Below are 82,714 nucleotides of genomic sequence, written 5' to 3'. Positions count from 1 at the left end.
CCTGTTAATAACTCATTTGACGAAAGTTAGGCATTTAATAAGACCTGATGAGTAAGCATCACAGTTGTGCTGGCGACAATAGCAAGAGTGAACCACCTGATCCCTTCCCGAACTCAGAAGTGAAACCTCTTAGCGCTGATGGTAGTGTGGGGTTACCCATGTGAGAGTAAGTCATCGCCAGCTCATTATTCTAAAAATCCCTCTGATCAATGATCAGAGGGATTTTTTTCGACTATAGAATTTGTATAAAAGCATCTAGAATTTAAATTTATAGAACCCTTAAGTCATTTATTTTTATGATATTTTTTATATCAAGTTATCTATGGTCTTATTGTTAAACTTTAAGTGTTAAATTGTTGATTTATATTATTATTTAATTTTATTTATTCTGTGTTTTACTTGGTTTGATACTTTTATAGAAATTTACTCTATTTTTTACGCATATATTCGTTATTTTAAAGTCTAAAAATACCATAAAGGTATGTATATATATCTATAAGGTTTTGGACAAAACATTAGCTAAAAATCATTGTATGCCAAGAATTTGTATTAGATATCCCACAGTTGGAGGTGAGGATTAATGACAGCGCAAACAATGAATGTCAATGCTGTAGTTGATAAAGCTAAATTTAATAAGTTCCATCTTAATGTCTTGTTTTGGTGTTTACTGATTATTTTATTTGATGGCTATGATCTGGCAATTAATGGTGTAGCTTTACCACTACTCATGCAAGAGTGGGGCTTAACAGCAGTACAAGCCGGTATGTTGGCTAGCACTGCACTTGCAGGAATGATGTTTGGTGCCATGTTATTTGGTTCTTTGGCCGATAAGATTGGTCGTAAAAATGTCATTATGATTTGTATTGTGTTGTTTAGTGGTTTTACTTTTTGGGGTGGTTTTGCAGATACGCCAACAGAATTTGGTGTGCTACGCTTTTTGGCTGGCTTAGGTATTGGTGGGGTAATGCCAAACCTTGTTGCACTTACTTCTGAATATGCACCGCAAAAAATCCGCAGTACCTTGGTTACTACAATGTTTAGTGGTTATGCTGTGGGTGGTGTAATGGCTGCTTTATTAGGTGCATGGTTTACGCCAACTTATGGTTGGCAAATTATGTTCTGGATTGCAGGTATTCCTTTACTGTTATTACCAATTATTTGGAAATTCTTACCAGAATCTATCATTTTTATGGTTAAGGCAGACAAACAAAACTCTGCTCGTCAAATTTTGACCCGTTTAGCACCTGAGGCGAATGTTACCTCAACAACACAACTTGAATTAAGTAAAGCAGAAGTACCTGAGTCTGCGACTGTGGCAAGCTTATTTAAAAAAGGTCGTGCACCAAATACTTTACTATTTTGGTTAGCATTTTTTATGTGTTTATTAACCATGTATGCCTTAGGCAGTTGGATGCCAAAACTCATGATGGCAGCAGGCTATTCAATGGGTAGTAGCTTACTGTTCTTATTGGCTATGAATGTAGGTGCAGTGATTGGGACAGTATGTGGTGGTATTTTGGCAGACCGTTTCCATCTTAAACCTGTATTGATGGTATTAGGTGTGGTTGGGGCGATTGTATTAAGCTTACTGGGTTTTGAGCCGCCACAAGTACTGTTGTATTTAATGATTGCCTTAGCTGGTGCAGCGTCAATTGGCTCACAGATTCTTTTATATAGCTATGTAGCGCAATATTATCCAGTAGCTGTACGTTCTACAGGTATTGGCTGGGCATCTGCGGTAGGGCGTAGTGGCGCTATCATTGGTCCTATTTTAATTGGTATGTTGTTGGGGATGGAATTACCACATCAATATAACTTTATTGCTGTTGGCATACCGCTGTTGGTGGTTGCTCTAGCGGTAACACTGATTTCTAAGCAAGATAAAGCTACAGATGTGGTTAAAGATCCTGCTGTGGCACAAAACTAAACTCGATTAAATAATCAAAGCCTCAACACTGTTGAGGCTTTTTTGATAAAAATGGCGATATAGTATCTTATGCAACTCTTTGCGTTAAAGAATAGCGTTATAAAAAAGCCCCGATATCCTATCGGGGCTTTTGGTATGCGGTTGTGTGAGGTATAACTCCTGTCGTACCTATTTATTGCATCCTGCGGATTCATTTTTATTTTTGTTGCAAGAGATATCCTATCTCTCGTTAGATTTAGAATAGGCGTTTTTGCTTGAGCTAAAAAGTGCTAAAAGACCATAACTGTTGTAAGCAATCACTTACACGAATAGGGTGATAATTTTGCTAAATTGAGTACAGCTTTACTAAAAATCAAAAAATGATCAAGGACAATACTATGCTAAAAAAACGTGTCTTTAAGCCCAATACTTTATTGGCTTTAGGTTTATTAGGTTGTATGAGTGGCAGTATCTATGCCGTTACACCTGCGCAAATTAAGCAAGCGATAGAGCAACAACAACCCGCTTATTTAAAAACCTTGGAAAGCTTAGTCAATATTGAATCTGGAAGTCGTGATCTTGAAGGTTTAAATAAAATTGCCCAATTAGTTGCTGACCGCTTACAACAAACAGGCGCCCAAGTTAGTGTAATACAGGCCAATGATCTGTATCGTATGGATGATAGCCCAGAGCAAGTTGGGCCTATGGTAAAAGCCGTATTAAAAGGTCAGGGCAAGGGTAAAATCATGCTGATTGCGCATATGGATACAGTTTATCAAAAAGGTCAGCTTAAAGAACAACCCTTTAAAATTGAAGGCAATAAAATCTATGGCTTAGGGATTTTAGATGATAAGCAAGGCGTGGCGAATATTATTCATGTTATCGACACACTGCAAAAATTAAAATTTAAAGACTATGACACACTCACAGTGTTAATCAATTCTGATGAAGAAATTAGCTCACCCGGCTCACGTAAAATCATTACAGAAACAGCGCGTGATCAAGACCTCGTGTTGTCATTTGAGGGTGGCGGTAAAGAAGGCAACTTACGTTTAGCTACTAGCGGCATTGGGGCAGTGTATTTAACTGTTAAAGGCAAGTCATCACATGCTGGTGCCAGACCAGAAGATGGTGTTAATGCTTTAACTGAACTTAGCCATCAGATTGTACAAATGCAAAACTTATCCAATCCTCAAACTGGACTGAAGCTTAATTGGACCATCGCGCAAGCAGGCACTACGCGTAACGTTATTCCAGATTTAGCTACAGCACAGGCTGATGCGCGTGCTTTACGGGTCGAAAATTTTAATCAATTAGAAAAAAGCTTACAGGAAAAAATTAAACATAAAAAACTTAAAGACAGTCAGGTAAGTGTTAAATTTGAATTACGTCGTCCACCGCTAGCAGCCAATGACAAAGCGCATCAAGTAGCACGTCAAGCTGAGCAGATTTATAAAAATGAACTTAATTTACCATTAAGCGTCCTTAAAACTGCCACAGGTGGCGGTACTGATGCAGCATTTGCAGGCATGCAATCGAAAGCTGCAGTGATTGAGGGCATGGGGTTATCGGGTGATGGTGCACATTCGAGCAATGCAGAATATGTACTCAAAGATACGATTGTGCCGCGTTTGTATTTAGCCACACGTTTAATTGTAGAAGCGACAAAAGCAAAATAAGATCTTCAAAATAGATAACCCCCGACATCCTGTCGGGGGTTATAGATATTTCATGTGAGACAAGCAACTTTCCTGTCACTATTTTATCGAAATCCATTTTTATTATTAGTTTTTGAGCAAATTGTTGTTCTTTTTAAGTTTTTGGAAACTTCCTGTTCCCGATGACTAAAGAATACTGAATAAATGTTAATGCTTATAGCCGTTATCACCACTAGGCTTTGTAAGCATAAGATTACAAAAATAAGTTAAGTAATTGTTTTTTTAATAAACGTTTAATTAGCTTATGTAATCAATTTAGGCTGTGCTGTAACCCATCTGTATCTATAAAAAAAGCCCTTAACAATTGAAGGGCTTTTTGAGGGCTTATTTTGCGTATTTCACCAGTTTATCTACTGCTGCATGTAAGGCTTTTTGGTCAAACTCATTGCCTTCGAAGACTTCTGCTTTACTACGCGCAAAAATGTCACGAATTTCAATGGTTGCATTGCTATCAATTAAACCTAAGTAAGTTGCCACTTGGCGGATTTGATCGACAGAACGTGAACCATTGGTTGCACCATAGCTAATATAAGCGGCAGGTTTGCCTTGCCATTCTTTGCCTAAGTAATCGAGCGCATTTTTAAGCGCAGGACTGTAACCGTGGTTATATTCAGGACTGATGATAATAAAAGCATCACCTTGGGCAATTTTGTCCGCCCACTCTTGTTGTTTCGGTTGGTCATAAATACCCATCATTGGTGGAGTGGCGCCAGCAAAAATAGGTAAATCCCAAGTTTTTAAATCGACGATTTCGACAGTTAATTCAGGTTGATAAGCTGCAACGGCTTGTTTTGCCCATTTAGCGAGTTTAATTGCAGTACGACCTTCGCGGATACTGCCGACAATAATTTGAATATTCATACTATTTTCCTAAAGTGATAGATAAACGAGAATGGCAAAAATTCTACGTAAATAAAAAGCGCCTGAGCGGCGCTTTTTATAGTAATTTTGCAATTACATGATTTTAATGCCTTGTTGACCGGCAGGCGTGACTTTGAAGATTTCCACTTCAAAGGTAATATTTTTACCTGCTAATGGGTGGTTAAAATCAACTTCAGTGATGTTGTCACCAACAGTTTTGACCACGCCATATAAGCTTTGTTTGGCTTTGTCTTCAAATTCGATCATGTGACCTTCAGTTGGACGTTGCTCAAACTTCACCGTATCAAATTTTTGTACGTTTTCAGGATTCCACGGACCAAAAGCATCTTCAGGAGGAAGACTTACGGTACGGCGGTCACCTGCGCGTAAACCAAACAAGGCTTTTTCAAAGCCTGGCAATAAGCTGCCGTCGCCGATTACAAGGCTCACCGGGTTTTCACGGCTACGCGTGTTGTCAATTTCAACACCATCTTCAATCGCAACAGAGAAATGCAGTTCTACTTTAGAACCGTCTTCAATGCGTGTGTCTTCATTGGGATTAATAAAATCAGTCATGTTGTTGTTCCGCAGCTTGAATACGCTTTTTCTCAAGGAAGAAGCTATCAATCAAAAGCAAAATGGTGCCCAATGTGATAGCACTATCGGCAATATTAAATGCAGGAAAGTGACTATTGTTGTAATAGACATGAATAAAATCAACCACGTAGCCCAGTGCTACGCGATCAATCAGGTTGCCCACTGCACCACCTAAAATGAGTGCAATTGCAAGTGGTAACACCTTTATGCCTTTTGGCATACGCATCAGCCAAAATACAAAAACAATCGACACAATTCCTGCCAGCGAGGTAAAGAAATAACGTTGCCATCCACCGGCATCGGACAAGAAACTAAAGGCAGCGCCATAGTTATGTAGTAATGTCCAATTTAAAAAGGGCAGTACAGGTACGGGGTCGGCATAGTTTAAATGCGACACCGCAATCCATTTGGTCCATTGATCTAAAATAATCGCCAGTACCGCCAAGCCAAGCCACACAAGATTGTGTGCCTTGAATTGGAATAAGCCCTTTTTATGTTGTGGATTAGGCATATTTTCTCTCTTCGCCTTGACCTGATGGAAGGTTAATAATACAACGACCACATAAACCTGGATGTGATACATGTGTATTTACATCAGGTAATACGTGCCAGCAGCGTACGCATTTTTCGCCATCTGCAGCAGAGACTTGAACATTTAAGCCTTCAAGATCAGATGCTTCACCTTGTGCTGCATCAAATTCATTCACAATCACTTGCGAAGTAATCAGAACAAAACGAAGTTCATCGCTTAATTTATCCAGTACGGCTTTAAGTTCAGGATTTGCCCAAAGTTCAACTTTGGCAGACAAGTTAGAACCGACAGTTTTCGCAGTACGTGCTGCTTCAATGAATTTGTTCACCGCAGACTTCACAGAAATCAGGGTTTGCCATTCAGCTTCAGACACTACGTTTGCAGTCGAAGCGACAGGGATGTCATACCATTCCGCTGTGAACACGTATTTCTCTGATTGCTCAGGAATTAACGGCCATGCTTCTTGTGCGGTGAAGCTCAAAATTGGTGACATCCAACGCACGAATGCTTGTACCAAGTGATACAACGCAGTTTGTGCAGAGTGACGCGCTGCTGAGTCCGCTTTGGTGGTGTACTGACGGTCTTTGATGATGTCTAAGTAGAAACCACCCAAGTCGTTGATACAGAAGTTGGTTAAAGCATTGGTGACGATATGGAAGTTCATATCTTCATATGCTTTCTGAATCGTTTCTTGAACTTCAGATGCACGTTGCAAGATGTATTGATCCAGCGCGATCAATTGATCTACAGGCAATGCATCTGTTGATGGTTTGAAGCCATTTAAGTTGGCAAGTAAGAAGCGTAGCGTGTTACGAATACGACGGTAACCATCAGATGCACGGCTAAAGATTTCTTTACCCGCCGTCATTTCATAACGGTAATCCGCAGATGCGATCCAGAAACGTAACCCATCAGCACCCATATCTTTAATGATGTCTTGTGGTGTGATTACGTTACCGATTGATTTCGACATCTTACGGCCTTTTTCATCCACTACGAAACCGTGTGTCAATAAGCCTTTGTAGGGTGCGCGTTCATTGATGGCAACCGACGTTAATAATGATGATTGGAACCAACCACGGTGTTGGTCTGAACCTTCAAGGTACAAATCAGCAGGGTCTTGCAATTCTTCACGTTCACGCAGCACTGCATAGTGCGTTGTACCTGAGTCGAACCATACGTCTAGCGTGTCACGTACTGCGTTGTATTGTTCAGCATCAGCACCGATGAACTCAGCAGCATCACGGTTGTACCAACCATCAATACCTTCTTGTTCGATGAGTTTGGCCACTTCTTCGATCAATTCAGGGGTACGTGGGTGCAATTCGTTGGTGTCTTTATGCACGAAGAATGGAATTGGCACGCCCCAAGTACGTTGACGCGAGATACACCAGTCCGGACGACCTTCGATCATCGCTTGAATACGGTTTTTACCCCAATCTGGTACAAATTGGATGTCGTTTTCAATTGCATTAAGCGCTTGGTTACGTAGACCTTTGGCATCCATGCTGATAAACCATTGTGGTGTCGCACGGAAGATAATTGGCGTTTTATGGCGCCAGCAATGTGGGTAGCTATGTTTAATTGGCTTATGCGCCCAAAGCTTGCCTGACTCACTTAAAGTTTCAATGATTTGTGGGTTAGCTTTGTAGATATGTACGCCCGGTAAAATTGGTGAGCTTGGTAAATACACACCATTACCACCGACTGGATTATCTACCTTTAAGTTATACTGTAAGCCAACTTTATAGTCGTCTACACCATGACCCGGAGCAGTATGTACCGCACCTGTACCGCTAGCATCTGTCACGTGCTCGCCCAAAATCACAGGCACTTGGCGCTCAGCGATTAATGGATGTTGTAGAACAAGATTCTCAAGTTTAGCACCTGCAAACTCAGCAATCACCTCAAATGCAGTGAAGCCATAACGTTCAGTTGCAGATTCAACCAAAGTTTTTGCAAGAATGAAGTTTTGCGCAGCTTTGTCTTCGCCTGTTGCTTTAACCAGTTGATATTCAAGTTCAGCATGTAATGCAACCGCTTGGTTAGCAGGCAATGTCCAAGGCGTTGTGGTCCAAATTACGATATCCGTAGAATCAGCAACGTCTACACCAACGCGTGCCGATAAATCAGCAAGATCTACAACAGTGAAACCAACATCAATCGCGTCAGATTTTTTATCTTCGTATTCAACTTCAGCTTCAGCAAGTGAAGAACCACAGTCTAAACACCAGTTGACTGGTTTAAGACCCGGCTCAATGTGACCCGCTTTGGCAATCGCGCCAAGTGAACGCACGATGTCCGCTTCTTGTTTGAAGTTCATGGTCAGGTAAGGGTTGTCCCAATCACCAAACACACCCATACGCACGAAGTCTTTCTTTTGTAATTCAACTTGCGTGTATGCATATTCACGGCAGGCTTTACGGAAAGTCGAAGCATCAACTTTTACGCCCACTTTACCGACTTTTTCTTCTACTTTGAGTTCGATAGGTAAACCGTGACAGTCCCAACCCGGTACATACGGTGCATCAAAACCATCCATGACACGGCTTTTGATGATGATGTCTTTGAGGACTTTGTTAACTGCGTGACCTAAATGGATTTGACCATTGGCGTATGGAGGGCCGTCATGCAAGACATATTTTTTCTTGCCAATACGCGATGCACGAATCTGCTGATAAATGTTGTCGGCATACCACTCTTCTAACCATTTAGCTTCACGTACTGCGAGATTTGCTTTCATCGCAAATTCAGTACCTGGGAGGTTTAGCGTGGCTTTATAGTCCACTGCATTTTCAGGAGTTTGCTTATCGCTCATGCAAGTTGTCTTCCAATTTTCATTCAGCAAAGCTGAGGCGTTTTTACAATAAATTTAGGGGCTTAAAACGGTAAAGTGGCGTTGCTGCGGCGAAACTCAAGGAGTTTTTCCACATCGTCATCAATGCCCGCCTTGAGTGCTTCTAGCGAAGGATAATCTTTTTCGCCGTGTAAGTAATTCAAGAATGTCACCCGCATTAACAGGCCATACAGATTAGCAGAAACATCAGGAAAATGTACTTCTAAACGCCATTCTGGATGGGCTTGTTTAATCGCTGGTCGAGTACCGACATGGCCTGCACCAAATAGAGCAGTTGGTGCATAACCTTGAATACCCACTTGGCTTGGGGTGTGTTGTTGAATACGTTGTTGCAATGATTCGGTTTCACACAGCACATCCACGCCATAAATCCCGTTTAAACATGGTTTATGACGATTTAAACGCACGTTAATGGTTGGGAAATCAATGGTGCGACCAATTTGATCTCCATAGACCACACGTCCAGTAATACTATATGGTCGACCCAGTAGTTGAGCGGCTAAAGCCAAATCACCTGCTTGTAGGGTCTGACGAATACGGGTCGAACTGACCCGCTCGCCATCGAGTTGAATGGTCTCTAAATTGGTAATTGCAAAGCCATAGCTTTGTAAAAATTCACTATCGCCTTGGCGGTTTTTGCCAAAGTGGAAATCATCACCTAATACTAAATGTTTGGCGTTGAGTTTATTTTTTAGGATAGCAGCAAAATCAGTGGCGCTTAAACTACGGAAACTTTCATCAAATTTGGCAATCGCAATGTAATCGACACCCAATTCAGTTAAGTATTCGACTTTTTCGCGTAAAGATGAAATACGCGGTGGGGCATCATAGCCTTTAAAAAACTCAAGCGGTTGTGGCTCAAAGATCATCACCAAACTTTTTAAATTGTTGTTTTGAGCAATAGTTTGTAATTGGCGAATCATTGCTCGATGACCCAGATGCACACCGTCAAAATTACCAATGGTAACGGCAGTGTCTGGTAATTCAGTTGTAGGCGCTAAAGCATTCAGGCGGAGGAGCTTCATGGACGAATCGTTGAGTTAAAGTAATCTCGCAATATATTGCCATATTCTCACAATTTCGTCTTGTTGTTGTGTTTTTACTCAAAAAATATTTTTCCTACGCGATGTGGCATCCGCTTAAGTACATAAAAGCGAATTTACATCTTTGGTTTTTTTACATTTAATAGCCATTTAATCATCAATGAGATTGCGACATGTCTGATGTGGCTTTAATTATGGCTTTGCCTAATGAATCCAAAGGTTTATTTGAAAATGCAGGAATTGACGTGCATTACAGTGGCATTGGTAAGGTCAATGCGGCATTTAAAGCCTTTGAGGTGATTCAAAAAACTGGCTGTAAAACTTTACTCAATTTAGGCACAGCAGGTAGCTCGCATTTTCAGGCACATGAATTGGTAGAGGTGACGCGTTTTGTCCAACGTGATATGGATGTCTCGCCCTTGGGATTTGAAATTGGTGTGACACCTATGGATGCCCATTTTCCGGCTGCCATTGAATTAGACAGTTATTTTGATCATTTAGCCAAGGGTGTATGCGGTACAGGCGATAGCTTTGAAACTGGTAAACCCAAAGTAGCGTGCAACTTAGTAGATATGGAAGGTTATGCGTTGGCTAAAGTATGTAAAAAGTTAGATGTACGTTTGATTTCGGTGAAATATATTACTGATGGGGCAGATGGTACTGCGCACCTTGATTGGCAAGAGAATTTATTATTGGGTGCTCAGAAATTGTTAAAGTTGTATCAAACCATCTCGTTTCGGCGACCATAGAAGGCTATGGTCGTATGCCAAAAATTATCACATTGATAACTTAGTTTTCTGCTGTTGGTAATGCTGCTACAGCAGGCTGTCCATCACGCGGTAAAATACCGTACAGCATCATATGCACAGTGTGTTGAATGATACGCTGTTGCATGCTGCGGTTACGTAAAGTCTTACCCGTCACCATTTCCATTTGCGTTGCAAAGTCTGCATAGTTTTGAGTCAGTGCCCATATATTTAAAATTAACAATTCAGCATCAATATCGGCAGAAATTTTGCCTTGATCTTGCCAATTTGAAATCACTTTGGCTTTACGTTTCACCAGTTTTTTGAGTGGACCTTTTAAAATCGACAAAATATGCGGCGCACCTTGAATCACTTCTAAAGCAAATAGACGTGAAGCTTTGGGCTGAGTGCGCGACACTTCAATTTTTTGCATTAAATAATTGGTTAAGGCTTCATCAGGTTCTAAATCTGCCTCAAGCATTTGCAGTGGCGCTAACCATTTTTGTAGCACAGTGGTCAGGACTTCTACATACAACGCTTCTTTATTTTCGTAGTAGTAGAAGATATTCGATTTGTGCATTTCTGCCAACTGAGCAATCTCGTCAAGGCTCGCCCCAGTAAAACCATATAGGGAGAAAACATCTAAAGCCGCATTGAGCAATTGATGGCGTTTTTGGGTACTCTTTTTTTGTTCCATTGGCCAATTTAAATATAAAAGGGGATAGGAAATTGTACGGCAAATCGGCAAATATTGGCAGTTGGATTGTATGTTTATTACACAGTTTTGACCGTTTATTATAAAAAAATTGATTTAATGTGCGAGTTATTGTGCATTGTTAAAATTTTACTCAAAAACAGGCTTGAAAATCTTCCGATTAAATTTATTAATTTTTTCAATAAGATTAGAAAATAATTTTGCCGAAAATATCAATAATTTTTTTCAAATTAAATCGAGCACAGCAAAAGTATTGTCAAATCAGCTAGCAAGGCAGCGATATGCTGCTTCACCAGCAGGTCGCCATGCTGAGCACTGCTTAAATGGCAGGTTTAGGTGGCTAAGACTGCATTTAATACTTGTTGCTCAAGTTCTGTAAATGCTAAGTTTTTTTGTCGTGGTCGAGGTAAGTTGACTTGAAACTGTGCGGAGATATGACCTTTATCTAACAAAATAATGCGATCCGCCAGTTGTACTGCTTCGCTGACATCATGGGTCACTAAAATGGCGGTAAAGCCTTGTTCGCGCCATAGTTTTTCTATCAGGTTTTGCATGTCTAAGCGGGTAAGTGCATCGAGTGCACCAAGTGGTTCATCAAGCAATAAAATCCGTGGCTTATGTGATAGCGCGCGTGCTAAAGCAGTACGTTGACGCTGACCGCCCGAGAGCTGTGTAGGCCATAAAGCGGCTTTTTCTTTTAAGCCGACTTTTTCTAACATGCTCGAGGCGTTAGCATGTTCTGTTTTAGGTAAACCTAATTGCACGTTGTGTTCTACGCTACGCCACGGTAATAAACGTGGGTCTTGGAACATCACGCGAATGTCATCGGAAGTGATACCTTCACGTAAATGACGTGCCGATTTAAACTTAATTTCGCCATAGCTTTGTTGTTCTAAATCAGCAATTAAACGTAGTAGGGTACTTTTACCACAACCACTCCGACCCACAATGGCAATAAATTCGCCGGCCTGAATATGTAAATCTAAATCTTCTAAAACTTTAACGTCGCCATAATATTTATACAGTTGCTCGATTAAAATCTCAGCGCCAATGACGGCATTTGGATTAATATCAGGATTGGTTTCTGCCTCATTCACATGACGGCCTAAGCTTAAATCAGTCATCATCGCTTCCTTATTTTTGGTAGCCGGCGTGCCAGCGCAGTAAATATTTTTCTAAGCCTACAGCCAATACATCTGCCAATTTACCCAATAAGGCGTAGAGCAGAATGCCAACTAAAACCACATCTGTTTGCAAAAATTCACGCGCATTCATGGTCATATAACCAATGCCAGATTGGGCAGAAATGGTTTCAGCCACAATTAGCAACACCCAAACTAAACCGAGCGAAAAACGTAAGCCGACTAAAATTGATGGCATTGCACCAGGTAAAATAATTTCGCGGTATAACTGCGAGCGCGTTAAACCATAACTTTTACCCATCTCGATTAACTGTGGATCGACTGAGCGAATACCGTGATAGGTATTAATATAAATCGGGAAAAACACCCCAATCGCGACTAAAAATAATTTGGCTGATTCATCAATACCAAACCATAAAATCACCAGTGGGATTAAGGCTAGGGCAGGGATGTTACGCACCATTTGTAAAGTAGTGTCTAATAAAGTCGAAGCCAGTTTAGATGAACCATTGAGTAAGCCAAGGGCTAAACCTAAACCACCGCCAATCAATAGACCCATGAATGCACGCCCAGCACTGACTTGTACGTGTTGCCAAAGTTCACCACTCATCAGCAGCATCCAGAAGGCACTTACCACGGCAGTTGGTGCAGGCAAAATACGGCTTTCTAATAAACCAGTGCTTGAAGCAAGTTGCCAAATCGCAATTAAAAGTACGGGAACCAACCAAGGCAGCAAACGCTGCCCGAGTTGTGTTCCACGTGAAACTTTGCTCTTGGCAAAGTTACTCGGTGAAACCTTAGTAGACATTAAGCCGGCTCCTGAGTTTTAACCTCTTTCTTCGCCTCATCTGCCACGTAGTTATTTGCTACGATTTCGCCAAACGGACCAGTAAGATTAGGTTGAGCAAGTTTTTCACGCGTTTCAAGCGGAAGAAGTGGGAAGACTAATTCAGCGAAACGAATCGATTCTTCAAGGTGTGGGTAACCTGAGAAGATAAAGGTATCAATACCTAAATCGGCATATTCTTGAATACGTGCAGCGACAGTTTCAGGATCACCGACAAGCGCTGTACCTGCACCACCACGCACAAGGCCTACGCCTGCCCACAGGTTAGGTGAAACTTCAAGTTTGGTACGGTCGCCATTATGCAGTTCAGCCATACGACGCTGACCCACTGAATCCATTTGTTTAAATTTGGCTTGTGCTGCGGCAATGGTGGCATCATCAATATGTTGAATTAACTGTTCTGCTGCTGCCCATGCTTCTTCATTGGTTTCACGCACAATCACATGTAAACGAATACCGTAAGTTAATGTACGACCGCGTGCCGCTGCTTTTTGACGTACCACTTCTAATTTTTCTTTGACTGCTGCAGGTGGCTCACCCCAAGTTAAATAAGTATCCACTTGTTCTGCTGCAAGCTCGACCGCATCATCCGATGAACCGCCAAACCAAAGTGGTGGATACGGTTTTTGTACGGGTGGATACAGCAGTTTGGCATCTTCAACTTGTAGGCGTTCACCGTTAAAGGTGAAGCTTTCACCTGTATGGGAACGGGTTAAAATTTCGCGCCAAATGGTGGTGTATTCAGCAGCAGTTTTATAACGTGTTTTATGATCTTCATACACGCCATCGCCTTTAAGCTCTTGTTCATCACCACCTGTCACCAGATTCAGCAATACACGACCACCTGATAAACGGTCCATGGTTGCGGCCATACGTGCAGTTAAAGCAGGTGTCGTCACACCTGGACGTAAAGCCACCAAGAATTTAAGATTTTTGGTTGCGTCAATTAAGCTTGCTGCTGTAATCCAAGGATCTTCACATGAACGACCAGTCGGAATTAAAACGCCTTCGTAGCCCAAGTTATCCACGGCAACAGCAATCTGCTTCATATAAGCGTGATCGACTTGACGTGCACCTTTGCTGGTACCTAAATAGCGACTGTCACCGTGTGTTGGAATAAACCAGAAGATTTTCATAGTGTTGATCCTTAATTATTGATTTGTCCAAACAGCGTCTTGAATACTGATCGGCTTAGGGATGATGTTAAGCGCGCTAAAACGATCAGCGAGCTCCTGTTGATCGCGAATCACCTGTTGATTCAGAGGCGCGGCACCTGATGGATTCGGACGACGTTGAATAAATTGCAGACTGACCTTAGGGGCAAGACCTGTAGTTTTGGCAAAAATATCTGCTGTCTCTGGAATATGTTGTTGTACCCAAGCATCGGCAACATTGACTTGCTGGATAATGCCTTGAATGGCAGTAGGATGATTTTTAAGAAACTCACCCGATGCTAAGTAAAAAGTGTAATTGGGGCTTAAGCCAGTGCCTGAAGCCAGTACTTTGGCATGGTCTTCAACTTCGGCGGCTGCATAGTAAGGATCCCAAATTGCCCAAGCATCAACGGCACCTTTTTGGAAGGCAGCACGCGCATCAGCAGGGTTTAACCACACCACTTGAATGTCATTCCATTCCAAATCGGCTTTACGCACTGCTTGTACCAATAAGTAATGCGAGCTTGAGCCACGATGTACTGCAACACGTTTGCCTTTTAAATCTTGTAAGGCATTCATGTGTGAATCTTTAGGGACTAAAATCGCAGACGATTCCGGTTTAGCTGCTTCATAAGCAACATAGCGCAACGGCTTACCACCGGCTTGCGCATAGACAGGTGGGGTATCGCCAGTAGCACCAATATCAATGGAACCAACTGCTAGGGCTTCTAAAATTTGTGGGCCACCCGGAAACTCATTCCATTTAATGGTGGCGTTTGGAAATTGCTGTTCTAGTAATTTTTGTTGCTGCGCAATCACCAAGTTCACTGAGGCTTTTTGATAACCCACGCTAATGGTTTTCACATCAAGATCGCTTGGTGCAGTAGCAGCAGTTTTTTCTTCGGCCTTTTGGCATGCGGTTAAACTCAAGCCTGCAATGCTTATCCCCACAACAGCTAATGTTTTAAATACGCCCATGATCTTGTCCTAATTTTTATTGACCTTGATTTAAAATCGCGGCTTGAATATTCAGTTTATTGGGAATGAGTTTTTGCTGATAAAACGCATCTGCCACGTATTGCTGTTCTTTTGCCACCTGTATTGAGATTGGCGTTACCCCAAAGCCCATACGTGAAATAGATTTATTCAGTACCTCAAATTCTAAACCTGTTGGTTTTTCTAATAATTTAGCGGCATCTGCTTGATGCTCTTTGACCCATTGCGTGGTGGTATTTAAGGTGGTCACCACGGTTTTTAAAACTTCAGGATTTTCTTCGGCAAATTTACGATCAGCTAAATAGAACTGATGATTGCTGACTAAGTTCTCACCCGTAACTAAAGTACGTGCGCCAATTTGCTCTTCGGCTGCAGCCAAGAACGGATCCCAAATCACCCAAGCATCCACTGAACCACGTTCAAATGCGGCACGCGCATCTGAAGGTGGTAAATACACCACTTCGATGTCTTGTAGCGTTAAGTTGTTTTTCTCTAAAAGTTTAAGGAGCAAGTAATGCACGTTAGAACCTTTGTTTAACGCAATACGTTTGCCTTTTAAATCTTGTACGCTTTGAATTTTAGAATCTTTTTGTACCACTAAAGCTTCACCAAGTGGCGATGCCGGTTGATTGGCAATATAGACAAGATTGGAATTAGCCGCTTGAGCAAAAATAGGGGGGGCTTCACCCGCTTCACCAAATACTACGCTGCCCACATTTAAACCTTCGAGTAATTGCGGGCCAGCAGGAAATTCAACCCATTTCACTGTTACGCCTTGCGCTTTTAAAGCATCTTCTAATGAGCCTTGCGCTTTCACAATCGGCAAGACGCCATATTTTTGAAAGCCAATATTTAAAGTCACATCTTCTTGTTTAGCACCACAAGCAGTTAACATCATGGCTGTTGCTACAGCTGAACAAAGAACTAAGCTTTTTGCAATACGGCGTGACATTACATGCTCCTGAATCTAGACAATGAACTGAGGTACAGCACATAAGCTAAACAAAACTACTTTTCGAAAAAAATAACTATTCAGGAATTCAACATGAAGAAAAAAGATAAATAAAAAACTGCAAAACTTATGCAAAAAAGTGCTTTATTTAAAAACATAGAGTTTATTTTTATGATTTTATCTTTATGAAAAATATAATAAAAAATTAATTATGCAGATTATTTGCTAAGCATATCGTGTACAGCAATAAATCAGTAACGCCACTTTGTAGATTTTTTAAGATATCCATATCTTAAATTTAGCTATAGCAAAATAAAAAAAGCCACCTTTACAGTGACTTTTTACACACGATTGAATTACGTTGATAGTTATATAAGGCTTGACGTGCATTCGGTAAATCATCCACGCTGGCATTTTCAAAACCATGTTCTAAGAACCAATGCGCAGTACGCGTGGTGAGAATAAACAGTTGTTGAATGCCCATACTACGTGCTTTTTGTTCTAAATATTCCAAAATTTGGCTACCGCGGTTGGATTTACGATAACTTGGATGTACCGCAACGCAGGCAATTTCCGCTGATGCAATTTCGCCATCTTGGCTTGGAATCGGATATAAAGCTGCACAGGCTAAAATCGTACCATCACGTTCAATCACGGCAAATTGGTCAATTTCGGTTTCTAAGCGTTCACGCGAACGATAGACCAAAATCCCTTGTTGCTCTAATGGACGTAATAAGCTGATTAAGCCGCCCACATCTTGAATATTGGCGGTACGCACCTCTTCGTAATGCGCATCGGTCAGCATGGTACCCGAACCATCACGGGTAAATAATTCTTCAACTAAAGCGCCATCATAGGCATAAGAAATAAGATGCACACGATGCACACCTTGTGTAGAAGCAGTTTTGGCACCATGTAAATGTAAAGCTAATTCTGGCTGGGTTTCTTGATATTGCTCAATATATTGATCGAGCTGCGCCGTATTAATTTCACGCTGTAACTGACCAGCTAGGTTAATTAAACCGTGTTGCTTGCCTAAGAAAATCAGTTTGTCAGCTTTTAAATGAATCGCAGTTTTGGTCGCCACTTCTTCAGCAAGCAAGTTAAATACTTCGCCTGTGGTGGAGTAGCCTGTTGGACCAAGTAGCACAATATTGTGATTATCTAAATGGCGTTGAATGGCATCGTTGTCGATACTACGCACTTCGCCTGTAAGCTGAAAATCAATACCATCATGAATACCATACGGTTTAGCAGTGACAAAATTACCCGACACCACATCAATCCGTGCGCCATACATGGGTGAGTTCGCCAATCCCATCGACAGTAAAGCTTCGATTTGCAATCGAATTGAGCCCACCGCACCCATCACAGCAGTCAAAGATTCACGTGTGGTAATGCGGCGCTGCTTATAAAAAGGTGTTTGGATTTTTGCTAAATTTAACTGATGATTAATTTGCGGTCGTGCGCCGTGCACCAAAATTAGGCGAATACCCAAAGAATGTAATAGCGCAATATCATGAATAATATGCTGAAAATTATCATGTTGTACTGCTTCGCCATCAAACATCAACACAAAGGTTTTGCCACGGTGCGCGTTAATATACGGCGCCGAATGACGAAACCAATGCACATATTGCAATGTGGTACTTGGTGTTGGATCGGATGCTGGGTTCGACATAATAAGCTCAGAAAAATCGCAATAGATTATTTTAATTCATTCAAACAACAAAAAACACCTGAGTAAGGGGCTCAGGTGTTTAGGTCAGGCTTGAGAGATGAAATCAAGCTTAAATGACGCGTAAAATGCGATTATTCTTTTCGTTTACTAATAAATAGTCACCATTTACTTTGTACCATTGTTGATTTTTACCCGCTTTGGCTAAACCACGCGCATCGCGGGAATTGACTTCAAAACGCTTTGAATCATAAGCACGCGGTAAGGTTTGACCCACGCGGAAATTACTTTGATTGAAATGACGTTTGTCGTTAAAACGGCGATCATCTTGGTATTTGCCATGAGCAGGAGCATGTTTAAATTGCGGACCATGTTTAACGACATGCGCAGGGGCTGGGCCTGCTTTACGTTGATCGTAACGATGCTCACCTGGTCCCGCCATTGCTGCTGAAGTTGCCATTAAAGCGCCTAATGATAGAGCAACTGTTGTTAGAAGTTTTTTCATTGCTTTCACCTAAAATCTGTGGGGTTATATTCCGATAAGTTCAATTTAGGCTAAAAAACTAGATAAACCATGTGGGAAATTTAGGTGAAATGTGAAATATATGGAGAAAAAAAGAAGAACTGTAACAGCGCAATAAAATGCACATAAAAAAAGCCTAAATAATATATTTAGGCTCGTAAGATGAAAGCGAAAAGCTTACTGGATTTTGACAATACTATTGGTTTCTGAATTCAGTAGAATGTAGTTATTATTAATTTTATACCACTGTTGATTGCGTGCAGGCTTTGGTAAGTTATTGTCTTTATACTCAACTTTATAACCATCACTACGGTAATGTTGCGGCATAACATAACCCGTTTGCCATTTCATATGTTGCAGACGTTTCATGCCACGTTGTTCGCGTGAGTGATGTTCAGGTTCATAGATATCACGTTTATCACGCTTTTTTTGCAGATGTGGCTGAACCGCTTCAGCATCAGATTGAGGCTCAAATTGAGGAGCGGCAGTCAGCGCAGTGCTTGCCATCAATGCACTGAAAGAAATGGCTATAGTTGCCAATATCTTTTTCATGTTTTGAACCCTCATTTAAAAATCTTTTTCAATACGGTTTACTCTACGCAAAAAATGCAGAGAAACTGTGAAGAATACAGATGAGTTATTTAAATAACATAGAGAAACTAAGAATATTATGCGGTAAAAGCTGTTGTTTTAGTAGTCAATTTTAAATGTGAGCAAAAACAGCCAAATTATTTTGGCTGTTTATACGGGTTTTAGTTCCATTGTTGGCTTAAACCTTGAAGGCAGTTGATGGCTTCAGCAATACTTTCAGCTAGTGTGTTGTCATCAAGTGCAGAAATTAAGCTGCTTGATAATTGTAAATTTTCAATTGTACGAATCGTTTCAGTTTTACGTTGTAGATCAGCCATGTTGTGCCCCAAAATCTATTTATGTTTCAATACAAAACAGCATAAACGTGCGGTATTAATTTGAAAAAACGAATATTTAACTTAAACTGATTTGTAAAAAAGATTATTGGCGGCTAAAAAAAGACCGCGAACGGTCTTTTTTAAATTAGTAAGCGTAATTTAAGTCAGTATATTCAGTCAGTGATTTTTGAATATGTGAATTAATAAACTCAGACACATCTGCTGCAGTCATAGGCTGACCTTGCTTGGTAATGACATGCTCAATTTCAGGCTGACCATCAATTTTAATAATATAAGTGAAGTTTTTGGCAACCTTATAGGCATCATCTTGTTTCACAATATGAGTGATGTATTTATAGATATGCTCAAAGTTAAGGTCTGTATGTGAAAATATAAACTGATCAAACAGCTTCATATTTTGACCATTTTCTAAAGCTTGTAATTCATCGACAATGCTGGCTTCAAACTTCATGCCATATTTTTCTGAAATAGGCTGGTCATCAATTAAAAGCGACACCATACCGTCATCTAGGGAAGTGACTGTAATATTGCTAAAGTCAGACATATCGATCTCAACGTGTAAATTTAGCCTTTTAGTATGGTGTAAATTGTCTGAAATACAATGCACAAGCTTTAGATTAGGTGAAATTTTCACTTAGTCCTGCGCATCAATACTTGCGCCATTTAAATGCAAACTGTCTTCACCCATTAAATATAAATACGCTGGCATGATCGATTCAGGCGTTGGTAGGGTTTTTGGATCTTCCTCTGGATAGGCTTTAGCACGCATCGCGGTACGGGTCGCCCCTGGATTGATACAGTTAAAACGCACGTTTGGATAGGTATTTTCTTTGGCAAACAGTTGGTTGACTGCTTCAATGGCAATTTTAGACACTGAATAAGCACCCCAACGTTCGCGTGCTTCACGACCCACTCCCGAGCTGGCAAACACCACAGAGGCATTATTAGAACGTTGTAACAGTGGCAACAGTTCTTGGGTAAGTAAAAATGGCGCACGTAAATTAACAGCCATCACATCATCCCAAGCTTCGATGGGATAATTCGCCAGTTCAGTGCGTTCACCCAAAATACCAGCATTGTGCAAAATGCCATCTAAGCGGCCAAACTGTTGTTCGAGGGTGTCATAAAGTAATTCGTAATCGCGTGGCGAAGCGCTAGAAAGTTGTAAGGGTAAAATCGCAGGTTGCGGTGCGCCTAAGCTTTCAATTTCATCATAAATGACTTCGAGCTTATTGAGGGTGCGACCATGTAATACCACTGTTGCGCCATGCAAAGCATAACTTAACGCTGCGGCACGTCCAATGCCATCACCTGCACCCGTAATTAAAATAATACGGTCTTTGAGTAAATCTGGACGCGGCTGATACTCTGAATATTTCATGGCAACACCTCCAAGCTATTTTATTATCAATCTATTATTAAGTATGCGCTGTTAATACCAATTGGCGGATTTGTTGCTGTAATTCAGCAACTGTGTTCACTATACAGTCTGCTTGCCAAGCTGTTAAGTCATCTTTGTGCGCCAATGGTAAATAGCCATAAGCAGCTAAAATGGTGTACATCTTGGCAGCGCGTCCTGCATCAATATCACGCGGATGATCACCCACATAGATGCAATCTTCAGGCGCAATCGCAATCTGCTTGGCTGCTAAATACATGGGTTCTGGATCAGGTTTGGTGTGAGTCACATCTTCAGGACACACCAAAACACTGCAACGCTGAGTTAAGTTTAAAGCTTCAAGCAAAGCCTCACTTAACCAACGTGGTTTATTGGTCACAATGCCCCAAGGAATATTAGCAGCTTCAAGTTCAGCTAAGAGCGGATACATACCTTCAAATAGGTCAGTATCTACAGCAATATCAGCGCCATAAATGTCTAAAAAACGCTGACGATGCGCCAAAAAAACTTCATCAGTCACGTCAAGCTCTGGATAAACCAACTTGACCATCGCGCGTGCGCCTTCTGAAACTTGAGTGCGAATTAAATCGCCAGCGACAACCTTGCAGCCTTTTTCACGGCACATATTTTGAATAATACGGATAAAGTCGGCTGCGGTATCAATTAAAGTACCGTCTAAATCAAATAAAACCGCTTTCATTTAGGCTTCTTCTTTTACTGTATAAACCATGTAGTTCACATCTACATTCGGTGCTAACCAGTAGTTTTTAGTTAGTGGGTTATAATGTAAACCTGTCATATCTTTAAGTTTTAAATTAGCAGCACGAATGTCACGCGCCAGCTCAGACGGTTTAATAAATTTGCTGTAATCATGTGTGCCTTTAGCGAGCATACGCAAAATATATTCAGCCCCAATAATGGCAAAAAGATAAGATTTTGGATTACGGTTAATGGTTGAGAAAAACACATGACCGCCTGGCTTAACCAATTTTTGGCAAGCCAAAATAATTGAAGCTGGGTCTGGAACATGCTCAAGCATTTCCATACACGTCACCACATCGTATTGACCTGCTTGTTCTTCGGCCAGTTGTTCTACTGGCACTTGGCGATACTCAATGTTGGTCACATTTTCTTGTTCGGCATGTAAACGCGCTACATTTAGCGGTGCTTCACCCATATCAATGCCTAATACATCTGCACCACGACGAGCCATGCTTTCGGCCAAAATGCCGCCACCACAGCCAACATCTAGCACTTTTTTGCCGCTTAAACCGCCTGAGTGTTCTTCAATCCAATTCAGACGTAATGGATTGATCATATGCAGCGGGCGGAACTCAGAATGCTGATCCCACCATATAGCTGCGAATGCTTCAAATTTAGCAATTTCTTGCGGGTCAACATTCAATTGCGACATAGGTGCCACCTCAATTTAAGTCTTTATAATTTAAACAATCTAGTGTAACGACTATTTGGAAAAAAGCGATAAAAGCGCTAAAAAACTTCACACAATCAAAACTAAATTTGCATAATTGTTTGCTAGTATTTGCATAAACTCAGCACAATGATTTCGAGGATAAATAACTCAATGAAAAAATTTATTTTAGGCAGTATTGCTACAGCGATGTTTGCCATTTCAGGCAGTGCCATGGCTGCTAATTTTGTCGCGGGGAAAGACTACACTGTGGTGCCAAATCCAGGCGTAGTAGATGTTAAAGGTAAAATTGAAGTTCGTGAATTTTTTTGGTATGGCTGTGGTCACTGCTTTACTTTAGAACCACACATGCAAGCATGGTTACGTAAATTACCAAAAGATGTGAATTTTGTGCGTACCCCTGCAGCAATGAACCCAGTTTGGGAACAAAATGCGCGTGGCTATTACGTGGCAGAAGCACTACAAATTCGTCGTAAGATTCACTTGCCATTGTTCCATGCGATTCATGACAAAGGTCAGCAGATTTTTGATCAAAAATCGCAAGCACAATTCTTTGTGAAATATGGTGTACCTGAAGCGAAATTTAATAGCTTATATAACTCATTCCCAATTACTGCCAAAGTGAGTAAAGCTAATCAACTGGCTAAACATTACCAACTCACAGGTGTTCCAGCAGTTGTGGTGAATGGTAAATACATTGTCCAAGGTGATGATGGTAAAGTGGTGCAAGTGGTGAATTATTTAATTGAAAAAGAACGTAAAGCGAAATAAGACTACACACTCAAAGAGCTGCCTTAAGGCAGCTCTTTTAATGGAAATTGGCAAATACTGTGATAGATTAATTCCAGTTGAATTAAGGCTTTTTGTTGTAGACGTTGTTGTTGCTGTATACGCTGCTCGACATCTAAATCATGTTGTAGATCCAACCACTCCAATGCCCAACAAAAACAAAAATGCCCAAACATTTCAGAAAACATGAGCATATCTTGTAGATTTTGAATATGCTGAAAGTCTGGGATCTTAGACATGGTATTGGCCATATCTTCAACTAGATGATCAAACTCACGTTTAATCGCCTGACGAATACGTGGTGAACCACTACTACGTTCGTGAATAAAAAAACCCCAAAAATCAGGCTTTTCCGCAATAGATGCAAACAAATAGTCTAAACGCGCGTTATGATCTCGTGGATCAACCAAAGCAATCCTACAAATTTGGGCAAAGGTATTTTTGAGGTATAATCCTAAGTGGTCAATCAGCTCTAAAGCCAGCTCATCCATATTCGCAAAATGGCGGTAAAAGGTGGCTGGGGCAAGATTTACCTCAGCGGTAACTTCTCTTAAGCTCATACTGCTAAAATTGCGACCTTGTTGGCTTAAGCTTAGAACTGCATTAATTAAAGCCTGATGCGTTTGTTGCTTTTGTTCATCACGTATGGGCATCAATCTAACTCTAAAAAATTTATGCTTAGTTTAGCAAAAAAGTGAAAATATTTTGCATCACAAACCCGTAGTTTTAATCTGCTATACTTAGGCGCTAAATTTTTATCATTAGGACAGCTTTTATGATGCGTATCGACCAACGAGCAGCAGATCAATTACGTGACGTTAAAATTACCCGTAACTACACACGTTATGCGGAAGGTTCAGTATTGGTTGAATTTGGTCATACAAAAGTCCTGTGTACTGCCAGCATTGATAATTCAGTACCGCGTTTCTTAAAAGGGCAGGGTCAAGGTTGGGTAACGGCTGAATATGGTATGTTGCCACGTTCAACGCATACGCGTAGTGACCGTGAAGCAGCGCGTGGCAAACAAAGTGGTCGTACTCAAGAAATTCAACGTTTAATTGGTCGTAGCTTACGTGCTATGGTGGATTTGAAAAAATTAGGCGAACACACCATCACGATTGACTGTGATGTGATTCAAGCAGATGGCGGTACACGTACTGCGTCAATTACAGGTGCAGCAGTGGCTTTAATTGATGCGATGAATGTCTTGCTTGAGAAAAAACGTATTAAACAAGATCCGTTAAAAGGTTTGGTTGCAGCGATTTCTGTAGGTATTTATCAAGATGAAGTATTACTTGATTTATGCTACGAAGAAGATTCAAATTGCCAAACTGATTTAAACGTGGTGATGACGCAAGCGGGTGAGTTTATTGAAATTCAAGGGACTGCAGAAGAAAAACCATTTACGCGTGCACAATCTAATGCCATGTTAGAAATGGCTGAAAAAGGCATTCAAGAATTAGTGAAAAAACAACAAGAGGCGCTAGGCTGGTAAGCTTTTTAAGCCTTGTGTCATAATGAAAAAACGCATCTTCGGATGCGTTTTTACATTTTGCCTATAAAGCTATGAGATTTTTTGTTTTAATTTAAAGCAATAACAACAATGGAGCAAAATGTGAAAACAATTTTAATTGCTTTTATGGTCATGGCATTGGCATTTAGTATGATCGCCTGTATGGACCGTGGTGAGGAGCGCGACGAAGAGCAAGTCAGTATGCAAAATGATGGTCAAGATCATGACCGTGATGATGATGACGAACGTCGTGATGGTGATCGAGAAGAGCGAGATCGTGATGATGATTAAAATAGGGTGCTTAAAAGCACCCTATTGATTGTGTTCTAGGTTAAGCATTAAAACGCATGGATAGATCAATGGCTTTGACATCTTTGGTAAGTACGCCCATTGAAATATAATCTACGCCTGTACTCGCAACTTCACGTAAATTTTCAATGGTAATGTTACCTGAAGCTTCTAGCTTACAACGACCTGCTACGTGTTTTACCGCATCAATCATTTGTTGTTGGTTAAAGTTATCTAGCATCACAATATCTGCCTGAGCGGCTAAGGCTTGATTCAGTTCATCCCAAGTTTCAACTTCAACTTCAACCATTTTACCCGGTGCAATGCTGTGTGCTTGAGCAATTGCTTGAGCAATACCACCTGCTGCCATAATATGATTTTCTTTAATTAAAAAGGCATCAAATAAACCTAAACGATGGTTTTGACCTCCACCAATCGACACAGCGTATTTTTGAGCAATACGTAAACCTGGCAAAGTTTTACGAGTATCAAGCAGTTTGGTGTGTAAGCCATCAAGTTGTTTGACATAGTGTGCAGTTTTAGTCGCCACTGCCGATAAGGTTTGTACAAAGTTTAAAGCAGGACGCTCTACGGTGAGTAAACTACGTGCAGAACCAGCTAATTTTAGGAAAGCTTCATTGGCCTGTACCCATTCACCTTCTTGTTTTAGCCATGTCACTTGTACAGTAGCATCATACGCTTGAATTAAAGCATCTACCCAAGGGCGACCAGCAAGAATCATGTCTTCACGGCTAATAATCGTGGCTGTAGCTTGTTCAGCTTCAGGCGTTAGAAGCGCAGTAATATCGCCATCACCAATATCTTCTTGTAAGGCTTGCTGAATGTTGACCTGAATCGCTTGTTGTAACAAAGATTGAGAGATGCTCATGCGAAGTTCCGTATCTTATAACGTCTATCAAAAATTGCGGCTTATATTAGCACTCTTCACTGAAAATGAATGATTTTTTGTACAATTTCTTTGCCATGTTTGAGATTTAAGCCAGAAAGTTTTAGCATGAGCACAGATTTTCTTTTCTTGATTTGGCTTTAAAGGACTTTATATGTCACAAGCTGTCAGTTTTGCTGTGCAACATGGTCAGCTCGTAGGCGCGCGGCAAATTCCTTCACCGAATTATAATCAACGCCCTGAAGGCACTGAAATTCAGTTATTGGTGATTCATAATATTAGCTTGCCGCCATCACAATTTGGTGGGGGGTATATTGAACAATTCTTCCAAAACAAATTAGATTGGTCAGTGCATCCATATTTTCAAACCATTGAAGGTATGCAGGTTTCAGCGCATTTATTGATTTTACGTACAGGTGAAGTACTACAATTTGTTAATTTTAATGATCGTGCATGGCATGCAGGGCGTTCTAGTTATTTAGCCAAAGCAGAATGTAATGATTATTCAATTGGCATTGAGCTTGAAGGCTGTGACGATCAAGCCTTTACTGAGGCGCAATATCAGATCTTAGCTCAAGTCACACAGGCAATTCGTGCAGCTTATCCAAAAATTGGCCCGCATATCGCAGGACATTCAGATATTGCACCGCGACGTAAAACCGATCCGGGGCCATATTTTGAGTGGCAGACCTTTCGTGCCTTACTGGCTGAGCAATCAATCAATTAATCAGGCCGTCATGACTGATTTTAATCATGCACCTTGGGCATGAGTTTCTTTACAATAGCTGTTCAATTTTATCACTAGGTGGTTCCGATGGCGCTGTGGCGATCGACCTTTATTGTTAGTGCAATGACCATGTTGTCGCGGGTGATGGGTTTAGTCCGTGATGTGGTGTTGCTGAGTGTATTTGGTGCGGGCAAAGATTTTGATACCTTTGTCATTGCTTTTCGAATTCCTAACTTTTTTCGGCGTTTGTTTGCCGAAGGGGCATTTTCACAGGCCTTTATTCCGGTTTTGACCGAATATAAAACCACGCGCACCCATGCTGAAGTACAGATTCTTATTAGCCGTGTCTTCGGTTGTTTGGCATCGGTGATGACCTTGCTGACCATATTTGCTATGGTGGCTGCACCTGCGATTATGTATGTTTATGCACCGGGTTTTCATGATGATCCTGCTAAATTTGCTTTAGCGACGGATATGTTCCGCCTCACCATTCCTTATTTACTGTTTATGTCTTTAACTGCTTTTGCCAGCAGTATTTTAAATAGTTATGGTTCTTTTACCACGCCTGCATTTGCACCTGTATTGCTTAATCTGTCTATGATTGCAGGGGCACTTTGGCTGACTCCATATATGGCAACCCCAATTATGGCATTGGGCTGGGCAGTAATTGTGGCGGGCTTTTTGCAGCTTGCGCTACAAATTCCAGAGCTATGGCGTAAAAAACTACTGATTCCACCCAAAGTTGACTTTAAACACGAAGGTGTGGAGCGCATTCTAAAATTGATGCTGCCTGCATTGTTTGGGGTGTCTGTTACTCAGATTAACCTATTACTCAATTCGATTTGGGCATCGTTTATGCAAGATGGCTCGGTATCTTGGTTATATAGTGCTGAGCGTATGACCGAGTTACCTTTAGGGCTTATTGGGGTTGCAATTGGTACGGTGATTTTACCGGCATTATCAGCGCGTCATGCCGAACAAGACCAAACTAAATATCGCAAGATGATGGATTGGGCAGCCAAAATTATTGTACTTGCCGGTGTGCCTGCCAGTATTGCGCTGTTTATGTTATCAACACCAATTATTCAGACGCTGTTCCAACGTGGTCAATTCACGCTACAAGATACTCAAATGACGGCACTTGCGCTGCAATGTATGAGCGCAGGCGTATTGTCATTTATGCTGATTAAAGTCTTTGCACCGGGTTTTTATGCGCAGCAAGATACCAAAACTCCAGTACGGGTAGGCTTAATTACCGTAGCGACCAATGCGGTATTAAACGTGGTGTTTATTGGCTTATTTAAATTGATGGGCTGGCAAGAAGAACATATGGCCTTGGCGTTGGCATCGTCAGGTTCGGCTTTAGTTAACGCGGGTTTATTGTATTTCTTCTTACATAAACGCGATATTTTCCGTTTTGGTGCACATTGGAAAAAGCTCATTATGCAGTTTGCCATCGCTAATATTGCGATGATTGTAGCCCTTGCTTATGCCTTAACTTGGTATAACGGTGATGTATCCGAGTGGATGCGTGTGCTTCAAGTTGTGATTTTATGTGCTGTAGGTGCTGTAGCCTATGGCGCAGGTTTATTGGTGAGTGGTGTCCGTCCACGCCATTTACGCCCATAATAAAAAAGACCGCGCTAGGCGGTCTTTTTTTAATCCAAGATTTCAAGTAATTCAATATCAAAGATTAAAGTACTATTTGGAGCAATGGCATCGCCTGAGCCAATGTCGTCATAGGCCAGTTTTGCAGGAATAAAGAAACGATATTTGCTGCCCACTGGCATGAGTTGTACGCCTTCTGTCCAACCTGCAATCACTTGGGATAGCTTAAATTCAGCCGGTTGTTGGCGGGCAATCGAACTATCAAAAACCGTATTATCGAGTAAACGGCCTTCATAATGGACACGTACTGTCGAAGAGGCTTTGGGTTGTTTGCCTTTCGCATTTTTAAGAACTTGGTACTGTAAGCCTGACTTAGTGACTTTTACATTAGCGGCTTTGGCATTTTGCGCAAGGAATTTTTGCCCTGCTTGTAAGTTTGCGGCAGCTTGTTGTTGAAATTCGACTAAAGCGCGGCTTTCTGTTTGCTGACGGTATTGACTTAAAGCTGTGCCCATTTCTGCTGTACTTAAGCTTGGATTTTTGCCTGCAATTGCTGCCTTAAAACCTTGTAAGAACGCGTCAATATCAAGGTCTTTAAACACATCACTATTATTACTGGCCATGTTATAGCCCAAGCTATAACCGACTTGTTGTTCTAAACTACTTTTTTGATTAATCTCGTTGGCAAAACTTGGTGCCGAAATCAGAGTTGCCATTAACAGCAATATGCTTTTTTTCATGATTTTATCTCTCAATAAATTAAGGAGAGCGCTAGGCTCTCCTTAAGATGCTGGATTGAATTATTTCACTTCAATCAGTTCAACATCAAAAATTAAGGTACTGTTTGGCGGGATCATGCCTGATGCACCTTGTTCGCCATAACCTAAATTGCTTGGAATATATAAAGTGGCTTTTGAGCCTTCTTTCATGAGTTGTAAACCTTCAGTCCAGCCTGCAATCACTTGATTGAGCGGGAATTCAATTGGCTCACCACGTTCAACCGAACTATCAAATACTGTACCATCTACCAATTTACCAGTGTAATGTACTTTTACAACAGAATTAGCGGTAGGTGATTTACCTGTACCTTCTTGGGTAATTTTGTACTGTAAACCTGAAGCAGTGGTTTTAACGCCTGGTTTGCTTTTGTTTTCAGTTAAAAATGCATCGCTTGAAGCTTTCGCTTCGCTTGAAGCAGCAGTTTGCTGTTCTTGCATGTCTTTTTGGAATTGCTCATAGGCTTGTTGTAATTGTTGTTCTGTATATGCCGGTTGAGTACGGGCATGACCATCACGAATACCTGCAACAAAGCTATTTACATCTAACTCAGGTGGAGTTTGATGGGCAACTTCATAACCTAAAGCATAGCTAATTTTAGCAATCGGTTTAGCATTTGGATCGGCTTTAGCGCTTAAAGTCGCTGGATTTTGTGATGCATAGTAAACAGGTACTAGAGCAGCACCGCCTAAAAGCACTGCAACAGCGATGGGTAAGGCTTTACTCATAAGTTTTCTCAAAAATTCTCAAGATCAATACGTCTAACAGGACGCATTTTTATAACGTAACCTAAACAGGTTTACTGATTGAACAATAGCATTAAATATATGCTGATCAAGTTAAATAAGCTAGAAGGTTCTGAAAGTTAAACACATTTTTTATACATATTATTTTTAAATCAAATAATTACACAAATTGAGCTTTGGTTGGATATTTAAAGTGACAGTCATCATCATGGTCATTGACCATGCCCACGGCTTGCATAAATGCATAACAAATGGTTGGGCCAACAAATTTAAAACCATGCCGTTTAAGTGCTTTAGACATGGCAATACTGGCTTCGGTAGAGGTCGCCACGGGCTGATTGGCATTAACAGGATTACAAGGTCGCTGCTCACCAGAAAATTGCCATAACCATTCAGGTAAAAAGAAGCCTTTTTTTGACATGGTTTGCCATGCAATAGCGTTGTCACGAATGGCTGTGAGTTTTGCCAAATGACGAATCAACTGAGGATCTTGGGCTTTAAGTGCTAAATCTTGGTCTGAAATCTTGGCAATATCCGCAATTGGATATTGGAAAAAATGCTGCCGATAACTCCTGCGTTTTTTAAGTACCGTCAGCCAAGATAAACCGGCTTGTTGACCTTCTAAACACAGCATTTCAAACAGCAATGGTTCTTGATAAACAGGATGACCCCATTCGAGGTCATGGTAAGCTTGATACAGCGGATCGGTGGAGCACCATGAACAGCGTTTTAACATCGTTGCTCCTCCTGAATGAGCAGACTAGAGTTTAAACTCAACCCATTGATCTTGTTTGTTATCCCAAAACCACAGCTGGGCAGTATTTAAATCATTAAAATCAATCCAGACATCTTTACCAGTTTTTTCAGCAAAGCCAGTACTGATTTGTAAGGCTTCGTCGCTAATTTCCATGATCCAGCCTTGATAGCTTTGACCTGCCAACACAATTTTTTGTTGATTGCCTGATTCAGCAAACTCTACCAGACGATTGATCAACGCTTCTGACATGAAAACTTCCTAAAATTAACGTAAATACAAAAATGGATTGACCGCACCACGACCTTTACCCTGTAAATAAATACCGTAATGCAGATGTGGAGCAGTCGCTTGAGCATTGCCCGTATTGCCCACAAAGCCAATATGTTCACCGCGGCGCACATAATCGCCAACTTTTAGGTCACTACGCTGCGCATCTAAATGTGCATAGTAATGCCAACTGGAACTTGGCCCCAATATCCAAATTACTTTACCACCCAAATTGTTATTACGTAAGTCGGCAATCACGCCTTCTGTCGCACTGAGTACTTTTGTGCCACGAGGTGCCATGATATCAATGCCTTCATGAAGACGTCCTTGGCCACGCGATGCGCCCCAAGTATCGCTTAATTGCTGCGCTTGAATACCCTGTACTGGGATAGGTAGTTTTTTAGGTAATGGGGTATTTTTCAGATCTAAAGCAGGGTCTTTAGGGATAGGTGGAGGCGCGGGTGGGTGTGTAGTACAAGCCACTAAAATCAAACTTAAACCGAAGAGCGCGAAAAGTTTATACAGCACAGATTGATCCTTATTGTTGTTTTATCTGTGCTGAATATGTCATAGATTTACCGCATTAATCAATTTCTTCATCGCAGTCGGAATGCCCATTTGGCTTGCAGTTTCTGGCTTCAACCAATTACCGCCCAACTCTAGAGAGAGATGTTCTTGTTGATCAGTATCTACCTCAAAACATACCGCTTCGAGTTGCCAAGTAAAATGGGTAAAACTATGGCTAATCTCGCTGCGTTTGAACACAGTTTTTAAACCTAAACTTTGGCACAAGTCTTGAAATTGCTGTGGTTCCTCAATAATCGGTAAGCACCATAAACCACCCCATAAGCCACTATTAGGACGTTGTTGCCATAACCATTCATCTTGATCTTTGAGTAACAATACTTGTGCAGATTTAACAGGCACAGGCTTTTTGGCTTTTTTAAAAGGTAATTGTTGTTCTAAACCTTGTTGATGTGCCTGACAATGCGCCTGCATTGGACAATATAAACACAGTGGCTTTTTAGGTGTACATACAGTCGCGCCCAAGTCCATAATCGCTTGGGTGTAATCATGGTTGCGTTCTTTGGGACAAAGCTCTTCGGCAATTTGCCACATATTGCGTTCATGTATAGGTTTAGACAGATCATCTTCAATAGCAAAAAAGCGTGCCAAAACACGTTTTACATTACCGTCCATAATCACGCCATATTGACGTAAACCGAGTGACATTAATGCCCCAGCAGTAGAACGACCAATACCGGGCAAAGCAATCCATTGCTCTAGCGTTTCGGGAAAATGCCCTTGACTGGCGACAATACCGGCAGCTTTATGCAAATTACGTGCCCGCGCATAGTAACCAAGACCCGCCCAATAGGGTGCGACGTCATCCCAACTGGCTGTGCCTAAAGCATTAACTGTAGGAAAACGCTCAATAAAACGATCAAAATATTGCAGTACAGTTTTGACTTGAGTTTGTTGCAACATGATCTCGGAAACCCAAACTTTATAGGGATCATCTGCGACTTGCCACGGCAGATCATGCCGACCATGCACATCAAACCATGCTAATAAAGCATCAGAAAAACGAAATTGACTCATACTGGCTCAAGTTAAAAAATAGCCGCTCAGTATATCGCATAAAAAAAGATGATGCCGAGGCATCATCTTGCTTGCGTCAGATAAGGACGTGTGGATTTAAGCGCTCATGCCCCAACGCTCATCCAGTTGTAGTGGCTTACCTTCATAACGCGGAATAATGTGTACATGTAAATGTTCGGCTTGTTGACCAAAGACCGCGCCATCATTAAAGCCCACATGAAAACCCGCAGGTTGATGACGTAGCACTAACTCATTACGAGCCAATTCTAATAATGACATTAAGCTTTTACGTTCTTTATCAGTCACTTCAAAAAATGATGATACATGGCGCAGTGGAATAATCACACAATGACCTTGTGACAATGGTTTTGGTTCTGGCAAAACTACACCAAAGTCATTCTTTGCAATTACATCATAGTCATCAAAGTCGCAATAGATACATTCTGTCATAGTGATTCTCCTTATCTTATTATGGTATTAAGCTAAACGACGTGTGAGTAAAGCGTACATTGCCGCTAAACTTTCCGTTTCTGCTTGTGGGTTATAGCCTAGATCTACGCCATTGGCTTGGGCCCGTTCATCTGCTTGTGGATTACTAAAACCATGTTTAGCATCTTCAAATACAATCACTTCGTGTTCAACTTTTGCGTTATGCATTTCCGCTCTAAATTTAGCAACATCATCTAAAGTCACCATGCTATCTAGCTCGCCGTGTAAAACTAAAATTTCGGCTCTAACTTTGCCTTCCTCAGCAGGTGTTTGCGCACCTAAGGCAGCATGGAAAGTTGCTATTGCCTGTAAAGGCGCACCTGAACGCGCTAAATCCAGCACCACTTTACCACCATAGCAAAAGCCAATCGCTGCGAGTTTATCAGCATTGACTTCTGGTTGTTCGGCGAGGGTATTTAGAGCGGCAGTTGCACGTTCTACAATGGTGTTGGGTTGCGCAAAGGTTTGTGTCATCCATTCATTGGCTTGGTTGGCTTCGGTCGTTGATTTTTTATCGCCATACATATCAATGGCGAAAGCGGCATAGCCTTGTTCGGCCAATTCACGTGCACGTTGTTCGGTATAACTATTGCGTCCCCACCATTCTGGTGCGACTAAAACCGCAGCTAGATTTTGTCCATTTTCTGGGGCAGCAAAATAGCCAATCAGCTGGCTACCATCTGCTGCGCTATAGTTGATCTCACGTGTTTTGATCGTTAAGGCCATGAAAAATTTTCCTTTTTTCTATATGTTTATCTTTGACTTTAGTTGTACAACATTACACAAAAAAAAAGAAGAAGCAGGCTTCTTCTTTTTTATACTGATTTTGTTGCTTAGACCTTGCGGGAAAAGAAACCAACAATAGCCAAAATGACAGCTACCACTAATAGAATCACGGCAAAATCTTTAGATAAACCGGCAACACCACCAAAGCCAAGCAAGCTGGCAATTAAAGCGATGACGGCAAAAATAATCGCCCAACGAAACATATCTTTTTCCCTCATGTTGTTTTTATCAGATATTTAGTATAGGGAGACGACACGCCATCTATTGTTTGGCTTTTGTTGATTAAATGTTCGATTTACAGGCTTTTTCAAGTTTATTTGCTGCTCAGGTGATGCAATAACTTTATTGTTGATCCTGTTATAATGACGCTTGAATTGTTAGTTTTTAGATTTATGAGCACAGTATTACGTCCAGAGTTTTGGAAAAATTATCGCCTTGAGCAACTCAATCCTGCTGAGTGGGAAGCCCTATGTGATGGCTGTGGTTTGTGCTGTTTAATTAAATTGGAAGACGAAGAAAGCAATCAAGTTGCCTACACCAAAGTCGCGTGTAAATTACTCGATTGTGCGACTGGGCACTGTAGTAATTATACAGATCGCTTAGATTATGTACCTGATTGTATTCAACTTAGCCCAGAAAAATTAAAAACCATTCATTGGCTACCTAATAGCTGTGCTTATCGACGTTTAAGCGAAAATAAACCTTTACCAAGCTGGCATTATTTAAACACGGGTTCACGTGATAATGTGATTAAAGCACGTAAATCAGTAGCAGGGCGTTGTATTTCCGAACAAGATATAGTGGAAGATGAGATTGAAGATTATATCGTGCGTTGGGTGCGTTAAACTCCACCCATAATTTTTTTAATGTCTTGCAGCGGCATAGGTCTATAGAAATAGAAGCCTTGTCCAGTGGCGCATTGGCAGTTTTGCAAAGTGCTAACATGCTCAAGTTTTTCGATCCCTTCGGCTAAAATTTCAATTTTAAGCTTTGGTCCCAACTGTCCAATAGCGCTTACAATCGCTAAAATCGCTGGGTCAGCGTGCATTTTTTCAATAAAGCTACGGTCAATTTTTAAGATATCAATTGGATAATCTTTTAAGCGAGTCAGCGAAGAATGTCCCGTACCAAAGTCATCTAAGGCAATACGAATTCCCGCTTGCTTGAGTTGTTCTAAAGCACGTAATACATATGTAGCACCACGTACTTCTAAGCTTTGCTCGGTAATTTCAATTTCAATTAGTTGCGGGTCAATTTGATATTCAAGTAAACGACTTAAGAGTGTCTCTGCATAGTTGTCGCGTAAAAACTCTACTGGTGCGGCATTAATCGCGATGGGATGAAGCGCGATGTTATGGCTTAAACAGTGTTTTAAGTCGCTAAACACTTTACGTTGCATGGTTTCGCTTAAACGCGTTGCCAGCTCATAATCTTCAAAGGCCTGTTCGATCTGTGCTGGGGTGTGTACCTGTTGCTGTTCATCAGACCAGCGTAATAGCGCTTCAAATCCAATAATCGCCCTGCTTTTGAGATCTATTTTAGGTTGGTAATAGGGCATGATGCTATCATTACGCAAAATCTCACGCGCTAAATTTAATTGCTGGGCAGTATGTTGCAAGCTATAGAGCATATGCTCATTAAACAATAAGATGCCGCCACGCCCAGTTTGTTTTAAGTCATTTAAGGCAGTATCGGCACAGCGCACTAAATGGGTCAAATTCTTAGCATCTTCGGGATAGCTCGCACAACCAATACTAATGCCGCCATTAATATACTGACCTGCATAATAAATCGGTGCATCAAGTTGTGCTGCTGCACGTTGTGCATAGGTAATTAATTGCTGTTTAGACGCTAAGTTAGGAATAATCACAGCAAACTCATCATTACCAAAGCGCGATACAATCATAGGCTTAGGTAGAGCCTTTCTTAAACGGTATGCAAATACTTGCAGTAAGTGATCACCCGCCAAATGTCCAAGCGTATCATTTAGATTCTTAAAATAATCTAAATCTAACATGATCAGCCCAACACAACTTTTCTCTTGATCGGCTTGTTCAAGTGCAGTTTCTAGTAAATCATTAAACGCACGTCGATTATACAGTTTGGTTAAATCGTCAAAAGTATATGCATATTCAAGACGTTTTTCGGTCAGCGTTTGCTGGCGCATCTCTCTTGAGATACATAGAATTTCTTTAACTTGCCCATCTTCGTTGAGCATTGGCGTCAGTAAATTGTCCCAATAATAAGGCGCACGTCCGCTGCCCTGCGTGATCGCAGTAAACCGCACCGGTTGGCCCTCTTGTACTTTAATTAAGGCCTTTTGTACTTGGGGTTGCACAGTTTGATCTAATAAGCTGAATAGACTGCCTGTATCTTCATGTGGTGTAAATAAGGTTTCATGCCCAAATTGATTGATATCATTTAGATGACCATCGGGGTTTAAAACCTTAATGCAATCGGCACTACTATCCAGAAATTTTTGTTGCGCTATCAGCTGTTGTTGTTGTAATTGTTTTTGCAACATGTATTGATGAATATTGTCACAAGTTAAGATCCACTCAATGTCTTGATGGGGACTTAATTTCACATGAACTTTAAACCATTCATATTGATCTTCTGTATGTCGAATACGACATTCAAAATTAAAGTCTTCACCTAATACAATAGACTGTTGCCAGACACAGCGTAACGGTTCGCGGTCTTCTGGATGGACAAAATTTTCCCAAGCATTGGTTGGTAATAGATCAAGTTCTACACCAATATAAGAGCAAAGTGTTTGATTGCAAAAGTGTTGCTTTGATTTAGTTTTAACCCAGATCATTTGCGGCACAAGGTTTAGTGCATTGAGCATTGGATAGAGTTGGGTTTGTAACAAACGTAATGAGTTTTGAGGCTTTGCTGCGAAATCCTGAGGGAGAGAAAGAGTACGCTTATTGGTGAGCGAGGATTTCATTTTTTTGTTGGTTACACTCTTGAAAAAACGGTAAAAATATGCGAATGATACTTTGCCGAAGTATAGCAATAAATATCTAAATGCTAAATATTAGTAAAGTAAATTTTACCGATAGGTAACAAAAAAATACTATTTTATGATCATAAAATTAAAACATTTATCTAGCCAAGTCATAGCGTAATTTATAGCTATCGCCTGAAATTACATAGTAGACTTTAACTCAAGTTTACTACAATAATATTGCTATGTCTGATCATCTAATTCCGCTACCAGAACGCTTAAGACCACGTGATTTGTCACAGATTATTGGTCAAGATCATTTACTTGGCGAACACGCACCCTTTAGACAAATGATTGATCAGGGGCATTTACCCTCAATTATTTTTTGGGGTCCACCTGGCGTAGGTAAAACCACGCTTGCATTGTTACTTGCTCAAGCTGTGGATCGTCCTTTTGTGAGCCTGTCGGCCTTAAATACGGGCGTCAAAGAACTACGGGAGGTGATTGCAGAGAGTGGTGATTTAATTACACCTGTAGTTTTTATTGATGAAATTCATCGTTTTAATAAATCTCAGCAAGATGCGTTATTAGGTGCTGTTGAAAAAGGCAAAATTACCTTAATTGGTGCAACGACAGAAAATCCCTCTTTTGAAGTCAATAACGCATTGTTATCACGTTGTCAGGTGTATCGCTTAAATGCATTGGATGAAACTGCGATTGAAAACTTATTACGCCATGCTTTGAACCATGATGCATTTTTAAAGCAGCGTTTTATTCAAATTGGTGAGTTTGACGCTTTAATCCAGTTTGCCGCAGGTGATGCGCGTAAGGCATTAAATCTACTTGATTTGATTGCCAGCACTTTTGAGCCTGAGGTAGAAAATATTATTGATAATGCGGTTGTGGTACGTGTCGCACAGCAAAGTATTGCGCGTTACGATAAAGCTGGTGAGCAGCACTATGACTTGGTTTCGGCGCTGATTAAATCAATTCGCGGCAGTGACCCTGATGCAGCTGTGTATTGGTTGGCACGAATGTTAAAGGGTGGTGAAGATCCTGTGTTTATTGCACGGCGCATGTTGATTGCAGCTTCTGAGGATATTGGCAATTCTAATCCAAATGCGTTGTTATTGGCGGGTGAGTGTTTCCGCTCAGTTCAAGCGATTGGTATGCCAGAAGCGAGGATTATTTTAGCGCAAACCGCAGTGTATTTAGCCACCAGTGCTAAAAGTAACAGTACGTATTTAGCCATTAACCGTGCTATGGAATTAGCAGAAAAAACTGCCAATTTGGCCGTGCCGCTACATTTACGTAATGCACCTACACAGCTAATGCAAGATCAAGGCTATGGGGTCAATTATTTATATCCACACGATTACCCTGAACATTTTGTCACACAGGACTATTTGCCGCCCGAACTAAAAGGCACTAAGTTATATCAATCAGCACGTAATAAACGTGAGGTAGAAGCAGAGCGTTTACAACAAAGGCGCTGGAGTGAACAACAACAATAATACAAAGCTTAGGTGACAAGGATGTCAAAAAATCGTACAGGTATGTCCTGTTTTAGCATTATGACGCGTTTAATTTTGTTATTTGTAATCTGTGTATGGATCGCAATTTTGTATGGTAAATACGTCGGTTATCAGCCGGGAACTGTATTTTTATAACAAAAAAACCGAAGCCTAGGCTTCGGTTTTTTGCATCTAATTAAACTATTAGATATCAGATAAGTCGATACCAATACGGGTAGCAACTTCTTCATAGGCTTCAACCACACCGCCTAGGCCTTGACGGAAACGGTCTTTATCTAGTTTTTTCTTAGTGTCTTTATCCCATAAACGGCAACCGTCTGGAGAGAATTCATCACCAAGTACAATACGATCGTGGAACACACCAAATTCAAGTTTAAAGTCAACTAATAGCATATTGCCTTCAGCAAATAATGCTTTAAGTACTTCATTCACTTGGTAAGTGAGTTCTTTCATACGCGCAAGTTGTTCTGCAGTTGCCCAACCTAATGCAATCGCTTGTGACTCATTCACCATTGGATCGCCAAGCGCGTCATCTTTAAAGAACAATTCGAAAGTAGGTGGAGTTAATTCTTTACCTTCTTCTACACCTAAACGACGGCATAGTGAACCTGCTGCATAGTTACGAATCACACATTCCACAGGAATCATGTCTAACTTTTTCACTAAAACTTCATTTGGAGTCAAAAGTTTTTCAAAGTGAGTTTCGATGCCGGCAGCAGCAAGTTTTTCCATGATAAAGGCGTTAAAACGGTTGTTCACCTTACCTTTACGCGCGAGCTGTTCAATCTTTTCACCATTGAATGCCGAAGCATCATCGCGGAAGACTAATACTAAATGATCTGCACTATCTGTTTCATAAACAGATTTAGCTTTACCAGTATAGAGCAAGGTTTGTTTTAACATGAGGGGGAACCTTTTACTTGCAAAAAAAAAGCCTAGTACGACTAGGCTGGCCAATTTTGGTAAATTTGGGTCAACAATTGAGCGGCAACATCTTTGTCGGCAAAACTGCTATCAGTATTGAATACAGCCAGCGTTTGGGTAGAGCCAAGCGAGGTTAATTTAAGTAATACAGTTTGACCATCAACCTGAATACTTGCTTCATAACCATTCTTGCTTTGGCTTAATACGCGGTAATTTAAGCTACTTAAAGTGGCAAGTGTGTATTGCCAAATTTCGCTTGCTTCACCTTCCATTTTCAATAATGGATTTTGGTTACCATCCATTAATGGGCTTGGGCGTGGTGTTACTGCCATTACCGAATTGCTAGTTTGTGGCTGAACTGATTGTGGACGAGGTAGGGCAAAGCGGGTACCTTGAGCATTAGCGAGCACAGGAGCGTGCTCGAGTGCTAAAGGATCAACCGTTGGAGCAGGATACAAAGGCGTTGCTGGGCGTACCATTGAACCTTCAGGATATTGCAAGGCATTTAATTCAGTTGCTTGTTTATAGTCCAATGAACCATTTTTAAGCGCAACAGAACTACAGCCTGTTAAGCTGATCGCAGAAAGTGCAAGGATAAAACCAAAACGTAATTGCATCATAATTTGCTCTTATTAAATGAGGCCCACTTCTTTGAGTGCTTCACGAAGTGGTGCGCGATAGGCTTGAGCCAGTGGTGTTAAAGGTAAGCGAATACCTGTTTCTACTAGACCCATTTCATGAAGTGCCCATTTCACAGGAATTGGGTTTGATTCACAAAATAAAATATTGTGAAGATTTGCAACTTTGCCATTTAAAGCGGCGGCTTGAGCATGATCACCACTGAGAGCGGCTGCACATAGTTCGCTCATTGCTTTAGGAGCAATATTAGCAGTCACAGAAATATTACCGCGCGCGCCTTTTTCAATCAGTTGATAAGCAGTAGCATCATCACCTGAATACACGGTCATATTTTTACCTTGTAAGCCAGCAATCAGTTCAGCACCGCGTGCTACATCACCCGTCGCATCTTTAATACCCACGATTTGTGGAATATCAGCCAAACGAATGACAGTATCGTTATGCATATCCACGCCAGTACGGCCTGGAACATTATAAAGAATCTGTGGTAGATCAACTGCTTCTGCAACTGCCTTATAATGTTGGTATAAACCTTCTTGGGTTGGCTTGTTATAATAAGGCGTCACCAATAAAGCTGCATCCGCACCAAGCTCTTTGGCTTCTTTGGTCAGTTCAATGGCTTCGTGTGTTGAGTTCGCGCCAGTACCAGCAATAATAGGAATGCGTTTATTGGCAACACGAATGATTTCTTTGATCACTTGTGTGTGTTCCGCCATGCTAAGCGTAGAGGCTTCGCCCGTTGTACCCACTGCAACGATACTGTTAGTACCTTGTGCAATGTGCCACTCAACGAGCTTCTCAAGACCCTTCCAATCTACGCTGCCATCTTCAAACATGGGGGTGACGATTGCGACAATTGAACCCTGAATGGTCTGTGCTTGCTGAGTCATTTGCAAAATATCCTATTTGTCCATCCGAGTACGGTTAGAAAAACATGAATTTGGATGGATTTATTTGTGATTTCTAAGTAAATCAATGCTCTTTTTTGAACGAGAGGCTTACTTAGCTAAATTATGACTGATGAAACGCATAAGAACAATACACTTTTTTCATCGATGCTAAAAACAATGTCTAAAGCTTTAGAAAAAAACTACGTTTTTCTAGAAATTAAAAAAATTTGCTATTTGACCCCATCAAATTAAAGCAAATTCTGTCGAAAAACTAGAGATTTTCATAATATTTGTTACTTGATCCTTACGGCAAAAAACGCTCTAAAGCTGACTGCTGGTAGCTTAGCGAGGTTTTAAAGTGATTTTTAAGACTAAAAAAGAATCAATATAGACATTTTGATTATAAATTATAATTTATAAAATAATAGAAAATGATTGTTTAATACTAATTAATAATCGATTTTAACTCTTAAAATTTTGACAGCCTTATTGCTATAACTGCGCCACTACAAACTAATCACACCTGATTGATTAGAACAAGTATTCAAATTTATAGTTTTATTAATTGCTTTTAAGACTATATGTCCATTGTAGCAAAGGGCTAACTTTGTAATCAATTGGGTGGTGATATTGGCTAAATAGGCGCTAAATTTGCTGACATCTTAAACTTATTGATAGCTCGTATCCGCTTGCAATTTTCGCCATGATGGCCGCCCAAGTTGGCCACTGATTGCAAGTAAGGAGTATCCAATGCAAAGATCAGATAACAAACATGCGGTGATTACTGTCGCGATTTGTTTCCTTATTGCCGTAATTGAAGGGCTAGATATTCAGGCTGCAGGTATTGCTGCGGCAGGAATTCGAGAAAGCTTTGGCTTAAATAGCTCTCAACTCGGTGTTTTCTTTAGTGCAGGGATTTTGGGTTTATTGCCCGGAGCACTGGTCGGTGGTCGACTCGCAGATCGTATTGGACGTAAAAAGGTCTTAATTTTATCGACAGCAATTTTTGCAGTATTTACGCTCTGCACAGTATGGGTAAACAGTTTTAATAGCTTACTTGCAGTACGTTTCTTAGCAGGTGCAGGTTTGGGTGCAGCGATGCCGATTCTAATTACCTTAGCCTCTGAAGCTGTTACACCTCAAAATCGTGGTCGTGCAGTGGGCTTAATGTACTGTGGTATGCCTGTGGGTGCAGCAATTTTATCGTTGATTGCAACGACAGAATTTGGTTCGGACTGGAAAAATATTTTCTATTTAGGTGGTTTATTACCCATCATCGTGATTCCAGTGATGATGTGGTTATTGCCTGAATCTAAAGAATTCTTAAAAGCGCAAGACAAAACAACGACTCAAGCTCAACCTCAAGCATCTTTTAAAGATTTATTTAATGCTGAAAACCGCTTACGTACCATCTTAATTTGGGTGAGCTACTTCTTCACGCTGATGGTAGTTTACATTATGCTGAGTTGGTTACCATCGTTGTTTACCGAGCTTGGCTTCAGCCGTCAAGAAGGTGCAACGGCGCAGTTCTACTTCATGGCAAGTGCAACAGTCGGTACAGTGATTTTAGGTGTATTAACTGACCGCTGGAAAAAAGCATATGTGATCTTGTTGATGTACGGCGGTATCTTAGCGGGTCTATTTGCTCTGAATGCGGCAAGTGCTTTAACGCAAATGTATTTAGCTTCTGCATTGGTAGGTGCCTTCGTGATTGGTTGCCAAGGTGTACTGTATGCTTTTGGCGGTATCGTTTATCCAACTGAAGTACGTGCAACAGGTGTTGGTGTTGCCTCTGCGGTAGGTCGTGTGGGTGCCATGCTTGGGCCTGCAATCGCAGGTCAGCTTCTCGCGGCAGGTTTTGGTGCAGCTGGGGTAATTTCAGCAGCTATTCCATGTATCGTGATCTCAGCAATCTTTATGCTGATTTTAGTAAAACGTATGCAACCACAAGCAGTTGCTGCAAAAGTTTAAAACGTTTCAACCTTGACATAGCTCACAGTGATGTGGGCTATTTTTTTGTCTAAAAAAATCAATAGCATCTTCAGCCCTAGATCAGCTACATTTTGACAAATACCAATTGCAAGGGATCTGACATGAACCATCACAGTGTATTGTTAGTTGTTGATGTACAAAATGGCTTTACTCCGGGCGGCAACTTAGCCGTTGCTCACGCGGATCACATTATTCCAACCATTAATCAACTGGCACAGCAGTTTACTCATGTGGTGCTGACCCAAGATTGGCATCCGCACAATCATATCTCTTTTGTCGAAAATCATGTGGGTAAGCAAGCTTATCAACAAATTGAGTTAGATTATGGCACTCAAGTGTTATGGCCGAGTCATTGCGTGCAGGGTACACCCGATGCAGAGTTGCATCCCGATCTCAATATTCAACATGCCCAGTTAATTATCCGTAAAGGCTTTAATGCGCAGATTGATAGTTATTCAGCTTTTCAAGAAGCGGATCGTAAAACCAAGACAGGATTGGCGGGCTATTTAAAAGAACGTGATATTCAACAGGTATTTGTTGTAGGCATTGCCACAGATTTCTGTGTGGCTTGGAGTGCCATAGATAGCGCTGAGCTTGGCTTCACTACATATGTGGTTCAAGATGCATGTCAAGGCATTGATTTAGATGGCTCATTGGCACAAGCATGGCAGGCAATGCTGCACGCAGGGGTAAAACGTATTCAAGCCGTCGATGTGCCAACCTATCTCACTCAAGGTGACTGTGCATGAATGGCTTATTAAAGTTTTCTCATCTACTACAAAAAAGCTTTGCGCTTTGGGTGTTGTTATTTGCTGGGCTTGCGATGCTCAGTCCAACAAGTTTTGTCTGGCTTAAAAGCTATATCCCATGGATGCTGGGCATTATTATGTTTGGTATGGGCATGACCATGACGGTGGCGGACTTTAAGACTGTGTTACAGAGTCCAAAAGCGGTGGCGATTGGCGTAGCAGCACAGTTTGTTGTCATGCCAAGCCTCGCATATATGTTATGCAAAGTGTTTAATTTACCACCCGAAATTGCTATTGGTGTGATCTTGGTAGGCTGTTGTCCGGGAGGCACAGCCTCTAATGTTATTACCTATATGGCAAAGGGCAATACTGCGCTGTCGGTAGCTTGTACTTCGGTTTCGACATTATTAGCACCACTGCTTACCCCGATCATTTTTTATCTGTTGGCGAGCCAGTGGATTGAGATCAATGCATTGTCGATGCTGACTTCGATTTTACAAGTGGTGTTGTTGCCAATTGTATTAGGTTTGGTGGTGCGTACTCTGTTAAAGGACACGGTTCAATATTATATGCCAGTTATGCCCTTAATTTCTGTGGTGGCAATTGTGTTGATTGTGGCTGCGATTATTGCTGGCAGTAAAGGACAAATCTTAGAATCAGGTTTATTTATTTTAGCTGTGGTCATATTACACAACGCTTTGGGTTATTTGATAGGTTATTGGGCAAGTCGTTTATTTAAACTGCCTTATGCGGATAGCAAAGCGGTAGCCATAGAAGTGGGCATGCAAAACTCAGGTTTAGGAGTGGCATTGGCTGCGGTGCATTTTGCTGCCTCACCAATGACTGCAGTACCTAGTGCTATTTTTAGCTTGTGGCACAATATTTCAGGGCCTTTGCTGGCTACCTATTGGGCCAGTCGTAAGCAGGACTAAGTGATCAGAATATAAAAAAGGGATGCTCAGCATCCCTTTTGATTTATGTTGGATTAGATTGTTTACTTTTTAAAATTTCACTACGGATATCTTGCGCAATTTGTGCTGTTTGAGCATCCATACCGCTAATCATAAAGGCATGACGGGTAAGCGCATTACTTGGATTAGGCAATGCCACCAGCTCGTAGTGATCGCTTAATTGTTTCAGTGACTCATTGCTGAGTTGCAAAGCACTTTCTTTAGCAACCAGTTGCTGTACCAAACGTTCTGCGGCTTGTGGTGCCGATAAATGCATTGAGGCAACAGCGCTAGATAAGGCGGTACGAGTTTGAAGCACAAAGCGTTTATCTTCACGGTAGCGCTTATAAAGCACTTCTGAGAGTAGTTGAAATACGTTACTAATCATCACCAAGCATTTGACCGCATCCGCTTTTTCTGAAGACACACTCAACACTGCGCCGTGTTCATTAAAGCTTTGTAAAATGGTGACATCAGGGCTATTGAGTTTGTAATGCTGTAAGCACAAGTCAATGCTCTTATTTAAGAATAACTGACATAAGTTAAAATACGGCACAGCAACGGTTGGACTCACCGAATTGAGTAATTGCTTTGGATCATAAAACTGAATACTTAAAGCCACCGCAGCTTGATCAAGCTCTAAAGCACGTATTTCTTTTGGTTTAATCTTGTTAGATGTACTATTTTCTGCTTGCGCCAACGCTAAAGCGGTATTGTGTTTTTCTTGCTCTAAAGCTTGGCTTAAGCTTTGTAGCTCGTGTTTTAACCGCGCTTCATTGTTAATGCGTTCTAAATATTCTTTACGACTTGGACGGGCAATCGCACGATAAATAAACCACAACAGCGCATGTATCAGCAGTGAAGCTAAAATCGCCAACCATTGATTACGTAAAATTTCGCCCATACTTGGCTGAATTAACGTGATTTCAATACTGCCGATTTTTTTCTCATTTTGTACGGCATCACGTACAAAAACCTGACCATCACGGGTTTTAGATAATCCACCTGTGGCTAAAACTTGTTGATTGGCATCTAAAATGCGAATTGAGGCAACGCTTGGGTTGGTTGCGTAACGATTGGCCAGTAAGGCCAAGGATACGGTATTGGCCGGTTCAAGCTCAGTTAAGCTGTCTGTGACCAATTGGCTGGTCATCAGCTGACCCTGATTGGCACGGTTTTCATTGAGCTGATGAGTTGTGGCTAACACCAATAAAAAGGTGTGTAGAGCAAAACTTACAATGAGTAGGCTAGCAAATAGCCCTTGTCTAGGCGCATTCAAGGTAAACTTCCAAGGCAATTCGATTCAATTTCGATGATGATTCTAACAATAGTTGTGGTGTAAGACCCGCTTAATTCATGCGAGAAATCATTCTTTTATCATTTTTAGGGTCCATCCAACTGCCTCAGTTTACTCGATTCAGATAGCGATTGTCCGCTCATTGCTGACAAATTCTTACTGTTCGATAAACTGTTATTTACAAATCACTGAATTTAAGCATTATAGTCGCTCTAGAAAATTCATTTGCCACGCGCTGGCAAGCATGAAATTCTAATCTAGCACATGAAATTGACCTAACTGTGAGCTTTAAAACCATGTCTTTAATCCCTTCTGAACAGTGGCTAAGTGAAGTAAAAAACGCCGACTACATTTTGACAGTATTGGCAACCCAACTCAGCACTGCTGATGTAGATGCTGTTGCCGAATTGCTTACTGCACAAGGTTTAATGATTAAAAATAAGGCCCGTTTGACGGGTCTTCCTGTATCTGTAGCCCAAGAAAATTTAGCGGCGCGCGCTTGTGTACAATTAACACTTGCGGGGCGAATTGCAGATGAATCGGCAATGCGTCAAGCACTGTTAGCTTTAGCGCAGCAACGTCAGATTGATCTGGCTTTACAAGCCAGCGCAGATTATTGCCAGCCACGTCGTTTAATCTGTTTTGATATGGATTCAACTTTAATTGGTCAAGAAGTCATTGATGAGTTGGCCAAAGAAGCGGGTGTAGGTGAGCAAGTGGCTGAAATTACCGAACGTGCCATGCAAGGCGAGTTAGATTTTCAAGCCAGCTTCCGTGCACGCGTAGCGCTATTAAAAGGTATGGATGCTTCTGTACTCGCCAGTATTGCCGAGCGCCTGACTGTTAACGAAGGTGCAGCACATTTAATCTCCACTTTAAAAGCGCAGGGCTACCGTACCGCAATTTTATCTGGTGGTTTCCAATATTTTGCCGAATATCTACAAGCCAAGTTAGGTCTTGATGAAGTACATGCTAATGTCTTAGATATTCAAGATGGTAAAGTGACAGGTGAAGTCAAAGGCGACATTATGGATGGTGCACGTAAAGCTTTATTCTTAGGAAAAATTGCCGAACAAATGGGGCTTAGTTTAGAACAAACTGTAGCGGTAGGTGATGGTGCAAATGATTTACCTATGCTGGGTTTAGCAGGTTTAGGTGTGGCTTATCATGCGAAGCCACTAGTACGCCAAACTGCACAGCACGCCATTTCAAACATTGGTTTAGACGGCGTACTCTATCTATTGGGCGTACATGCCAAAGAAATTCATGCACTCTAATGTGTTGAGTTAAACAAAAAATGCAGCCTAAGGGTTGCATTTTTTTTAGCGACATCTTGTGTCGTAACACATGTGTGATTGGATTTTTTTCAAGCCTAAATTCGGCATAATCGCCTCAGACTAAAAGGAAAGTCATTTTAGTTGAGGAGATAATTCATGAGCATTGTTGTGTTATTGATGTTGATTGTTGCACTGTATTTTTTAAGCAGCGATCGACGCTATATAATCTTGGCGAGCATCGCGGTATTGATTGAGGCCTTGACCTTAAGCTTAATGTGGTTGTTTGATGTACCGAGTATGCTGGGCTATGGTCTAGGCATTATCATGTTACTGATTGCGCTTTTGGCTTTGTTATTGCGAGAAGATCGTAAGGTACAGCAAGAGATTAAACCTAGTCCAATCTATAGGGAACATACCCCAGTATATGATGAACAACAGTGTGCCTATACTGGTCAAGACTTAACAGATGCTTCGCGTTAAAGCAGATTTTACAGTCTAAAAATGACAGATTAGCGCTTGTTATACAGAAATTTTTTACAATTATGCTAGGATGCGTAATTTAGAAACAATTAAAAATAGGCAGCTTAAATGAAATTTCCAAATCTTCCTGTGGTGAAGTTACCGCTTGTTGATGTGAGTACCGATCCACTTGACTTATTGGTTGCAGGATTAGTTCTACGCATGAAGCAAATGTCACGTAGCAATCCTAAATTTATTGAGCTGATTAAAGAGCGCCAATTTCGTTTAGAGATTGCTACAGACCATGGCATGGCGCGACAAATTGTTGTTAATCATGGAGAGATTTCGACCGTTTCAGGTCGTGCAGAAGCTGCGGATTTTGTGCTGCAATTTGAAAGCAGTGAGCAAGCTGTAAAAACTTTGCTTAAGGGTGACACTTCGGCGATTATGACTGGGGTACAAAATGGCTCCATTAAAATGGAAGGTGATTTTAGCTTATTGGTTTGGCTCAATCGCACTGCACAGTTGGTGGTGCCGAAAGAGGTGAAAACTAAATTTAAGCAAGTACGCCGTTTGATTAAAGAAAAAATTGCTCGTTAAAAAAAGCCCGCAAATGCGGGCTAAATTTTTGGTATTTATTCAACTTCCAAATTAAAAGTCACTGGCCCATCGTTGACCAAATGTACTTTCATATCGGCAGCAAAAATACCTGTCTCTATATGCTTAAATTGTGATTTAGCGTAGTCGACCAGTTGTTCATATAACAGTTTGGCATCTTGAGGTGGCATAGCAGGGCCAAAATCAGGACGTAAGCCTTTTTGGGTTTGTGCCATTAAGGTAAACTGTGAAACCAACAAAATACCGCCACCTGCTTGACTGACATTCCAACCCATTTTGCCTTGTTCATCATCAAAAAAACGGTACTTTAAAATTTTATCAATCAGCTTTTTGCCTTTGTTTAAATTATCGTCTTTGCCCAAGCCTAAAAAAACTAAAATTCCTTGCTCAATTTGCCCTGTTACTTCTCCGTCAACGACTACTTTTGCTTCTAAGACCCGTTGCAATAATGCACGCATAATTTAACCGAAACCATATAATTCTTACGTTGCGATCTATTGTAGCAAAAGCTCATAATTGTCTGTAATGATAAAAAATATTAGTCTTTAAGCCTTTGATAAAAATTTAATATTTTGTATTTAATAAAACGATGAATCTAATAAAAATTATCATTTTTACCTCTAACCTAAATTTTAGTACCTTATGCCGTGCAGGAAAGGTATTTATTGAGAGATGACAACATGTTTAAGCGTTCTTTGCTCGTTGCAATGCTTGCAGCAGTGACTGCTGGTGTTCAAGCAGCGCCATTAACTAAAGACAACGGCGCACCAGTTGGTGATAACCAAAACTCAATCACTGCAGGTCCTAACGGTTCTGTATTATTACAAGATGTACAATTAATCCAAAAATTACAACGTTTTGGTCGTGAGCGTATTCCTGAGCGTGTGGTACACGCGCGTGGTACAGGTGCTTACGGTGAATTCGTAGCAACTAAAGATTTATCTGACTTAACGATTGCGTCATTATTTAAAGCAGGAACTAAAACCCCTGTATTCTTACGTTTCTCAACCGTAATTCACGGTAAACACTCGCCTGAAACTCTACGTGACCCGCATGGTTTCGCGATTAAGTTTTACACGCAAGAAGGTAACTGGGATTTAGTGGGTAACCAAACTCCAGTATTCTTTATCCGTGATGCCATCAAATTCCCTGACTTTATTCACGCCATGAAGCCAAGCCCAATTGACAACGTTCAAGACGCAAACCGCGTATTTGACTTCTTGTCGAGCCAACCATGGGCAACCAACATGTTAACTTACGTGTATGGTAACCAAGGTGTTCCTACTAGCTACCGTGAACAAGATGGTTTTGGTGTACACGCGTTCAAATTGTATAACGCAAAAGGCGAGTACAAATACGTGAAGTTCAACTTCCGCTCTAAACAAGGCGTGAAAGGTCTGAACGTTAAAGAAGCGATGGAACAACAAGGTAAAGACTTCAACCACTTAACCAACGATCTTTACAAAAACATTAACGCGGGTAACTTCCCGAAATGGGATCTTTATATCCAAGTATTGGATCCTAAAGATCTAGGCAAGTTTGAGTTTGATCCACTAGATCCAACGAAAATCTGGCCAACCAACCTAGTTCCAGAAACTAAAGTTGGTACTTTAACGCTGAACCGTATGCCGAAAAACTTCTTCCAAGAAACGGAACAAGTGGCATTGGCCCCAGGTAATTTAGTACCAGGTATCGAGCCATCAGAAGACCGTCTACTCCAAGGTCGTATCTTCTCTTACTCAGATACGCAAATGTATCGTTTAGGTGCGAATCACCAGCAAATCCCTGTAAACCGTCCATTAGTTGCTGTAAACAACAACAACCAAGATGGTTACATGAACGTTGGCGGTACGACATCTAATGTGAACTATGAACCAAGCCGTATTGAGCCAAAACCATCTACACCTAAAGCGCGTGCGGTAGAAACTCCACTTTCTGGCACAGTTCAACAACGTGCTGTGAAAGAGCAAAACTTTAAGCAAGCGGGTGAACTTTACCGTTCATACTCTGCTAAAGAGAAAGATAACTTAATCATGAACTTAGCTGCTGATCTTGGTAATGTTAAAGATTCAGAAACTAAGCACATCATGTTGTCTTACTTCTATAAAGCAGATGCAGACTACGGTACGCGTATGACCAAAGCAGTCAACGGTAACCTTGCAACTGTAAAAGCAAAAGCTGCAGCTTTAAAAGACTAATTTCGATTGGTCTAAAGATTGGTGATTGGTGCGCCATATAGGAAATCACCTCCGAAAAGTCCTGTAAAACTCAATTCCTTTCCTGCACCCTAGGGGAGTTTTACAGGCACTTGTTTTTGTTATCTCACGCAAGTTATCTATAGGAATGATCATGAAATTGTTAAAAAGCATGCTGCTGACTGTAGCTCTAGGCTTGGCTGTAGGACAAACGCAAGCACAAACTTCGCCGCAAGCCTCACTCAAAGCACAGCAAAATGTGATTAATTTATTCTTTGCTGCAGCACGTACTGGCAATAGTGAAGTGATTAACGAATTTTTAAAACATGGTTTTCCCGTTGATGTAAAAAACCATGAGGGTTATACCGCGCTGATGATGGCAACTTATTATGGGCATCAAGATATTGTTAGCAGTCTATTAAAACATGGGGCAGATCGTTGCTTACGTGATAACAAAGGCAATACTGCATTGATGGGTGCGATTTTCAAACTTGAATGGTCGATTGCCAAACAATTAAAAAATGTAGATTGTGATTTAAATGCCAAGCAAACAGGGCAAAAAACTGTGGCTGAATTTGCAAAAGTGATCGGGCAAGAGCAAAAGCTAAAGCAACTGCTCGACTAAATAGCACACAGAGTATATCCAAGGTCGATGAAAATTCGGCCTTTTTTAATTTTAGCTAAAAGATGTACAATAAGGACTTGAGAAAAATAAATGTTAATCTTATTATAATTTAATATTAATTTTTAGTGTTTGTTAAAAAGATGGAAAATAAGACTGCAAGATTGACCGTACTCATTGACCCAATCAAGAAACAAGCTTTTGAAGAATTATGTGCGCGTCAAGATTTAAAACCTTCACAAGTGGTACGTCAACTTATTCGTGAATATTTAAAACAACATGGTGTAGATTATTCTACCCAAATGCAAGGCAATTTAAATCATGACCAAAAAGATGCTTAAATATATGGGCTAGACTAAAAAAAATCTGTCATTAAGACAGATTTTTTTTTGAGTCTTATTTGCGATTAAGCAAAATCTAAACCTTTTTCAAAGCTACGTAATTCGTGACGAGCCATTGCAAGGTTAGATTTTTGACGATCTAATACAAGGTACAAGAACAACTCATCATTACGATCTAAAGGACGCATGAGGTGATATTGCTTACCTAAAGTAATTAAAATATCTTCAATTTTATCATTTAACTGTAAAGCTTTCGCTGTTTTTACCTTAGCGCGAATCACTTCGGTATTGCCTGCCGCAGCTAATTCTAAATCAATACCACTACCTAAAGTTGCAAGCGCTAGACCACTTGAGCTGTCTACAAGTGCAGCGGCTACGAAACCGTCAATTTCTGCTAATTCGTCTAAAGTAAGTTTAGCCATGTGGATTCCCCGAGGTGTTACAAAGAATAAATGATGAAAAATTTGCAAAAAAAATGATCAAATTTTTGCTCAAATCTATGCTAAATAAAAAGAAAAACGATTGCAATAAAATCTAATAAAAAAATATCTAATAATCATAAAATTAACATATTATGTTAATTTTTGTGATGCAGTTAGCACTCTTGTTGAGGGTTTATCATTAAGCCAAACTTAATGTATGCCTATTTCAACGCAAGTAAAATAGCTTTTTGTAGAAAATTCGCTAGATGGCGGGTAAAAAGCAGAAAAAATAGCGCAAAATCGTTTTTTTTGATTTGCAACTCAAGATTAAGTTTTTATAGTGAGTAAAGGACTTTTTCATGAGCAGAACATGCAACCGATAATTCGATCATTGTTGGATACCGACCTGTATAAATTCACCATGCTGCAGGTGGTATTACACAAATTTCCACAAACGCATAGTGTGTATCATTTCCGCTGCCGTAATTTGGAACAGACTGAATATCCGTTGGCTGATATTTTACCGGAATTGCAACAGCAACTCGATTACCTATGTGAGCTAAAATTTAAAGAAGATGAGCTCACTTATTTACGTAGCTTGCGTTTTATCAAAAGTGATTTTGTTGATTATTTAGAATTATTCCAATTAAAGCGCCGCTTTATTAAAGCAGGTATTGATAGCGAAGGTCGTTTAGACATTTGGGTCGAAGGCCCAATGGTACAAGCGATGATGTTTGAAATCTTCGTCTTGGCAATTGTCAATGAACTGTACTTTAGCAAGATTCGTTCGGATGCGGTTTTAGCAGAAGGTGAACGTCGTCTTAAAGCTAAAATTGCTTTAATGCAAGATTATCAACGCCAACAAGATCCTGAAGATCCGCCGTTTTTGGTATCAGATTTTGGCACGCGCCGCCGTTATAGTTTTGAATGGCAAAAGCATGTAGTACAAGAATTTCATAAAGCCGTACCGGATATTTTCCGTGGTACCAGCAATGTGTTGTTAGCCAAAGAGCTTAATATTATTCCAATTGGCACCATGGCACATGAGTTCTTACAAGCTTTTCAAGCGCTTGATGTACGTTTACGTGATTTCCAAAAATCAGCACTAGAAACTTGGGTACAAGAATACCGTGGTGATTTAGGAATTGCCTTAACTGATGTGGTGGGGATGGATGCTTTCCTACGTGACTTTGACTTGTACTTTGCCAAATTGTTTGATGGTTTACGTCATGACAGTGGCGACCCCTATGAATGGGGCGATAAAGCGTATGAGCATTATAAAAAGCTGAAAATTGACAGCAAAACCAAAATGTTGACCTTTAGTGATGGTTTAAATGTCGAAAAAGCATGGAAGTTGCATCAATACTTTAAAGACCGTTTCCAAGTCAGCTTTGGTATTGGCACGAACTTAACCAATGATATGGGGCAAACCCCTTTAAATATTGTTTTAAAATTAGTGGAGTGTAATCGTCAGTCGGTGGCTAAAATTTCTGATAGTCCGGGTAAAACCATGACTGATAATGACACTTTCTTAGCTTATTTACGTCAAGTATTTGATATTCAAGAACCTGACGAATAAGTAGTGGCTATCGCTGATTTTTTGCTAAAACTTAGCAAGAAATCAGCATTATCATAATAAACAGCTATGCTAAGATTTTGACAGTAGCTGCTATAACGACGATAAAGATGACAGATTTAAATTTTGATTTACTCATAGAAGCCGAAGATTTAGTGCCATTTTTAGCACATCCACAACTACGTATCGTCGATTTAAGTCGTCGTTCGGTGCATGAACAATTACATATTCCGGGCGCTGTGCATTTGGCACCCAAGTTGTTGGTGCGCCAAGAAGAATATGCCTCTGGTCTTTTACCAGAAACCACGCAATTACAACAACTAATTGAATTTTTACAGATTTCACCTGAGCATCATGTTGTAGCTTATGACGATGAGGGCGGCGCATGGGCAGGGCGTTTAATTTGGAATTTGCATTGTTTAGGCTTTGAGAACACCAGTCTGATTAATGGCGGCATTCATGCATGGCTTGCGGCAGAATTGCCAACATCATCGCAAGCGACAACGCTTGAACCTGTGGCAAATTTATTGCCAGTGGAAACCAATTTACAATATCAAGTACATTACGATGAGCTGTTAGAGCTAGTCCAAAATAATCAAACCCAAATTTGGGATTGCCGTACCGAAGATGAATATACAGGGCTACGTTTAGCTGCGCGCCGTGGTGGACATATTCCAGGTGCATTGCATTTTGAATGGAGTACTGCCCTTAATCGGCAAAATCATCTAAAATTGCATCCTTTAGAACGTACCCAACAACGCTTAGAACATTTGGGTTTTAATCTGAATGAGCCTGTGGTGGTGTATTGTCAGTCGCATCATCGTTCTGGATTGGCTTATATTTTAGGGCGTTTGTTAGGTTGGAATATTCGCGCCTATGATGGTGCATGGAGTGAATGGGGCAATCGCCTCGACAGTCCGATTATTACTGGAGAGTTGCCGTCTTGAGCCTCACATCACGTTTAAAACAACAGATTTTTATTAAAGCGCAAAACGTTGTGCCACAGCATCAATTATCTCGTATTGTAGGTAAGTTGGCTGCAGCTGAACATCCAATTGTAAAAAATGCGGTGATTAGTGCTTTTAAAGCGCAATATGGCATTGATATGTCGATTGCAGAACAAAGCAATGCTTTAAAATATAAGTCATTTAATGAATTTTTTACCCGCGCATTAAAAGATGGCGTGCGTGAAGTTGATCAAGATCCTCGCAGTATTGTGTCACCTGCCGATGGTGCAATTTCACAAATTGGTACGATTGTTGAAGGCGAAGTGTTTCAAGCCAAAGGGCAAAGCTTTTCTGTGGAAAAACTGATTGCCGATCCACAATTGGCTGAACCGTTTAAAAATGGTCAATTTGCCACAGTGTATTTATCACCTAAAGATTACCACCGTGTACACATGCCCTTTGCCGGAACCCTTACAGAAACACTTTATGTCCCAGGTGAATTATTCTCTGTAAATCAAACCACTGCCGAAAACATCCCAGGTTTATTTGCGCGTAATGAACGTATGGTGTGCTTGTTTGATACCGAACTTGGTCGTATGGCGGTGGTGTTAGTTGGTGCGATGATTGTGGCCGGCATTGAAACCGTCGCGACAGGTAAAGTCAAACCTACAGGTCGCTTAGAGTTAAATCAGCATGATTTATTCTTAGAAAAAGGCGCAGAATTGGGTCGTTTCTATTTAGGTTCTACCGCTGTAGTGTTATTTGAAAAAGATAAAATGCAATGGGATGCTGCATTTGGCGCAACATCTGCGGTTGAAATGGGTAAAGCTTTAGGGCATAGCCTATAAAAGTTTGAACTCAAAAAAATCCCTCAAATTGAGGGATTTTTTTATAGCATTTTATACAGTCTTTCTTTCGGAAAGATGACTTTAAATAACGAACCTTGATTTTCTTTAGATTCAATTTCTAAATGCGCGTTATGTTGCATCAGCACATGTTTAACAATGGCTAAACCTAAACCTGTGCCACCTGTTTGGCGGCTACGTGCGCTATCCACACGATAAAAACGCTCGGTTAAGCGCGGTAAATGTTTAGGGTCAATACCAATCCCAGTGTCTTGTACTGTGAAGTAACCTTGCTCGCCATCATCATGCCAACCCATTGTGACTGTACCGCCTTTAGGGGTGTATTTAATGGCATTGGTAATGAGGTTGGTAAAAGCGCTGGCCAATTCCATATCTGAGCCAATTAGGTCGCAATGGCTATCGATATCTAAATTTAAAGTATGGCCATAATCGACGTTATAGGCTTGCGCATCATCAAACAATTGATTCATTAAATTTGGCATATCAATAATTTGATTTTTTACGATATTTTTATCGTTTTCTAAACGCGACAACAGTAATAAATCATTGACCAAAGCATTCATACGTCGTGTTTGTGATTGCATTTGCTCAAAGGCACGTTTCCAGCGTGGATTAATATCTTCTTGGTCAGTAAAGGTTTCGATGTAACCACTGAGTACAGTGAGTGGTGTACGTAATTCATGTGAAATATTATCCACAAAGTCTTTACGCATTTGCTCAAGGTTATGCATCCGTGTGACATCGTAAGCCACCAATAGACGACTTTCACCACCAAAACGCGTCATTTTGACTTGGACATAGTGATCTTCAAACACCGAAGATTTCATTTTAAGACCATCTGGCGCATCATCAATATGGTGAAAATATTCAATAAACGCTGGTTGGCGCAAAATCGTTAAAATATTACGTCCACGATCTAGGCTTTGAATACCCAGTAGTTTTTCAGCAGCAGGGTTCCACCATTCAATTTGATGACTTTCATCAATTAAGATGACCGCTTCTTGCAACGCAACTAAAGAAGATTGGGCGCGGTCAATTAAGCCCACCATTTCGGCTTGAACAATGCGTTCTTGGCGCTGGGCGCGATAGACATTAAATAATAATGCACCCCAAATACCATCTAAATTAGGGGGAATATCATAAGGACGATTGGAAATCCAATCATTGACTAAATAGAGGGAACGCATTTGTAAGGCAAAAAATAGTGCAAATGCGACCAATAAACACGGACCTAAATATCCCGTACCAAAGCCAATAAAGGCGGCAATAATTAAGAAAAATGCCAACAAACGTAAATCTTGTTTGGCAAATGTCCATAAGCTGCTATAGCGGAATTTTTTATGCTCACTGGCAAGCTCAGGGACAGGATAGGGTTCGTACATAATTAACCTAAAGCAACATCCGCGCGGGTAGAAAAACGGTAACCTGTACCACGTACAGTTTGTACAAAGCGGTCAGCACCGAATGGTTCTAAAATTTTACGCAAACGACGAATATGTACATCAATAGTGCGGTCTTCAATATATACGTTACCACCCCAAACTTGATCCAACAATTGCGCACGGGTATAAGCACGTTCTGGGTGGGTCATAAAGAACGCCAAAAGACGATATTCGGTAGGTCCCATTTCTAAAATGGTCTGGCCAAAACTTACGCGTTGGCTGACAGGGTCAAGCACCAAACCATTGGCATCAATTGGTTTTTCACCACTCAAGGCATTGGCACGACGCAGCACCGCTTTAATACGGGAGACCAACTCGCGGGTTGAAAAAGGCTTGGTCATATAGTCATCCGCACCCGCATCAAGACCTTGCACTTTATGGTCTTCTTCACCGCGTGCAGTGAGCATAATCACTGGAATTTCAGCAAGGCTTTCATCGCGTTTTAAACGACGACATAAGTCCACACCGCTGACACCACCTGGCATCATCCAGTCTAATAGGATTAAAGCAGGGCGTTGATCCACAATCATTTGATGGGCTTGTTTAGCATCTTCAGCTTGTAAGCATTGAAAACCTGCCATATCTAAAGCCGTGTGTAGCATTTCGCGAATCGGCAATTCATCGTCGACAATTAAAATGTAGTCATCTTTCACAACGCAATATCCTATTTTTTGATCACGGTTTATGACAGGCTTATTACAAAGACTAATTATGACAGTATCATTGCAAAAAGATATGCTGCGCTGTTTTTAGTAAAAAAATGTGACAGTTTTTTGACGCTTTTTTGACAAAATGGTCAAAAATTTAGCTACTTGAAGCCGTATAACTACTGGGGTTAAATTGACGAAAACCGAGCTCACAACTGCGTAATACATCCGATAAATTTGCTTTAAAATCAGACATCACCCAGCGAATAGCAATATGCGTCACATAGCCATTAATGCCTGTCGCAATCCATGAAAATTCAGGTTCATTAAAGTTGTAATCTGGCTGTAATACGCGTAACAGGCGTTGTACGATGGTTTCAAAACGTTGCATGGTTTGTTGAATGTTGGCTTGTTGATGTAGCTCTTGTACCAACATGGCATCAATATAAATAATTCTTGCCATAGCAGGATGTTGCTTTAAACAAGATAAAAATGCCAATAAACCTGCCCGTAGCATGTGTTGTGGTTCAGTTTGTTGTTCGATGGCATGTATCACGCTATTTTGCAGCTCAGAAATGAGCTGCACAAAAATCGCTTGAAAGAGCGCATCACTTTTTTTAAATGACTCATAAAAATAGCGTTCGGTTAAACCCGCGGCCATGCAAATATCTTTGACTGTTACGGCAAAAAAACCAAATTTACCGTAACAATCAATCCCCGCTTGTATGAGTTTTTGGCGACGTAAGGCCTTACGTTCCACAATAGGTAAGCCTTTAAATTGACTGTTTGGCATATGCAACGATATAAAATGAAGATAACCCGCAAGTGTGCCATTCAATTCTAATAGACGCAGTAAGCAATTGTACGAAAATCGGAATTTCTTATAAGATATTGTTTATTTTAGGCTTATAAAATGCAAACATTTCATAATAAAGTTGCCGCCATTACAGGAGCGGGCTCAGGGATTGGTCAGCAATTGGCAATTTTACTGGCAAAGCAAGGCTGTCATTTAGCATTAAGTGATCTTAATGAGCAGAGATTGCTTGAAACACTGGCACTGTTAAACAATCCAAAAATTCAAGTGACCATAGCCAAAGTTGATGTGGCACAACAAGCTCAAGTAGAACAATGGGCACAAGATGTGGTCGCACAACACGGCAAAGTCAATATGATCTTTAATAATGCTGGGTTGGCATTAGGTTCGACCATTGAAGGGGCGAGTTATGAAGAGTTGGAATGGATTATGGGAATTAACTTTTGGGGTGTGGTCTACGGTACCAAAAGCTTTTTACCTTTAATTAAACAAACTGCTGACGGGCATGTGATTAATTTATCCAGTGTTTTTGGTTTAACTGCCCAGCCTACTCAAGCAGGCTATAACGCGAGTAAATTCGCAGTACGCGGTTTTACCGAAGCGCTCCGCCAAGAGCTGGATTTACAAAACTGCGGTGTGAGTGCCTTATGTGTTCATCCGGGTGGGATTAAAACCAATATTGCGAATGCTGCAAGAATCAATCACAGTTTGGCAACTTTGGGCATGAATATTGAGGATTCGAGCCGTTCGTTTAATGATTTTTTACGCTATCCAGCTAAGCAAGCTGCCCAAGATATTTTAGATGCCGTACTTAAAAATAAACGCCGTGTTTTAATTGGCAATGATGCCAAAGCTTTAGATTTAATTCAGCGCTTATTGCCAAGTGCTTATCAACGTTTAATGCAAATGGGCAGTCAATTACGCGATAAATTTAAATAACATAGCCCGCAAGTGCGGGCTAGATCTTAAGATGCTTGAGCTGCCGCTAATTTCAAATACTGATTTTCTGGACGCTTTAAGCCTAAATTTTCACGTAAGGTTGTACCTTCATATTGGGTGCGGAACAAACCGCGTCGTTGCAGTTCAGGCACAATCAATTCTACAAAATCATTTAAACCTTCTGGGCTACTTGGTGGTAAGACGTTAAAACCATCGGCAGCCTGTTCTTCAAACCATTGTTGTAATTGATCAACCACTTGCTCTGCTGTACCAATTAAAGTCCAGTGTCCACGCGCCGCTGCAATATGCTCATAAAGCTGACGAATGCTAAATTTGTGCTTACGGGCAATATCAATCATCATCTGTTAACGGCTAGTTGTAATTAAATTTGGATCAAGTTCAGGGAAGGGTGCATCTAAATCATATTGGCTTAAATCGGCAGTACCAGCTAAACCTGATAATAAACCTAAACCAACTTGTGGATGGATTAAGCTGTTCAGCAGTTGATATTTTTCTTGAGCTTCTTGTTGGGTTTTTGCCACAAATACTGAAACGCCCGGCATAATTTTGAGATCATCTGCATGGCGGCGATATTTGCCTAAACGAGCTTTTACATCACGATAAAATTCTTGTGCATCTGCTAAATCTTGCTGTGCAGTAAAAATCACTTCCGCATATTTTGCCGCTAATTCGCGCCCGTCTTCGGATTGACCCGCTTGCACAATAACAGGATAACCTTGCGGTGGACGTGGCACATTGAGGGCACCTTTGACATGGAAAAACTCACCCTGATGTAAAGGCTCATGCAGTTTGTCAGGATCAAAGAAACGCCCGCTGGTTTTATCGTAAATAAAAGCGTCGTCTTGCCATGAATCCCACAGCTTTTGGGTGACTTCAATAAATTCATCAGCACGTTGATAGCGCAGCTTGGCATCAGGATGTGCTGTACCAAAATTGGCCGCTGCTTCACTGGCGACCGTAGTCACTACATTCCATGCCGCACGACCCTTACTAATATGATCGAGTGAGGCAAATTTGCGTGCTAATAAATACGGTTCTTCGTAAGTGGTGGATGCTGTCGCAATAAAGCCAATATGTTTGGTGACTGCTGAGATCGCGGCAAATAAGGTGATGGGTTCAAAGCCAACTACTTTATCACCCAAACCTAAGTTTTGTGCTTCTTTGGATGCCGCATGACTCCAATTGACCGATAAGCCATCTGCCAAGAAGTAAGCATCAAATAAACCACGTTCGGCAGTTTGGGCGAGTTCAATGGCGTAGTCGATGCTTAAATGCTGTTCGGGGCGGGCTTGTGGCAAACGCCAACCTGCGGCATGTTGTGATGTCAGTGGAATAAATGCACCTAATTTAATTTGTCGTTGTGCCATGCCCTGATCCAAATTTTAGTTGTATTGAATGGCTAAAATTTAACAAGGAATCAGCAACCTGAAAAATACGATTAAATTCAATCTTTATACATATTTAAGCATAAGCATTTAAATTAAGGCTTGTACGGTCTTCTTTTTCCACACAAATTGATAATACAAACCTTGCATCACACATAGGCTGAAGAAGGCCAAGGCATAGGCATACCAAATCCCTTGTAAGCCCCACCATGCACTAAACAGATACGCACAAGGAACTTCAATGCCAATAATCGCCACAATATTAATCATCATAGGGACTGTGACCGTACCACTGGCACGCATAATTGAAGCAAAGATGGCACTGGCACCAAAGAATAAAATCGACCACAACACAATAAATAACAACTGCTGACCAAGTTCCACCACATGCGGGTCGGTAATAAACAGCGCCATTAAATATTTAGATGCGAGATAACCCAAGCTCACTAAAATACCTGTAATCACTAAATTCATGACTAAAGCGGTACGTGTGACTTTATTGAGTAACTCAGATTTACCTGCACCAATGGCTTGGGCTGCAAAAATAGAGGCAGCAATGGCAATCGAAAGTGCTGGAAATTGAATGTAATTGAGGACTTGATTGACTGCGCCATAAGCTGCGGTGGCATCAGAACCATAACGATTGACCAGACCCACAATCACTAAACCTGCGACTGAGGTGGTGACCATTTGAATACCTGTAGGAATGCCTAAACGTAAAATGATTTTACTTAAATTAGGTTGATGGCGAATATGACGCAGCATAGCGCGGTCAGGTTTTAAAGGGTGATTGCGCTGATTTAGATACACCGCTAAAAAGCCCAATACTGCAACATAGCCGCTAATGGTGGCAATTGCAGGGGCAATAATCCCAAGCTTAGGAAATCCAAAGTAACCTGCAATTAAAACGGGGGTAATCACTAAACCAATGGCACTGGTTAGACTTAAGGCAATTAACGGAGTAATACTGTCACCCACGCCGCGTAGGATAGACGTATAAATAATATAAACAAACAATAAAGGACTGCCTGCCAACATCCACTGCACATAAGGTAAAGATAAATGCATGACATTGGGGTCTGTGCCTAAGAGCAACAAAATTTGTTTGGCAAAAATAACCCCTAAGGCAGCAATAATGCTACCACCAATTAAGGTCATAAATAGCGTGGAACCGACCACACAACGCACTTTTTCGACGTTTTGCGCTCCCCATGCTTGCCCAACCAGCACAGTTGCCCCAGCCGATAAGCCAATCACAAAGGCCATTAAACAAAACAAAATGGGGAAGAACACTGCGACGGCTGCAATTGCATCCACGCCCATCATTTGCCCAACAAAGATAGTGTTAATGGTGCCAGATAAGTTTTGTAAAATATTGGTGGCAATCAGCGGTAACAGAAAAATTAAAAATGTCTTCCATAATTTACGTTCGCCCACCAAGGCATGTTGCTGTGGCATACGTCATCCTGTTGTTGTGTTTATACAGATTTATATGCCAAGCTTAATCAGGATTGATAGAGAAAGTATGTAGAAGTTTTGCATTAACAGCAGCTTAAAATCTCGGCAGCACGTATTAAGGTTTGATCCTGCTTAGCAAAGCAAAAACGAATTAAACGTAAGTCTTGCGGCGCAGCTTGATAAAACACTGAAATTGGAATGGCGACAATGCCATGTTGATGTGCAAGCCATTGACACATCGCGACATCATCTAAATCAGGACGGATGGCTGAATAATCCAAGTTTTGGAAATAGGTGCCTTGCGATGGGCTAAATTTAAAATGTGACGCTTTTAAACCGGCATTAAATAAATCGCGTTTTTGCTGATAAAAAGCGCTTAAACCCTGAATATGCTCAGGATGCTGTAACATAAATTCAGCCAGCGCGCTTTGTACTGGGGTCACGCCACAGAAATTGGCAAATTGATACACCTGACGGAACAGATGCATGAGCTGTGGCGCTGCAATGCAATAACCTGTTTTCCAACCTGTCACATGAAAGGTCTTACCAAACGAACCGACCACCACACTACGTTCACGTAGTTCTGGGAAAGACAGTGCTGAATAATGCTGTTTGCCGTCATACACTAAATGTTCATAAACTTCATCAGACAACACTACAATATTACTGTCTTGTACGAATTCAATTAGATGCTGCCAATCTTGCTTAGACCAAATACTGCCACTTGGATTATGAGGTGTGTTGACAATGATCATGCGCGTTTTGTGAGTAATGGCGCTTTTAACTGCATTCCAATCTACAGCAAAATCAGGATGTTGTAAGGCAATATGCACGGCTTTGGCGCCAACTAAGGCGATGCTAGGTGCATAGCTGTCATAACTTGGATCAAAGACAATTACTTCGTCGCCAGCATGTACTAAGGCTTGAATGGCACTAAAAATGCCAATGGTTGCCCCTGGGGTGACGGTGATTTCTGTGAGCGGATCAAGCTGAATCTGATCACGTTGTAAAAATAAGGCTGCGACTTGCTCGCGCAGTTGCAAAAGACCATCACCAGAAGCGTATTGATTGCTACCGTGTAAAGTGGCATGACTTAAGGCTTGCAAGAGTGCTTGTGGCGGGGCAAAGTCTGGAAAACCTTGCGATAGATTTAACGCGCCAAGCTGCTGGGCTAGTTGACTCATGGTGCTAAAAATAGTCACCCCTTGGTTGGGTAATTTTGAGTAAAGCTCTAGCATGGCGCGCTCTGATTAGAATGAAGTTGCAGATAAAAATAGCACAGCTAAGTTGGCGTGTTTAAATGTTTATCTTAAATTGTATATTCAACAATGGCACGAATAATCCCGAGTGCTAAACCAATAAACGCACCCACGACTACGCCATTGACCCGAATCATATGTAAATCGCCACCGACTTCATTTTCGATTTTGTCGATCATTTCACGCGAATCCCATTCATGGATACGTTCGCTAATAAAACGAATGACTTTTTCGCTATATTGATCAGATAAAGTCACTGCCATAGTGGCAATGCGGGTATTGAGAAGCTGACGTACTTGAGGATTGTCGGCAATATTTTCGCCCACTTGAATAATGGCAAGACGTAAATTTTCGGCAATACCAGAATTTTCTTGCTGTAAATCTTGTTTGATGGCATCAAATAAAATGACCACTGCACCACTAATAAAATTAAGTACTTGCGGACTATCTAATAGGGCATTTTTGGCATGATTGAGGCTTAAACTGGCTTTAGATTCAGGATCGCTTAAATCCTGCATATAGCGCCGTGCGCTATCTTCAATTTTTAAACGCCAAGGATGATCAGGATCAGCCAACATGGCTTCTAAGCGCTCGACCATGGAATCAATGCTGCGCTGTTTAACATCAATGCCGATTAAGCTAGCACCTTTGGCAAATTTAGACACACCCAATTCTTTAAATAATTTGCGCATCACTTCGCGGGTGTCCTCGGGATGTGTCAACATCCAATGATGGATTAAATCTAAACCGCGCTGTAACACATCTTGATGGAAATCATTGTCTAATACGGCACGCAGCATTTCACTGGCTAAAGTATTCACTTGGGTATTTTTGACCCATTGCACACTGTTGTTTTGAATAAAGCCAGCAATTTGCTGTTGTCCAACAAAATCAAAAACTTTAGGTAGCGTTTGTTGAATCACTTGCGTGACTTGGCGGCTATTTTCAGGTTTTGCTAACCAACGACCCGCAGCTAAACTTAAGTCGCTATTGGCCAGACTTTTTTCAACTACTTGCGGTGATAAAAAATTTTCTTGCACAAAACGACCCATCGACTCGGCAATACGGGCTTTATTGCGCGGAATAATTTCGGTGTGATCGCGTAAAAAGCGAGGAATAGGTAAACGCCCAAAAGGATTGCGAAACAATACCGTAATCGCGTACCAATCGGCTAAGCCACCTACTACGCCAGCCTCGGCAGAAAGCATTAAAATGTGAATCAGCCACACATACTCAGGTAGCAGTTTTGCTGCAATCATGAGGCTAATCCAAATCAGCACTGCCAGCACTAAAGCGATAGTAGCAAAGCGTTTACTGCGTTCTAGACTGGGTGAAACAGTACGTGGTGTTGTCATATACAATCCTAAATTAAGGCGTAGCTGCTGGAGTTAAAACCTGACCAGTTGGACTTAAGCCATATTTTTGTCCTAATGATTGTAAGATTAATGTGGCATCAAATGCATCATTGGGTTTGCTGTGCTGATCTTTAAAGCATTGTATTGTATAAGCCACTTGAGCGGGTTCTAGGTTCACCACACGCGGCTGATCGAAAAATGGATCGTGCCAATAAAAAGGGCGGCGGTTGTAAAAACCGTAAGGGTAATATGAATACATCGGGCTTGAATACACTACAGCTTGGCGTGGTGCTTGCTGGCTACGATTTGAAGGGTCATCTAGCACTTTAAAATAACGAAAACCATGGTTGAGTGTGGTTTGTGCAGCTTTGAGTAAGGTAATTTCTTCAGCAGTGCCATAGCTCATGTTGGCACGCGCCTGAAAGCTAATGCGATAACTTTGGCTATTTAAAGGATAAGCATTAAATTGACCGAGTTGATCAAAGCTTAAAGGTTTGGAGGGTGTGGTTGCGCAACCTGCTAAGGCAAGACTTGCGAGCAACACACAGCTTAAACTCAGTTGGCGTAGCATGATGCAGCTCCTGTATAACAGCGAAAATAGCAGACTAAAAACTGCTATAAGGTTGTTGTAAAAATTCCAGCTCTTCTGGCGTTGATTGACGTCCTAAAATTGCATTACGATGTGGATAACGCCCAAAACGCTGAATAATCTGTTGGTGTTGTCGTTCATAATCTAAACTATTTTCATCGCCTAAGGCACTAAACAACAACATCGCCTGTTGATGAATTTTTACAGACTCACTATGCATAAAGGGCATATATAAAAAACGCCGTTGCTGAGGTTCAAGCCAATCATCTAGCCCTAAACGAATCGCTTCTTGGGCAAGGGTTAAGGCTTGCGGGTCTTGTGCAAATGCCGCTGGCGTGTCTCTATAAATATTACGTGAAAATTGGTCTAAAATAATCACTTCAGCCAACCGACCTTGAACACTGTTTCGCCATTCATACAGTTCATTTTGCTGGGCTTGTTCTAAGATAGTTTTAAATTTTTTTGTCAGTTTTTGGTCAAAATCAGCGCTCTTTGCAAACCAAAATGGCTGCGTTGGTGTTGCAAACCAAAAATCTAAAATATCTTGGTATTTCATTGTATTGACCTAGGCTTAGCATAGATTAATTTATATTAATCACAAAATAGTCATGTCTTGTAGGGTAACTTTGTGATAAAAATTTGCCAAAAATAAAACAACAGTTTGCTTTTGCATGAAACAGGGCATAAGGTTGGCGGCTGAATTCAGGTTATAATACGTAAACTGAAAATTTTATTTTGGTAGTTTCTTTCTAATAAGCGAGATAAGAATGAGTCAACCCGAATCGACCTCTCAAGCTACACTTCCGACTTGGGTAGAGGCTTCTTTATTTAAAGGGATGCTGCGCGGCATCGAACGTGAATGTCTACGTATGCAAGCCGATGGTTTTATTGCGCAGACAGATCATCCTCAAGCCTTAGGTTCAGCACTGACTCATCCGCATATTACCACTGACTATTCAGAAGCTTTACTTGAGTTTATTACACCGCCACAAACCAGTATTCAAAAAGCCTTAAATTACTTAATGGATATTCATGCGGTGGCTTATCAAGCTTTACCTGAAGATGAGCATTTATGGCCGATGTCAATGCCATGTTTATTAGAAGAAGATCAAGACAGTATTCGCTTGGCGCAATATGGCTCATCCAATATTGGGCGCTTTAAAACGCTGTATCGCCGTGGTTTAGGTGTGCGTTATGGGCGTCGTATGCAGACCATTGCTGGGGTGCATTATAATTTATCTTTCCCCGATAGCCTGTTTACTGCCTTGCAGCAGCAAGAAACTGATGAAAATTTAAAGAATCTAAGTTTACAAGATTATCGTAGCCATCGTTATTTAGGCTTAATTCGTAACTTTATTCGTTTAACACCATTGGTGATGTTCTTATTGGGTGCCAGTCCAACGGTCAATCCATGCTTTATGCAGGGTCGTGATCATCATATGTTGCCTTTAACCCGTGGCACTTTGTATGTGCCTTATTCAACTGCACTGCGGATGGGTAATTTTGGCTATCAAAATTCAGCGCAAAAACAATTGGGTATTCAATATAACAATTTACAAGATTATCTCACTGGCCTACAACGCGCGGTAAAAACGTCATATCCTGCGTTTAGTCGTTTAGGTTTAGATGATCAAGAGGGTGAACCTCTACAAATTAATGATCACGTACTGCAAATTGAAAATGAATACTACAGTTTAGTGCGTCCAAAACAGGTACCAGAAGCGGGGGAGACGCCATCTGAGGCACTTGCTCATCGTGGTATTGGTTATGTCGAGCTACGCGCAGTAGATATTAACCCATATAGCCCAATTGGGATTGATGAGCATAGCGCAGGTTTCTTAGAGACTTTAGCCACCTATTGCTTATTACAAGATAGCCCTGAATTATTGGCGCCTGAATTGGCAATAATTGAAAAAAATCAGGCAGAAGTGGTCAATCGTGGCCGTGCCGAAAATGCAATGATTATGGTCGATGGTCAAGCTGTATTAATCGAAACGTGGGCGCAGAGCTATTTAGATGCGATGCAAAGCATCAGCCAGTTATTAGACAAAACCTATAACAATTCGATTTATAGTGATGCTATGGCTGTCATGCAGCAACGTGTCAATGAAGTCAATGATACGCTGTCTGCCATGATAGTAGGCGATACCCGAGATGCAGGTGGCATGTGGCAATTGGGTTATTTATTACTACAAGACCATGAGGAATTGTTGAGTCAATATCCAATGAGTGAGGAGACTCAACAGTATTTTGCCAATTTGGCGACGCAATCCTTACAACAGCAACAACAACTCGAACAAGACAACAGTGTGAGCTTTAGCGACTATCTAGCCGCTTATCGATAAGAGGAATCATTCATGCGCTACAGCTACCGCATGTTAAGTGGCATATTGTTTTTAGGCAGCGTGATTGGCATGAGCTTCGCGCTGTATTTAGAGCATGTACAAGGCTTAAATCCATGTCCGTTGTGTGTTTTTCAGCGTATGGGTTTGATTGCACTTGGTTTTTTTTCATTGCTGGCTTTTTTGCATAATCCTCATGCTCAAGTACTCAAACGTATTTATACTGCTTTAGGCAGTATAGGAATCTTATGGTCTTTGGGTGTGGCTGCGCGTCATGTCTGGCTGCAAAGTTTACCCCCTGATCAAGTGCCAAGCTGTGGTCCGGGTTTAGACTATTTAATTGATGCTTTACCTTTAAAAAGTGTTTTACAACAAGTGCTCTCGGGTTCTGGCGAATGCGCTGTGATTGATTGGACTTTTTTGGGACAGTCTTTACCCGTATGGTCATTACTATTTTTTGCTGGCTTAACGCTATTGAGTTTATGGCAATTGTTTAGACCTTATCGCTAAGTGTTCAGCAACATAAAGCCCTAAAATCTCGCTTTGACGCGGGATTTTTGCCTTTTAGGCAATACCATCTAGATCGCTTACATTGACTAAATATTGATGTACATTGTTTTCGGAGACTTCATCGCTGGCAGGATACAGCCATGCGGCAATTTGCTCAGCCACACTAGGATGATATTGAATAGCAAAATGATTTAAGCCATAAAATACTGCTTTATGTGCAGCAGGCACTTTAAGATCAAAACGTGGATTGGGATGCTCCCCTAAAGCACTTTCTACACTGACTAAATAATCCCCCAAAATTTTTAACGCAAGGTGGTTCTTATTTTCATGCTCGAGGGTGCCTGCCACAAAAAAAGCATTGATATGGGCTGGAATAGGCGCGGGTTTACGGTTGTCATCCAGTGAACCAATACGCATATCATGATGCTCCCAATCGTCATCACGCACGCTACCATGGCGTAAATCTAAAATGCCATTACTACGGATATTAACTAAATGTCCAAATAGTTTCACGATAGGGAAGTTACCCAATTTTTGTTGAATGGTAAAACTAAAGCGCTCCAAGCCTGCACCATGATGTGGTGAACCTAAGCAAACTAAGTTTTCGGTCATATATAGCCAATCATGCAGCTCTTGCTTGCCATAAAATATAGCGCTGCGTGCCACTAAGCCACCCATACTATGACCAATAAAATCAATGCTAGTAATTCGTGGATTACGTGCTACTAAATCAGCCAATAAATTAGATAAACTACGCCCATTCGCAGAAATGCGTCGACCAGAATTGTAGTTCAAATATAACAGGGTTTTATTGCCCCGCTGTGCTATGAGTTTATCGGGAATACCGCCATGTCGAGCGCCCGTCCAATCTGCGTGGCTCATACACACGCCATGAATAAAAATCACAATTTTGCCAACTAAATCACCTTGCTGAACTTCGCCATAGTGGTCATACAGTAACATTGGCACGGCTAGAGGATTATGGTGGTGCAATAAGTAATTACCGAGTACGCCATTTAAAATCCCAACTAAAAAATGCAGACTCGGATTGAGCTTTTTTTGATGTAATTTAGGAAATACATCCACGAGGTGGCGTAACCCTGGTGCCAGCAAAAACTGACCAGAGTGTTGTGAGGTTTGTGAGGCAATTTGATAAATTTTTTTCACATAAGGTAGATACAACAACTTTTGACTTTGTAACTCATTGATGCCTAAAAAATTGAATAAAAGCTCACGTTGAATGGCAAAAACTACATGATGTACCGCACCACCTAAGCGCGAACTTAACAGCTGTGCTAAACCCTCCAAAACATCAGCTTGACTTAATGGACGGTCATCAATACGGCAATAGGTTTCATGTAATGGTGTCAAACTAGGCATAGGGACAATCCCTCATGGCGGTTTTAATGAGTTGTTTTAATCTATTGTATTTGTCTAAAAGTGTGATGTAGTTAACATACCTTGATTTGGATAGCGCTTAATAAATTATTGTCCAACAATTAACCTAAAAATGTTACGTTGCAGTAAATTTAGTATTTTTTTATTTACATAGAGCATTAAGCAATTCTTATTCCAATTTCTCATAACAAATAGTCAAAGTATTTAGATAGTTTAGCGCCAGTAGCACAAGCTTGATTGGCTAAAATTAAGCTGTGCTGTTTTACGACATAAACTGTCGTCAAGCTGTTAGCGCTGACTGTACGGCTCACTGTGGCTATGTCAACATAACAGATTGGATAACATCTGTTTAAGCGGCCTTACAGCGCCTGTTTTGGCATCCTCATCGCTTCATTCAACAAGCCTCATTTGACGATTTCAAGATATTTGCTTTGCCAGTTGTTCAGCAGACAAACAATATTTTACGATTGCCGTCACAACAATCATGAAGTTTTGGATTATCGTAACGCAGAGCGTTATTATACGCAGGCAGCCCATGATGCTTTGCTGTTGATCTAGGCACAGCAAGCAGCTAATGGATTGTCATAGAAAAATACCCATGCTGCGGCAATTTTTTATCCGACTGTATCGATTAAGGAACACTGACTTTGTCTCAATATACGGCTCAATCACTTGAAGTTTTATCTGGTTTAGATCCGGTACGTCGCCGTCCGGGCATGTACACCGACACTTCACGTCCTAACCATTTAGCACAAGAAGTTATTGATAATGCTGTAGATGAAGCATTAGCAGGACATGCCAATAAAATCACCGTAAAAGTCTATAAAGATGGTTCGTTATCGGTCGAAGATAATGGCCGTGGTATGCCTGTTGATATCCATCCTGAATATGGGCAAAGCGGGATTGAAATTATTTTAACTAAGCTGCATGCTGGCGGTAAGTTTAGTACCGATAACTACCAATTTTCAGGTGGTTTACATGGGGTTGGGATTTCCGTAGTCAATGCCTTATCGACGCGTGTTGAAGTGAGTGTACAGCGCCAGGGTAATCTTTACCAAATGGTCTTTGCCAATGGTGAACCTGTTGCACCTTTAGCTGTGTTTGAAGGTAAAGCCCCAAAACGCGCCTCAGGTACCACAGTGCATTTTTGGCCAGAAGCCAAGTATTTTGATTCGCCTAAATTTGCCTTAAAAGCCTTAAAACATAATTTAAAAGCCAAAGCGGTATTAGCTGCGGGATTACAAATTAATTATGTCGATGAAATCAATGATGAAAAAATTACATGGCAATTTGAAAATGGTTTAGTCGATTATTTAATGGATGAGTTGCAAGATCGTGAGATTTTGCCCCATCCTGCTTTTGTTGCCACAGGTGAGGGCGAACGCGCGAGTGCTGAATTTGCCATTTGTTGGAACGTGGAAGGTGGCGAACAAGTTCAAGAAAGTTATGTCAACTTAATTCCAACTGCGCAAGGCGGTACGCATGTCAATGGTTTGCGTGCAGGCGTAACCGATGCCATGCGTGAATTTTGTGAATTACGTAACTTATTGCCGCGTAATCTTAAATTGTCTGCTGAAGATGTATGGGATGGCGTAAATTACATCTTGTCGCTGAAATTACAAGAGCCACAATTCTCAGGGCAAACTAAAGAACGTCTATCAAGCCGTGAAGCGGTTAGCATTGTGCAAAATATTGCCAAAGATGCCTTTGCACTTTGGCTCAATCAAAACTCTGAAATTGCCATGCAACTGGCGGAAATGGCGATTGCCAAAGCGGGGCGTCGTTTAAAGGCAGCCAAAAAAGTTGAACGTAAACGTATTGTTTCAGGGCCAGCTTTGCCAGGCAAACTTGCGGATTGCGTTGGACACACTTTAGAAGAATCAGAGCTGTTTATTGTGGAAGGTGACTCAGCAGGTGGTTCAGCCAAACAAGCACGCGATAAGAACTTCCAAGCCATCATGCCAATTCGCGGTAAGATTTTAAATACGTGGGAAGTGTCATCTGACGAAGTATTGGGTTCACAAGAAGTACATGATATTGCTATCGCGATTGGGGTTGATCCGGGCAGTGACGATTTATCTGAATTACGTTATGGCAAAATTTGTATTTTAGCCGATGCTGACTCAGACGGTTTACATATTGCTACCTTACTTTGCGCCCTATTCGTGAAGCATTTTAGAAGTTTGGTCGAAGAAGGTCACTTATATGTGGCTATGCCGCCACTATTCCGTATTGATGATGGTAAAGACGTATATTACGCTTTAGATGATGTTGAGCTCGAAGGCGTGCTGAAAAAAGCCAAAACCAAAGCGCCACAAATCACCCGCTTTAAAGGTTTAGGTGAAATGAATGCGAGCCAATTGCGCGAAACCACGATGGATCCAAATACGCGTCGTTTGGTGCAATTAGATTTAGATGATATGCAATTGACCGCAAGTTTATTAGATAAATTGCTGGCTAAAAAGCGCTCAAGCGACCGTAAACAATGGTTAGAGCAAAAAGGTAATTTAGCCGATATTGCGGTGTAAACAGCGTATTAAAATTAAAAAGCCCCCTTTGAGGGGGCTTTTTTTACATAAAAAACGCATACACAAAAAATGCGATGATAAAGATACATAAGATATTGAGCACTATGCCCACAGTCATCATTTCACGTTGTTTAATATGACCAGAACCAAATACAATCGCATTTGGTGGCGTGGCAACAGGTAACATAAAGGCACACGATGCACCAATACCAATCACAATCACTAATACTTCTTTTGGCATACCCATTTGATCTGCAATGACTGCAAATACTGGTACCAATAATGCAGCCGAAGCAGTATTGCTGGTAAATTCAGTTAAGAAGATAATAAAGATTGTCACCACAAAAATGATGATGAGAGGTGAAGTATCACCAAAGGTATTGGCTATGGTTTGACCTAAAACCAAAGAAGCGCCAGAATCTTTTAATACAGCACTTAAGGTTAAACCACCACCAAACAAGAGCAGTACGCCCCAATCAGTATTTTCCGATACTTGTTTCCAAGTCGCTGTGCCTAAAATCACCACTAAACAGGCAGCAAGTAAAGCTGTCCATGTGTCAGGTTGAGAAATCCCAAAGTTTTCTGAGAGTTTTTTACCAAAAATCCATGCAATTGCCGTACAGATAAATAAAATCATGGTGGCAATACGGGTTTTAGTCCATGCAATATGTTCAGCTTGAAACTCTACTTTATGATTGAGCTTAGGGCGCAGCACGATATATAAACTCAGTAACATGGCTGGCAATAAGATCAGCATCATAGGTAAACCGACTTTCATCCAGTCGGCAAAGTCATAGTCGAGGGCTTTGGCTGCAATGGCATTAGGCGGTGACCCCACTAAGGTGCCTAAGCCACCAATACTCGCTGAATAGGCAATCCCGAGTAGAATAAACACTAAGGTTTTACGATCATTTTTCGTATCTACATGTGAGGCTAAACCCAAGGCAAGCGGCAACATCATCGCTGCTGTGGCTGTGTTGGAAATCCACATAGATAATAATGCGGTGACTAAAAAAATCGCAAAAATGGATATGCCTAAATGTCCACCAGTTAAAGAAATAATCCCCATCGCGATTTTTTTATCTAGCTTTTGAATATGCAGTGCTGTTGCTAATGCAAAACCACCAAAAAATAAGAAAATCACGGGGTCAGCAAATAAACTTAAGGCTTTACTGGTGGTTAAAGGTTGTAAGGTTTTATCGGCTGCTTCAAAGGGCAGTTGTAGAACAACTGCTAAAACGGGGATTAATAGCGCCGTGATCGTAATATGAATGGCTTCAGTCAACCATAAAATACCAATAAATAGCAGCAAAGCCAGTCCCTTATTGGCGTTGTTGTCGTAGGGTAAAACTTGATAGCAGAGATAAGATAATATTGCTGCAATAACAATAATAATGCCACCTTTTAGCAAGTTTTTGGGTTCAATCTGTGCTGAACCTGTGCTTTGGGTTACAGACATAAGCGGGTTCCTTGTTGTGATTTTTTTTATTATGCTGTCATAGCTTGAGTCGTTTGTGCCAATAATAACAATATAGTTTTACAGCTGTAAGGCTTGGTAGAGGGCTTGCAGACCCAGTAACCCTAGCAATATTAAAATGCCCAAACGAAAATGGCTCTGCGAAATATGTTGCCGAAATCTATTAGCAATCAATACCATCAGAACAGCAGTCAGTGACAGCAAGATAATTAAACTCCAATTGTAAGCAAGTTGTTGTTTAATGAGTGACCAAAGTAAACAGAGTTGTACAATTTTGGTGAGTAAAAAAATTAAATTACTAATCAGGACTACCTCGTTTTTCTGATGCTGGCTGGCCATTAAATATAGAATTAATAACGGTGCCATGGCATTGCTAGCGCCGCCAATCACGCCAGCGGCAAAGCCAAATAGCACCATATTTTGTTTAGAGGCTTGTAAGGTTAACGGTCGCGCACGTAATTGGTCTAAGACATAGCCCAATAAAATCAGCCCTAACATCAATTTTAAATATTGTTCGGACAGATAAAATAATACAGTGACCCCAACACTGGTACCTATTAAACTGGCAATAATCAGCAAGGCATAGCGCTGTGTATACGTGATTAAACTTTGCCAAATAGGACGTGGTGCAGAACACAGCACACATACATTGAGCAGTAAGCAGGGAATAAGAACCACAACAATACTGATGGATAAGGGATAAAAATTGGCAACAATGGCAGTACTGAGCATGGGGAAACCAAAGCCGCTTAAACCATGTAATAATGCGGCTAAGGCACATAACACTAAAATAATAAGCTGTTGCTGATCCATCGTATTGTTATAGCTATGGGATGAAAGATTAGCTTAACTGAGTTTGCAGATTTTAGGTAATTTGAATCTCACTAAAGTGATATACATCGCAATTATGACCATCACCAATGCGATCTACTACAGCAAAAGTGCTTGGTGCTTCAAAGCTTAATAAAGGATGATGCCATGTACCCGCACGATAATTCACCCCTTGATTACCATCGGTTATAAAAGCGTAAATTTGGTTTAAATCAGGTTGCTGTGGATTTAAAGCTTTAGCGACTACCACTAAAAACGCCTGACCTTGCATGGGAATAAAGGCTTGAGAACCCTGCGGATGCCGCTCTAACAGACTAATTTTGACTGGTAAGCTAGTGGCTTTAATATTACGAAAAATACTAATCCCTGCTTTGGCATTGCCGCTAATTTCAGTTTCTACTAAGGCGTGATAACGTTCGGTGTGTGCATCATTAATATGAAAAAAATCCTGCTCATGGCAACTAATCACTTCGCCAAAAGCGGCAAAATTTTCACGGGTGAGTTTTTGAATTTGAATACTTTGCATAGAAATTATTTTTAAATTGAAAACGCTTAAGGCAAGGCACTTAAGCGTGAAGTAGACATTAAATTTTGCCAAATAAACGAATACGGCTAATTCCACCATCTGGAATCATATTGACCCGAATATGACTAATTTTTTCATGCGCTAGAATTTCATTTATATAGCTGTGAATATGATCCATTTGGGTCTCTTGCGCCTCTAATAAATAAGGCCAGAACATGCTTTGTGGAATCAATTGTGGATCGGTTGCATCTTTTATATAAATGGCTTGAATAGATACCTGTGCAGGGTAGTTTCCTTTAAAATGTGCAGTATCAATGTCGATTTTTTCGATATGACCCGCTTGACCTAAAGCCAAAATACACCAGTCAAAACCTGGCGCACGGCGGCGTTTGGTTTCCCAGCCATCTCCCATATTTATACCGCGACCCGGTTTAATCAAATTACGCGGATGCCCAAAATGAGCATCGCTATAAGCCACGACTCGTCCACCATTTTCGAGTGCCAATAAATCTAAACTTTGCTCGGTATCTGTGACTTGAATTTGTACCTGACCATATACTTTAAAACGTGCGACGCCACCATCAGGAAAAATATTAAGACGCACATGGGTATAGGTCGCCTGATCTGCAATATCAAATAGATGATGTTGCCCTGGGCCTAAAATACTGTTTTCTAAAATCGTGCACCATGTTGCAGCAGCCACATCGCCATTTGGTGCATAACATGCTTCGACCAAAGCAGAAGCAGGGTAATTACCAGTAAAAAAGCTGGTATCAATATCTAAAGCTTGAATTTTGCCAGCCACGCCAAGTTGAATGATTGCCCAATCATAGCCAGCATGACGTTTACGACGGGTTTCCCAACCATCCATCCATTTGCCATGATCATCAAATTTATCTTCTACAAATACTGGTGCTGCAAACTGTAACATACGCTGCGCTTTGGCAAAAAACTCATCTGAACAGCTTAAAACTTCAGCACCAATTTGGGCATCAGCAAGGTTAGTTAGCTGTTGAAGGTGAGTCGGAAGTTCAAAAACAGGGGCGGTCAAGGTTGCCATATTATTTTCCATTGTTGTGATCAGTGTTGTTGCAAGGTTGGGCAGCCTAAAGAAGTAAATAGCCCAAAATAATGCAGATTTGAGCTTTAAGATGCACAGCTTGTGCCAACTTTGCCTTTTTTTTCAGCACATTTTTCAAAATGGCATAGTTTTCGCTTTAAAGCAGAACAAGAAATGAGAATAAGCGGAGAATAAGATGGACATCGTGATTATTGGCGCAGGCATGGGGGGATTAACCACAGGCATCGCTTTAAAAAAGTTTGGTCATCAGGTGAAAATTTATGAGCAAGCAGAGCAAATCTTGCCAGTTGGGGCGGCAATTTCACTCTGGTCAAATGGGGTAAAGTGCTTAAATTACTTAGGTCTAACTGACAAAGTCGCAGCGCTGGGTGGTCAGATGGATCATCTTGCTTATATTGATGGCTTAAATGGTCAAGTCATGACTCAGTTTAGTTTACAACCTCTGATTGAAGAGGTAGGGCAACGTCCTTATCCTGTATCACGCGCAGAATTACAAGAGATGTTGATGCAGGAATTTGGCAAGTCTGATATCCATTTGGGCAAAAAAATGACTGGCATGGAAGATTTAGGTGACTATGTCAAAGTGCAATTTGCTGATGGCTCGACAGTCGAAGCAGATTTACTGATTGGTGCCGATGGTACTCATTCCATTACTCGTTGTTATGTTTTAGGTGAAAAAGTAGAACGTCGCTATGCAGGCTATGTCAATTGGAACGGCTTAGTGGAAATTTCGCCTGAGCTTGCACCCGCTGATCAATGGACGACTTTTGTGGGCGAAGGCAAACGTGCATCACTGATGCCAGTGGCGGATAATCGTTTTTACTTTTTCTTTGATGTGCCATTGCCTGTGGATTTAACCAATCAACGCAGTGAATATAAAGCACTCTTAAAACAGTATTTTAAAGATTGGTGTCAGCCAGTGCAGAACTTGATTGATGCCATTGATGAACAACGCACCAATCGTGTAGAAATCCATGATATTGAACCATTTACTCAATTTTATAAAGGCCGTGTAGTGATTATGGGTGATGCTGCGCACAGCACGACTCCAGATATCGGTCAAGGTGGCTGCCAAGCCATGGAAGATGCGATTTATTTGGCACGCGCTTTGCAAATTAATACTTTAGGTATTGAGGATGCTTTACAGCGTTATCAAAATAAACGTAATGCCCGTGCCAATGAATTGGTATTACGAGCGCGTAAACGTTGTGATGTGACGCATATGAAAGATCAGAAGATTACCGAAGATTGGTATGCAGATTTACGTAAGGAGCAAGGTCCACATATTATGCAGGGGATTATTAGCAATATTGTAGATAACCCCTTGGATTAAGTCTCTTTGAGAATAATAACAAGAAAAAACAAGAATAAATCACTACAGCGAAAGGGCATTTAGCCCTTTTTTTTTACACATTCACTCTGCAATGCACCATATAAAGGCGTTAAGCTAACAGATAGCGCATCCACAATAAGGAACAACAACGATGCAAATACTCCTCTTAGCACTTGATGCCAATAGCCTTGAGCAGCTGATTTTAAATGCTCAAACCACAGAAGATATTGTAAGCTGTCCAGCGATTCAATACCGCTTAGCCCTTGATCAAGATTGGCAAGCCCTAGATACTTTATTAGGTACCGATTCAGTCTTAAAAGAAGCACTGCATCCAATTCATCCGCTGACCCAGCATCTTATTCAGGGAGCCAGCGTGTATTATAATACAGTGGTTAGAGTATCCGATATTTATGAGACTTTAAATAATTTAGAAGTCACTGAATTTATTCAAGCCAAACACATCAGCCAAATTCAGGCCGCGCAAATTGCCAGCGATGTTGCACCAGATCAGTTGTTGGCTAGCTTAAGACTGAGTTTTAATCAGCTACAAAGTTTTTATTATCATGCCGCAGATCATAATTTGGTGATTGTGGCGCTAAGAGGTGAAGGCTTATTCGCCACGGGCTATTTTTAAATTCAGTTGCATATACACCAAATCACGCCAAGTCCCAAATTTAAACCCCATTTGTGGTAAATAACCAGTTTGTACAAAGCCAAGCTTTTGATGCAGATGAATAGAACCAACATTCTCTGCATCAATGGCAGCCACCATCATATGTAGTTTTTGAGTATGTGCATGTTCAATTAAGGCGTGCATTAAACGTTTGCCTAAACCATGACCTTGATATTCAGGTTTAACAAAGACCGAGTGTTCAACCGTATAGATATAACCGCTATTTTGACTAAAAAATGAATAATCGGCATAAGCCGCAATGTGTTGAGTGGCATCTTCCACCGCCACAACCAATGGAAAGCCATGTTGTTGTAAGTCGGCAAAGAAATTTTGCATATAGTCGAGGGCAAAAGTCTGGGTATTCCAGTTTGCTGTATTGTGTTCAATTTCGTGATTGTAGATTGCCAAAATCGCAGTAAGATCATCTTTGGTGGCAGCACGTAAACTAAAAGACATCATAAAAATGTACTCAAAAATTCATTGTATCTAAGAAAAATCTATAAAAAAAAGCAAGACCGAAGCCTTGCCTTTTTAACATCAAATGATGTGCTTAGAAGTGGTATTTTACTAAAGCGCTGACATCATTTTGATCTACACCTTTAATACCGTATTTGTTATTCCAAACAGAGTGCTCTACACCCACATATAGCTTAGTGCTTGGTGAAATGTGTTTACCTACATTCCATTTATATTGGCTAGTCCAGTTTAATTCGCTAGCATGAGTATCTTCAGCAGTTGACCAATCAAGGAATGCGTCCACTAAGAAATCTTCATTACCCAATTTAAACGGTACAGCATAAGTGATGGTCATTTGATAATCATCATCTTTATTAGATTTGCTGTCGTTATTTGCTTTATAAAAGTTGATATTGGCATAGTTGGTATACGGAACATCTAAGGCAAAACCAACACCATAAAGGAAGTTGTTAAAACCACGATTGTTATCGTAGTCAGCATTATGTTCCCAAGTGGTTGCGACCAATACATCTTTAACTGGGCCAAAGCTTAAGTCTTTACCTGAAACATCACCTAGGCTTAAACGTGGTGCAAGCTCAAAGTAGGTGCTTTGCTCATTTTCGTCATCCCATTGATGATCGACAAAGAAAAACACATCAGAGTATTTGTATTTAGCAGCATATTCGCCAGTAAGCGTAGTGCGTTGATCTGTACCTACTTCGTAGTTTTCGCCGTAAAGCGCAGTAAGGCTAAAGTCTTGCCAAACTGGTTTAGCTTGAGCCAACACAGCAGCGGAAGAGAGTGCACACAGTGCAGCAAGTTGTGTAAGTTTCATGAAAAAATCTCAGAGCCCATAAAAAGCGTAGTTAGAATACAGTGAATCAAATAAAAATAAAGCTAAAAAAGACAAACGGATAATTTAACCGTTCCTTTTTTAACTCCCTCGATAAGTTGAGTAAGAAAAAGCATTAATCAAAAGAGGAATATGATAATGCTGGCTTGCATCTTCTACCGTAAAATGAATCGCTGCTTTAGGGAAAAAAGTATTGATATATAAAGATTTAAAATAATCTGCTACGGCAAAATTCAAGCAGTAATCACCCGCTTGAATTTCATTTAAAGCAAAGGCATCACTAGTAATACGCCCATCTGCATTGGTTTTTGCAGTCGCCAAAATAGAGCCGTTAGCATCTAATAATTGCACGATTACATTGGCTGCGGGCTTACCTAAATGAGTATCTAAAATATGAGTACTAATCATGTGCTAATTCCTGTTCTAAACGTAAAAGAGCAATGGCCATTAATTGTTGTTTGACCACCTGTTGTTCTATCATTGGGTCGTTTTTTAAGCGGCTATGTAGTGCTGCTAAAATTTCTGTACTGCTTAGACCTGTAGCTTTAATTAAAAAGATATAACCAAAGCGTGCTTCATATTGGAGGTTAGCTTGTAAAATTAAATCTAAGGTTATTTGGTCTGTTTGTGCTTGAGCTTGTTCACGCGCAGAAAATTGTTGTTCTTTGGCACTTAAACTGGCTTGGGCTTTTTTTTCACCAATACGCGGATGGGTATTTAAAGCCTGTAAAATTTCCTCCCATGTCCATGTTTTGGCTTGTTGTTCGGCAAAATCCAGTACAGCTTGGCGTGATTCAAACGGGCGCTTGGCACTAATTTCATCTGCCCAACGTGGAATTTTGACGCAGTGCTCGAGTCGTTCTTGGATAGATTCCTGATTAAATTGGCTGAGTTGCATAATTTTTAAATCATTTTACTTTATCGCTTTGATTAGCAATAACAATGCCAAAATCGGATAGAAAAAACGCGCTGTTTTAGCGCGTGTTAGGTTTTATGCTGCAGGATGGTGCTGTTGCCAATGCCGTGCAATATCACCACGACGACAAATCCAAACTTTTTCATGGCTTTGCACATAATCCAAGAAACGTTGTAGTGCTTTAAAACGCCCTGGACGCCCTAAAAGGCGGCAATGCATACCTACAGATAACATTTTTGGTGCAGTTTCACCCTCGGCATACAGCACATCAAAGGCATCTTTTAAATATTGGTAAAAATCATCACCCGTATTAAAACCACCCGCTGAACTAAATTTCATATCATTACTATCTAAGGTATAGGGAATAATGAGATGAGGACGGCTGACTTGCTCTGAATTGGTGAGCGTGGTCCAAAATGGTAAATCATCACCATAATAATCGCAGTCATATTCAATCTGTGGGAATTCTGCCAGTAATTGACGCGTATTGGGGCTATCACGTCCGGTATACCAACCAATGGGTGCCTGAGCAAATAAAGCTTCCAATACCGTAATGGCCTGATGCATGTGTTGGCGTTCGGTTTCAATATCAATATGTTGATAATGCAACCAACGTTGCCCGTGCGACACCACATCGTAGTTAGCCGCTTTAATGGCTTCAACCACATAAGGATTACGCGCTAATGCCATACCCACGCCAAAAATGGTCATCGGTAAACCACGTTTTTGAAATTCGTCATGAATACGCCAAAAACCTGCGCGTGAACCATATTCATACATCGAATCCATCGACATATGTTGAGCATTAAAACTTGCTGCACCGACAATTTCTGATAAAAACTGTTCAGATGCTAAGTCGCCATGCTCAATATGGTTCTCTGCACCTTCTTCATAATTTAGAACAAATTGCACGGCAATGCGTGCTTGATTGGGCCACTGAGCATGTGGTGGGTTGCCATGATAGCCAACTAGGTCACGCGAATACTCGGAATTTTGAATAGAATCAATGAGTTCTTGACCAATTAAGTAAGAAGTTGTCACGTTTGGTATCCTTTTGATAATTTTTTTCAAATACCTCTTGCATATTTTAAACAGAAGCCCGATATTCAAAGCATAGAAGGACGCTTCTTAAGATTCAAAATATGCATCAATATAGGGAGGTTGTCTTCCAAAACAATACAGATGTAGTGCTATAGCAACAGCTAAGCGACAAGCGTGCCAAGATAGTCAAGTTTTGCACAAAAAAGATTTAGATAAAGATACGAAAAGAGGATGAGATTATGAACATTGAAATCCGTACAGATAAAAATATTCAAAATAGCGATCGTTTAATTGGTTATGTACGTGCAGAACTAACAGAAGAATTTCAACGCCATAGTGAGCGTATTACGCACTTTTCTGTGCACTTAAGTGATGAAAATGGGGATAAAGGCGGCGATGACGACATTAAATGTATGATTGAGGCACGCCCAGCAGGACTTAAACCCGTGGTGGTGAATCACCGTGGTCCAAATGTAGATAGCGCAATCACAGGTGCCATTGATCGTTTAAAACGTAGTTTAGAACACGTCATTGAGAAAAAAGATAAGCCGCGTGCGCAGCAACCAAGTTATGTTGACCCAGATAGTAGTAAAGATGACTTAGTTGATGACCAAGACGAATAAAGTATTGAGTTTAAAAAGCCCCTTTGGGGGCTTTTTTATTGGCAGCTAAATTTGTCATCACAAATCTAAGTAGATTGGGCATAATAGTGCTTAGATCAAAGAGAGAATAGTTTATGTTAAGTACACAACAACAAGCCCTAGCCACTGCCATCTCAGCCTTAGATGTTGCTGAAGTGGAAAGTTTATTGGCACAAGGGGTCGATCCAAACTTTATTATTGACAGTGAAACTGGCCCATTAATCTCACTTTGGTCAGATACGGTATTTGCATGGTGGGAACAACTATGTGAAGCCCACGAAGCCGGTCAACCACTCTCTGATGAACAAAAAGCTGAGAAGTTAAAACCATACATGCAAATTTTAGAAGCGTTGATTCAAGCCAAAGTGAATTTACATTTATGGGATTCAGAAGAAATTTATGGCCCACTTTGGGATGTGGCAAGCGCAGCGTGTTTACCTGCAGTTGAGCGCTTATTAACAGAAAAAGTCAATCCAAATACTAAAGATGAAGATGATTTAACGATTTTGTCATCGATTAGCCAGTTATTCTTTGATTGTGATTTTGATGAAATTGATTGGTCGCAAGCATTACCTGAAGAACAACAAGTATTAGAGTTATTACGTGCCAATGGTGCGAAAATGTCAAAAGAGCTCGCTTAACTTTGGAAAATATATGACAACACAACAAACCTTCGTTGCACTGGCAACTCTTGGCTTTAGCTGTTTAAGCTTTGCAGCTGATTATAGTTTTGACCGCCCAGGCACTGGCTTTAGTACCGCTACAGTACCAGTTGGACAGTGGGCTTGGGAACAAAGTATTGCCAATGCCCAATACCTTGAGTATCAAAATGAGCAAGGTCAAAGCGTTAAACATACTCAAGTCTATGCGGATACTTTATTACGCACAGGTTTAAATGATGATCTTGAGTTGCAACTTGGTTGGCAAGGTCCAGCATGGGCAAAAAGCAAAGTTGCTGGTCAGTCAATTGAAGAAGATGGTTTGGGTGATGTCAGTATTGGTCTAAAAAAAGCCATTGATTTAGATGATGAAAAATTATCTATGGCCTTATTGGCTCAAGCTGTTATTGCCACAGGTAATGACAACTTTAGTCTGCAAGATGATTTATATAGCTTAGGTTCTGTGGTGTCGTATGACTATAACCATGACCTAACTACCGCGATTAGCATGTTTTATGCTATGCAAGATGGTCGTTGGCGGGTGACTGCTGTACCTACGCTAGAATATAACTTTAGCCCTAAATTGGGTGGTTATTCGGAATTTGTCTATTCTAAAGCAGAAGGGCAGGATTACGAATATGGTTTGGGTTCTGGTCTGCTGTATCAAGTTAATTCACGTTTGCAATTAGATGCCAGCGTTGGCGTAGGTTTAAATGGCAAACATGATCACTATCAAGCAGCGTTAGGTTTTGCTTACGCTTTCTAAGCCTCATTTCAAATAAAGAAACAGCATCTAAGTACAGTCATATACTGAGCGAGGTGCTGTTTTTTTATGTTGCATAGCGTTAGAACCAGACACCTTAGCGGGATGTGTGTAAGCGTCCGCTGAACACACCTTATGAATTCATCCTATAAGCCTTAATTTAGTCCCCACTTAAAAACAAGTGGGGACTAAAATTTATGACTATAAATCACCAGACATCCATCGCATCTCTTGCGAAAAAA

Annotated in this window: 86 protein-coding genes, 1 rRNA gene and 2 pseudogenes; 33 read left to right on the top strand and 56 right to left on the bottom strand. The window is 40.9% G+C overall.

Features of this window, described 5'->3' with window-relative positions; all coding sequences use genetic code 11:
- Positions 1 to 68: 68 nt before the first annotated feature.
- The 3 genes from rrf (at position 69) to CYK47_RS08625 (ending at position 3,585) form a co-directional block, all read left to right on the top strand.
- A 5S ribosomal RNA gene (rrf, locus tag CYK47_RS08635) occupies positions 69 to 183 on the top strand.
- A gap of 397 nt (positions 184 to 580) precedes the next feature.
- Complete coding sequence (locus tag CYK47_RS08630) at positions 581 to 1,927, top strand: MFS transporter (RefSeq protein ID WP_122900825.1); 1,347 nt, start codon at positions 581 to 583, stop codon at positions 1,925 to 1,927.
- Positions 1,928 to 2,304: 377 nt separating this feature from the next.
- The gene (locus tag CYK47_RS08625; RefSeq protein ID WP_122900823.1) at positions 2,305 to 3,585 is read left to right on the top strand and encodes a glutamate carboxypeptidase; all 1,281 of its coding nucleotides are present in this window, start codon (positions 2,305 to 2,307) and stop codon (positions 3,583 to 3,585) included.
- 363 nt (positions 3,586 to 3,948) lie between these two features.
- On the opposite strand, the gene CYK47_RS08620 is transcribed toward CYK47_RS08625, so the two are convergent.
- From CYK47_RS08620 to ribF, 5 genes are all read right to left on the bottom strand, one after another.
- Positions 3,949 to 4,485 (bottom strand): NADPH-dependent FMN reductase, encoded by a 537-nt coding sequence (locus tag CYK47_RS08620; RefSeq protein ID WP_122900821.1) that lies wholly within the window; start codon positions 4,483 to 4,485, stop codon positions 3,949 to 3,951.
- A gap of 93 nt (positions 4,486 to 4,578) precedes the next feature.
- Positions 4,579 to 5,061, bottom strand: a complete 483-nt coding sequence (locus CYK47_RS08615) for an FKBP-type peptidyl-prolyl cis-trans isomerase (RefSeq protein ID WP_122900819.1) — start codon at positions 5,059 to 5,061, stop codon at positions 4,579 to 4,581.
- Positions 5,054 to 5,593 carry a signal peptidase II gene (gene lspA, locus CYK47_RS08610; RefSeq protein ID WP_122900817.1) on the bottom strand — a complete coding sequence of 180 codons (540 nt, stop codon included), beginning with the start codon at positions 5,591 to 5,593 and terminating at the stop codon, positions 5,054 to 5,056. Before lspA ends, CYK47_RS08615 begins: the two co-directional genes overlap by 8 nt.
- Complete coding sequence (gene ileS, locus CYK47_RS08605) at positions 5,586 to 8,432, bottom strand: isoleucine--tRNA ligase (RefSeq protein WP_122900815.1); 2,847 nt, start codon at positions 8,430 to 8,432, stop codon at positions 5,586 to 5,588. Before ileS ends, lspA begins: the two co-directional genes overlap by 8 nt.
- Positions 8,433 to 8,494: 62 nt before the next feature.
- The gene (ribF, locus tag CYK47_RS08600; protein ID WP_122900813.1) at positions 8,495 to 9,496 is read right to left on the bottom strand and encodes a bifunctional riboflavin kinase/FAD synthetase; all 1,002 of its coding nucleotides are present in this window, start codon (positions 9,494 to 9,496) and stop codon (positions 8,495 to 8,497) included.
- 191 nt (positions 9,497 to 9,687) lie between these two features.
- Between ribF and CYK47_RS08595 the strand changes: the two genes are divergently transcribed.
- Positions 9,688 to 10,263 (top strand): 5'-methylthioadenosine/S-adenosylhomocysteine nucleosidase family protein, encoded by a 576-nt coding sequence (locus CYK47_RS08595; protein WP_122900811.1) that lies wholly within the window; start codon positions 9,688 to 9,690, stop codon positions 10,261 to 10,263.
- 40 nt (positions 10,264 to 10,303) lie between these two features.
- Here CYK47_RS08595 and CYK47_RS08590 read toward each other — a convergent pair whose 3' ends face one another.
- The 14 genes from CYK47_RS08590 to ubiG all read right to left on the bottom strand — a co-directional run bounded on the left by CYK47_RS08590 (position 10,304) and on the right by ubiG (position 22,009).
- A complete protein-coding gene (locus CYK47_RS08590) occupies positions 10,304 to 10,957 on the bottom strand; it encodes a TetR/AcrR family transcriptional regulator (RefSeq protein WP_122900809.1) in 654 nt (217 codons plus the stop codon).
- A 350-nt stretch (positions 10,958 to 11,307) separates the two neighbouring features.
- Entirely contained in the window at positions 11,308 to 12,099 is a 792-nt protein-coding gene (locus CYK47_RS08585) for an ABC transporter ATP-binding protein (RefSeq protein ID WP_122900807.1), read from the bottom strand.
- A gap of 10 nt (positions 12,100 to 12,109) precedes the next feature.
- Positions 12,110 to 12,925 carry an aliphatic sulfonate ABC transporter permease SsuC gene (gene ssuC / locus CYK47_RS08580; RefSeq protein WP_122900805.1) on the bottom strand — a complete coding sequence of 272 codons (816 nt, stop codon included), beginning with the start codon at positions 12,923 to 12,925 and terminating at the stop codon, positions 12,110 to 12,112.
- Complete coding sequence (gene ssuD, locus CYK47_RS08575) at positions 12,925 to 14,100, bottom strand: FMNH2-dependent alkanesulfonate monooxygenase (RefSeq protein ID WP_122900802.1); 1,176 nt, start codon at positions 14,098 to 14,100, stop codon at positions 12,925 to 12,927. Before ssuD ends, ssuC begins: the two co-directional genes overlap by 1 nt.
- Before the next feature lie 15 nt (positions 14,101 to 14,115).
- Positions 14,116 to 15,096 (bottom strand): sulfonate ABC transporter substrate-binding protein, encoded by a 981-nt coding sequence (locus CYK47_RS08570; RefSeq protein ID WP_122900800.1) that lies wholly within the window; start codon positions 15,094 to 15,096, stop codon positions 14,116 to 14,118.
- A gap of 16 nt (positions 15,097 to 15,112) precedes the next feature.
- Entirely contained in the window at positions 15,113 to 16,066 is a 954-nt protein-coding gene (locus CYK47_RS08565; RefSeq protein ID WP_122900798.1) for an aliphatic sulfonate ABC transporter substrate-binding protein, read from the bottom strand.
- A 328-nt stretch (positions 16,067 to 16,394) separates the two neighbouring features.
- Positions 16,395 to 17,747 (bottom strand): amino-acid N-acetyltransferase, encoded by a 1,353-nt coding sequence (gene argA, locus CYK47_RS08560; RefSeq protein WP_122900796.1) that lies wholly within the window; start codon positions 17,745 to 17,747, stop codon positions 16,395 to 16,397.
- Positions 17,748 to 17,856: 109 nt separating this feature from the next.
- Positions 17,857 to 18,249: an RcnB family protein gene (locus CYK47_RS08555; protein WP_122900794.1), complete on the bottom strand. Its 393-nt coding sequence runs from the start codon at positions 18,247 to 18,249 to the stop codon at positions 17,857 to 17,859.
- Between the two features lie 195 nt (positions 18,250 to 18,444).
- Positions 18,445 to 18,819 (bottom strand): RcnB family protein, encoded by a 375-nt coding sequence (locus CYK47_RS08550; RefSeq protein ID WP_122900792.1) that lies wholly within the window; start codon positions 18,817 to 18,819, stop codon positions 18,445 to 18,447.
- Between the two features lie 200 nt (positions 18,820 to 19,019).
- The gene (locus CYK47_RS15465) at positions 19,020 to 19,175 is read right to left on the bottom strand and encodes a hypothetical protein (RefSeq protein WP_164709170.1); all 156 of its coding nucleotides are present in this window, start codon (positions 19,173 to 19,175) and stop codon (positions 19,020 to 19,022) included.
- Between the two features lie 145 nt (positions 19,176 to 19,320).
- Complete coding sequence (locus CYK47_RS08545) at positions 19,321 to 19,740, bottom strand: hypothetical protein (protein WP_122900790.1); 420 nt, start codon at positions 19,738 to 19,740, stop codon at positions 19,321 to 19,323.
- 90 nt (positions 19,741 to 19,830) lie between these two features.
- Positions 19,831 to 20,577: a YciK family oxidoreductase gene (locus CYK47_RS08540; protein ID WP_122900788.1), complete on the bottom strand. Its 747-nt coding sequence runs from the start codon at positions 20,575 to 20,577 to the stop codon at positions 19,831 to 19,833.
- A gap of 37 nt (positions 20,578 to 20,614) precedes the next feature.
- Entirely contained in the window at positions 20,615 to 21,295 is a 681-nt protein-coding gene (locus tag CYK47_RS08535; RefSeq protein WP_122900786.1) for an HAD family hydrolase, read from the bottom strand.
- Entirely contained in the window at positions 21,296 to 22,009 is a 714-nt protein-coding gene (gene ubiG / locus CYK47_RS08530) for a bifunctional 2-polyprenyl-6-hydroxyphenol methylase/3-demethylubiquinol 3-O-methyltransferase UbiG (protein WP_122900784.1), read from the bottom strand. It lies immediately after the preceding gene.
- A gap of 171 nt (positions 22,010 to 22,180) precedes the next feature.
- On the opposite strand from ubiG, the gene CYK47_RS08525 reads away from it, so the two are divergent.
- Positions 22,181 to 22,798 carry a thiol:disulfide interchange protein DsbA/DsbL gene (locus tag CYK47_RS08525; protein WP_122900782.1) on the top strand — a complete coding sequence of 206 codons (618 nt, stop codon included), beginning with the start codon at positions 22,181 to 22,183 and terminating at the stop codon, positions 22,796 to 22,798.
- A gap of 23 nt (positions 22,799 to 22,821) precedes the next feature.
- On the opposite strand, the gene CYK47_RS08520 is transcribed toward CYK47_RS08525, so the two are convergent.
- Entirely contained in the window at positions 22,822 to 23,469 is a 648-nt protein-coding gene (locus tag CYK47_RS08520; RefSeq protein ID WP_122900780.1) for a TetR family transcriptional regulator, read from the bottom strand.
- A gap of 125 nt (positions 23,470 to 23,594) precedes the next feature.
- Here CYK47_RS08520 and rph point away from each other — a divergent pair, with 125 nt between their 5' ends.
- On the top strand, positions 23,595 to 24,311 hold the full coding sequence (gene rph / locus CYK47_RS08515) for a ribonuclease PH (protein ID WP_122900836.1): 717 nt from the start codon (positions 23,595 to 23,597) through the stop codon (positions 24,309 to 24,311).
- A gap of 120 nt (positions 24,312 to 24,431) precedes the next feature.
- On the top strand, positions 24,432 to 24,620 hold the full coding sequence (locus CYK47_RS08510; protein ID WP_164709169.1) for a hypothetical protein: 189 nt from the start codon (positions 24,432 to 24,434) through the stop codon (positions 24,618 to 24,620).
- A gap of 40 nt (positions 24,621 to 24,660) precedes the next feature.
- Here CYK47_RS08510 and nadC read toward each other — a convergent pair whose 3' ends face one another.
- A complete protein-coding gene (gene nadC / locus CYK47_RS08505) occupies positions 24,661 to 25,506 on the bottom strand; it encodes a carboxylating nicotinate-nucleotide diphosphorylase (RefSeq protein WP_122900776.1) in 846 nt (281 codons plus the stop codon).
- A 172-nt stretch (positions 25,507 to 25,678) separates the two neighbouring features.
- Here nadC and ampD point away from each other — a divergent pair, with 172 nt between their 5' ends.
- Together ampD and murJ are read left to right on the top strand one after the other, a co-directional pair.
- Positions 25,679 to 26,251 carry a 1,6-anhydro-N-acetylmuramyl-L-alanine amidase AmpD gene (gene ampD, locus CYK47_RS08500; RefSeq protein ID WP_122900774.1) on the top strand — a complete coding sequence of 191 codons (573 nt, stop codon included), beginning with the start codon at positions 25,679 to 25,681 and terminating at the stop codon, positions 26,249 to 26,251.
- A gap of 87 nt (positions 26,252 to 26,338) precedes the next feature.
- Positions 26,339 to 27,880 carry a murein biosynthesis integral membrane protein MurJ gene (murJ, locus tag CYK47_RS08495; protein ID WP_122900772.1) on the top strand — a complete coding sequence of 514 codons (1,542 nt, stop codon included), beginning with the start codon at positions 26,339 to 26,341 and terminating at the stop codon, positions 27,878 to 27,880.
- 29 nt (positions 27,881 to 27,909) lie between these two features.
- On the opposite strand, the gene CYK47_RS08490 is transcribed toward murJ, so the two are convergent.
- The 9 genes from CYK47_RS08490 to CYK47_RS08450 form a co-directional block, all read right to left on the bottom strand.
- Positions 27,910 to 28,599, bottom strand: a complete 690-nt coding sequence (locus CYK47_RS08490) for an FKBP-type peptidyl-prolyl cis-trans isomerase (RefSeq protein ID WP_122900770.1) — start codon at positions 28,597 to 28,599, stop codon at positions 27,910 to 27,912.
- A 60-nt stretch (positions 28,600 to 28,659) separates the two neighbouring features.
- Positions 28,660 to 29,364, bottom strand: coding sequence for a BamJ family beta-barrel-assembly machinery protein (gene bamJ, locus CYK47_RS08485; RefSeq protein ID WP_122900768.1), 705 nt, complete (start codon positions 29,362 to 29,364; stop codon positions 28,660 to 28,662).
- A 178-nt stretch (positions 29,365 to 29,542) separates the two neighbouring features.
- Positions 29,543 to 30,118, bottom strand: a complete 576-nt coding sequence (locus CYK47_RS08480) for a DNA-3-methyladenine glycosylase I (RefSeq protein WP_122900766.1) — start codon at positions 30,116 to 30,118, stop codon at positions 29,543 to 29,545.
- Positions 30,119 to 30,142: 24 nt separating this feature from the next.
- Positions 30,143 to 30,388: a hypothetical protein gene (locus tag CYK47_RS08475; RefSeq protein WP_122900764.1), complete on the bottom strand. Its 246-nt coding sequence runs from the start codon at positions 30,386 to 30,388 to the stop codon at positions 30,143 to 30,145.
- A 15-nt stretch (positions 30,389 to 30,403) separates the two neighbouring features.
- The gene (locus CYK47_RS08470; protein WP_502697055.1) at positions 30,404 to 30,934 is read right to left on the bottom strand and encodes a M23 family metallopeptidase; all 531 of its coding nucleotides are present in this window, start codon (positions 30,932 to 30,934) and stop codon (positions 30,404 to 30,406) included.
- A gap of 39 nt (positions 30,935 to 30,973) precedes the next feature.
- Positions 30,974 to 32,008 (bottom strand): A/G-specific adenine glycosylase, encoded by a 1,035-nt coding sequence (mutY, locus tag CYK47_RS08465; protein WP_122900763.1) that lies wholly within the window; start codon positions 32,006 to 32,008, stop codon positions 30,974 to 30,976.
- A gap of 96 nt (positions 32,009 to 32,104) precedes the next feature.
- Positions 32,105 to 32,458 carry an HIT family protein gene (locus tag CYK47_RS08460; protein WP_122900761.1) on the bottom strand — a complete coding sequence of 118 codons (354 nt, stop codon included), beginning with the start codon at positions 32,456 to 32,458 and terminating at the stop codon, positions 32,105 to 32,107.
- A gap of 27 nt (positions 32,459 to 32,485) precedes the next feature.
- Positions 32,486 to 33,223 carry a dienelactone hydrolase family protein gene (locus tag CYK47_RS08455; RefSeq protein ID WP_122900759.1) on the bottom strand — a complete coding sequence of 246 codons (738 nt, stop codon included), beginning with the start codon at positions 33,221 to 33,223 and terminating at the stop codon, positions 32,486 to 32,488.
- A gap of 107 nt (positions 33,224 to 33,330) precedes the next feature.
- Positions 33,331 to 33,486: a DUF1328 domain-containing protein gene (locus CYK47_RS08450; RefSeq protein WP_122900757.1), complete on the bottom strand. Its 156-nt coding sequence runs from the start codon at positions 33,484 to 33,486 to the stop codon at positions 33,331 to 33,333.
- Between the two features lie 189 nt (positions 33,487 to 33,675).
- Between CYK47_RS08450 and CYK47_RS08445 the strand changes: the two genes are divergently transcribed.
- Positions 33,676 to 34,128, top strand: a complete 453-nt coding sequence (locus CYK47_RS08445; RefSeq protein ID WP_122900833.1) for a YcgN family cysteine cluster protein — start codon at positions 33,676 to 33,678, stop codon at positions 34,126 to 34,128.
- Here the strand turns inward: CYK47_RS08445 and CYK47_RS08440 are convergent.
- Positions 34,125 to 36,236: an EAL domain-containing protein gene (locus CYK47_RS08440; RefSeq protein ID WP_122900756.1), complete on the bottom strand. Its 2,112-nt coding sequence runs from the start codon at positions 36,234 to 36,236 to the stop codon at positions 34,125 to 34,127. The two genes, CYK47_RS08445 and CYK47_RS08440, sit on opposite strands and share 4 nt — an antisense overlap.
- 245 nt (positions 36,237 to 36,481) lie before the next feature.
- Here CYK47_RS08440 and CYK47_RS08435 point away from each other — a divergent pair, with 245 nt between their 5' ends.
- Both CYK47_RS08435 and CYK47_RS15775 read left to right on the top strand, forming a co-directional pair.
- Entirely contained in the window at positions 36,482 to 37,750 is a 1,269-nt protein-coding gene (locus tag CYK47_RS08435) for a replication-associated recombination protein A (protein ID WP_122900754.1), read from the top strand.
- A gap of 21 nt (positions 37,751 to 37,771) precedes the next feature.
- On the top strand, positions 37,772 to 37,906 hold the full coding sequence (locus CYK47_RS15775) for a hypothetical protein (RefSeq protein WP_267313881.1): 135 nt from the start codon (positions 37,772 to 37,774) through the stop codon (positions 37,904 to 37,906).
- 48 nt (positions 37,907 to 37,954) lie between these two features.
- On the opposite strand, the gene purC is transcribed toward CYK47_RS15775, so the two are convergent.
- Genes purC through dapA form a run of 3 tightly spaced genes read right to left on the bottom strand, consistent with a single transcriptional unit; the run spans position 37,955 to position 40,224 of the window.
- A complete protein-coding gene (gene purC, locus CYK47_RS08430; RefSeq protein WP_122900752.1) occupies positions 37,955 to 38,674 on the bottom strand; it encodes a phosphoribosylaminoimidazolesuccinocarboxamide synthase in 720 nt (239 codons plus the stop codon).
- Positions 38,675 to 38,715: 41 nt separating this feature from the next.
- Entirely contained in the window at positions 38,716 to 39,312 is a 597-nt protein-coding gene (locus CYK47_RS08425; protein WP_122900750.1) for a lipoprotein-34 precursor (NlpB), read from the bottom strand.
- Between the two features lie 15 nt (positions 39,313 to 39,327).
- On the bottom strand, positions 39,328 to 40,224 hold the full coding sequence (gene dapA / locus CYK47_RS08420; protein ID WP_122900747.1) for a 4-hydroxy-tetrahydrodipicolinate synthase: 897 nt from the start codon (positions 40,222 to 40,224) through the stop codon (positions 39,328 to 39,330).
- A 750-nt stretch (positions 40,225 to 40,974) separates the two neighbouring features.
- Between dapA and mhpT the strand changes: the two genes are divergently transcribed.
- The 3 genes from mhpT to CYK47_RS08405 all read left to right on the top strand — a co-directional run bounded on the left by mhpT (position 40,975) and on the right by CYK47_RS08405 (position 43,897).
- On the top strand, positions 40,975 to 42,195 hold the full coding sequence (mhpT, locus tag CYK47_RS08415; RefSeq protein WP_122900745.1) for a 3-(3-hydroxy-phenyl)propionate transporter MhpT: 1,221 nt from the start codon (positions 40,975 to 40,977) through the stop codon (positions 42,193 to 42,195).
- 122 nt (positions 42,196 to 42,317) lie between these two features.
- The gene (gene pncA / locus CYK47_RS08410; RefSeq protein WP_122900743.1) at positions 42,318 to 42,965 is read left to right on the top strand and encodes a bifunctional nicotinamidase/pyrazinamidase; all 648 of its coding nucleotides are present in this window, start codon (positions 42,318 to 42,320) and stop codon (positions 42,963 to 42,965) included.
- Positions 42,962 to 43,897, top strand: a complete 936-nt coding sequence (locus tag CYK47_RS08405) for a bile acid:sodium symporter family protein (RefSeq protein WP_122900741.1) — start codon at positions 42,962 to 42,964, stop codon at positions 43,895 to 43,897. Before pncA ends, CYK47_RS08405 begins: the two co-directional genes overlap by 4 nt.
- A gap of 43 nt (positions 43,898 to 43,940) precedes the next feature.
- On the opposite strand, the gene CYK47_RS08400 is transcribed toward CYK47_RS08405, so the two are convergent.
- Entirely contained in the window at positions 43,941 to 45,194 is a 1,254-nt protein-coding gene (locus tag CYK47_RS08400) for a hypothetical protein (protein WP_122900739.1), read from the bottom strand.
- Between the two features lie 77 nt (positions 45,195 to 45,271).
- Here CYK47_RS08400 and serB point away from each other — a divergent pair.
- The 3 genes and pseudogenes from serB to CYK47_RS08385 all read left to right on the top strand — a co-directional run bounded on the left by serB (position 45,272) and on the right by CYK47_RS08385 (position 47,548).
- Positions 45,272 to 46,489: pseudogene (gene serB, locus CYK47_RS08395) on the top strand (phosphoserine phosphatase SerB).
- A gap of 156 nt (positions 46,490 to 46,645) precedes the next feature.
- Positions 46,646 to 46,969, top strand: coding sequence for a hypothetical protein (locus tag CYK47_RS08390; protein WP_122900737.1), 324 nt, complete (start codon positions 46,646 to 46,648; stop codon positions 46,967 to 46,969).
- Between the two features lie 108 nt (positions 46,970 to 47,077).
- Positions 47,078 to 47,548 (top strand): SCP-2 sterol transfer family protein, encoded by a 471-nt coding sequence (locus CYK47_RS08385; RefSeq protein WP_122900735.1) that lies wholly within the window; start codon positions 47,078 to 47,080, stop codon positions 47,546 to 47,548.
- A 35-nt stretch (positions 47,549 to 47,583) separates the two neighbouring features.
- Here CYK47_RS08385 and dtd read toward each other — a convergent pair whose 3' ends face one another.
- Positions 47,584 to 48,024, bottom strand: a complete 441-nt coding sequence (gene dtd, locus CYK47_RS08380) for a D-aminoacyl-tRNA deacylase (RefSeq protein ID WP_122900733.1) — start codon at positions 48,022 to 48,024, stop codon at positions 47,584 to 47,586.
- 222 nt (positions 48,025 to 48,246) lie between these two features.
- On the opposite strand from dtd, the gene CYK47_RS08375 reads away from it, so the two are divergent.
- The 3 genes from CYK47_RS08375 (at position 48,247) to CYK47_RS08365 (ending at position 50,724) form a co-directional block, all read left to right on the top strand.
- Positions 48,247 to 49,764 carry a catalase gene (locus CYK47_RS08375; protein ID WP_122900731.1) on the top strand — a complete coding sequence of 506 codons (1,518 nt, stop codon included), beginning with the start codon at positions 48,247 to 48,249 and terminating at the stop codon, positions 49,762 to 49,764.
- A 151-nt stretch (positions 49,765 to 49,915) separates the two neighbouring features.
- Positions 49,916 to 50,386 (top strand): ankyrin repeat domain-containing protein, encoded by a 471-nt coding sequence (locus CYK47_RS08370; protein ID WP_122900729.1) that lies wholly within the window; start codon positions 49,916 to 49,918, stop codon positions 50,384 to 50,386.
- 140 nt (positions 50,387 to 50,526) lie between these two features.
- Entirely contained in the window at positions 50,527 to 50,724 is a 198-nt protein-coding gene (locus CYK47_RS08365) for a ribbon-helix-helix protein (RefSeq protein WP_122900727.1), read from the top strand.
- Positions 50,725 to 50,789: 65 nt separating this feature from the next.
- Here the strand turns inward: CYK47_RS08365 and CYK47_RS08360 are convergent, their stop codons facing one another.
- Positions 50,790 to 51,146 carry a roadblock/LC7 domain-containing protein gene (locus CYK47_RS08360; RefSeq protein WP_122900725.1) on the bottom strand — a complete coding sequence of 119 codons (357 nt, stop codon included), beginning with the start codon at positions 51,144 to 51,146 and terminating at the stop codon, positions 50,790 to 50,792.
- A gap of 370 nt (positions 51,147 to 51,516) precedes the next feature.
- Here CYK47_RS08360 and pncB point away from each other — a divergent pair, with 370 nt between their 5' ends.
- From pncB to asd, 3 genes are all read left to right on the top strand, one after another.
- Positions 51,517 to 52,725, top strand: a complete 1,209-nt coding sequence (gene pncB / locus CYK47_RS08355) for a nicotinate phosphoribosyltransferase (protein ID WP_122900723.1) — start codon at positions 51,517 to 51,519, stop codon at positions 52,723 to 52,725.
- Between the two features lie 107 nt (positions 52,726 to 52,832).
- The gene (locus CYK47_RS08350; protein ID WP_122900721.1) at positions 52,833 to 53,669 is read left to right on the top strand and encodes a sulfurtransferase; all 837 of its coding nucleotides are present in this window, start codon (positions 52,833 to 52,835) and stop codon (positions 53,667 to 53,669) included.
- Complete coding sequence (asd, locus tag CYK47_RS08345; protein WP_122900719.1) at positions 53,666 to 54,517, top strand: archaetidylserine decarboxylase; 852 nt, start codon at positions 53,666 to 53,668, stop codon at positions 54,515 to 54,517. Before CYK47_RS08350 ends, asd begins: the two co-directional genes overlap by 4 nt.
- A 41-nt stretch (positions 54,518 to 54,558) precedes the next feature.
- Here the strand turns inward: asd and phoR are convergent, their stop codons facing one another.
- The 3 genes from phoR to CYK47_RS08330 form a co-directional block, all read right to left on the bottom strand.
- Positions 54,559 to 55,917, bottom strand: coding sequence for a phosphate regulon sensor histidine kinase PhoR (gene phoR, locus CYK47_RS08340; protein ID WP_122900717.1), 1,359 nt, complete (start codon positions 55,915 to 55,917; stop codon positions 54,559 to 54,561).
- A 2-nt stretch (positions 55,918 to 55,919) separates the two neighbouring features.
- A complete protein-coding gene (gene phoB, locus CYK47_RS08335) occupies positions 55,920 to 56,630 on the bottom strand; it encodes a phosphate regulon transcriptional regulator PhoB (RefSeq protein ID WP_122900714.1) in 711 nt (236 codons plus the stop codon).
- A gap of 151 nt (positions 56,631 to 56,781) precedes the next feature.
- Entirely contained in the window at positions 56,782 to 57,417 is a 636-nt protein-coding gene (locus tag CYK47_RS08330) for a TetR/AcrR family transcriptional regulator (protein ID WP_122900712.1), read from the bottom strand.
- 120 nt (positions 57,418 to 57,537) lie between these two features.
- On the opposite strand from CYK47_RS08330, the gene CYK47_RS08325 reads away from it, so the two are divergent.
- Positions 57,538 to 58,377, top strand: coding sequence for an SDR family NAD(P)-dependent oxidoreductase (locus tag CYK47_RS08325; RefSeq protein WP_122900710.1), 840 nt, complete (start codon positions 57,538 to 57,540; stop codon positions 58,375 to 58,377).
- 26 nt (positions 58,378 to 58,403) lie between these two features.
- Here the strand turns inward: CYK47_RS08325 and CYK47_RS08320 are convergent.
- The 6 genes and pseudogenes from CYK47_RS08320 to CYK47_RS08295 all read right to left on the bottom strand — a co-directional run bounded on the left by CYK47_RS08320 (position 58,404) and on the right by CYK47_RS08295 (position 65,000).
- Positions 58,404 to 59,765 (bottom strand): annotated as a pseudogene (locus tag CYK47_RS08320) (LLM class flavin-dependent oxidoreductase).
- Between the two features lie 108 nt (positions 59,766 to 59,873).
- Positions 59,874 to 61,241, bottom strand: a complete 1,368-nt coding sequence (locus CYK47_RS08315; RefSeq protein WP_122900708.1) for an MATE family efflux transporter — start codon at positions 61,239 to 61,241, stop codon at positions 59,874 to 59,876.
- Between the two features lie 83 nt (positions 61,242 to 61,324).
- Positions 61,325 to 62,479, bottom strand: a complete 1,155-nt coding sequence (locus CYK47_RS08310) for a methionine aminotransferase (RefSeq protein ID WP_122900706.1) — start codon at positions 62,477 to 62,479, stop codon at positions 61,325 to 61,327.
- 71 nt (positions 62,480 to 62,550) lie between these two features.
- A complete protein-coding gene (locus CYK47_RS08305; RefSeq protein WP_122900704.1) occupies positions 62,551 to 63,855 on the bottom strand; it encodes a DUF445 domain-containing protein in 1,305 nt (434 codons plus the stop codon).
- Positions 63,856 to 63,868: 13 nt separating this feature from the next.
- A complete protein-coding gene (locus CYK47_RS08300) occupies positions 63,869 to 64,426 on the bottom strand; it encodes a CC0125/CC1285 family lipoprotein (protein WP_122900702.1) in 558 nt (185 codons plus the stop codon).
- A gap of 34 nt (positions 64,427 to 64,460) precedes the next feature.
- Positions 64,461 to 65,000, bottom strand: a complete 540-nt coding sequence (locus tag CYK47_RS08295) for a DUF924 family protein (RefSeq protein WP_122900700.1) — start codon at positions 64,998 to 65,000, stop codon at positions 64,461 to 64,463.
- 211 nt (positions 65,001 to 65,211) lie between these two features.
- Here CYK47_RS08295 and gshA point away from each other — a divergent pair, with 211 nt between their 5' ends.
- Both gshA and CYK47_RS08285 read left to right on the top strand, forming a co-directional pair.
- Complete coding sequence (gene gshA, locus CYK47_RS08290) at positions 65,212 to 66,789, top strand: glutamate--cysteine ligase (RefSeq protein ID WP_122900698.1); 1,578 nt, start codon at positions 65,212 to 65,214, stop codon at positions 66,787 to 66,789.
- 12 nt (positions 66,790 to 66,801) lie between these two features.
- Positions 66,802 to 67,296: a disulfide bond formation protein B gene (locus CYK47_RS08285; protein WP_122900696.1), complete on the top strand. Its 495-nt coding sequence runs from the start codon at positions 66,802 to 66,804 to the stop codon at positions 67,294 to 67,296.
- Positions 67,297 to 67,350: 54 nt separating this feature from the next.
- Here the strand turns inward: CYK47_RS08285 and CYK47_RS08280 are convergent, their stop codons facing one another.
- Complete coding sequence (locus CYK47_RS08280) at positions 67,351 to 68,676, bottom strand: PGAP1-like alpha/beta domain-containing protein (protein ID WP_122900694.1); 1,326 nt, start codon at positions 68,674 to 68,676, stop codon at positions 67,351 to 67,353.
- Between the two features lie 665 nt (positions 68,677 to 69,341).
- Here CYK47_RS08280 and parE point away from each other — a divergent pair.
- Positions 69,342 to 71,222 carry a DNA topoisomerase IV subunit B gene (gene parE / locus CYK47_RS08275; protein ID WP_122900692.1) on the top strand — a complete coding sequence of 627 codons (1,881 nt, stop codon included), beginning with the start codon at positions 69,342 to 69,344 and terminating at the stop codon, positions 71,220 to 71,222.
- Positions 71,223 to 71,265: 43 nt separating this feature from the next.
- On the opposite strand, the gene CYK47_RS08270 is transcribed toward parE, so the two are convergent.
- The 4 genes from CYK47_RS08270 to alc form a co-directional block, all read right to left on the bottom strand.
- Positions 71,266 to 72,681, bottom strand: a complete 1,416-nt coding sequence (locus tag CYK47_RS08270; RefSeq protein WP_122900690.1) for an SLC13 family permease — start codon at positions 72,679 to 72,681, stop codon at positions 71,266 to 71,268.
- Between the two features lie 78 nt (positions 72,682 to 72,759).
- Complete coding sequence (locus CYK47_RS08265) at positions 72,760 to 73,512, bottom strand: sulfite exporter TauE/SafE family protein (RefSeq protein WP_122900688.1); 753 nt, start codon at positions 73,510 to 73,512, stop codon at positions 72,760 to 72,762.
- A 52-nt stretch (positions 73,513 to 73,564) separates the two neighbouring features.
- Positions 73,565 to 74,056 carry an ureidoglycolate lyase gene (locus CYK47_RS08260; RefSeq protein WP_171961546.1) on the bottom strand — a complete coding sequence of 164 codons (492 nt, stop codon included), beginning with the start codon at positions 74,054 to 74,056 and terminating at the stop codon, positions 73,565 to 73,567.
- A 58-nt stretch (positions 74,057 to 74,114) separates the two neighbouring features.
- Entirely contained in the window at positions 74,115 to 75,116 is a 1,002-nt protein-coding gene (alc, locus tag CYK47_RS08255; protein WP_122900829.1) for an allantoicase, read from the bottom strand.
- Between the two features lie 196 nt (positions 75,117 to 75,312).
- Between alc and hpxO the strand changes: the two genes are divergently transcribed.
- Together hpxO and CYK47_RS08245 are read left to right on the top strand one after the other, a co-directional pair.
- Entirely contained in the window at positions 75,313 to 76,470 is a 1,158-nt protein-coding gene (hpxO, locus tag CYK47_RS08250) for an FAD-dependent urate hydroxylase HpxO (protein WP_122900686.1), read from the top strand.
- Positions 76,471 to 76,621: 151 nt separating this feature from the next.
- Complete coding sequence (locus CYK47_RS08245) at positions 76,622 to 77,104, top strand: DUF1877 family protein (RefSeq protein WP_122900684.1); 483 nt, start codon at positions 76,622 to 76,624, stop codon at positions 77,102 to 77,104.
- On the opposite strand, the gene CYK47_RS08240 is transcribed toward CYK47_RS08245, so the two are convergent.
- From CYK47_RS08240 to puuE, 5 genes are all read right to left on the bottom strand, one after another.
- The gene (locus CYK47_RS08240) at positions 77,081 to 77,599 is read right to left on the bottom strand and encodes a GNAT family N-acetyltransferase (RefSeq protein WP_122900827.1); all 519 of its coding nucleotides are present in this window, start codon (positions 77,597 to 77,599) and stop codon (positions 77,081 to 77,083) included. The genes CYK47_RS08245 and CYK47_RS08240 overlap by 24 nt on opposite strands.
- A gap of 94 nt (positions 77,600 to 77,693) precedes the next feature.
- Positions 77,694 to 78,434 (bottom strand): outer membrane protein OmpK, encoded by a 741-nt coding sequence (locus CYK47_RS08235; protein WP_122900682.1) that lies wholly within the window; start codon positions 78,432 to 78,434, stop codon positions 77,694 to 77,696.
- Positions 78,435 to 78,533: 99 nt separating this feature from the next.
- A complete protein-coding gene (gene uraH, locus CYK47_RS08230) occupies positions 78,534 to 78,860 on the bottom strand; it encodes a hydroxyisourate hydrolase (RefSeq protein ID WP_122900680.1) in 327 nt (108 codons plus the stop codon).
- On the bottom strand, positions 78,853 to 79,350 hold the full coding sequence (uraD, locus tag CYK47_RS08225; protein WP_122900678.1) for a 2-oxo-4-hydroxy-4-carboxy-5-ureidoimidazoline decarboxylase: 498 nt from the start codon (positions 79,348 to 79,350) through the stop codon (positions 78,853 to 78,855). Before uraD ends, uraH begins: the two co-directional genes overlap by 8 nt.
- Positions 79,351 to 79,443: 93 nt before the next feature.
- Positions 79,444 to 80,409, bottom strand: a complete 966-nt coding sequence (gene puuE / locus CYK47_RS08220) for an allantoinase PuuE (RefSeq protein WP_122900676.1) — start codon at positions 80,407 to 80,409, stop codon at positions 79,444 to 79,446.
- A 239-nt stretch (positions 80,410 to 80,648) separates the two neighbouring features.
- On the opposite strand from puuE, the gene CYK47_RS08215 reads away from it, so the two are divergent.
- The 3 genes from CYK47_RS08215 to CYK47_RS08205 all read left to right on the top strand — a co-directional run bounded on the left by CYK47_RS08215 (position 80,649) and on the right by CYK47_RS08205 (position 82,475).
- Positions 80,649 to 81,032 carry an HPF/RaiA family ribosome-associated protein gene (locus tag CYK47_RS08215; protein ID WP_122900674.1) on the top strand — a complete coding sequence of 128 codons (384 nt, stop codon included), beginning with the start codon at positions 80,649 to 80,651 and terminating at the stop codon, positions 81,030 to 81,032.
- Positions 81,033 to 81,145: 113 nt separating this feature from the next.
- Positions 81,146 to 81,691 (top strand): ankyrin repeat domain-containing protein, encoded by a 546-nt coding sequence (locus CYK47_RS08210; protein ID WP_122900672.1) that lies wholly within the window; start codon positions 81,146 to 81,148, stop codon positions 81,689 to 81,691.
- A gap of 13 nt (positions 81,692 to 81,704) precedes the next feature.
- A complete protein-coding gene (locus tag CYK47_RS08205; protein ID WP_122900669.1) occupies positions 81,705 to 82,475 on the top strand; it encodes a transporter in 771 nt (256 codons plus the stop codon).
- The last annotated feature ends 239 nt before the right edge of the window (positions 82,476 to 82,714 follow it).

It is taken from the genome of Acinetobacter sp. B51(2017), from assembly GCF_003711395.1.
Lineage (GTDB): Bacteria > Pseudomonadota > Gammaproteobacteria > Pseudomonadales > Moraxellaceae > Acinetobacter.
Note: the sequence above shows the minus strand (reverse complement) of the source record. Positions and strands in the feature narration are given on the sequence as shown.

Coding starts and splice junctions, on each gene's coding strand:
- CYK47_RS08630 (WP_122900825.1), top strand. CDS start 581: ATGACAGCGCAAACAATGAATGTCAATGCTGTAGTTGATAAAGCTAAA.
- CYK47_RS08625 (WP_122900823.1), top strand. CDS start 2,305: ATGCTAAAAAAACGTGTCTTTAAGCCCAATACTTTATTGGCTTTAGGT.
- CYK47_RS08620 (WP_122900821.1), bottom strand. CDS start 4,485: ATGAATATTCAAATTATTGTCGGCAGTATCCGCGAAGGTCGTACTGCA.
- CYK47_RS08615 (WP_122900819.1), bottom strand. CDS start 5,061: ATGACTGATTTTATTAATCCCAATGAAGACACACGCATTGAAGACGGT.
- lspA (WP_122900817.1), bottom strand. CDS start 5,593: ATGCCTAATCCACAACATAAAAAGGGCTTATTCCAATTCAAGGCACAC.
- ileS (WP_122900815.1), bottom strand. CDS start 8,432: ATGAGCGATAAGCAAACTCCTGAAAATGCAGTGGACTATAAAGCCACG.
- ribF (WP_122900813.1), bottom strand. CDS start 9,496: ATGAAGCTCCTCCGCCTGAATGCTTTAGCGCCTACAACTGAATTACCA.
- CYK47_RS08595 (WP_122900811.1), top strand. CDS start 9,688: ATGTCTGATGTGGCTTTAATTATGGCTTTGCCTAATGAATCCAAAGGT.
- CYK47_RS08590 (WP_122900809.1), bottom strand. CDS start 10,957: ATGGAACAAAAAAAGAGTACCCAAAAACGCCATCAATTGCTCAATGCG.
- CYK47_RS08585 (WP_122900807.1), bottom strand. CDS start 12,099: ATGACTGATTTAAGCTTAGGCCGTCATGTGAATGAGGCAGAAACCAAT.
- ssuC (WP_122900805.1), bottom strand. CDS start 12,925: ATGTCTACTAAGGTTTCACCGAGTAACTTTGCCAAGAGCAAAGTTTCA.
- ssuD (WP_122900802.1), bottom strand. CDS start 14,100: ATGAAAATCTTCTGGTTTATTCCAACACACGGTGACAGTCGCTATTTA.
- CYK47_RS08570 (WP_122900800.1), bottom strand. CDS start 15,096: ATGGGCGTATTTAAAACATTAGCTGTTGTGGGGATAAGCATTGCAGGC.
- CYK47_RS08565 (WP_122900798.1), bottom strand. CDS start 16,066: ATGTCACGCCGTATTGCAAAAAGCTTAGTTCTTTGTTCAGCTGTAGCA.
- argA (WP_122900796.1), bottom strand. CDS start 17,747: ATGTCGAACCCAGCATCCGATCCAACACCAAGTACCACATTGCAATAT.
- CYK47_RS08555 (WP_122900794.1), bottom strand. CDS start 18,249: ATGAAAAAACTTCTAACAACAGTTGCTCTATCATTAGGCGCTTTAATG.
- CYK47_RS08550 (WP_122900792.1), bottom strand. CDS start 18,819: ATGAAAAAGATATTGGCAACTATAGCCATTTCTTTCAGTGCATTGATG.
- CYK47_RS15465 (WP_164709170.1), bottom strand. CDS start 19,175: ATGGCTGATCTACAACGTAAAACTGAAACGATTCGTACAATTGAAAAT.
- CYK47_RS08545 (WP_122900790.1), bottom strand. CDS start 19,740: ATGTCTGACTTTAGCAATATTACAGTCACTTCCCTAGATGACGGTATG.
- CYK47_RS08540 (WP_122900788.1), bottom strand. CDS start 20,577: ATGAAATATTCAGAGTATCAGCCGCGTCCAGATTTACTCAAAGACCGT.
- CYK47_RS08535 (WP_122900786.1), bottom strand. CDS start 21,295: ATGAAAGCGGTTTTATTTGATTTAGACGGTACTTTAATTGATACCGCA.
- ubiG (WP_122900784.1), bottom strand. CDS start 22,009: ATGTCGCAATTGAATGTTGACCCGCAAGAAATTGCTAAATTTGAAGCA.
- CYK47_RS08525 (WP_122900782.1), top strand. CDS start 22,181: ATGAAAAAATTTATTTTAGGCAGTATTGCTACAGCGATGTTTGCCATT.
- CYK47_RS08520 (WP_122900780.1), bottom strand. CDS start 23,469: ATGCCCATACGTGATGAACAAAAGCAACAAACGCATCAGGCTTTAATT.
- rph (WP_122900836.1), top strand. CDS start 23,595: ATGCGTATCGACCAACGAGCAGCAGATCAATTACGTGACGTTAAAATT.
- nadC (WP_122900776.1), bottom strand. CDS start 25,506: ATGAGCATCTCTCAATCTTTGTTACAACAAGCGATTCAGGTCAACATT.
- ampD (WP_122900774.1), top strand. CDS start 25,679: ATGTCACAAGCTGTCAGTTTTGCTGTGCAACATGGTCAGCTCGTAGGC.
- murJ (WP_122900772.1), top strand. CDS start 26,339: ATGGCGCTGTGGCGATCGACCTTTATTGTTAGTGCAATGACCATGTTG.
- CYK47_RS08490 (WP_122900770.1), bottom strand. CDS start 28,599: ATGAAAAAAAGCATATTGCTGTTAATGGCAACTCTGATTTCGGCACCA.
- bamJ (WP_122900768.1), bottom strand. CDS start 29,364: ATGAGTAAAGCCTTACCCATCGCTGTTGCAGTGCTTTTAGGCGGTGCT.
- CYK47_RS08480 (WP_122900766.1), bottom strand. CDS start 30,118: ATGTTAAAACGCTGTTCATGGTGCTCCACCGATCCGCTGTATCAAGCT.
- CYK47_RS08475 (WP_122900764.1), bottom strand. CDS start 30,388: ATGTCAGAAGCGTTGATCAATCGTCTGGTAGAGTTTGCTGAATCAGGC.
- mutY (WP_122900763.1), bottom strand. CDS start 32,008: ATGAGTCAATTTCGTTTTTCTGATGCTTTATTAGCATGGTTTGATGTG.
- CYK47_RS08460 (WP_122900761.1), bottom strand. CDS start 32,458: ATGACAGAATGTATCTATTGCGACTTTGATGACTATGATGTAATTGCA.
- CYK47_RS08455 (WP_122900759.1), bottom strand. CDS start 33,223: ATGGCCTTAACGATCAAAACACGTGAGATCAACTATAGCGCAGCAGAT.
- CYK47_RS08450 (WP_122900757.1), bottom strand. CDS start 33,486: ATGTTTCGTTGGGCGATTATTTTTGCCGTCATCGCTTTAATTGCCAGC.
- CYK47_RS08445 (WP_122900833.1), top strand. CDS start 33,676: ATGAGCACAGTATTACGTCCAGAGTTTTGGAAAAATTATCGCCTTGAG.
- CYK47_RS08440 (WP_122900756.1), bottom strand. CDS start 36,236: ATGAAATCCTCGCTCACCAATAAGCGTACTCTTTCTCTCCCTCAGGAT.
- CYK47_RS08435 (WP_122900754.1), top strand. CDS start 36,482: ATGTCTGATCATCTAATTCCGCTACCAGAACGCTTAAGACCACGTGAT.
- CYK47_RS15775 (WP_267313881.1), top strand. CDS start 37,772: ATGTCAAAAAATCGTACAGGTATGTCCTGTTTTAGCATTATGACGCGT.
- purC (WP_122900752.1), bottom strand. CDS start 38,674: ATGTTAAAACAAACCTTGCTCTATACTGGTAAAGCTAAATCTGTTTAT.
- CYK47_RS08425 (WP_122900750.1), bottom strand. CDS start 39,312: ATGCAATTACGTTTTGGTTTTATCCTTGCACTTTCTGCGATCAGCTTA.
- dapA (WP_122900747.1), bottom strand. CDS start 40,224: ATGACTCAGCAAGCACAGACCATTCAGGGTTCAATTGTCGCAATCGTC.
- mhpT (WP_122900745.1), top strand. CDS start 40,975: ATGCAAAGATCAGATAACAAACATGCGGTGATTACTGTCGCGATTTGT.
- pncA (WP_122900743.1), top strand. CDS start 42,318: ATGAACCATCACAGTGTATTGTTAGTTGTTGATGTACAAAATGGCTTT.
- CYK47_RS08405 (WP_122900741.1), top strand. CDS start 42,962: ATGAATGGCTTATTAAAGTTTTCTCATCTACTACAAAAAAGCTTTGCG.
- CYK47_RS08390 (WP_122900737.1), top strand. CDS start 46,646: ATGAGCATTGTTGTGTTATTGATGTTGATTGTTGCACTGTATTTTTTA.
- CYK47_RS08385 (WP_122900735.1), top strand. CDS start 47,078: ATGAAATTTCCAAATCTTCCTGTGGTGAAGTTACCGCTTGTTGATGTG.
- dtd (WP_122900733.1), bottom strand. CDS start 48,024: ATGCGTGCATTATTGCAACGGGTCTTAGAAGCAAAAGTAGTCGTTGAC.
- CYK47_RS08375 (WP_122900731.1), top strand. CDS start 48,247: ATGTTTAAGCGTTCTTTGCTCGTTGCAATGCTTGCAGCAGTGACTGCT.
- CYK47_RS08370 (WP_122900729.1), top strand. CDS start 49,916: ATGAAATTGTTAAAAAGCATGCTGCTGACTGTAGCTCTAGGCTTGGCT.
- CYK47_RS08365 (WP_122900727.1), top strand. CDS start 50,527: ATGGAAAATAAGACTGCAAGATTGACCGTACTCATTGACCCAATCAAG.
- CYK47_RS08360 (WP_122900725.1), bottom strand. CDS start 51,146: ATGGCTAAACTTACTTTAGACGAATTAGCAGAAATTGACGGTTTCGTA.
- pncB (WP_122900723.1), top strand. CDS start 51,517: ATGCAACCGATAATTCGATCATTGTTGGATACCGACCTGTATAAATTC.
- CYK47_RS08350 (WP_122900721.1), top strand. CDS start 52,833: ATGACAGATTTAAATTTTGATTTACTCATAGAAGCCGAAGATTTAGTG.
- phoR (WP_122900717.1), bottom strand. CDS start 55,917: ATGTACGAACCCTATCCTGTCCCTGAGCTTGCCAGTGAGCATAAAAAA.
- CYK47_RS08330 (WP_122900712.1), bottom strand. CDS start 57,417: ATGCCAAACAGTCAATTTAAAGGCTTACCTATTGTGGAACGTAAGGCC.
- CYK47_RS08325 (WP_122900710.1), top strand. CDS start 57,538: ATGCAAACATTTCATAATAAAGTTGCCGCCATTACAGGAGCGGGCTCA.
- CYK47_RS08315 (WP_122900708.1), bottom strand. CDS start 61,241: ATGCCACAGCAACATGCCTTGGTGGGCGAACGTAAATTATGGAAGACA.
- CYK47_RS08310 (WP_122900706.1), bottom strand. CDS start 62,479: ATGCTAGAGCTTTACTCAAAATTACCCAACCAAGGGGTGACTATTTTT.
- CYK47_RS08305 (WP_122900704.1), bottom strand. CDS start 63,855: ATGACAACACCACGTACTGTTTCACCCAGTCTAGAACGCAGTAAACGC.
- CYK47_RS08300 (WP_122900702.1), bottom strand. CDS start 64,426: ATGCTACGCCAACTGAGTTTAAGCTGTGTGTTGCTCGCAAGTCTTGCC.
- CYK47_RS08295 (WP_122900700.1), bottom strand. CDS start 65,000: ATGAAATACCAAGATATTTTAGATTTTTGGTTTGCAACACCAACGCAG.
- gshA (WP_122900698.1), top strand. CDS start 65,212: ATGAGTCAACCCGAATCGACCTCTCAAGCTACACTTCCGACTTGGGTA.
- CYK47_RS08285 (WP_122900696.1), top strand. CDS start 66,802: ATGCGCTACAGCTACCGCATGTTAAGTGGCATATTGTTTTTAGGCAGC.
- CYK47_RS08280 (WP_122900694.1), bottom strand. CDS start 68,676: ATGCCTAGTTTGACACCATTACATGAAACCTATTGCCGTATTGATGAC.
- CYK47_RS08270 (WP_122900690.1), bottom strand. CDS start 72,681: ATGTCTGTAACCCAAAGCACAGGTTCAGCACAGATTGAACCCAAAAAC.
- CYK47_RS08265 (WP_122900688.1), bottom strand. CDS start 73,512: ATGGATCAGCAACAGCTTATTATTTTAGTGTTATGTGCCTTAGCCGCA.
- CYK47_RS08260 (WP_171961546.1), bottom strand. CDS start 74,056: ATGCAAAGTATTCAAATTCAAAAACTCACCCGTGAAAATTTTGCCGCT.
- alc (WP_122900829.1), bottom strand. CDS start 75,116: ATGGCAACCTTGACCGCCCCTGTTTTTGAACTTCCGACTCACCTTCAA.
- hpxO (WP_122900686.1), top strand. CDS start 75,313: ATGGACATCGTGATTATTGGCGCAGGCATGGGGGGATTAACCACAGGC.
- CYK47_RS08245 (WP_122900684.1), top strand. CDS start 76,622: ATGCAAATACTCCTCTTAGCACTTGATGCCAATAGCCTTGAGCAGCTG.
- CYK47_RS08240 (WP_122900827.1), bottom strand. CDS start 77,599: ATGTCTTTTAGTTTACGTGCTGCCACCAAAGATGATCTTACTGCGATT.
- CYK47_RS08235 (WP_122900682.1), bottom strand. CDS start 78,434: ATGAAACTTACACAACTTGCTGCACTGTGTGCACTCTCTTCCGCTGCT.
- uraH (WP_122900680.1), bottom strand. CDS start 78,860: ATGATTAGTACTCATATTTTAGATACTCATTTAGGTAAGCCCGCAGCC.
- uraD (WP_122900678.1), bottom strand. CDS start 79,350: ATGCAACTCAGCCAATTTAATCAGGAATCTATCCAAGAACGACTCGAG.
- CYK47_RS08215 (WP_122900674.1), top strand. CDS start 80,649: ATGAACATTGAAATCCGTACAGATAAAAATATTCAAAATAGCGATCGT.
- CYK47_RS08210 (WP_122900672.1), top strand. CDS start 81,146: ATGTTAAGTACACAACAACAAGCCCTAGCCACTGCCATCTCAGCCTTA.
- CYK47_RS08205 (WP_122900669.1), top strand. CDS start 81,705: ATGACAACACAACAAACCTTCGTTGCACTGGCAACTCTTGGCTTTAGC.